The sequence below is a fragment of the Xanthomonas translucens pv. cerealis genome (assembly GCF_006838285.1).
Taxonomy (GTDB): Bacteria; Pseudomonadota; Gammaproteobacteria; order Xanthomonadales; family Xanthomonadaceae; genus Xanthomonas_A; species Xanthomonas_A cerealis.
Genome location: NZ_CP038228.1, coordinates 912,055 through 1,025,452, shown reverse-complemented (window position 1 = coordinate 1,025,452; position 113,398 = coordinate 912,055). Strand labels below are relative to the sequence as shown.

Sequence of the window (113,398 nt, the reverse complement as noted above, 5' to 3'; positions counted from 1 at the left end):
AGGCGCAGCCGGGGCAGTCGAAGCCGTCGGGCTGGTTGGCGTGCAACAGGGTCTTGGCCCCCTGCACCGCCACGTCCTGCTGCAGCAGGTGGGTGGCGACGGCGCGCAACGCGCCCCAGCCGCCGGCCGGCTGCGTATAGGGTTGGATGGTTTTCTTGCTCATGCGGGCTCTCCGGCGTGTTCGGCCTGGTGCAGGCGCTGCGGATGGCTATAGACGACGTAATCGTGGTCGCGGGCGAACCCGATCAGGGTCAGGCCGGCGCTGTCGGCCAGCGCGACCGCCAGCGCGGTGGGTGCGGAAATGGCCGCCAGCAGCGGGATGCCGGCCTGCGCGGCCTTCATCGCCATCTCGTAGCTGGCGCGGCTGGTGACCACGGCGAAGCCGCTGGCCGGATCCGTGCCGGCGCTGGCCAGCGCGCCGATCAGCTTGTCCAGCGCGTTGTGCCGGCCGACGTCCTCGCGCGCCAGCTGCACGCCGCCGTCGGCGTCGGCCCATCCCGCGGCGTGGGTGGCGCCGGTGATCGCGTTGAGCGGTTGCTGCTGGCGCAGCTCGCGCAATGCCCGCGCCAGCGCCGCCGGCGCGATGGCCACGCCGGCCGGCAGCGGCCGCGGCGCGCGCAGCACCGCCTCGATCGATTCGCTGCCGCATACCCCGCAGCCGCTGCGGCCCTGCAGGTTGCGGCGCCGCGCCTGCAGGGCCGCGGCATGTGCGGGCGGAATCTGCAGTTGCAGCGACACCCCTTCCAGGAAGGTATCCACGCTGACGATCTGCAACTGCGCCGGCTCCTCGACAATGCCTTCGGTGAGCGAAAAACCCAACGCGAAGTCGTGCAGGTCTTCCGGGGTCGCCATCATCACCACGAACGGCGCGCCGTTGTAGGCGAACGCCACCGGCACCTCCGACGCCACCAGATCCTGGGTGAGCGCGGTGCGCCCGTCGCGATGGCGGTGCACGCCGCGCGCGACGGCGCCGGGCCGGGAAGACGCACACGAGTCCATGGTGGCTTGCCTCCGCGAATCAGTGGAACAGCACGAACGCCTTCTGCAAGGTCACCCAGATGCCCCACAGCATCGGCACCGCGACCGCCAGCCAGGCCAGCGCCACCAGCAGCAGGTTGCCGCCATGGCCGACCTGCGCCAGCTGCGCCGCATCCAGCGCCACGCCGCCGTTGCTGCCGACCTTTTCGTGCGCCAGCTGCTTCTCCGCGGCCAGCTCCTGCGCGGTCATGAAGTGCCTGGCTGCCACCGGCCGCACCAGCAGGTTGCAGATCAGCCCCAGCACCAGCATCCCGGCCAGGATGTACATGGTGGTGTTGTACACCTGTGACGGCGGCGCGCCCAGGCCCAGCTGGTATTCGCGCATATAGCCCACCACCACCGGGCCGAGGACGCCAGCGGTGGCCCAGGCGGTCAGCAGGCGGCCATGGATCGCGCCGACCATCTGCGTGCCGAACAGGTCGGCCAGATAGGCCGGGATGGTGGCGAAGCCGCCGCCGTACATCGACACGATCACGCAGAAGATGCCGACGAACAGCGCGCTGCCGCCGACCTTGCCGGCCCACGGCGCGGCCGCGTACAGGGCGATGCCCAGCACGAAGAACACGCTGTAGGTGTTCTTGCGGCCGAGCTTGTCGGACGTGCTGGCCCAGAAGAAACGCCCGCCGATGTTGAACAGGCTGAGCAGGCCGGTGAAGCCGGCGGCAATGGCGGCGATGGCCGCCAACTGCGCGGTGTCCAGGCTGCCGAAGCCGGCATCCACGCCGATCAGGCGGCCGCCGAACACTTCCTGCAACATCGGTGAGGCCATGCCGATCACGCCGATGCCGGCCGACACGTTCAGGCACAGCACTCCCCACAGCAGCCAGAACTGCGGGATGCCCCAGACCTTGCTCACGTGCACGTGGTGGGCGGTGATCATCGCGTTGGCGCTGGCCGCCGGCGCGGTCCAGCCGGCCGGCGTCCAACCGCTCGGCGGCACCCGGTAGCCGAACGCGCCGGCCATCATGAACACGAAATACAGCGCGGCCATCACCAGGAAGGTTTCCATCACCCCCACCGAGGCCGGGCCGGCGAAATGGCGCATCAGCGCATCGGCCAGCGGGCTGCCGATCATCGCACCGCCGCCGAAGCCCATGATCGCCATGCCGGTGGCCATGCCGCGGCGGTCCGGGAACCACTTGATCAGGGTCGACACCGGCGAGATGTAGCCCAGCCCCAGGCCGATGCCGCCGATCACGCCCGAGCCCAGCCACAGCAGCCAGATCTGGTGCAGATGGATGCCCAGTGCCGAGATCACCAACCCGCCGCACCAGCACAGCGCCGAGACCACGCCGGCCTTGCGCGGCCCGGCGCGCTCCAGCCAGCCGCCCCACAGCGCCGCCGAGCAACCCAGCAGCACGAAGAACAGCGTGTACATCCATTGCAGTTCGCTGATTTTCCAGTCGCAGCTGGCCGACACGATGCGCGCGAAGAACCCCATGTCGGCCGGACACGCCACCGCCTCGGTGATGCCCAGCGCCCTGGACAGCGGCAGCCAGAACACGCTGAAGCCGTATGCCATGCCGATGCACAGATGGATCGCCAGCGCCGCCGGCGGCACCAGCCAGCGATTGAAGCCCGGCCCGGCGACGATACGTTCCTTCGACAACACGCCGGCCTGGGCCATGTGCGCGGCAATCGCCGCGCCGTTCGAGTTGCTCATTGGGTTCCCCTCGCAGTGCATCGGCTTTTATGTGATGAAGCGCATATTGCAGGCACCACAGCGCGTGGCGAGCGTAGTACGAAAGCACGATGGCGCCGAGCGTCGGATGGTCTAATAATCGACCGTAGAAAGCTTATTGCGAGCCGCAACCTGCGTATACAAGGTGACGATCCAGGCGCAGTGGGAACTGCGCACCGAGGATGGACAGCGCCTGCCGCCGCGGCTGGCGGAACTGCTGCTGGCGATCCGCGACACCGGCTCGATGGCCGCGGCCTGCCCTCAGACCGGGCTGTCCTACCGCTATGCATGAGGCACGCTGCGCGAGGCCCGGCGCCTGTTGGGACAGCCGCTGCTGCGCGCCGACGTGCGCTTCATCCATCGCCAGCTCCGCTCGGGCACGCGCCTGTTGCTGGAATGCCTGGTGGCGCAGCAGAGCCTGCCGCTGCGTGGCCTGCATGGCACCGACATGGAGGAACTGACCCACGCCGCGGTCGCCGCCTACGTCGCCAGCGGTCTGGCCGATGCCGGCTTCGGCCTGGAACCGCCGGCGCTGCGCTATGGCATGGCGTTCATCCCGATCGTCAGCGAGCGCTATTTCCTGCTGTGCCGTCGCGCGGCGCTGGACAGCGGCCGCCTGCCCCCCCCCCCCCCGATCGTGGATTCGCTGCGCAGCGATAGCTTCCAGCACGAACTCGGCCTGCTGCCCGGCTATGACACGCACGACTGCGAGGGGGTGCAGGCGCTGGCGCAGGCGTGTGCCGGGTTGGCGTGAGGCGTGAGGCGTGAGGCGGGATTGGGGATTGGGGATTCGGAATCGGGCGCCGAGGCGCTTGCGCTATGACGCTTCCGTACTGCGCCTGGGAGGGACTTCAGTCCCGACGCTGTTACCGGCTACGCCTGTTCGGAACCAGGACGCTCTGGCAAATTCGCAAGGAGGAAGGCAACGCACACCGGCACGCCAACAGCGCAATTGCGCCATTTGCGAGCAGGGTCGGTTAGGCTTTGCGCCCTTGCGCATCCGAAACGTTCCCATGCCAATGCCCATGTCGCTTCGCGTCGCCGCCGCCGGCTTCCTGTTGCTCGCCACGCATGGCGCACGCGCCGCCGACCTGCCCGCCGACGTGCTGCGCCAGCTGCCGGCCGGCTACCTGCCGCTGCAACAGCTGCGCACCGATCTCGACGGAGACGGCCGCGCCGACTACCTGGTGGCGCTGCAGCAACGCGGCGAAGCCCAGCGCGAACCGGCGCCGGCACGGCCGCTGCTGATCTTCGTGCAGCAGGCCGACGGCCACTACCGGCTGGCCGCGCGCAACGACCACGTGGTGCTCAAGCGCGACGACGGCGGCCAGTGCGATCCGTTCACCGACAGCGACGATCCGTTCGCGGCCAAGGGCCGCTATTTCACCGTGCAGAACGGCGTTTCCTGCGGCCAGCACTGGACCTACTTCATCACCTTCCGCTACGACCCCGAGCGCAAGACCTGGCTGTTCCACAAGCGCATCCGCCAGAGCTGGCAGCTGAACTCGGATCCGGCGCCGGGCGCCGATGCGTTGAAGAAGACCGCAGACAAGGTGGATGCCGCCGACCCCAAGCATCCGCTCCCCTTTGCCGAGTACGCGCCGGACTGAGTCCGCGCGCAACCGGCGCGCACGCCCTGCAACTGAGCCGGACGTAGCGAAGGCGTCGGCTGCAACCGGCAGCGTGCCAGATCGAGGTGCTCGCTTGCGGCCGCCGTCCGGGGTCTTTCGCCCCGCCCGGCGGCGGCTTGCCGCGTCCGAATCCGGCCAGCGCGGCGCCGCAACGGCGGGCACGCTATGCGCTCGATCTTCTCTTGGAGCGCACATGTCCAGCTTCGTCTGCATCGGCCTGCCCGCCGCGCCGTTCGCACCGCTGTTCGCACTCGACGATACACAGTTGCATGCGCACGGCGCGCGCCGCGTCCGCGCCGACCAGACACCGGGCTTCCCGTGCCGGATCAGCCTGGAAGACGCGCAACCCGGCGAGGAACTGTTGCTGCTGCACTACCTGCACCAGCCGGCCGACACGCCATACCGCGCCGCCGGGCCGATCTACGTGCGCCGCCACGTGCAGACTGCGACAGTGGCACCGGGCCACGTGCCCGACGCGATCCGCAGGCGCTTGATCTCGCTGCGCGGCTACGCTGCCGACGACATGCTGCTTGCCGCCGACGTGCATCCCGGCGAAACGGTCGCGGCGGCGATCGCGCAGGCCTTCGCCGATCCGCGCGTGCGCTACCTGCATCTGCACAATGCGCGCCAGGGGTGTTTCGCCTGCCGGGTGGAGCGGATCTGAGCTGGGGATCGGGAATGTTGTTCGCCGTCAAAGTGCTGTCAAGCGATTTGCGGAAAAAATCGCCATGCCGAAAGAGCAGCAGCAATTTGGACTTCCGGCGCAACCGCCTTCCTGCAGGAGGGGCTTCAGCCCCGACGCATTACCGGTAAGGCGTCGGGGCTGAAGCCCCTCCCACAAAAAAGCGCAGGTGCGGCGCATTTGCGAATTCCCGCTTTTCCGCAGCCGAATGGCTGGTCATCCCGAATCTCCAATCCCGGCTCAGACCGCCAAATTGATCCAGGTCGCCTTCATCTCGGTGTACTTGTCGAAGGCATGTAACGATTTGTCGCGGCCGTTGCCCGATTGCTTGTAGCCGCCGAACGGCGCGGTCATGTCGCCGCCGTCCCAGTAGTTCACCCACACGCTGCCGGCGCGCAGCTTGCGCGCCACGCGGTGTGCGCGGCCGATGTCGCGGGTCCACACGCCCGCGGCCAGGCCGTACTCGCTGTCGTTGGCCATGCGCAGCGCGTGCGCCTCGTCGTCGAAGGCAATCACCGACAGCACCGGGCCGAAGATCTCCTCGCGGGCGATGGTGTGTTCGTGGCCGACCTCGTCGAAGATGGTCGGCTCCACGTAGCAGCCGCCGGCGACCACTTCCACGCGCTTGCCGCCGAGCAGCACCCGCGCGCCTTCCTCGTTGCCGCGTGCGATGTAATCGAGCACGCGGTGGGTCTGCGCCTCATCCACCAGCGCGCCCATCGCCGCATCGTCGTCGAACGGATGCCGCGGCTGCATGGTGCGCCCGGCGGCGACCACGCGGGCCACGAACTCGTCCTTGATCGAGCGCTCCACCAGCAATCGCGAGGCCGCGGTGCAGACCTCGCCCTGGTTGTAGAAGATCGCGCCGGCAGCGGCCTGCGCCGCCTGCTCCAGGTCCGGCGCATCGGCGAACACCAGGTTCGGGCTCTTGCCGCCGCATTCCATGTAGGCGCGTTTCATGTTCGACAGCCCGGCGCATTGCAGCAGGCGCTTGCCGACCGCGGTGGACCCGGTGAACACCAGCCCGTCTACATCCATGTGCAGCGCCAGCGGCTCGCCAGCGCTCCTGCCGAAGCCCGGCACCACGTTGAACACGCCGTCGGGGATGCCGGCTTCGGCCACCAGTTCGGCCAGGCGCAGCACGCTCAGCGGCGATTTCTCCGAGGGCTTGAGCACCACCGAATTACCCGCCGCCAGCGCCGGGGCGATCTTCCACGCGGCCATCAGCAGCGGAAAATTCCACGGCACGATCGCGCCGACCACGCCCAGCGGTTCGCGGGTAATCAGGCCCAGTTCGTCCTGCCCGGTCGGCGCCACCTCGCCGTATAGCTTGTCCAGCGCCTCGCCGGTCCAGGCCAGGCAGCGCACCGTGGCCGCCACGTCCACGCTGCGCGCGTCGCGCACCGGCTTGCCCATGTCCAGCGATTCCAGCAGCGCCAGCTCGTCGGCGTGCTGTTCGACCAGCTGTGCCAGTTTGATGAGGGTCTTTTTGCGCTGCGCCGGCCTGGCCTGCGACCAGTGCCCGGCATCGAAGCTGCGCCGCGCCGCGGCGACCGCGCGGGCGATGTCCTCGGCCTCGCCCGCGGCGACCTGGCCGAGTACGCGGCCGTCGATCGGGCTGATGCAATCGAAGGTCTTGCCGCTGGCCGCGTCGACGTAGCGGCCGTCGATGAAGGCCTGGGTGCGCAAGTGCAGCGCGGCGGCCATCGCCTGCCATGCGTCGCGGGTGCGTGGTGCGTTCATCGGAAGCTCCGGGTCGGGAGGAAGGAACGGATCTGCGCGGCGTGCGGTCGCGGCAAGGCGGGAGCGCGCGCCGCGGCGCAGGCTGCGCTCAGAACGTGGCCGGAGTGTTGGCGCTGACGATCACTACCGTCTCGCTGCCGACGTTGCGGAACCGGTGCGGCACCCGGCTCTCGAAATAGTACCCCTCGCCGGCACGCAGCACCCGCACCTGCGCGCCAACGGTGATCTCCACCTCGCCGGCCACCACCACCCCGCCTTCCTCGCCCTCGTGCACCAGCATCGCGCTGCCGGTGTCGCTGCCCGGGGGCATCACTTCGCGCAGGATGCACATCTGCCGCTGCGGGCGATGTTGCCCGACCAGGTAGTAGTAGATGCCGTCGCTCCCCACGTCAGGCAGTTCCTCGGCGGCATAGAACGGCGCATCGGCCGGCCCGAGCTGCAGGTCCTGGGTGAAGAAATCGGCCAGCGAGATCGGGATGCCGTCCAGCACCTTCTTCAGCGAACTCACCGACGGGCTGACCTTGTTCTGCTCGATCAGCGAGATGGTGCTGTTGGTCACGCCCACCCGCTTGGCCAGCTCGCGCTGGCTCAGCCGGTGGGCGGTACGAACCCGGTGCAGGCGGGCGCCGATATCCATCGCGTGATGAGGACAGCCTTGAAGATGTTGCCGGATACTTTACACAGCCGGTCCGCGCGGTCAATTTGCCGGGCGCCGTGTGCCAGGGTCGGCGGCGCCGCCTGGACCGGTGCGCGGCGGCGCCATTTCCGCCTGATCGCGCATCGCAACGCCGACGGCGCGGCCACCCGGACGCGCCAGCGGCGCAACGCGGGCGTTGCCCCCGCCACCGCAGGCCCGGTTGGTGTAAAGTTTTTTCAACACCCCTTTCGCGTGGAGCCTGTGATGCGCCCCGAGCCGCCCTCCTCTTCCCAGGCGCTGGCCGATCACTATGCGGCCCACGCCACGCAGGCGCCCGAGAACATGGACGCGTTCTGGATGCCGTTCACCGCCAACCGCCAGTTCAAGGCACGGCCGCGGCTGCTGGCCTCGGCCGAGGGCATGTACTACCGCAGCGTGGACGGGCGCCGGATCCTCGACGGCACCGCCGGGTTGTGGTGCTGCAATGCCGGACACGCGCGGCCGCGCATCGTCGAGGCGGTGTCCCGGCAGATCGCTACGCTGGATTTCGCACCGAGCTTCCAGATGGGTTCGCCGCTGCCGTTCGTGCTCGCCGAACGCCTGGTCGAACTCGCCCCGCCGGGCCTGGACCACGTGTTCTATACCAACTCCGGCTCCGAATCGGTGGACACCGCGATGAAGATCGCGCTGGCTTACCACCGCGCGCGCGGCGAGGGCCAGCGCACCCGCTTCCTCGGCCGCGAGAAGGGCTATCACGGGGTCGGCTTCGGCGGCATCTCGGTCGGCGGGCTGCCCAACAACCGCAAGTGGTTCGGCCCGCTGCTGCCCGGTGTGGACCATCTGCGGCATACCCTGGACATCGAGCGCAACGCGTTCTCGCAGGGACTGCCCGAGCATGGTGTGGAGCTGGCCGAAGATCTGGAGCGGCTGGTCACGCTGCACGACGCCTCCACCATCGCCGCGGTGATCATCGAACCGATCTCCGGCTCGGCCGGGGTGGTGCTGCCGCCGCATGGCTATCTGCAGCGCATCCGCCAGCTATGCGACAAGCACGGCATCGTGCTGATCTTCGACGAGGTGATCACCGGCTTCGGCCGCGTCGGCAAGGCCTTCGCCGCGCAGCGCTTCGGCGTCACCCCGGACCTGATGACGACCGCCAAGGGGCTGACCAACGGCTGCGTGCCGATGGGCGCGGTGTTCGTCTCGCGCGCCATCCACGATGCCTTCGCGCACGGCCCGGCCGGCGCCATCGACCTGTTCCACGGCTATACCTATTCCGGCCACCCGCTGGCCTGCGCCGCGGCGCTGGCGACGCTGGACACCTATGCCGAAGAACAGCTGTTCGAACAGGCCATCGCGCTGGGCGAGGACTGGCAGCAGGCGATCCACGCGCTGAAGGACTTGCCGCACGTAATCGATATCCGCAACTTCGGCCTGATCGGCGCGATCGAACTGGCGCCGCGGCACGGCGCGCCCGGCGCGCGCGCCTACGAGATCTTCGAGCGCTGCTTCCACGAGGCGGACCTGCTGATCCGCGTCACCGGCGACACCATCGCGCTGTCGCCGCCGCTGATCGTGGAGCGCGAGCACATCGAGCGCATCTTCTCGGTGCTCGCCGACATGATCAGCACCACACCCTGATCCCCGCCCCCCACCTCAACCCGCTCCGCGCTCCCCACGCGCGCCGCATGCCTGGAGAACCGCTCATGCTGGTCGGCGTCCCGAAAGAGATCAAGAACCACGAATACCGGATCGGGCTGACCCCGGCCGGGGTCCGCGAACTGGTGCTGCACGGCCACCAGGTGCTGGTGCAGCGCGACGGCGGCCAGGCCATCGGCCTGACCGACGCCGACTACGAACGCGCCGGCGCGCGCCTGGCCGACGACGCGGCCAGCGTGTTCGCGCAGGCCGAGATGATCGTCAAGGTCAAGGAACCGCAGCCGGACGAATGCGCACTGTTACGCCCGGGGCAACTGCTGTTCACCTACCTGCACCTGGCGCCGGACCCGACGCAGGCCAACGCACTGCTGCATTCCGGCTGCACCGCGATCGCCTACGAGACCGTCACCGACGGCCATGGCGGGCTGCCGCTGCTGGCACCGATGAGCGAGGTGGCCGGGCGCATGGCGATCCAGGCCGGCGCGCATGCGCTGGAAAAGGCGCAGGGCGGCTGCGGTGTGCTGCTCGGCGGCGTGCCCGGGGTCAAGCCGGCCGAAGTGCTGGTGATCGGCGGCGGCGTGGTCGGCATCAACGCCGCGCGCATGGCGATGGGCCTGCACGCGCGGGTGACGGTGCTGGACCGTTCGCTGGAACGGCTCAAGTACCTGGACGAACTGTACGGCCATCAGCTGACCACGCTGTATTCCACCCGCGATGCGATCGAGCGCTGCCTGCCGCACACCGACCTGGTGATCGGCGCGGTACTGATCCCCGGCGCCGCCGCGCCCAAGCTGGTGTCGCGCGCGCAGTTGGCGCTGCTGCGGCCGGGCTCGGTGCTGGTGGACGTGGCGATCGACCAGGGCGGCTGCTTCGAGACCAGCCGCGCCACCACCCACCAGCAGCCGACCTACGAAGTGGACGGCATCGTCCACTACTGCGTGGCCAACATGCCCGGCGGCGTGGCGCGCACCTCCACCTTCGCCCTGACCAACGCCACCTTGCCGTTCGTGCTGCAGCTGGCCGAGCACGGCCTGCAGGCGCTGCGCGACGACCAGAACCTGCGCAACGGCCTCAACGTGCACGCCGGCAAGCTCACCCACCGCGCAGTGGCGCAGGCGCTGGGCGCGGAGTTCGTGCGGCCGCTGGACGCACTGGGCTGAGCGTTTCCTTCCAGGAGCACCGACTATGACCGAATCCCTGTCTCACTGCATCGGCGGCCGCCGCGTCGATTTCCGCAGCAGCGACTACGCCGAAGTGTTCGACCCGGCCAGCGGCGCGGTGGCGCGGCGCGTGCCGCTGGGCGATGCGCATGCGGTCGAGATGGCGGTGGCCGCCGCGGCGCAGGTGTTCCCGGCCTGGGCGGCGACCCCGCCGCTGCAGCGCGCGCGGGTGCTGTTCCGCTTCCGCGAGCTGCTCGAACGGCATGCCGATACCCTGGCCCGCTGCATCAGCGCCGAGCACGGCAAGGTGGTGTCCGATGCCCGCGGCGAGGTCACCCGTGGCCTGGAGGTGGTGGAGTTCGCCTGCGGCATCCCGCACCTGCTCAAGGGCGAGCATTCGGTCGATGTCGGCCGCGGCGTGGACGCCTGGAGCGAGTACGCGCCGCTGGGCGTGGTCGCCGGCGTCACGCCGTTCAACTTCCCGGCGATGGTGCCGTTGTGGATGCTGCCGGTGGCGCTGGCCTGCGGCAACAGCTTCGTGCTCAAACCCTCCGAGCACGCTCCGTCGGCCTCGCTGCTGCTGGCCGACTGGCTGCACGAGGCCGGCCTGCCGGACGGCGTATTCAACGTCGTGCACGGTGCCAAGCCGGCGGTGGACGCGCTGCTGGCGCACCCGCAGGTGCAGGCGCTGAGTTTCGTCGGCTCCACGCCGGTCGCCGCCGAGCTGTATGCGCGCGGCGGTGCGCTGGGCAAACGCGTGCAGGCGCTGGGCGGGGCCAAGAACCACCTGGTGGTGCTGCCCGACGCCGACCTGGACGACGTCGTGTCCGCCCTGCTCGGCGCCGGCTACGGCTCGGCCGGCGAACGCTGCATGGCGATCTCGGTGGCGGTGTGCGTGGGCGATGCGCTGGCCGATGCGCTGGTCGCCAAACTGGCCCCGCGCGTTGCCGCGCTGACCCTCGGCGCCGGCGCCGACGAGCCGGACATGGGCCCACTGATCAGCGCCGCGCACCGCGCGCGCGTGCGCGGCTACATCGACAGCGGCGTGGCCGACGGCGCCACGCTGGTGGTGGATGGCCGCGCCGCGCAGCCGGCGGCGCAGGCGGGTGGCTTCTTCCTCGGCGGCAGCCTGTTCGACCACGTCCGCGCCGACATGCGCATCTACCGTGAGGAAATCTTCGGCCCGGTGCTGTGCGTGCTGCGCGTGGCCGACGCCGAAGCCGCGCTGCAGCTGATCGACGCGCACGACTACGGCAACGGCGCGGCGGTGTTCACCCGCGACGGCGGCGCCGCGCGCGCCTTCGCCCGGCGCGTGCAGGCCGGCATGGTCGGGATCAACGTGCCGATCCCGGTGCCGATGGCGTTCCACAGCTTCGGCGGCTGGAAGCGCTCGCTGTTCGGCCCGCTGCACGTGCACGGCCCCGACGGCGTACGCTTCTACACCCGGCTCAAGACCGTCACCGCGCGCTGGCCGGCGGCGGCGCGCGATGCCGAGTTCGCGATGCCTACGATGCGCTGAGCCGCGCAGCGCCGCAATGCAGCACGGGCGCGCGCCGCGGCGGTGTAGCCTTGCGCGCCCCCGACCCGACCGCCGCAACCACAGGAGTCGCTCCATGATCAAGGTCAGCGTGATGTACCCGTATACGCCCGGCGCCCGTTTCGACCACGCCTACTACCGCGACACGCACATGCCGCTGCTGCAGGCGCGCATGGGCGCGGCCTGCAAGCGTTACACCGTGGACAAGGGCCTGTCTGGCGGCGCCCCCGGCAGCGACCCGACCTATGTCGGCATGTGCCACATCTTCAGCGACTCGGTGGAAGCGTTCCAGGCCGGCTTCGGCCCGCACGCTGCAGAAATCCTCGGCGACATCAAGAATTACACCGACCTGACCCCAGTGATGCAGATCAGCGAGGTGGTGGTCGGCTGAGGCGCTGTTCGGGACCGGGGACCAGGGACCGGGGACCCGGAAAAGCGTCGGTACGCTTGCTGGCGGGACTCGGAACAGCAAACCACGCCAGGGCCATCGTCCGCGTGGAACGCGCTTTCCCTCGTCCCTCGTCCCTCGTCCCTGGTCCCTGGTCCCGTCCCCCAAGCCCACCCTCTACAATGCCGCCCCCGCCGCAACGCAACGCCCTGCCCCCGATGAACATCGTCGTCAAAGAAGACCTCAAGGCCTACATCGATCCGCTCACCGCCGACGAGTACGCGGCGCTGGAGCGCAGCCTGCTCGCCGAAGGCTGCCGCGATGCGTTGGTGCTGTGGGGCGAGATCCTGGTCGACGGGCACAACCGCTACGGCATCTGCCAGAAACACGGACTGCCGTTCCAGACCGTGCAGAACACCCGCTTCCAGTCGCTGCAGGACGTGCACCTGTGGATGATCGACCAGCACCTGGGCCGGCGCAGCGTGTCCGATTTCCAGCGCGGCGTGCTGGCGCTGCGCAAGCGCGAGATTCTGGCCGAGCGCGGCAGCCGTGCCGCCGCGCCGCCCGCGCAATCCGCCGACGGCGCCGATGCCGCAGCAACCGATGCGCATGACGATGCAGCGCCCTGGGCCGATGCGTCGGCCGGCGCAGACGGCGCGAGCGTCCAGGCGATGCCGGCGCCGCTGAGCCGTGCCGACCTGGCGCGCGCCGCGCGGCTCAGCAACAGCCAGGTGCTGCAGATCGAGAAGATCCAGAAGCAGGCCACCGCCGAAGTGGTGGAAGCGGTGAAGTCCGGTGCGATCTCGATCAACGCCGCCGCCGCAGTGGCCAGCCTGCCCGAGGACGAGCAGCGCGCCGCGGCCATCGCCGGCAAGGACGAACTCAAGCAGGCGGCCAAGCGCGCCCGCGCGTCCAGGCGCAAGCCGCGCGAAATCCCGCCCCCCGGACCGAAGGGCGATGCCGATGCAGCGCAAGGCGGCAACGAACTGGCCGCACTGCGCCAGCGCGTGGCCGAGCTCGACGCCGAGAATCGGACGCTGCGCGAGGAAGTGGCGGCATTGCGCGCGCAGTTGCAGGAGTGATCCGGCATCGGCCCGCCACGCATCGGTCCGATGCGCAGCACATGCAGCAGGGACTTCCATCTCCCGGTTTTTGCAGCAACGCCGCGTCGGGACTGAAGTCCCTCCCACAGGGACGCCGCCCGCGTTCCACTGAGACGCCACGCACATCGATGACAACACAAGCCATCGTTCGCAGGCACTTGCCACGCGACACGCGCCCAGCCCTGCCCACACAATGAAATCCACCTAACCCGGCGCTGCGTACACTGGATGGCATGAGCGTTTCTTCCCCATCGATGCCGCCCGATCCGCGCCGTGCGCAGCTACGGCGCATGAAGCTGCTGGCGGCGCTGTTGCTGCTGGCGATGCTGGCCGGCTTCCTGCTCAGCCACGTCATGGGCATGCATGGCGCCTGGGCCTGGATCGGCGCGTTCTGCGAGGCGGCCACGGTCGGCGCGCTGGCCGACTGGTTCGCGGTGGTGGCGCTGTTCCGCCATCCGCTGGGGCTGCCGATCCCGCACACCGCGATCATCCCGCACGGCAAGGCGCGCATCGCCGACAGCCTGGCGCTGTTCGTGCGCGACCATTTCCTGGAACCGACGGCGCTGCTGGCCAAGCTCAGCGCGTTCGATCCGGCCAAGCGGCTGGGCCAGTGGCTGGCCGAACCGGCACAGGCCGGCAAGCTGGCCGAGCTGGCCCGCGGCTGGGCGCTGCAGGCACTGGACCTGCTCGACGAGGCCGCGGTGCGGCGCCGCATCCACGGCTTCGTGGTGGCGCGCCTGCACGAATGGAACGCGGCCGCGACCGCCGGCGAGATCCTCGACCTGCTCACCGCCGATGGCCGCCACCAGGCCCTGCTCGACGAAGCGCTGACCCGGCTCGGCCGGCATCTGGACGATGCGACGGTGAAGCAGCGCGTGTCGGCGATGATCGTCAAGTACGCGCGCCGCGAATGGCCCAAGCTGGTCGGCACGGTAGAATGGGTCAAGCCGGTGGAAGGCATCGCCGACACCCTGGCCGAACGTCTGGCGCATGCGCTGCTGGACGAACTGCAGGACGTGCTGTCGCAGCCGCAGCACCCGCTGCGCCAGGACTACGAGCGCTGGCTCGGCGGCTACGTGCAGCGCCTGCGCAACGACCCGGCCACCGCCGACAAGCTGCAGGCGATGAAGCAGCGGCTGATCGAGCATCCCGGCGTGCAGGACTACGTGCAAGGCCTGTGGGAGCAGATCCACGCCAGCCTGCGCGAGGACCTGTCGCGCAGCGATGGTGTACTGGTGCAGCATCTGCAACGCTCGCTGGGCGCGCTCGGGGAGTCCCTGTCCCAGGACCGGGCCTTGCGCGACGCGCTCAACCAGCACCTGCTCGGCGGCGCGGAGAAGCTGACCCAGCGTCTGCGCAGCGGCGTCACCGAGCACATCGCGCAGACCGTGAAAGGCTGGGACGAACGTCACCTTGTGGAGCAGCTGGAGCTGAGCGTCGGCCGCGACCTGCAGTACATCCGTTTCAACGGCACCCTGGTCGGCGGCCTGATCGGAGTGGCGCTGCACGCAGCCGTCACGCTGATTCCATGAATGGTTTTAGATGAGCATCCCTGCTGTGCGTCGCTAGTGCTGGCAAGGCAGCGATGATCGCGCTAGCGTGAGTCGCAAGGCGCCTGCAGGGCTGCCGCTTTCATCGTCAATGCCATCCCGTACAGACCGATGGGACGCCGATGCCTGCGCATCGCCAGCGTTCGCAAAAGGAAAGGGTTCATGCCGAAGAACCACTGGACACTCGCTGCCGGCCCTGCGCGCTTGGCGCTGGGCGCCGCCCTGGCGATGCTGCTGCTCGGGTTGCTGGCAGCGGCGCTGCTCGCACGCAGCCTGCACGAGCGTAATCGCCAGCAGGCCCGCGACCGCTTCCAGCAACTGACCACCCACGTCACCGGCGAGTTGCAGCAACGCCTCAACGTCTACGAACACGGCTTGCGCGGCGCGCGCGGCGCCGTCATCGCCGCTGGCGGCGACCACATCAGCCGGGAACGCTTCGAGCGCTACAGCAACTCGCGCGAATACCAGCGCGAATTTCCCGGGGTGCGCGGCTTCGGCTATATCCGCCGGGTGACCCAGGCCGACGAAGCCGCTTTCCTGCAGCACGCGCGCAGCGACGGCGCGCCGTCGCTGCAGATCCAGCAGTTTGCGCCGCACGAAGGCGAACGCTTCGTGATCCTGTATATCCAGCCGCTGCGGCTCAACAATCCTGCGCAAGGCTTCGACATCGCCTCCGAGCCCGCGCGACGCGCGGCGGCACTCGCCGCGGCACGCTCGGGTCAGCCGACCATTACCGCGCCGATCCGCCTGGTACAGCGTCCCGGGGTCGGCAACAGTGGCTTCCTGTTGCTGCTGCCGGTCTACCGCGAAGGCCTGCCGCTGCGGACCCCGGAGCAGCGCTGGCAGGCCACCACCGGCTGGGCCTATGCGCCGTTGAACATCGACGAGGTGCTGGCGGTCTCGCCCAACCACGCCCACGAATTGCAACTGACCCTGGCCGACAGCGAGAACGGCACCCAGCCGTTCTATCGCGGCGGCGGCGCCGACGCGCAGGCGCCGGCAGCGCAGTTGCACGCAGAACGCAGCCTGCCGGTCTACGGCCGCCGCTGGCTGCTCAGCGCGCAGGCGACGCCGAGCTTCGTGCGCTCGCTCAACCAGACCTCGCCGCTGCTGGCCGGCGGCCTGGCCGGGGGCATTTCGGCGCTGCTCGCCGCGCTGCTGTACCTGTACCTGACCGGCCGCCACCGTCGCGACCTGATCCTGCGCGAGCAGAGCCAGCTGGCCGCGCTGGTCGGCAGTTCCAGCGAGGCGATCGTCGCCGAAGATGTGCATGGCCGCATTACCCACTGGAATCCGGCCGCCGAACGCATCTTCGGTTACGCCGCTGCGCAGGCCATCGGCCAGCCTCTGCAGGCGCTGCTCGGCGCGCAGGTGCGCGACGCCAGCGGCAACGGCACACAGCTGCGCAAGCTGCGGCATCGCGACGGCCATATGCTCAGCGTGCTGGCCAGCGCCTCGCCGATCGTGGACAACGACGGCGACATCGTCGGCCAGTCGCACCTGCTGCACGACGTGTCCGAGCGGGTACGTGCCGAGGCGCGGGTACTGGAACTCAACGCGACGCTGGAACAGCAGGTGGCGCAGCGCACCAGCGAACTGGTCACCTATTCGGCGCTGCAGCGCGCGATCCTGGCCAACGCCGGCTACGCGATCGTGGCCACCGATCCGGACGGCACCATCACCCTGTTCAACCCTGCCGCTGAAACCATGCTCGGCTATCCCGCGCACGAGATGATCGGGCGCAAGGCCACCGGCCTGTTCCTGGATCCGGAGCAGCTGGCCAGCCGCGCCGAACGCATGGCCGCGCAATCGGGCATGGCGGTGGCGCCGGCATTCGAATCGGTGGCCGCGCTGTCCACGCTGGGGCGCAGCGACACCCGCGAATGGACCTACGTCAGCAAGGACGGCCGTCCGTTCCCGGTGCTGCTGACGCTGAGCACGCTGCGCGACGAAAACGACCAGGTGATCGGCTATCTCGGCATCGCCGTCGATCTGACCGAGCAGAAGCGCCGCGAGCGCGAATTGCGCCTGGCGATCGACGCGGCGGAGACCGCCAACCAGTCCAAGAGCGATTTCCTGGCCAACATGAGCCACGAGATCCGCACGCCGATGAACGCGATCCTGGGCATGCTGTACCTGCTGCAGCACAGCGAGCTGCCGCAGGCGGCCAAGGACATGATCCAGAAGAGCGACGCCTCGGCACGCACGCTGCTGGAGATCATCAACGACATCCTCGACTTCTCCAAGATCGAATCCGGGCGCATCGACCTGGAATCGGAACCGTTCGACCTGAACCAGCTGCTGGAGAACATCGCCGCGCTGATGACCTCGGCGATCAGCGCCAAGCCGGTGGAGATGATCGTCGAACCGCTGCCGGCCGGCTGCCGCTGGCTGCGCGGCGATGCGCTGCGCCTGAACCAGGTGCTGATCAACCTGGTCGGCAACGCCATCAAGTTCACCGAACAGGGCGAAGTGGCGTTGTCGGTGCGCAGCTTCCCCAGCGGCGAAGCGGGCAAGATCAAGCTGTTCTTCTCGGTGCGCGACACCGGCATCGGCATCGCCCGCGACAAGCAGAGCCTGATCTTCTCGCCGTTCCTGCAGGCCGACACCTCCACCAGCCGCCGCTACGGCGGCAGCGGCCTGGGCCTGACCATCAGCCGGCGCCTGGTGGAACTGATGGGCGGCCAGCTGGAAGTGCAGAGCACGCCAGGCCGAGGCAGCGATTTCTATTTCGCGATCAGCTTCCCGGTGCTGCCGGCGCCGGCCGCCGAGGCGGAGCATCCGGAGGCGCGGCGGGTGCTGATCGCCGACGACCACGACCTGGTACGCAGCAACCTGAGCAGCATCGCCAGCGGCTTCGGCTGGCAGGTGGAAGCGGTGGCCAACGGCACCGACGCGATCGCCGCGGCTGGCACGGAACGCGAGGGCTTCGACGTGATCCTGCTCGACTGGCGCATGCCCGACCTGGACGGGCTGCGCGTGGCGCAGCGCATCCGCGCGCAATCGGCGGCGGACCGGCAGCCGATCATCGTCATGGTCACCGCCTACGAGCGCCGCCTGCTGGAAGAGCAGCACCACGCGCCCAGCGACGTGGACGCGGTGATGACCAAGCCGGTCACCGCCTCGGCGCTGTACCGCACCATCGCCACCCTGCTGGCACTGCGCCGCGGCGACGGCCCTGCGCCCTTGCTCAGCGGCGACGGCACCCCACGCCTGGCCGGCGCGCGGCTGCTGGTGGTGGACGACAGCGAGATCAATTGCGAGGTCGCGCAGCGCATCCTCGAAGGCGAAGGCGCGCTGGTGGAACTGGCCCACGACGGCGAGCAGGCGCTGCAACGGCTGCGGCGCGATCCCAGCCGCTTCCAGCTGGTGCTGATGGACGTGCAGATGCCGACCCTGGACGGCTACGAGGCCACCCGCCTGCTGCGCGAAGACACCCGCCTGGCCGGCCTGCCGGTGATCGCACTGACAGCCGGCGCCTACCGCCAGCAACAGGAGCTGGCACTGGCCAGCGGCATGAACGGCTTCATCGCCAAACCGTTCCAGGTCGAGCAACTGATCGCGATCATCCGCCAGTTCCTGCCGCTGCGGCTACCGCCGGCGTTGGAGCCGCTGCCGGCCGCCACGGCCGAGGTCTGGCCCAATCCGGATCCGCACCTGCTCGACGCCGTGCAGGCGCAGCGCCTGTGGAGCGAACGTGCGCCTTACCAGCGCTACCTGCTGAAATTGCTGCAGGACACCCCGGATCCGGCGGCGACGCTGCAGGCGTTGCTGGATCCGCAGGCGCCGGCGGCGGCGATCTCCTACGTGCACAAGCTGCGCGGCTCGGCCGGCTCGCTGGCGCTGCCGGCGCTGGTCGCAGCCAGCGCCGCGCTGGAGGAACGGCTCCACGACGCACCGGCACAGGCCGACGCCGCGATCGCCGCGTTGGACACGGCAATGCAGGCGACGGCCGCGGCGATCCAGCGCTTCGTGGCCGCGGCCGAGGCGGCGCAGGCCCTGCGGGACGCGCCCCTTGCCGGCGACGGCGCCGCCTCCGCGAAGCCGCTGCAGCAGCAGTTGCAGCACCTGCTGCAGGCCCTGGACAGCGACGACCCGGACCGCGTCGAGCGCGTACTGCACGGCCTAACGCCAGCGCTGCCGGTGGCGATGGCCACCGAGCTGACGCAGTTGGTCGAGAGTTTTTCCTTCCGCGAGGCCGAGGCGAAAGTCAGTCGCTGGCAGGCCGATGCAAGTCAATAGCATTCGCAGCGCCGGTCCAATCCAGCTGACGTTGGGTGCACACGACAAGGAACGACGATGGTCCAGTCCCCCATCCTGTGCGTAGACGAAGAAGCCAGCAACCTGGCGCTGATCCGCCAGATCCTGCCCGAGAACTACACGCTGGCCTTCGCCAAGAACGGCGCCGAGGCGCTACACGCGGTGGTCAAGCATCGCCCGGCGCTGATCCTGCTCGACGTCGACCTGCCCGACCTGGACGGCTACACCATCGCCCGCAGCCTGAAAAAAGAAACGCGCACCGCGGCGATCCCGATCATCTTCGTCACCGGCAAGGACGACGACTGGAGCGAACGCGGGCCGCGCGGCGACGTACCGCAGCGCGCCAGCACGGATGAAGCGGCGCGACTGAGCGAGGGCTGAGCCTCACGCCCGCTGTCCGCACCACTGAGTGAAGTGGTGAATTTTCCGGGCTAGCATGCAGTCGGGACTGAAGTCCCTCCCACAAGCGGCCTCGCAGCTCCGCGGCGCCGGTGGGGTCCTTGTGGGAGCGGCTTCGGTGCGACGAGCGCAGCGGCCGGCCTTTCGGCTTCGGACGTTATCGCGACTGAAGCCGCTCTACAACCGCAACCTGAAAGACGAAAACGCTCTGGCGACCCACCCTCAGCGCCGCTGCAACCGCCAGGCGCGATGGATGCGCGGATTGCGCTCGAAATCCGCGGCGATGGTCTGCGCGGTGATCTCCTCGCACAGCGCGAATTCGGCCAGCGCGTCCGCGTCCAGCTTGAAGCGGCGGAAGTTGTTGGAAAAGTACAGCACGCCCTCCGGCATCAGCCGCGCCACCGCCGCGCGCAGCAGCCGCACGTGCTCGCGCTGCAGATCGAAATCCTCGGCGCGCGCGGAGTTGGAGAAGGTCGGCGGGTCGCAGAAGATCACGTCGTAGCGGTTCTTCTCCGCTTCCAACCAGGTCAACACGTCGGCCTGCACCAGCCGGTGCTGGGCGCCACCCTTGCCGTTGAAGCCCAGATTGTCGGCGCACCACTGCAGGTAGGTGCCGGACAGGTCCACGCTGGTGGTGGAATCGGCGCCGGCCACCGCCGCCTGCACGCTGGCCACGCCGGTGTAGCAGAACAGGTTGAGGAAGCGCTTGCCGCGCGCCTGCTGCGCCATCGCCCCACGCAGCGGGCGGTGATCCAGGAACAGGCCGGTATCCAGATAATCGAACAGGTTCACCCGCAACAATGCGTCGTGTTCGCGCACCACCAGGAACTCGCCGCGCTGCTCGAAACGACCGTACTTGCTGCCGCCCTTGCCGCGCTCGCGCGACTTCAGCGCCACCCGCTCGGCCGGCACCTCGAATACCTCGCGCGCGGCGGCCAGCAGCTCGTTACGGCGGCGGCGCACGTCGGCGTCGGGGATTTCTTCGGGTGCGGCGTATTCCTGCACGTGCAGGTAGGTGCGCGCCTGGCCGCCGTCTTCCTGGTACACGTCGATCGCCGCCGCGTACTCGGGCAGGTCGGCGTCGTAGGCGCGGAAGCAGCTGACCCGTTCGCGCGCGCGCCAGCTCTTGAACTTGCGCAGATTCTTGCGCAGCCGGTTGGCGACCATCTGTGCGCCGTCGCTGAGCGCGCGCGGCGCCTCGGCCGGCGCGCGCGGCGCCACCGCGATCGGGTCGCAGACGATCAACGGGCATTCCAGCGCGCCATTGAACATCTGGTATTTCTTGGCCGCGCGCAGGCCGCTGGCATAGGCCAAGTCGGCATTGCCGCACAGCAGGCTGGCGCGCCACTGCGGCACCGCGCGCTTGAGCGCCTCGCCCAGGCGCCGGTACAGCGCGGTGTCGGCGGCCAGGCGTTCGTCGTAGGGCGGATTGCACACCACCGTGCCCAGCGCCTGCGCCGGCGTGCGCAGGTCGGCGACATCGCGCACCTCGAACACGATCGCCGCGGCGACCCCGGCCGCCTGCGCGTTCTCGCGCGCGGCGCGGATCGCATGCGGATCGATGTCGCTGCCGTGGATCACCGGCTGCAGTGCGGCGCGGCCGGCCGCTTCGCGCTGCCGTGCCTCGGCCAGCAGGATGCGCCAGGCCTCCTGGTCGAAGCCCAGCCAGCGGCTCGGTGCGGCACTGAATTCCAACGGGCCGGCGTCGCCACGGCGCGCGGCGGCGAGATCGCCGCGCAGCAGGCCAGGGGCGACGTCGGCGGCCATCAGCGCGCCTTCGATCAGCAGCGTGCCGCTGCCGCACATCGGATCCAGCAGACCGCCGCCCTGCGCATACAGCTGCGGCCATTGCCCGCGCAACAGTACCGCCGCGGCCAGGTTCTCCTTCAGCGGCGCGGCGTTCTGCACCTGGCGCCAGCCGCGCCGGTGCAGCGAGCCGCCGCCCAGGTCCACCGACAGCGTGGCGCGGCCCTTGCGCAGCGACAGGTTCAGGCGCAGATCCGGATCCTCCACGTCCACCGACGGCCGCTCCAGGCCTTCGCCGCGCAGCGTATCCACCACCGCGTCCTTGACCCGCTGCGCGGCGTAGCGCGCATGCGTGATCGCGGTACCGGACACGTGCGCGTCCACCGCCAGGGTGTGCTGCGAGGTCAGGTGCGCGCGCCACGGCAATGCCGCCACGCCGGCATACAGCGCGGTCTCGTCGGGGCAATCGAACTCATCCAGCGGCCACAGCACGCGGCTGGCCAGGCGCGACCACAGCACCGCACGCTGCGCATCGCGCAGTTCACCCTCGCTATTGACCCCGGACACGGTAGCGGTGGCTTTGGCAACGCCGAGCGCGAGCAACTCGTCGACGAGCAGGTATTCCAGGCCCTTGGCGCAGGAGACGAAGAATTTCACGGGAATGCGGACCACACGAAGAAGGAGGGATGCGCGGGCGGGCGCCAGGCCCGCCCCGCGCGTATCGCGGCAGCGCGGCCCACGGCGGGCGGGCGGCGGCAACGGACGGGAAGACGCGAATGGTCGGCCATCGCGCCCGCCATTACCAGCCCGGGGCGCGGTCCACGCGCGGCGCGCGCTCACCACGGCGCCAGCCGCCAGCGCTCGGGGTCGGCCTGCAAGCGCGTGTCCAGGCGCAGGCTGTCGAGGAAGGCGGCATCGTGCGAGATCACCAGCAGCGCGCCCGGATACTGCAGCAGCCGTGCTGCAGCGCGGCGCGCGTTCAGGTCGCGGCGGCAGCGCTCAGCCGCCGGCCAGGAACGCGTCGTGGTACTCGGCCTCGGCCACCGGCGGCAGCCGGTCGCCGAAACCGATCGCCTGGAAGTACCCGGCCGGCACGCCGGGCAGCACCAGTCCCGGTTCCGGTGCGAAGCCGAAGCGCGCATAGAACGCCGGCTCGCCGAGCACCACGCAACCGGCCGCGCCCAGCGCCTGCAACTGCGCCAGGGCCTCGCGCACCAGCCGTGTGCCCAGTCCCTGGCGCTGGTGGCCCGGCCCCACCGACAGCGGCCCCAGCGCGTACCAGCCGCGGCTGCCGTCGGACAGTTGCAGCGGCGACACCGCCACATGGCCGACGATGTAGCCGTCGTGCTCGAGCACCAGCGACAGGGTCAGCGCGCCGTCCGCGCGCAGCCGTTCGATGATCTGCTGCTCGTCGTGGCGGCTATGCGCGACGCGGAAGAACGCGACCATGGTCAGCGCCTCGATCGCGGCGTGGTCGGCTTGGGTTTCGGCGCGGATGTTCAGTTCCATCGGGGGCTCCGGTTGATGCAGCGGCCTGCTGCGCAGGGCGCGCCGCTCACAGCGTTTCCAACAGTTCGGCGAACGCGCGCGCCGACGCTTCGACGTGGCCGCCAAGCCGGTGCATGTCGTCGACCAGCAGCAGCCGCGCCGCGCGCGCCTGCGCCCAGGCGATCACCTCGGCGGCGGGAATCAGTTCGTCGTGCCAGGCGTGCACGATGGAGATCGGCACCGGCGCCGCGTCCAGCGCCGGCATCCAGCCCATCTTCGTCGGCGGCACCATCAGGAACAGGCCGCGCACCGGCACGTGTAGCGACACCTGAGCGGCGATGTACGCGCCCAGGCTGGACCCGGCCAGCACCACCGGTCCGCGCTGCGCGGCGGCCTGCGCCAACCCCAGCAGGCGCTGCAGCCGTGCCGGCACGTCGCCGAGCTGGCTAACCTCGCGGCGCGCGTCCAAATCGGTGAAATCCGGACGCTCGTGGCTCCAGCCCAGGCGCTGCGCGACCTCGGCCAGCGCCGTGACCTTGATCGCGTCCGGACCGCTCTCGAACCCGTGCGCGAGGACGCAGTGGCCGCGGCTCACAGCGCCATCACCGCATCGCCGAGCCGCAGCGTGCCGCCGTGCACGATCCGCGCGCACAGGCCGCCATGGCCGCGCATCGCGTTGTAGCCGCCGGGACCCAGTGCGTCCTCCATGCGCGAGCACGGATCGCACGGCGCGATGCCTTCCAGCTCGACCTCACCGATGCGGAAGCGACGCCCTTTCAACGCGATCAGCGGAATGCCGGAGACGACCAGATTGCGCCGCAAGGTCGCCGGCGCCAACTGCGCATGGCCGGCCAACGCGGCGATCGCCGGCAGGTGTTCGGCCTGGATCAGGGTCAGCCCGCGCCTGCCGTTGCGGCCGGCGTAGCGATCGCCGAACAGGCCGCCATCGGCATGCGCCACCGCCTGCGCCACTTCGAGCATCGGCACGTCGCGCGCCGGGCGCAGACCTATCCAGTCCACGCGTCCGGCGCGCGGCAACGTGGCGAGCAGCGTCGCCAGCGGGCTATCGGGATTCAGAGTCATCGGCGGGATTCAGAGCGATCGGCGAATGCTAGCATCCGCGCATGCCGCAGATCCCGCCGTCGCCCATCCACGATGCTCCCCTGCCCTACGTGGAACGGCTGCAGGCGCGCTCCGTGGACGCGATCGACCTGGCCGTGATCCATTGCACCGAACTGCCCGACCTGGCCAGCGCGCGCGCCTACGGCGAACGCGTGCTGTATGCGTCCGGCACCGGCAACAGCGGCCACTTCTACATCGACCGCGACGGCAGCGTGCACCAGTACGTGCCGCTGCAGCGGGTGGCGCACCACGTACGCGGCTACAACCCGCAGTCGCTGGGCATCGAACTGGTCAACCGCGGGCGCTATCCGCATTGGCTGGATTCGCGTCACCAGGCGATGCATGAAAGCTACCCGTCTGCGCAGATCCAGGCGCTGATCGCGCTGCTGCAACAGTTGCAGGCCCAGCTGCCGCAGCTGCGCCACATCGCCGGCCACGACGCGCTGGACCGCAGCCGCGAGACCGCCAGCGACGATCCGGCGCTACAGGTGCAGCGCAAGCTCGATCCCGGCCCGCGTTTTCCGTGGCCGCAGGTGCTGGAGGCGGTGGCGCTGACGCCGTATGCGCCTTCCGAGCGCTGACACCGCTCCCTGTGGAGCAGCTTCAGCCGCGACGAGCGAAGTGGTGGATTTTTCCGACTTGGCACGCAGTCGGGACTGAAGTCCCTCCCACAAGCGGCCTCGCAACTCCACGGCGCCGGTGGAATCCTTGTGCGACTTCAGCCGCGACGAGCGCAGCGGCGGGCCTTCCGGTTTCGGACGTTATCGCGGCTGAAGTTGCTCCTACAACGACAGCAGCTGCCACGCCGCCGCACATTGCCGGCACGGCGCCGCAGGCTCAGCGTAGACCGAGATAGTTCTTCTCGCCCGCGGTCACCGCCTGCTCCAGGCGATTGCCGAACGGCGCCAGCGGGCACACCACGTGCGCAGTGAACGCGCAGGGCGGGTTCTGCGCCAGGTTGAAGTCCAGCACGATGCGCCCGCCCTGCGCCGGCTCGACGAACAGATAGCGCGCGCCGCCATAGCTCTCGCGGCCGCTGGTGCGGTCGGTGAACGGGAAGAACAGCCGCTTGCCATCGTCGCCGCGCAGTGCCTGCAGCCGGTAGCGGCGGCCGCCGAGTGTGAATTCGGCGCTGCCCGCCAGCACCAGCGGCTGCGGCGTGCCGATCGAAGTGAGCAGCACGAGCGCACGCGGCATCGGCGCCGGATGCCAGTCGGCGACCACCCGCCAACGCGGATCGATCGGAAAATAGTCGATGCCGCGGAAGCTGCTGCGCGCGGCCGCATGCGGATCGCGGAAGCGCCAACCGAACAGCTTGCCGGTGCGCACCACGTAGAACTCCTGCTCGCCCAGCGCTAGCCGCGTCTCGGCGCCGTGCGCCGCATCGGTGTCGAGGCGACCGGCACGGAACGGCTGCCCGCGCACCGTCGGCACGGCGTCCGCGGCGGCCTCGAACGCTACGCTGGCATCGGCATCGATGCGCAAGCTGCCCAGGTGCGCCGGACCGGCCGGCAGTTGCACCTCGTTGTCTGCGGCGCTGCCCACTTGGTGCACGCCGCTGCGCAGGCGGCCGGAGCCGGTATAGCTGAGCCAGCCGCCCGGTGCGCGCAGCAGCGCCACCCGCTGCGCGCGGCGCTGCTCCACCGCCATCCGGTAGTGCGCGTCGGCTTGCGAGCGCGGCGAGGCGTCGGCGCCGGCCGTGCGCGGACGTTCGCCGCAAGCGGCCAGGCTCAGCACCACCGTCAGCATCCACATTCCACGCCAGCGCATCGCCTCAGCCCCCATACTTGCCACCCGTGCCTCCTCCACACCACACTACGTCGCTGCCCCACCGGCGCGCCTGCCACAGCGGCTAGCCGCTGGCACGCGGCCTCGCCGGATCGGCGATCCAGCCGCTCCACGATCCGGCATACAGGCGCGCACCGTGCAGGCCGGCATGCTCCAGCGCCAACAGCAGATGGCAGGCGGTCACACCCGATCCGCACATCAGCACCACCTCGCGCGGATCGCGCCCGTGCAGCAACGGCTCCAGTTCGGCGCGCAATTCCTGCGGCGGGCGCAAGCGCCCATCGCGCAGGTTCTGGCCCAGCGGTCGGTTGATCGCGCCGGGCACGTGCCCGGCGATCGGATCGATCGGTTCGACTTCGCCGCGGAAGCGCTCGGCGGCGCGCGCATCCAGCAACCAGCCCGGCGCCTCGTGCAGGCGCGCGGCGATTTCCTCGGCAGCGGCGATACGGCCGGCATCGAAGCGTTGCGGGTACGGCGGCAGCGGCGACGGCGTTGCGGCGGCATCGGTTTCCGGCAGGCCGAGCCGGCGCCATTCGGCCAGGCCGCCGTCGAGCACGGCGACGCGGCGATGCCCGAGCAAGCCCAGCATCCACCATAGCCGCGCCGCGGCCATGCTACCGTCGCCGGCGTCGTAGACCACCACCTGTGTGTGCGGCGCGATGCCCCAGCGCCCCAGCGTCTGCGCGAACGCATCGGCCTCTGGCAACGGATGCCGGCCCAGGCCGCGGCGGCCGAGGTCGGACAGATCGGTATTTAAATCGGCGTACACCGCGCCGGGCAGATGCGACTGCATGTAGGCCTGGCGCGCGAGCTGCGCGGCCTGCGGATCGGCAAGCGCGGCGGCAGCGAAACGCGCATCCACGATGCGTAGCTCAGGGTGGCCGAGCGCAGCGGCCAGCGTCGGCGCATCGACCAGCCGTTGCCAGTCCGGTGACGGTTCGCTCATGCGGTTTGCTCCAGTCGTCGGCGCAGGTTGAGCAGGATCGCCGCGGTCGCGCCCCAGATTCGCTGCCCCGGCCAGCCGTATTCCAGCACCACCCGCGGCCGCCCGCGATAGTCGGTCTCGATACTGCGCAGGTTGTCCGGCGCCATCAGATAGGCGAGCGGCACTTCGAACACTTCGGCCACTTCGCCGGGATGCGGCTGCGGCACGAACGCCGGATCGAGCGCGGCCACCACCGGCATCACCCGGAAACCGCTGATGGTCACGAACGGATCGAGATAGCCCAGCGCTTCCACCTGCGTTGCGGACAACGCGATTTCTTCTTCGCTTTCGCGGATCGCCGCGGCCACCGCATCGGCGTCGTCGGCTTCGATGCGGCCGCCGGGAAAACTGACCTGGCCACCGTGGTGGCGCAGGCTGTCGGTACGGCGGGTGAGCAGCACGTGGGTGCCGTCGGCGCGCGGCGACAGCCCGACCAGCACCGCCGCCTCGGCCGGTGCGCCATCGGGCAGCAGATCGTGCAGTTCGTGATGATTCCAGCCGGGGCCGCTGGGCGGCAGCTGCAGCGGATGCAGCGCGCGCAGCAGGCGCGTGCGCTCTGCCAGGCGCTGGCCTGGCGTAGGGGACCAGCCGCGCTGCGGCAATATCTCCTGCATGTAGCGCTGGCGCTCGGCGTCGCTCATGCCGCGCCAACGCGCGATCTCGTCGCCGCTGCGCAGGCAGCCCGCGCAGTAGCCCTGCGCATCGAGGGCGCAGATGCCGATGCAGGGCGTGAGCAGTGCATGGGGGACGGGATCCATCGGATTCGACACTTGCTCAGACTAGCGCGATTCGCCGGAAACGGCACTTTCCCTACCGCAAAAAAAATTGCGCCGGCGTTGCCGCCGGCGCAATCGTGATGGACTGCGCAGCGCGCTTACTTGACGCTGATCAGCTTGATCTCGAACTGCACCGCCACGTTCGGCGGGAACGGCGTGCGCGGGTCGGCGCCATAGGCCTTGTCCGGCGGCAGGGTCACTTCCCACTTGGAACCGGCCGGCATCTGCAGCAGCGTGTCGCGCATGGCCTGCATCTCGACTTCGCTGACCTTGATCGACGGGATCTGCTGCGCCGGACGCGCCTGCGCCGGGCGCTGGCCGAACGCGTACGGACCGGCCACTTCCAGCTGCACGGTGCTGGCCTGAGTCGGCTTGGCGCCCTTGCCGGCTTCGATCACGCGGTACTGCACGCCGCTGGGCAGCGTCTGCACGCCGGCCTTGGCCTTGTTCTGCGCGATGAACTGCTCGCTCTTGGTCTTGTTCTCGGCAGCGGCCTTCTCGTAGTCGGCCTTGGCCTGCTGGGCACGGGCCTGCTCACGCTTCTGGAACGCTTCGACGGCCGGCTTCAGCTGGTCGGCGGCGACCGCCGGCTGCTTCTTGGCGTAGGCATCCTGCAAGCCCTTCACCACCGCATTGATATCGAGCTGCTCGCCGCGGCCGGACAGTTCGGCAAGGTTATTGCCGTAGTCGTAACCGAAGTAATAGCTCAGCTTGCCCTTCTCGGACGAGGTGTCCTGGGCGAACGCATTGCCGCTCAGGGCTAGGGCCGCCACGGCGACCGCAATAGAACGCAACTTCATCAAACAATTCTCCAGGGTGGTGGCACAGGGCGGCCTGTGCCGCCTGAGATGACGCGTTAGGATAGCCGCCGCAGCGCATATCCGCTACCGACGACGCAACTCTGACAAACCTGCGCCGCCGGAGTTCCCTTTATTTTTTTACATCTTTAGGAATGGCCATGTCCGGCACGCCGGTCGTCACCGCGACCCAGGATGCGATCCGCATCGTCACCGTGAACCGCGCTGACAAGCTCAACGCGTTGAATCGGCAAACATTACAGGCGCTGGACGCAGCCTTCGCCGAGGCCGACGCCGACCCCGCGATCCGCGTGGTGGTACTGACTGGCGCCGGCGAGAAGGCCTTCGTGGCCGGCGCCGACATCGCCGAAATGAACGAACTCACACCGGTTCAGGGCCGCGACTTCTCGCAGCTGGGCCAGCGTCTGATGCGCCGTATCGAGCGGCTGTCCAAGCCGGTGCTGGCGATGGTCAACGGGTTCGCGCTCGGCGGCGGGCTGGAACTGGCCATGGCCTGCCATCTGCGCATCGCCGCCGACGGCGCCCGGCTCGGCCAGCCGGAGATCACCCTCGGGCTGATCCCCGGCTTCGGCGGCACCCAGCGCCTGGTGCGCCTGGCCGGCCGCGCCGCGGCACTGGAACTATGCCTGCTCGGCACCCCGATCGATGCGGCGCGCGCGCTGCAACTGGGACTGGTCAACCGCGTGGTGCCTGCGGCCGAGCTGCGCGAGGCCACGCTGCAGCTGGCGCAGCAATTGACCGCCGCCGCGCCGCTGGCGCTGCGCGGCATCCTCGATGCGATCCAGGTGGGCGCCGAATCGGCGATCGAACAAGGACTCGAATACGAGACCGCGCAGTTCGGCCTGCTGTTCTCCAGCGAGGACATGCGCGAAGGCACGCGTGCGTTCCTGGAGCGGCGCCCGCCGCTGTTCCGCAATCGCTGAGCCGCGCACGCCGATGTCCGACCTGCCCTCCCCCGCATCGCCGCTGCAATTGCTGCGCTGGGTGCTCGACGACGATCTCGACGCGGCCATTGACGGCGGCCTGATGGCCTACGTCGGCGCCGCCGACGACGACCGGCTCGATCCGGCGCATCCGCAACTGCGCGCGCAGCTGCTGGCGGCGCAACAGCGCCTGCGCGAGGCCTGGGCTGCGCGCGAACGCTATCGCGTGCGCAGCGCACGCCTGGCACGCCGCGCCGCCGCACGCCAGGCGCGGCGCGCGCCGCCAGCGGCCGTCGCCGCCGCGGTGCCGTCGCTGCCGCCGGCCGCGGCGGCGATCCTGGCCCGGGCCAAGGCCAAGGCGGCCGCACGGGGTGCGCAATGAGCGCAGCGGTCGCCGCGCCGCGGCGCGGCCCCACCTTGCGCAAGGCCGAGATCCACGAACTGTTCTGGCGCCTGTCCGAACTCAATCCCACGCCGACCACCGAACTGGACTACAGCACGCCGTTCGAGCTGCTGATCGCGGTGATCCTGTCGGCGCAGGCCACCGATGTCGGGGTCAACAAGGCCACGCGTCGTCTTTATCCGGTGGCGAACACGCCGGCAGCGATCCTGGCGCTGGGCGAGGATGGGCTGAAGCGCTACATCTCCACCATCGGCCTGTTCAACGCCAAGGCCAAGAACGTGATCGCCACCTGCCGCATCCTGGTCGAGCAACACGCCGGCCAGGTGCCGCGCGAGCGTGCCGCGCTGGAAGCCTTGCCCGGAGTCGGCCGCAAGACCGCCAACGTGGTGCTCAACACGGCCTTTGGCGAGCCGACCATCGCCGTGGACACGCATATCTTCCGCGTCGCCAACCGCACCGGCCTGGCCCCGGGCAAGGACGTGCGCGCGGTCGAAGACGGCCTGCTCAAGCGGGTGCCGGCGCAGTTCATGCACGATGCGCACCACTGGTTGATCCTGCACGGCCGCTACGTGTGCAAGGCGCGCAAGCCGGAGTGCCCGCGCTGCGTGATCCGCGACCTGTGCCGGTTCGAGGACAAGACGCCGGAGTGAAGCTGCTCGAACGTCTCAGCCATCGGATCGTCGATCGAATGCGCTGTAGCAGCGGCGTCAGCGGCGTCAGCGGCGTCAGCGGCGACACAGCAGTGCAGAAAAAATGCGGCTTCGCTGGAATCAGGCCGCGGCTGAAGCCGCTTCTACAACGGCCCGCGTATAGCCGGATAGGTGCACTGTAGGAGCCGCTTCAGCCGCGATAACGTCCGAAGCCGGACGGCCCGCCGCTGCGCGCGTCGCGACCGAAGCCGGTGCTGCACGATTGCTGTGGATGCGCATCAGAACAACGCGGCACGCTACGCCGCGCGCCGTCCCTCCACGCGCCGGTCCAGTTCCTTCCAGTCCACCACCAGCGAGCAGCCGCGGGCGGCGGCGTTGCGGCTCCAGTCGCGCAGCAGTTCCAGGCAGGCATGGTCGACGTGGTGCAGCCGCGCCACATCCAGGTGCAGTTCGGTGTTAGGCGGCAGCCGCTCCAGGGTCCGCGCCATGGTCGGCACGCGCAGGAAGGTGGCCGAGCCCTCCAGCGACAGGCGCAGCTTGCCGGTACCCGCCGCCGCGCTGCCGGCGCCGTCCTCGTGCGCATGCACGCCGACCTTCAGCCGCGACTGCTGCAACGCCAGCCGCAGCAGCGACAACGCAAAGCCGATCAACACGCCGGTGAGCAGGTCGGTGGCGACGATGGCGAAGGTGGTCGCCAGGTAGATCGCGGCGGTGCCGCGGCCGTAAACGGCCAGGTCGCGCACTTGCCCGAGCTTGACCATCTTCAGCCCGGTATAGACCAGGATGCCGGCCAGGCACGCCACCGGGGTCATCCGCAGCAGCCACGGCAGCAGCAGCGCGAATACCAGCAACCAGCCGGCGTGCAGGATAGTGGACATGCGCGTGGCGGCACCGGCCTGCACGTTGGCCGCGCTGCGCACGATCACCCCGGTCATCGGCAACGCGCCGAGAAAACCACACAGCATGTTGCCCACGCCCTGCGCGGCCAGTTCGCGGTCGTAGTCGGTGCGCGGGCCATCGTGCATGCGGTCCAACGCGGCGGCCGACAGCAAAGTCTCGGCGCTGGCGATGAAGGCGAAGGTGAAGGCCGACAGCAGCAGCGTCACGTCGAACACACCGAGCATCTCGGCCAGGGTCGGCGTCTGGATCGCCGAGAACAGGTTGGCCGGCACGTCGATCTTGCGCACGTCCATGCCCTGCAGTTGCACCAGCGCGGTCATCGCCACCACCGCCAGCAACGCACCCGGTATGAAGCGCAGCCGCTGCGGTCGCAGCCGCTCCCAGGCCAGCATGATCGCGATGGTGCCGAGCCCGACCAGCAGCGCGGCGCGGCCCACGCCCGCATCCAGCGCGCGCCATAGCGTCGCCGGCAATGCGGCGAAGTTCCCCAGGCCCTGCGCCTTCGGTGCCGCATCCATCAGCACGTGCGCTTGCGAGGCGACGATCAGGATGCCGATGCCCGACAACATGCCGGCGACCACCGCCGGCGAGGTCATGCGGAACCACACCCCGGCCCGGCACAGCCCGGCGATCAATTGAATCGCGCCAGCCAGCAGGATCACCGGCCCCAACGCGGCCACGCCATGCTGACGGACGAGTTCGAACACCAGCACGGCCAGGCCGGCGGCCGGGCCGCTGACCTGCAGCGGCGAGCCGGCGATCATGCCGACCACCAGGCCGCCGACGATGCCGGTGATCAGGCCGGCGGCCGGCGGCATGCCCGAGGCGATAGCGATGCCCATGCACAGCGGCAGCGCGACCAGGAACACCACTACCGATGCCAGCAGATCGCGGCCGAACACGCCGTTGCGCAGATAGCCGATGAGCGCGGACGCACCGGCGCGGGAGGGTTCTGTCATGGTTCGCATGTTCGACTCCTTCAGACCGCGACGTTGCGCAGGACCGGCACCAGGCGCGGCCGCGGGGTGGCTTCGGGAGCACGCTTGCCCTCTTCCGGCAGCAGCGGCAGGAAACGCCCCTGCTCGGTGTCGAAGGCGCGGATATCGCCTTGGGCGATGTCATAGATCCAGCCATGGATCCGCAGCGCGCCGCGTGCCAGCCGCGCCGCCACCACCGGCTGGGTGCGCAGGTGGTCCAGCTGCGACACCACGTTCTCCTCGGTCAGGCAGTGCAGCGCGTCCTCGGGGTACCCGGCATGATCGTGCTGCGCGGCGACCTGGCGCGCGCTGTCGGTGTGCTTGAGCCACGCGGCCACGTTCGGCACCTCGCGCAGCGAATCGGGATTGAGCACCGCCTTCATCGCGCCGCAGTCGGTGTGGCCGCAGACCACGATGTGCTTCACCTGCAGCACCGCCACCGCGTACTCGATCGCCGCGACCACGCCGCTGACGTGCTGCGAGTACGGCGGCACCACATTGCCGATGTTGCGGTAGACGAACAGTTCGCCGGGCTGCGCGGCGAACATCAGTTCCGGCATCACCCGCGAATCGGCGCAGGTGATGAACAGCGTATGCGGGGTCTGACCGCCGGCCAGTTGCCGGAACAGGCCGCGCTGGCGCGGGTAGACCTCTTTGCGGAAGTGGCGGAAACCATCGAGAAGACTGTCCATGGGAATACCTCGGAACAAAGGAAAAAGAGAAAAGGGAAAGGCGTCGCCGCGGCGGATGCCGCAGAACGGGGGAACGGGCATGGAACGCGGCGACCGCGCCGTCGGCAGCGCGTCATCACATGGCCGCTGGGGGGGTGGACGATGCCGGAACGGTGATCGGGGTGATCGAGCTCGCCGCGGCCGTGGGCCAGGCGAGTCCGGATTCAGCGGCTCAGGCGCTGGGAGGGCGCAACCGCGGCTGCGGGTGGGTACCCGCGCCGCGCCAGGCGGCTGGTGCGGGCCAACCGGTCGTCGTCAAGCGCGCCTGCCGCCAGGGCGCCGGCAGCACGACTGCGCTGTCGTAGTCGTCGAGCGGATCGGCGATGTCGCGCGATTCGGCCTGCGCGTGCGCCGCCGGCAATTCCGGCGCTGCCATCAGGCCGCTGTCGTTCACCGCAGCCACCAGGGTTGCCGCTGCCGGGCGCAACACCGGGATCAGCGCCAGCAGCGCGATCAGCAGCAGTACGGCGAGCGTCGGCATCCGATTGCGGGCATGCGAGTTCATGGCTCCACGCTACGCACCGTTTTCGGCACCGACAAGTGGTGCAACGCACAAAAAGAACGATCGATGGTGCGATAGCGAGACGATACCCCGCTTTGTGATGGCCGTTGTTCGCGACAATCGCCATGCGCCGTTTCATCTGCGCGCCATCGAATCGCAACATGTGGCGCGTCCAATGGCGCAGACGACGCGATGGCGTGCATTGGCGTGCGCGGTCGATGTACGTCAAGTGTCACATTTACGCAATCTTTACATATTAGCCTGCGCGCATCTTCCAACCGCCCAGGCAACCCATGAAACTGTCTCGCACCCTCCTCTCGGCAGCCGTGCTCACCGCCGTGTTCGCGCCTGCCGCGCACGCAGAAATCGCCATCGACGTCATCGGCGGTTCGGAAGTCTCCTTCGAAGGCCTGGTCCAGGCCGACGGCAACTGGTACGACAACGACGTCCAGGATCTCAACGGCACCACCGGCAACAACGGCAAGAACGCCGAGTTCGGCATCCGCCGCGCCGAGCTGGTCGCCAAGGGCAAGGGGCCGGGCAACTACGAGTGGGTCCTGGGCTACGACGCCAGCGTCCTGCGCGAGTCGGCCAACAATGGCACCACCGTGCGCAGCACCGGCAAGTTCCTGGACAACAACATCAAGTACAAGTTCGGCGGCAACGCCAACAACTTCCTGCAGATCGGCCAGTACAAGCAGCCCAACAGCCTGGAAGAACTGTCCAGCACCAAGAACAACGACTTCATCTCCAAAGCCTCGGTCACCAACACCTACGCGGTGTCGCGTCGCCTCGGTGGCGCGGTCGGCTACGGCGACAATAACTGGAGCGTGGTCGGCAGCGTGTTCGGTCGCGAGCTGACCCGCAACATGGCGCACGGCAGCGGCTACGGCGCGCGCGGCACCTTCGCGCCGATCAACGCGTCGGGCAACATCCTGCACTTCGGCCTGAGCTACGTGAACTACGACACCGACGCCGACACGTTGCGCCTGCGCGCACGTCCGGACGCCGACCTGGCCTCGGTGCGTCTGGTCGACAGCGGCAACCTGACCAACAGCGACCGCATCGGCGTGATCGGCGGCGAAGCGATGTGGGTCAGCGGCCCGTTCAAGACCCAGGGCGAGTACTACAACGCCAAGGTCGAGCGCTATGGGTCCAGCGACAACTACAGCAGCGACGGCTGGTACCTGAGCGGCGTGTGGAACATCACCGGCGAGACCTGGGGCTACAAGGCCGGCGTGCCGACCACCCCGCTGCCGAACGAGCCGGCCAGCGGCATGTGGCAGCTGGGCCTGCGCTACGACAGCATCGATCTGAACGACGGCGACCTGGTCGCGCGTCCGGTCGGCGCACCACTGATCGACGGCGTACTCGGCGGCAAGATGAGCACCTGGACGGTCGGCGCCAACTGGTACTGGCGTTCCAACTTCAAGCTGGCGCTGAACTACGTGATGGTGGACAGCAGCAAGTACAGCAGCACCACCCGCGGCAACGTCAGCGACAAGCCGAACATCCTCGAAGCGCGCGCGCAGTTCTACTGGTAATCGCCGCGGCCCGATGCAATGCGCGGCGCAAGCCGTGCGCTGCAGCGGCGCCATGCTCCACCGCAGCGTCATGTTTCCGTCATGTACTAGCCCCGGCACCGTCATCGAACGGTTATGTAATGCCCGCATGCGGTGCCCCGCATCCCCCCTTCAGGAGCTTCCTCCGTGATCCTCTCGCTCAAATCCCGCGTCGCGGCTGCCGCCGTCGCCGCGTCGTTCGTGTTCGCCGCCAACGCCGCCGATGTCACCGGCGCGGGCGCCTCGTTCATCTATCCGGTCATGTCCAAGTGGTCGGCCGACTACAACACCGCCACCGGCAAGAAGGTCAACTATCAGTCGATCGGTTCCGGCGGCGGTATCGCCCAGATCAAGGCGGCCACGGTCGACTTCGGTTCGTCCGATGCGCCGCTCAAGCCGGACGAGCTGGCCGCGTCCGGCCTGGCCCAGTTCCCGTCGGTGATCGGCGGCGTGGTGCCGGTGGTCAACGTGCAAGGCATCGCCCCGGGCGCGCTGAAGCTGGACGGCAAGACCCTGGCCGACATCTTCCTGGGCAAGGTCAAGACCTGGAACGACCCGGCGATCGTCGCCCTGAACCCGGGCGCGAAGCTGCCCGACGCCAAGATCACCGTGGTGCACCGCTCCGACGGTTCGGGCACCAGCTTCAACTTCACCAACTACCTGTCCAAGGTCAACCCGGACTGGAAGAGCAAGGTCGGCGAAGGCACTGCGGTCCAGTGGCCAGTCGGCATCGGCGGCAAGGGCAACGAAGGCGTCGCCGCCTACGTCAAGCAGATCAAGGGCGGCATCGGCTACGTCGAGCTGTCGTATGCGCTGCAGAACAAGATGGCCTACACCGCGATGAAGAACGCCGCCGGCAAGTTCGTGCAGCCCAGCGACGAGAGCTTCGCCGCCGCTGCCGCCAGCGCCGACTGGGCCGACGCCAAGGACTTCTACCTGGTGATGACCAACGCCCCGGGCGAAGCTTCTTGGCCGATCACCGCGACCAACTTCATCCTGGTCCACAAACAGCCGAAGAACCAGGCCAGCGCCAAGGCCACCAAGGACTTCTTCAAGTGGGTCTACGCCAACGGCGACGCCCAGGCCAAGCAGTTGGACTACGTGCCGCTGCCGGACGCGCTGGTCAAGCAGATCGACGCTTACTGGAGTGCCAACCTGAAGTATTGATCGGCGTTCTCTCTGTCCGCCGATCGTTACCCGACGCGGCCCCCTCACGGGGGCCGCGTTTTTTATTCCTTCTCCCAGCGGGACCATGCCCCCTTTTCGGGGGAAGGTGCCCGCAGGGCGGATGAGGGTAGGCGGGAAGCGATGCCTGGTGAGGACGCGAAGCAGCCTGATACCGTAGGACATGCAGGAGCGCGAAGCGGTGCCGGATGTGGCAGACGTACAAGAGCCGCGCAGATACCCAGGACGCGAGCACCAGCGCAGCGATTCCACGCAACTGCGCGCGGCTTCGCCCTTCCCCTCACCCCCCGCCGCTCGCGCGCGGGAGAGCGGAGCGAAGCGGTTGTTTTCCTTGACCAATTTCACGCACGGGTAGCCGCGTCATGAGGCTGTAACAAAAACATCATTTCATAGCGAGCATCCGCCGGAGCTTCCGGCCCTCTTCGCTACGGAGTGACCCCATGAAACTGCAGCCGGCACGCTTTGCCGTTCTGTCCCTGGCCCTCGCCTTCGCCGTCACTGCCTGCCAGCCGGGCAATGGCGACAAGCCGCAGGGTGCCGCCGATGCGGCAGGTGGTGCGCCCGCAGCCGCTCCGGCCGATGGCGCCAAGACCGCCGCGGAGATCTCCGGCGCCGGCGCGTCCTTCATCTATCCGCTGGTGTCCAAGTGGTCGGCCGACTACCACACCGCCACCGGCAACAAGATCAACTACCAGTCGATCGGCTCCGGCGGCGGCATCGCCCAGATCAAGGCCGGCACGGTCGATTTCGGCTCCTCCGACAAGCCGCTGGACAGCACCGAGCTGGCAGCCGCCGGCCTCGGCCAGTTCCCCTCGGCGATTGGGGGGTTGTGCCGGTGGTCAACATGGACGGCATGGAAGCGGGCAAGCTGAAGCTCACCGGCGCGGTGCTGGCCGACATCTTCCTCGGCAAGGTCACCACCTGGAACGATCCGGCGATCGTCGCGCTGAACCCCGGCACCACCCTGCCCAGCACCAAGATCAACCTGGTGCACCGCTCCGACGGCTCGGGCACCAGCTTCAACTTCACCAACTACCTGTCCAAGGTCAGCCCGGAGTGGAAGAGCAAGGTCGGCGAAGGCACCTCGGTGCAGTGGCCGGGCGGCGTCGGCGGCAAGGGCAACGAAGGCGTGGCCTCGTACGTGCAGCAGATCAAGGGCTCGATCGGCTACGTCGAACTGGCCTACGCGCTGCAGAACAAGATGCCGTACGCCTCGCTGCAGAATGCGGCCGGCAACTGGGTGCAGCCCAACGCCGACAGCTTCGCCGCGGCGGCCGCGTCGGCCGACTGGGCCAACGCCAAGGACTTCAACCTGGTCATCACCAACGCCGCCGGCGCGCAGGCGTGGCCGATCACCGCCACCAACTTCATGCTGATGCACAAGCAGCCGAAGGATGCGGCGCGCAGCAAGGCGACCCTGGCGTTCTTCAAGTGGGCGTTCGAGAAGGGCCAGCCGCAGGCCAACGAACTGCACTACGTGCCGCTGCCGCCGGAATTGGTGCAGCAGATCGAGGCGTACTGGACCAAAGAGTTCAAGTAAGCGCAAGCGCGTTTCCGCCCTCGCCGGCGGAAGCAGGCGCGCGGACGCGGTACGCGCCGCGCGGGCGAATCGCGCCCGGCGCCGCTGCAGGCGGCAGCGGGCGCCAGATCGGCACCACGTATTCCGGACTTTCGGGTTCCCGCTTGCCCGGGAGCGACGCAGCCACCCACCGCGTGCGGCCACTCCCGCCGCGGCAACGACCGGACCGCGCCACCGCGCGCTCCGGCAAACACCGAGCCCATGAACGCCACTGTCATTCCCGAAGCGATATCGGCGCCCGGCGGACGCGACCTGCGCGACGCCCGTGCCGACCGTCTGTTCCGCTGGACGCTCACCGCCACCGTCGTCTTGGTTCTCATCGCCCTGGCCAGCGCGGCGCTGTCGATGCTGTGGGGCGGACGCCATGCGCTGCAGATGCAGGGCCTGAGCTTCTTCTACTCCAGCGAATGGAACCCGGTCGAGAACAAGTACGGCGCGCTGGCGCCGATCTACGGCACCCTGGTCACCGCGCTGATCGCGATGCTGATCGCGGTCCCGGTGAGCTACGGCATCGCGTTCTTCCTCACAGAAGTGTCGCCGCGCTGGCTGCGCGGCCCGATCGGCACCGCCATCGAGCTGCTGGCCGGCATCCCGTCGATCATCTACGGCATGTGGGGCCTGTTCGTGCTGGTACCGGTGATGACCGAATATGGCACCCCCTGGCTCAACGACCACCTCGGCACGCTGCCGGTGATCGGGCCGATGTTCCAGGGCCCGCCGTTGGGCATCGGCCTGCTCACCGCCGGCTTCGTGCTGGCGATCATGGTGATTCCGTTCATCTCCTCGGTGATGCGCGAAGTGTTCCTGACCGTGCCGACGCGCCTTAAGGAATCGGCCTACGCGCTGGGTTCGACCAAGTGGGAAGTGAGCTGGGACATCGTGCTGCCCTACACCCGTTCGGCGGTGATCGGCGGCATCTTCCTGGGCCTTGGCCGCGCGCTCGGCGAGACCATGGCGGTGGCGTTCGTGGTCGGAAATACGGTGCGGCTGTCACCGTCGCTGCTGGAACCGGGCACCACCATCGCCGCGCTGATCGCCAACGACTTCGGCGAGGCCACCGAAACCTATCGCTCGGCGCTGCTGCTGCTGGGCTTCGTGCTGTTCATCGTGACCTTCGTGGTGCTGGCGATCGCCCGCCTGATGCTGCAGCAGCTGTCGCGCCGGGAGGGCAACTGATGGCCGCCGACATCGCCGACCGCCTGTACAACCGCCGCCGCGTGGTCAACGTGTTCGCGCTGCTGCTGTCCTGCCTCACCGCGCTGTTCGGGCTGGCGTTCCTGGGCTGGATCCTGTGGACCCTGCTGTCCAAGGGCATCGCCGGCATCAACATCGACCTGTTCACCCGCATGACCCCGCCGCCGGGCGAAGAAGGCGGGCTGGCCAACGCATTCTTCGGCAGCGCGGTGATGTGCGGCCTGGCGCTGCTGATCGGCACCCCGCTGGGCGTGGCCGCCGGCACCTGGCTGGCCGAATACGGCAACGCGCGCAAAACCGGCCAGGTGGTGCGCTTCGTCAACGACATCCTGCTGTCGGCGCCGTCGATCGTGCTCGGCCTGTTCGTGTACACGCTGTACGTGATGCAGACCGGTGGGCGTTTCTCGGCGATGGCCGGCGCGCTGTCGCTGGCCTTCATCGTGCTGCCGGTGGTGGTGCGCACCACCGACGAAATGCTGCGCCTGGTGCCGTCGCAGATGCGCGAAGCGGCGCTGTCGCTCGGCATTCCGCAGTGGAAGGTAACGGTACAGGTGCTGTACCGCAGCGCCTCGGCCGGCATCGTCACCGGCGTGCTGCTGGCGCTGGCGCGGATCAGCGGCGAGACCGCGCCGCTGCTGTTCACCGCATTCGGCAACCAGTACTGGAACAACAACGTGATGCAGCCGATGGCGAGCGTGCCGGTAGTGATGAACTCCTTCGCCGGCAGCCCCTACCCGAGTTGGCAGCAGCTGGCCTGGTCCGGCGCGCTGGTACTCACCGTGTTCGTGCTGCTGGTCAGCCTCGGCGCGCGCGGCCTGCTGCGCCGCTACAAGACTTCCACCGATTGAGTCCCCTATGGAACCGGCCATGAACGATCAGCACAACACCGCACCGATGCACCGCATCGCCATGCCTGCCGGACACACCGCGCTGGCGCCATCGCCGGTCAAGGTGGCCGCACGCGGCCTGGACTTCTATTACGACAAGTACCACGCGCTGAAGGGCATCAACATCGAGGTGCCGGAAAAGCGCGTCACCGCGTTGATCGGCCCGTCCGGCTGCGGCAAGTCGACCCTGCTGCGCATCTTCAACCGCATCTATGCGCTGTATCCGAAGCTGGAGGCGCGCGGCGAGGTGCTGCTGGACGGTGAGAACATCCTGTCGCCGAAGTACCCGATGAACCGCCTGCGCAGCAAGGTCGGAATGGTGTTCCAGAAGCCGGTGCCGTTCCCGATGACCATCTTCGAGAACGTCGCCTACGGCATCCGCCACCACGAGAAGCTGTCCAAGGCGGACATGACCAATCGCGTCGAGCACGCGCTGCGCCAGGGCGCGCTGTGGGACGAGGTCAAGGACAAGCTCGGGCAGAGCGCGCTGGGCCTGTCCGGCGGCCAGCAGCAGCGCCTGTGCATCGCCCGCGCGGTGGCCTTGCGCCCGGACGTGCTGCTGCTCGACGAGCCGACCTCGGCGCTGGACCCGATCTCCACCAGCCGCATCGAGCAGCTGGTCGAAGAGTTGAAGACCGACTACACCATCGTTATCGTCACCCACAACATGCAGCAGGCCGCGCGCGTGTCCGACTACACCGCCTTCATGTACCTGGGCGACCTGATCGAACACGACCGCACCGAGATCATCTTCTCGCAGCCCAGCAAGCAGCAGACCGAAGACTACATCACCGGTCGCTTCGGCTGAGACGCTTCGATGCCAGTCCCGCGCCGCCAGGACGGCTGCGGCGACACTCACGAATCCATGGGACTTACGACATGAACACGCAGCCGAACGAGCACATCGTGAAGAGCTACGACGAAGAACAGCAGCGCCTTGTCGCCGAGATCGTACGCATGGGCGAGACCGCGGTGGCGCAGCTGGAAGCGGCCCTGGACGTGGTCGAGCGCCGCGACGACAACGCCGCACTGCGCATCGTCGTCAACGACGAGGCGATCGACGCGCTGGAGCATTCGATCAGCAGCGATGTGATGCGGCTGGCGCTGCGCGGACCGATGGCCCGCGACCTGCGCGAGATCCTCGCCGGCCTGCGCATCCCGGCCGACATCGAGCGCATCGGCGACTACGCCGCGAACGTGGCCAAGCGCTCGATCGCGCTGAACACTTCGCCGCCGATGCCGCAGACGCTGGGCCTGCGCCAGCTCGGCAAGCTGGCCGCGCAGCAGGTGCGCGAAGCGCTGACCGCTTACCGCAGCAACGACGCCGACGCGGCGCTGCGGGTGCGCCAGAGCGATGCACTGCTGGACGCGCAGTACACCGCGCTGTTCCGCGAACTGCTGACCTACATGATGGAAGACCCGCGCAACATCACCCCGTGCACGCACCTGCTGTTCATGGCCAAGAACCTGGAACGGATCGGCGACCACGCCACCAACATCGCCGAGAACGTGTGGTTCCTGGTACACGGCGACCAGCCGCTGCCGCCGCGCGACAAACGCGACGAGACCAGCACCACCTCCGGTATATGAGCGCCGGCTCACGCGGCATGGACACCTGATGGATGCGGTCGATCCGTGGCCACCCCCATCGACCGCGACGCACAGCTGGCCCCGCTTCGGCGGGGCCTTTTCGTAGACGACGGCGTAGCGCCGCATGCGGCCGTGTTCGCCAGCGGGTACGCTTGGCGAACACAGTCGGCGTGGCGACGCCGGCGCCCTGTTCCGCCTACCTGGAGAGTCCGCATGTCCATCCCATCGCGTTCGTCCACCGCTCTCGCCGGCGCCGTCCTGCTCGGCGGCCTGAGCCTGTCCGCCTCCGCACTGGCGATGACCGAACTGGCCCAGGGCTATGCGCTCGGCGCACAGGCCGCGGCGCCGCCGAGCGTCGACAAGGCAGCGAGCACGCTGCCGGCGCAGCCCAAGTCCAAATCAATGCCTGCCAATGCCGCAGGCGCCGGCAAGGCCACGGAGACCAGCGGCGCGGCGCATGCGCAGGACGCCGCGGCGGCCAAGCCGGACAAGTCAGCCGCCGCCGCAGCCAAGCACGACGACAAGGCGATGGCCGAAGGCAAGTGCGGCGAAGGCAAGTGCGGTGGCGGCAGCTGATGCCGCGCCGCGCGGGCAGGCCGCGGCGAGCGCCGGACTCGGCCTGCGCCGTGGCCTGCTGCCGGAGTTGCTGCAGGCAGCGCCGGCCGCGTTCGATTTCCTGGAGTGCGCGCCGGACAACTGGATCGGCGTCGGCGGCCGCCTCGGCGCGATGCTGGACACGCTGGCCGCGCGCCATCCACTGAGCTGCCATGGCCTGTCGCTGTCGCTGGGCGGCATGGCGCCGCTGGATGCGGTGCTGCTGCGGCAGACCCGGCAGTTCCTGGATCGGCACAAGGTCGCGCTGTACAGCGAACACCTCAGCTACAGCGCCGACGACGGCCAGCTCTACGAACTGCTGCCGCTGCCGTTCACCGACGAGGCGGTGCGCCACGTCGGCGCGCGCATCGCCCAGGCGCAGGACGCGCTGGGCCGGCGCATCGCGGTGGAGAACGTGTCCTACTACGCCGCACCCGGCCAGGCGCTGAGCGAAGCCGCGTTCGTCGCCGCGGTGCTGGCCGAAGCCGACTGCGACCTGCTGCTGGACGTCAACAACGTCTGCGTCAACGCCGCCAACCACGGTTACGACGCCCTCGCCTTCCTCGCCGCGATGCCGAGCGCGCGCATCGCCTCGTACCACATCGCCGGGCATCGCGACGACGCCCCCAGCGCGCTGAAGATCGACACCCATGGCGCGGCCGTGGCGGCCGAGGTGTGGGATCTGCTCGACGCCGCCTATCGCCTGCATGGCGTGCGCCCGACCCTGCTGGAGCGCGACAGCCACTTGCCGCCGCTATCCGACCTGCTGCACGAGGTCCAACGCATCCGCGAGGCGCAGGCGCGGGCCATGGCGACGCAGGCGGCACCGTTGGCGCATGGCTGAGTCGCTGCACGCGCAGCAGTTCGCGCTGGCCCTGCACCTGCGCGATCCGCAGCGGCATGCGCCGCCGGCGGACATCGAACCGCGGCGGCTGGCGGTATACCGCGCACTGTTCTTCGACAACATCGCGCACCTGCTCGCCGCGCATTTCCCGGTGCTGCGCACCACCCTCGACGCGGACGCATGGCAGGCCCTGCTGCACGCGTTCTGCGCCGAACACCGCGCCCGCACCCCCCTGTTCCCGCGCGTGGGCGGCGAGTTCGTGCGCTTCCTGCAGCAGCGCGCGGCGGATGCGCAACGGCCGTGGCTGGCGGAACTGGCGCACTACGAGACGGTCGAGCTGGAGGTGCAGATCGACGACGCGCCGCTGCCGCCGCACGACCCGCACGGCGACCTGCTCGCCGGCGTTCCGCAGCTCTCGCCCTGGCTGCGCCTGCTGCGCTATCGCTGGCCGGTGCAACGCATCGGCCCGGCCTGGCAACCGCGCGAGGCGCCGGCACAGCCGACCTGCCTGCTGGCGCGGCGCGATGCCGACGGCCAGGCGCGCTTCGCCGAACTGGCGCCGTTAGCCCATGCCGTGATCGAGCGGCTGCGCGACGGCGAGCACAGCGGGCGCGCCCTACTGCTGCGCCTGGCCGCCGAACACGGCCAGGACCCGGCTGTGCTGCTGCACGACGGCGCGGCGTTGCTTGAGCGCCTGCGCGAACAGGGCAGCGTGCTCGGCACCCGCCCGCCGGCCTGAGGCGCGTCGCGCGAGTGCCAAACCCATTGGCATTTCGGTTCGCCGCTGATGCCATGTGTGGGAGCGACTGCAGTCGCGACGGGCGTTACCGGTGATGCCTGTAGCGAGCGGCGTCGCGCGCAAACCACGGCGCCGACTGCAACTGGGCGAATGGACTGTCGCCCGGTCGATCTGCGGCAATCCGCGTTGCCGCCGTGCGGCGCCGCTGTTGCTTCGTCGATTTGCCTTCGCCGGGCTTGCGCAAGCGCCGCAGCGGCGGGCATTTAGCCGCGCTCTGCTACCCTTGGCGGATGAATGATCACGTCGATAACCCGTCCCAGCCCCTTGCGGCCACCCCGATGTCGCGGCGTTTCCGCGGCTATCTGCCGGTGGTGGTGGACGTGGAGACCGGCGGCTTCGACTGGAACCGGCATGCGCTGCTGGAGATCGCCGTGGTCCCGATCGAGATGGACGCTACCGGCCAGCTGTACCCCGGCACCACCGCCAGCGCGCATGTGGTGCCGGCGCCCGGCACCGCCATCGACCCCAAGTCGCTGGAAGTCACCGGCATCATCCTCGACCACCCGTTCCGCTTCGCCAAGCCCGAACGCGAAGCGCTGGACCACGTGTTCGCGCCGGTGCGCGCGGCGGTGAAGAAGTACGGCTGCCAGCGCGCGATCCTGGTCGGCCACAACGCCCACTTCGACCTGAACTTCCTCAACGCCACCGTGGCCCGCTGCGGCCACAAGCGCAACCCGTTCCACCCCTTCAGCGTGTTCGACACCGTGACCCTGGCCGGCATCGCCTACGGCCAGACCGTGCTGGCCCGCGCCGTGCAGGCCGCCGGTTTCGACTGGAACGCCGCCGATGCGCACAGCGCGGTCTACGACACCGAGCAGACCGCGCGCCTGTTCTGCAAGATCGCCAACGCCTGGCCGGCGCCGCAGATCGGCTGAGGGCGCCTCATGTGGCGACGGCGTAGCCATGATGCCGGCTGTTTGGGTTGGTTGCTCCGGAAATTAGAGCGAAGCAGAACGCATGCCCCTCAGCCCATGCGCTGGCGCACCGCCTCGAACAGGGTCACGCCGGTGGCCACCGACACGTTGAGGCTCTCGATGTCGCCCGGCATCGGGATCTTGACCAGGCCGTCGCAATGCTCGCGGGTGAGCCGACGTAGGCCGTCGGATTCGCCGCCCAGCACCAACGCCACGTTGCCGCGCAGGTCCTGCGCATACAGGGAGGTCTCGGCTTCGCCGACCAGGCCGTAGATCCACACGCCCTGCTTCTGCAGGTCGCGCAGGCAGCGCGCCAGGTTGGTCACCGCCACGATCGGGATACGGTCGGCGGCGCCGGCCGAGGTCTTGCGCACGGTGGCGTTGACCGGCGCCGACTTGTCCTTGGGGATCACCACCGCAGTGGCGCCAGCCGCCGCGGCACTGCGCAGGCAGGCGCCGAGGTTATGCGGATCCTGCACGCCGTCGAGCACCAGCAGCAGCGCGCGACCTTCGGCGGCGGCGACCAGGCCTTCTAGTTCGTTCTCGCCCCAGGTGCGCGCCGCCGCGTAGCGCGCAGCCACGCCCTGGTGGCGCACCGAGCCGCCGACGCCGTCCAGCGCCTGGGTATTGACCCGCCGCACCTCGATGCCTTTGCGCCGCGCGTTCTCCTCGATCTCCACCAGCCGCGGGTTCTTGCTGCCCGCCTCGATCAGCACTTCGCGCACGTTGTCGGCATCGTTCTCGATCGACGAGGCCACGGCGTTGACGCCGACGATCCACTGGTTCTGCTTGCTCATGAGGCGGGGGCTGCGAGATAAGGAAAGCGGGAATGGTAGGCGTTGCCAGCGCTCGCGTCACATCGCCGGCGCAACAGGACCGGCTCAGGCCGGCCAGCGCTCGGTATCGTGGTCCGGATGCTGGCGCGAGACCAGTTGCGCCAGGAACGGCGCCGCGTCCAGATCGGCCTCGGTGCGGATCGCCGGTAACCGGTGCAGGCCGTCCACGAACGGCAGCCTGGCTTCCAGCCCGTACTGGATCCGCGGCGGCAGCGCCGCCGGGTCGTCGAACGCCCCGGCGGCCACAGCGACGCCGTCCGGCGCCTCGTAGGTCAGCGGCGTGCCGCAGTCGGCGCAGAAGCCGCGCCGCACCAGATTGGATGATTGGAAATACTTCAGCGCCCCGCGCGTCCACAGCAGTTGCGCACCGCGCGTGGACACCAGCGGCGCGTAATAGGCGCCGAACGCCTTCTGGCACATCCGGCAATGGCAGATCGAGGCGTCGTCGAGCCGCCCGCGCACGCGGAAACGCACCGCGCCGCACTGGCAACCGCCGCTGTGGTGGTCATGCTCCATGTCGGCTCTCCGCTGCGAACCGCAGTGCGCGGGCCGCGCCCCGTGCGCTGCGCGCAGGGTGCGAACGATCGCGGCGGCCCCCAGGCGGCCCGCCGCGACGCCGCACCGTCAGTACTTCTTTTTCTTGCGCTTGGCCGGCTGCTGCCCACGTTCCGGCGGCGGCGGCATATCGGTCATCGGCTCGCCTTCCACCACCAGGCGGAAGTCGATCTTGCGCTCTTCCATGCTGGCCTTGAGCACCAGGATGCGGACCCGGTCGCCGAGCCGGAACTGCATGCCGCGGCGCTCGCCGGACAGGGTCTTACGCACCGCGTCGAACTGGTAATAGTCCTGCGGCAGCTGGGTCACGTGGATCAGGCCATTGACCTTGGACTGGTCCAGCTCTACGAACAGGCCGAAGCTGGTGACACCGCTGACCACGCCGTCGAACTGGCCGCCGACATGCTTTTCCATCCACGCCGCGCGGTAGCGCTCGTCGACCTCGCGCTCGGCCTCGTCGGCACGGCGTTCGCGCTCGGAGCATTGCAGCGCCAGCGCCGCCATCTCGCGCGGCGAATACAGGTACTTGTCCGGCGCGCCGCGGGTCAGCGCGTACTTGATCGCGCGGTGCACCAGCAGGTCAGGATAGCGGCGGATCGGCGAGGTGAAGTGCGCGTACGCCTCCAGCGCCAGGCCGAAGTGGCCGGCGTTGTCCGGCGAATACACCGCCATGCTCTGGCTGCGCAGCAGCACCGACTCCAGCAACGCCGCGTCCGGGCGCTCGCGCACCTTCTTCAGCAGCTTGGTGTAGTCGCCCGGCACCACCTTGCTCCACGGCGGCAGGCTCAACTTGAATTCCTTCAGGAACTCCAGCAGGTCGGCGTACTTGGACTCCGGCGGCCGCTCGTGCACGCGGTACGGCGCCGGAATGCGCGCCTCCAGCAGGTGGCGCGCCGCGGCCACGTTGGCGGCGATCATGCATTCCTCGATCAGCTTGTGCGCGTCGTTGCGCACCAGCATGCCGGCCTGGGTCACCTCGCCGGTGTTGTCGAGCACGAAACGCACTTCCGAGGTCTCGAACTCGATCGCGCCGCGGCGCGAGCGCGTCTTGGCCAGCACCTGGAACAGCTGGTACAGGCGCTCGATCTGCGGCAGCACCGCGGCCACCTCCTTGCGCACCTGCTCGTCCTTCTCGCCCACCGCCTGCCACACCTGGTCGTAGGTGAGCCGCGCGTGCGAATTCATCACCGCCTCGTAGAAGCGCGCGCCGGCCACCTCGCCCTGGCGATCGATCTGCATGTCGCAGACGAAGCACATGCGGTCGACCTTGGGATTGAGCGAGCAGATGCCGTTGGACAGCGTCTCCGGCAGCATCGGCACCACGAAGCCGGGGAAGTACACCGAGGTCGCGCGGCGGATCGCTTCCACGTCCAGCGGCGTGCCCGGGCGCACGTAATGCGAAACGTCGGCGATAGCGACCACCAGGCGGAAGCCGTCCGCGTTCGGTTCGCAGAACACCGCGTCGTCGAAGTCCTTGGCGTCGGCGCCGTCGATGGTCACCAGCGGCGTCTGCCGCAGGTCCACGCGCCCCTTGATCGCCGCCGGCTCCACCGTCAGCGGCACCGCCGCGGCTTCGTCGAGCACCGCCTGCGGGAATTCGTAGGGCAGCTCGCGGCCATGGATCGCGGTTTCCACCACCAGCGACGGGGTCAGCTTGTCGCCGAGCACCGCGATGATCTTGCCGATCGGCGGGCGCCGTCCGTCCGGGGTGGAGGTCAGTTCGCACACCACCAGCTGGCCGTCGCGCGCCTCGCCAATCGCATCGGTCGGGATCTGGATGTTGCGCTGGATGCGCTTGTCGTCCGGCACCACATAGGCGATGCCGCCCTCCATGCTGAAGCGGCCGATCAGCCGGCTCAGGCCGCGCTCGAGCACGCGCGCGATGCTGCCTTCGCGGCGGCCGCGGCGGTCGATGCCGGTAACGTTGGCCAGCGCGCGGTCGCCATGCAACACCTTGCGCATTTCGTAGGGCGGCAGGAACAGGTCGTCACCGCCCTCGTCCGGACGCAGGAAGCCGAAGCCGTCGGGATTGGCGATCACCACGCCGGGGATCAGGTTGGTCTGCTGCACCGGCGCGTAGCCGCCGCGGCGGTTCTGCACCAGCTGCGCCTCGCGCAGCATCGCACCCAGGCGCTTGCTCAACGCCTCCATGCGCGAAGGTTCGGTCAGGCCGAGTTGCCCGGCCAGCTCTTCCAGCGTCTGCGGGCCGTCGCAGCGGTCCAGCAACTGCAGGATCGCCTCGCGGCTGGCGATCGGCTCGGCATAGCGCTCGGCCTCGCGGGCGGCGAACGGGTCGGCCACCGCAGCAGCCGGCTTCTTGCGCGAGGACGCTGCGGCCACCGGCTCGGGCGCAGGCAGCGGCTGCAACGGCGGCTTGGGGCTGCGCCGCAGGAAACTGGGGAGGCTGGGCATCCACGACGGCATCTTGGATTTCTTCGGCGGAGGCGGAGCCACCGGGGCGTCGGCCTTGCTGGCGGGCATGTCGTGGGATGCGGATTTGCCGGGCTTGCCGGACTTGGTTTTTCGATTGGTCATCCGCCCATGGTACTCGCTGGGCCGTCAACACAGGCAACCTGGCGAGCGCAAGGTGCGGCGGGCGGTTCCCAGAAACGACGAGGCCCGCGTCAGCGGGCCGGTCGTTGCGGGAGTTCAGCGCTCCCGCGTCTTGCATATGGTGCCCAGAAGAGGACTCGAACCTCCACGAAGTTGCCCCCGCTAGCACCTGAAGCTAGTGCGTCTACCAATTCCGCCATCTGGGCGCTGAAGGCCGCGAATTCTGCGGGTAGCGCGCGCCCTTGTCAATGCCTCCAGACAACGCGGCGTCCGGCGGCGCACGCGCCGCCCGGCAAAGCGCGCATTCCGCGGCGCGCAGATCGCTGGCACGCCAGCCAAGGCGACGCGCCTGCTGCTGCATGGCTCGGCCACGGCGCAACCTGCAACGCATCGCGATGCCGGATCGCGAGTTGACACCCCTGGCGGATCGATCTGCGCAGGCGCTGCAGATTCGACAAAAAACCGCATCTTTTATGTGAATCCGGACACGACGCGCAAACTACACCAGAGCGAGCGGAACTGATTCGAACAAATGCTGTGACGCAGCCTGGAAAACGCGATTTTGTCGGTTGACCGCGCAACGCAAAGGACTAGCGTGCGTGCGGCGAACCGCCCCTCTTTCTCCCACGCTCCGGAGCTCCGCATGAAGTCCCTGCCCCTGTCGCTGCTCGCCGCCTCGCTGCTCGCCGCCACGCCGCTCGCCTTCGCCCATCCTGCCGGCGCCGCCACGCCACTGGATTCGCTCGCCGAGATCGAACGCGCGCTGGACAGCGGCGCCTCGGTCGCGGTCGCGATCGACCTGAGCCAGTGCACGCCCACTACCGGCGGCGCCACGCCGACCCAGACCCGCGGCGGCCTGCGCATCGGTGCCTACCGGGTGATTGCCGACGGCACCCTGTCCTTCGCCGACGAGCACCTCACCGTGGGCCGCGACGGCAAGCCGATCCAGCAGTTCCTGCGCTACCAGGTGCACCCGGACAGCAGCGTCGACTTCAGCATGGCCGTGTTCGCCCTGCCCGGCTACCAGCAGAACGGCACCACGCTCGGCTACCGCTGCGCGATCAACCAGGGCCTGCACTTTACCGCCAGCTGATGCGCCGGCGGGCGGTGCCTGCGCTGTAGCCACGACGCACGCGCCGCCGAAGCGCGCATGCAACACGCCGCTTGACAGCGGCACGCGCAACCGACAGAATTCTCGGACTGTATCGCCCAGGTGGCGGAATTGGTAGACGCACTAGCTTCAGGTGCTAGCGGGGGCAACTTCGTGGAGGTTCGAGTCCTCTCCTGGGCACCAGATACAGCAAGCAGAAAAAAACCCGCTTCGGCGGGATTTTTTTTGCCTGGCGTTTTTGCGGGAAAGAAATCGATGCCGATGTTGTGCAGGCAATGCCTGCCACGCAACCCGCCGCAATCCTCGCTGGTTCGCCCCCTCGACAACACTCGCCGCAACCGGCAGACCAACGCTGCCTGGGCGCCGGGAACAGCCGCCCCAGCCGCACAAAAGCACGCTTGACAGCATCTTGCGGCGCCAGCAGAATTTCGCGCCTGCATTGCCCAGGTGGCGGAATTGGTAGACGCACTAGTTTCAGGTACTAGCGGGTAAAACCGTGGAGGTTCGAGTCCTCTCCTGGGCACCACACACATCCGCCGCTAAGAACTTCCCGCGCAAGCCTGTAGCGCCACTAGCAAACCCGCGAAAGCGGATTTTTCGTTTTCGGCGGCAGCCTATGTCTGAAGGACGTGCGCATCGATCGCGTTACCGCAGGGAGCCGTGCTGCAGCTTCGCCGCAAGCGCTGCGCGCGGCCATGTGGCGAAAATCACTGCGCTGCAGCCGTGCCGCAGAAGGACCGCATAGCGCATGCCCTCGTACGCGCTTCCCGCGTTCGCTCACCTAGCGATCCGGCGGCCGGAACGCGCCGATGTCCACGCGCACGCCGTCCACCCACACCGCCACCATGTACGCCCGATAGCCCGGATTGTGGCGCTCGGCGGCGCGCGCGGCCAGATACGCATTGGCGGCGTGGACCAGCACGTACAGCGTCGGCTCCAGCTGCGCCACGCGCCTGAGTTTCACTTCGTAGGTGGCCATGCCCCACCCTGTGCTGCAGCCGTGCAGCGATCGCCAGCCACCGCTGCGGCCGCCAGGCGCAATGGCGCTGCGCTGCACTGCGCCGTCGCGGCGACGGCGATGAAAACTGGGCCAAACACCATGCACTCCTCGGTCGTCCTTGTCCGGCGTGCGTGTCCTCACGTGTCGACGTGGCCCGCACCGCCAAAGTATCGAATCTCAGAACACCTAGAGTCAAGCATTACTGTACGACAAGGTTACGGATGCTCCATATCTTGGTAGGCCCTGTATCTGCAAGGCCCATCGCGATGAAAAGCTTCGGCGACCGATTGCGCGAGGCCAGGAAAGCCGCCGGGCTCACCCAGGAACAATTGGGTTTCGCGCTGGGCGTGACCAAGTCGTCGGTATCGGCATGGGAGAACGATCGCGAAACCCCCAGCTTCCGCCTGCTGCCCAACCTGCGCGGCACGCTCAAGCGCTCGCTGGACGAGCTGATCTGCGGCCAGGGCAGCGCACGCCTGCAGGACATGCCGGCCGATTACGCACTGCAGGCGCACGACACCCACGAACAGGCGCTGCTGACCCGTTACCGCAACCTGCCGGCGCGACGCCGCGAAGCGGTGCTGGAACTGCTCAAGCCGGACAAGGGCTGAGCGCGCTGCCGCCCCCTCTCCCCTATAGGAGCAGCTTCAGCCGCGACCTTGCGTTACCGGCGAGATCCTGTCGCGGCTGAAGCCACTCCTACAGGGCCAGCTTGGCCAGGCCGGTTTCAACCGCCAACGCCGATCTCGCGCAGCGCGTCGCCCCAGATCCGGTAGCCGTCCTCGCTGGGATGGGTACTGTCGGGCATCAGCGCCTGCGGCAGGCCGCCGTCGGGCTGCAGGAAGCGCGCGCCGATGTCCAGCCAGCGCACCGCAGGATCGTGGCCGAAGCGCGCGGCCAGCAGGCGGTTGGTCTGCACGATCGGCGCGCGCAGCGGCGCGTCGGCGGCAGCTTCCTGCGGCGTGCTGGCGCGGGCGTGCTCGGTGCCGCTGAGATTGTTGGTGCCGATATTGATCACCACCCAGCGCGGCGCCAATCCATCCACTTCGCCCTGGCGCAGCCGCCACAGCACGTTCTGGGTGCGGTCCCAGCCGAACCCCAGGTTCAGCACCTTGCGCGCGCCGAAGGGACGCTGCCAGGCCTGCGCGCCGCCGATCCGGGTGGCCTGCGGCGGCCCGCCCCAGAAGTGGGTGATCAAATCGCCGAGCATCACCACCTCCGGCTGCACGCGCCGCGTCCAGCGCCGCGTGGTGGCGCGCGTACCAGTCGTAGGAATCCTGCTCCAGCCACGGCACCGGAATCAGCGCGGGATTGACTGCGGTCATCGCCGCCAGCGGTACCCGCGGCGGCTCGCCGAGCAGGCGCGCCAGGGTCGGCTCGATCGCCTCGGCCATGCGCCGCTGGCCGCGCGTGTCCGGATGCAGGGCGTTGCCGGGGGAGGCAGCCGCGGGTCGTAGAACAGGCTCTGGTCGAGCGCGCCGTCCTTGCGGAAGACCGCGCCGATGTCGAGGTAGGCGACACGCGGATTGTCGCCGTAGCGCACCGCCAGCGCGTGATTGACCTCGGCGTCGCGCGCGTTCTTCTGCGCCGAGCCTGCGCCGAGCCTGCGCTGGGCAGCAGCCCGAGCAGCAGGATGCGCGTGGTCGGCAGGCGTTGTTCCAGGGTCGCCACCACCGCGTCGATGCCGAGCACGGTGTCGGCGGCGCTGTGCTGCTCGTACCCGGTGTTGTTGCTGCCGAACAGCAGCACCGCCACCTTGGGCTGCAGGCCGTCCACCTCACCGCGCTGCAGGCGCCAGAGCACATGCTCGGTGGCATCGCCGCTGAACCCCAGGTTGAGCGCGCCGCGGCTGCCGTAGAAGGTCTGCCAGGTCGGCTGGAAATCCTGGTCCGGCGCGTTCGCCTTGTCGTAGTTGTGGGTGATCGAGTCGCCGATCAGCAGCAGCGGCGTGTCCGCATGCGCGCGCGCCTGCGCCAGCACCTGCTGGTGGCGCTGCGCCCACCAAGCTTCGTGCAGGCGATCGGTTGGGGTGGTCGCGGCCACGCCCGCGTCGGCCTGCGCCGCAGCGCTGGCGAGGGCGCCCAGGCACAGCAGCAGCAGCGCCGCAAGCGGCCAGGCGCGTGCAGCAGCGCGGCGCGGCCGCGAGCGGTCCGAGCGAGCGCACAAGGCACGCAGAAGACGCTACATGTCCGAACCTGCCAATGGCTGCGAGGAAGCCGCATTCTGGTCCGCCGCGCGCTGCGGCGGCAAGCGTGGCGCACAAACGAAACCCCGCATCAGGCGGGGTTTCATCGTTGCCGGCGGCCCGGACTCAGTGCCCGGCGGCGGCAGCCGCGCCGCCGCCGCCCGCGAACGGCGGCTTGGCCAGCCACAGGAAGAAGATGATCGCCAGGAAGGTCCAGCCCAGCAGGTAGAAGATGTCGTTGAAGCCCATCTGCGAGGCCTGGTGGTTGATGGTGTTGTTGAGGAAGGCCGCTCCGGTCTGCAGGTCGCCCCGCCCCATCGCCTGCACCTGCTCCTGCATGCCCGGCGTATAGGCCGAGATATGCTCGGTGAGGTGCGCGTGGTGCAGCTGCGTGCGCTTGACCCACAGGTAGGTGGTCAGCGAGGCGGCGAAGCTGCCGCCCAGCGTGCGCAGGAACGTGGCCAGGCCGGAACCGGCCGCGATCTCGCGCCCGTCCAGGTCCGACAGCAGGATCTGCAGCACCGGCATGAAGAACAGCGCCACGCCCACGCCCATCAGCAACTGCACCCCGGCCACGTGGGCGAAATCGACCCGCAGGCTGAAGTCCGAGCGCATGAAGCTGGTCACCGCCATGAAGATGAAGGCGATGCTGGCGAGCATGCGCAGGTCGAAGCGCGAGGCGTACTTGCCGACGAACGGGGTCATCAGCACCGGCAGGATGCCGATCGGCGCGGTGGCCAGGCCGGCCCAGATCGCGGTATAGCCCATGTCGCGCTGCAGCCACTGCGGGATCAGCAGCGACACGCTGAAGAACGCGGCGTAAGCCACGATCAGCGCCAGCGTGCCGGCGCGGAAGTTGCGGTGGCGGAACAGGCGCAGGTTGACGATCGGATCCTTTTCGGTCAGTTCCCAGATCAGGAACACCGCCAGCGCTACCGCCGAGATCGCGGCCAGCACCACGATCTTGTTCGAACTGAACCAGTCCTCGTCGTTGCCCAGGTCAAGCACCAGCTGCAGGCAGCCGACGCCGATGATCAGGGTGATCAGGCCGACGTAGTCCATGCGCGGGCGCTCGGTCGGTTCCGGACGCTCGCGCAGCTGCGAGCCGACCACGATCGCGGCGATGATGCCCAGCGGCACATTGATCAGGAAGATCCATTCCCAGCTGTAGTTGTCGGTGATCCAGCCGCCCAGGATCGGGCCGGCGATCGGCGCGACCACGGTGATCATCGCCAGCAGCGCCAGGGCCTGGCCGCGTTTCTCGCGCGGGTAGATCGACACCAGCAGGCTCTGCGTGATCGGGTACATCGGCCCGCACACGAAGCCCTGGACCGCGCGCGATACCACCAGCATGCCCATGCTCTGCGCCAGGCCGCACAACAGCGAGGCGATGGTGAACGCCAGCGTGGCCCACACGAACAGCTTGGTCTCGCCGAAGCGACGGCTCAGGAAGCCGGTCAGCGGCAGCGCGATCGCGTTGCTGACCGCGAACGAGGTGATGACCCAGGTCGCCTGCTGCGAACTGGCGCCGAGGTTGCCGGCGATGGTCGGCAGCGAGACGTTGGCGATGGTGGTGTCGAGCACCTGCATGAACGAGGCCATCGCCAGGCCCACCGTGCACAACGCCACGCTGGGCGGGCGGAACGCGGCGGCCGGTGCGCCTGGAAGGCCGGGCGCGGCAGGAGTGGCAGCTTGGTTGGACATGGCCGGACTCAGTTCGCCTTGGCGGCGTCGGGCAGGTTGGCGTGGATGATCTGCGCGATGGTCGCGTCGGCCTGGCCCAGCTGCTGCGCATAGACGTCGGTGTCCAGCAGCGTGCCGGTGGCGAACTTGCTCGGCAGTACGCCGCCGCCCTGCTGGTGCAGGTTCACGTCCACCTTCATCGACAGACCGATGCGCAGCGGATTCTGCGCCAGTTGCTCGGCATCGATGGCGATGCGTACCGGCACGCGCTGCACGATCTTGATCCAGTTGCCGCTGGCGTTCTGCGCCGGCAGCAGCGAGAACGCGCTGCCGGTGCCCAGGCCCAGACTCTGCACCGTGCCTCGGTAGCGCACCGCACCGCCGTACAGGTCCGACTGCAGTTCTACCGGCTGGCCCAGGCGCATGTGCTTGAGCTGGGTTTCCTTGAAGTTGGCTTCCACCCACACCTGCTCCAGCGGCACCACCGCCATCAGCGCGGTGCCGGGCTGCACGCGCTGCCCGACCTGCACCGAACGTCGCGCGACGTAGCCGGAGACCGGCGCGACGATCGCGCTGCGGGCGTTGTTGAGGAACGCCTGACGCACCTGCGCGGCAGCGGCCTGCACGTCGGGCTGGCTGGCCACGCCGTTGTCGTCGATCAGCGCGCGGTTGCGCTCCACCGTCTCGCGCGAACCGCTGACCGCGGCCTCGGCGGCGGCCAGCTGGTCGCGCGCATGCGCCAGTTCCTCGCTGGAAATCGCCCCGGTGGCGACCAGGCTGCTGCGCCGGGCGACGTCGGCACGGGCGCGCTGCAGGGTCACCTGCTGCGCCGACAGTTCGGCCTGCGCGCCTTCGACGCTGCGGAACAGGCCGCGCACCTGGCGCACGGTGCGCGCCAGATTGGCCTCGGCCTGCTGCAGCGCGACCTGGGTGTCGGCCGGGTCGAGCTTGATCAGCAACTGGCCGCGCTCCACGCGCATGCCGTCGTCGGCGCCGATGCTGACCACGGTGCCGGCCACCATCGGCGTGATCTGCACCAGGTTGCCCTGCACGTAGGCGTCGTCGGTGTCTTCGTGCCAGCGGCCGGAGACGAAGTACCAGATCGCCAGCGCGATCAGCACCAGCACCACCAGCACGGCCAGGCCGCGCAACAGCTGGCCGCGCCGGCTGGGGGAATCGGGAGTCGTTGTCTGGTTCATTGCAGCGGTCTCAGGAATGCGTGGAAGCGGAAGAGGTCGACGGCGCGTCGGCGGCGGGAGTGGCTTCGTAGCCGCCGCCCAGCGCCTGGTTCAGGCGCACCGAGACCAGGATCTGGTTGGACTGCAGCGAGGCCAGGCGCTGCTGCGCCTCGAGCAACTGTTGCTGCACGCTCAACACGTCCAGGTAGTTGCCGATACCGGCGCGGTAGCGCTGCTGCGCCAGGTCGAAGGCGGCCTGCGCGGTGCTGACCGCCTGTGCCTGCTGCTGCGCCTGCTGCGCCAGCGAACGCGCCGCGCTGACCTGGTCGGCGACCTCGCGCAGCGCCGCCACCAGCGCCTGGTTGTAGCTGGCCACCGCGAGATCGTAGTGCGCGTCGCGCTCGGCCAGCTGGCTGCGCAGGCGTCCGCTGTCGAACAACGGCAGGCTCACGCTCGGCGCGAACACGCCGAGCAAGGCATCGCCCTTGAACAGGTCGGCGGCATTGGCCGCGGCCACGCCGCCCAGCGCGAGCAGGTTGATGCTCGGATAGAACTGCGCCTTGTCCGCGCCGATACGTTGCGAGGCGGCCTCGACCCGCCAGCGCGCGGCGACCACGTCGGGGCGGCGCCCGAGCAGGTCGCTGGGCAGCACCGACGGCAGTTGCACCACGCCGGGATCCAGCCGCCGCGGCCGCTCGATCTGCAGGCCGCGATCCGGGCCGCGGCCCAGCAAGGCCGCCAACGCGGTCCGCGCCGCGTCGATCTGCTGCTGCGCGGCCTGTTGCTGCTGGCGTGCCGCCGGTACTCGCGCTTCGGCCTGGCGCAGTTGCAGGTTGCTGTCGATGCCGGCGTCGCGGCGCTGCCGCACCAGCTTCAGGCTGTTGTCCGAGCGCGCCAGTTCTTCGCCAGCCAGGTCGTACAGGCGCCAGGCGTAGCCGAGCTGCATGTAGGCGCGAGCCACACCGGCCGACAGATCCAGGCGCGCTGCCTGGGCATCGACCTGCGCCGCATGCGCCTGGTCCACCGCCGCTTCCCAGGCAGCGCGCTTGCCGCCCCACAGGTCGAAGCCGTAGCTGAAATCCATCACCGCCTGCTCGGCATGGATGTACTTGCCGCCGATCTCGTCGCCGGCCAGCCCCTTGGGCAACTGCAGGCCCGTATAGCCGGCCGACAGCGACAGCTTGGCGCCGCGGTCGGCATTGGCCGCACCGGCCTGGGCCTGGGCCAGGCGCAGCCGCGCGTCGGCCGCGTCCAGGTTCGGCGTGCCCTGCAGCGCCTCGGCGATCAGCGCGTCGAGCTGCGGGTCGCCCAGCGCCTTCCACCAGTCCTGCTGCGGCCAGGCAGCCGGCGCCAGCTGGCCGGCGGCCAGGGTCTTGCCGGCCTGCAGTTGCCGGTCGGCGTCGAGCCGGCGGCCCTGCGGTTCCAGGCCACGGCTGCTGGCGCAGGCGGCCAGCGCCAGGGTGAGGGCCGCGGCCGCGAACGGGCGCAGGCGATGGGACGAAGCGGAGAGGTTCATAAGCGGAGTCATGGCGAATTGAGGGAGTCGCGGACGCGCGTCAACAAGGACGTGAGGTGGTCGCGCTCGTCGGCGGAGAGATCGCGCAAGGCGCTGGAGATGGCGTCGTCGCCGCGTTGCTTGAGTTGCTTCCACAGCGCGCGGCCCTCGTCGGTCAACACGATCTGCAGCGCGCGGCGGTCCTGCGCATGCGCTTCACGGCGCACCCAGCCCAGGTCCTGGAGCTTGTCCAGCAGGCGGGTAACCGCGCTGGGGTTCTGGTCGATGGCCTGGGCCAACTCGTTGGCGGTGCATGGCGACATGTATGCCAGCGCCTTCATGCCGATGTAGTGGCTGAAGCCCAGGCCGAGCTCGAGTTCGGCCATGGAATCGTCCAGGCGGCGCATCAGCCCGTCTCGGACCTGCCGCAGCAGCAGGCCGAACGACGGCGGACCGGGATGGGAGGGAGCGCAGTTCATGGACGTCAATTATTTTCATTTGGAAATATATGTCAAGAAAATATCGCAAAAATAAGTAAATGCTGTGTTGCAGCCGTGCAACGCTGGCGTGCAGCCACGTTCCCTGAACGCGGACCAACAGCGGAGATCTGCGCGATGCTGCTGAACGCACTGCGCCAGGCGCCGCTCGAGCGCCGATCCACAGCGAGCGCCTGCCGCGGATCACCGCGCAATTGCTAGCCCCCACCTTTGCCGATGGCCGCTTCCCGGCGCAGTGGGCACAGTGGGCGGAGCTGTCGCCGCGCAGCTTGAGCCGGCATTTGCGCGAGCAGACCGGGCTCAGCTTCGCCAGCGGGCGGCATTACGCGCGGCTTGGCATCGCCGGCCGCATCCGGATAATCGACCGGCTGACCTGCGGCGTCCGCCGCCGCGTTCCCCTACAGGTATTCCCCGCGCATGACCGATCTCGCCCGCCCCGCCTTCCATGGTTTTGAACAGCTGCCGCTGCGCGAATACGCCGAACGCGCCTACCTCGACTACTCCATGTACGTGGTGCTGGACCGCGCCCTGCCGTTCCTCGGCGACGGCCTGAAACCGGTACAGCGGCGCATCATCTACGCGATGAGCGAGCTGGGCCTGAATGCCGGGGCCAAGCCGAAGAAGTCCGCGCGCACCGTCGGCGACGTGATCGGCAAGTACCACCCGCATGGCGACAGCGCCTGCTACGAGGCGCTGGTGCTGATGGCGCAGCCGTTCTCCTACCGCTACCCGCTGATCGAGGGCCAGGGCAACTTCGGCTCCACCGACGACCCGAAGTCGTTCGCGGCGATGCGCTACACCGAATCCAAGCTGACCCCGATCGCCGAAGTGCTGCTCGGCGAGCTCGGCCAGGGCACGGTGGACTGGTCGCCGAACTTCGACGGCACCATGGACGAGCCGACCTGGATGCCTGCGCGGCTGCCGCACCTGCTGCTCAACGGCACCACCGGCATCGCCGTGGGCATGGCCACCGACGTGCCGCCGCACAACCTCAACGAGATCGTCAGCGCGCTGATCCGCCTGCTCGACGATCCCAACGCCAGCGTCGCCGACCTGTGCGAACACGTGCGCGGCCCGGATTACCCGACCACCGCCGAGATCATCACCCCCGCCGCCGACCTGCGCGCGATCTACGAGACCGGCCACGGCAGCGTGCGTGCGCGCGCCACGTTCCAGAAGGAACACGCCAACATCGTGATCACCGCGCTGCCCTACCAGGTGTCGCCGTCGAAGGTGATCGAGCAGATCGCGCAGCAGATGCGCGCCAAGAAGCTGCCGTGGCTGGAAGACATCCGCGACGAGTCCGACCACGCCAATCCGGTGCGGGTGGTGCTGGTGCCGCGCTCCAACCGGGTCGACGCCGAGCAACTGATGGGCCACCTGTTCGTGACCACCGACCTGGAGCGCAGCTACCGGGTCAACCTCAACGTGATCGGCCTGGATGGCCGCCCGCAGGTCAAGAACCTCAAGACCCTGCTGGAGGAATGGCTGCGCTTCCGCAGCGACACCGTGGTGCGCCGGCTCAACCATCGCCTGGAGAAGGTCGAGCGCCGCCTGCACCTGTTGGAAGGCCTGCTGGTCGCATTCCTCAACCTGGACGAAGTGATCCGCATCATCCGCAGCGAGGACGAGCCCAAGCCGGCGCTGATCGCACGCTTCGCGCTCAGCGAGGACCAGGCCGACTACATCCTGGAAACCCGCCTGCGCCAGCTGGCGCGACTGGAGGAGATGAAGATCCGCGGCGAGCAGGACGCGCTGGCCAAGGAGCGCGAACAGCTGCTGGCGGTGCTGGCCAGCAAGACCAGGCTGAAGAAGATGATCAAGGACGAGCTGGTCGCCGACGCAAAGAAATTCGGCGACGCGCGGCGCTCGCCGCTGGTACAGCGCGGCGCGGCGCAGGCGATCGACGAGACCGAGCTGGTGCCGAGCGAGCCGATGACCATCGTGATGTCGGAAAAAGGCTGGATCCGCGCGGCCAAGGGCCACGACGTGGACCCGGCCGGCCTGTCCTACCGCGACGGCGACAGCCTATTGGCCGCGGTGCGCGGGCGCAGCACGCAGCAGGTTGCGTTCCTGGATTCGGAAGGCCGCGCCTACTCCACGCTGGCGCATTCGCTGCCCTCGGCGCGCGGCAACGGCGAGCCGCTGACCGGGCGTTTCTCTCCCGCGTCCGGCGCCTCGTTCCAGGCCATGGCCAGCGGCGAGAACGACAGCCGGCTGGTGCTGGCGTCCTCGCACGGCTACGGCTTCGTCACCCGTTTCGAGAACCTGACCAGCCGCAACAAGGCCGGCAAGGCGATGCTCAACCTGACCCCGAACGCCAAGGTGCTGCCGCCGGCCTCGGTGAGCAACGCCGGCACCGACCGCATCGTCGCGGTGACCAGCGCCGGCCATCTGCTGGCGTTCCCGATCGCCGACCTGCCCGAGTTGGACAAGGGCAAGGGCAACAAGATCATCGACATCCCCAAGGCCAAGCTCGGCACCGAGCGGGTGGTGGCGATCGCCGCGGTCGCGGCGGGCAACACGCTGCTGGTGAAAAGCGGGCAGCGCACCATGTCGCTGTCGTTCAAGGACCTGGACGCCTACCTCGGCGTGCGCGCCAGCCGCGGCGGACTACTGCCGCGCGGGTGGCAGAAGGTGGATGATCTGGCGGTGGAGTGAGGAGAAGCCGGGACCAGGGACCCGGCAAAGCACTGATCGGCCATGCGTGGCGGATTCTCTGCATGAGCAAACTTCGCGCTGCTCAAACGCCTTGCTCTTCCGGGTCCCTGGTCCCCGTTGGCGTTACACCCCACTCCCACCGATCTTCGAAGTCTGATACAGCGCCATGCCCAGGCGCTTGATCAGGCCCAGCTGCTGCTCCAGCCACCAGGCGTGGTCTTCTTCGGTGTCCTGCAGCTGCTTGAGCAGGATGTCGCGGCTTACGTAGTCGCCGTGCTGCTCGCACAGTTTCATGCCGGCGGCCAGGTTCGCGCGCACTTCGTATTCGACCTTCAGGTCTTTTTCCAGCATCTCTTCGACCGTGCGCCCGGGTTCGAACGCATGCGGGCGCATGTCCGGGTCGCCTTCCAGGAACAGGATGCGCCGCAGCAGCGCGTCGGCGTGCTCGGTCTCTTCTTCCATCTCGTGGTTGATACGCGTGTACAGCGCCTGCAGGCCCTGATCCTCATAGCGCCGCGAGTGGATGAAATACTGGTCGCGTGCGGCGAGTTCGCCGCGCAGCAACTCGATCAGGCATTGCACAACTTCAGGATGTCCCTTCATGGGGCAGGCTCCGTGTCAGCTAAGGCCGCCATAGTGCCCGAGCCGCGCGGCCCGCGTTCCAATCGGAATCATTAGCATCCCGATTCCATCGGCGCAGCGGCGCGGGCGAAGCTGACCACGCCCCAACCCCACGCGAGCGCAAGCCGGATGTACGCAAGAACGACACGCAGTCGCATCTAGAATCGAGGATTGGCCGGCGGAGATGCTTGTATGCAGAGCAAGTGGAAACGAAGGATGCTGTGGCTGGCGGCGCTGGCGATCGGCCTGGCGCTGGCGATGTGGCTGCTGCTGCGCGGCAGTCTGGCCACGCTCGACGGCAAGGCCGATCTGGACGGGCTGGCGGCGCCGGTGCAGATCCAGCGCGACGCGCTGGGCACGGTCACCATCGACGCCGGCAACGAGGCCGATGCGATGCGCGCGCTCGGCTACGTGCATGCGCAGGAACGCTACTTCCAGATGGACCTGATGCGCCGCGCCGCGGCAGGCGAACTGTCGGAGCTGGTCGGCAAGGCCACGCTCGGGGTGGACAAGCAGCGGCGCATGCACCGCCTGCGCGCGCGCGCCGCCGCACAGTTGGCCAGCTTCGGCGGCAGCCATGCCGCGGCGCTGCAGGCCTACAGCGCCGGCGTCAACAACGGCCTGCACGCGCTGCGGGTGCGGCCGTGGCCCTACCTGCTGCTGGTCAAGGCGCCGCGCGACTGGCAAGCGGTGGACTCGGTGCTGGCCGGCGACGCGATGTATTTCGACCTGCAAGGCCGCCAGCTCGACCGCGAACTGTCGCTGTACCGCCTGCAACAGCACCTGCCGGCGCCGCTGTTCGCACTGCTGCGCCACGACGGCAGCAGTTGGGACGCGGCGCTGGACGCCGCGGCGCGCGGCGACGCCACGCTGCCCGACGCCAGCCAGGTCAATCTGCGCACGCTGCCCGATGCCCCGCGCGACGCCAGCACCGCGGACCACGTCGCAGCCGGCAGCAACAACTGGGCCATCGCTGGCAGCCGCAGTGCCGACGGCCGCGCCATCGTCGCCAACGACATGCATCTGCAGCTGGGCGCGCCCAGCCTGTGGTTCCGGGTGCGGCTGCGCTACGCCGACGCGCAGGCGCCCGGCGGCCGCGTGGACATCACCGGTTTTTCCTTGCCTGGCCTGCCGGCGGTGATCGTCGGCAGCAACGGCCACGTCGCCTGGGGCTTCACCAACAGCTACGCCGACACCAGCGACTGGTACCGCTTGACGCCGTGCGCGGCCACGCCGCAGCCCGGCTGCACCGCGGTCGTCCACCACCGCGAGCGGATCAAGGTGGCTGGCGGCCTGGATGTCGCGCTGGACGTGGAAGACACCGCGTACGGCCCGATCCTGCAACACGAGCCGGACGGCAGCGCACTGGCGCAACGCTGGGTGGCGCAGTTGCCCGGCGCGCTGAACCTGGGCCTGGCCGACCTGGCACGTGCCGATTCCCTCGCCAGCGCCTTCGCCAGCGCGCAGCGCATCGCCACGCCGGCGCAGAACATGCTGCTGGCCGACAGCGCCGGACATATCGGCTGGCGCGTGCTCGGCGCGCTGCCGCTGCGCGGACCCAACTGCGCCAGCGACGCATTGGTCCTCGACGTCAGCGCGGCGGTGCCGCCAGCGCAGCGCTGCGCGCCGTGGCCGGTCTCCAGCGCGCATTCGCCGCAACGCATCGATCCGGCCGATGGGCAACTGTGGAGCGCCAATGCGCGGATGGTCGGCGGCGAGGAGCTGGCACTGCTCGGCGACGGCGGCTACGCGCTGGGCGCGCGCGCGCAACAGATCCGCGACGACCTGCACCTGCATCCGCAACTGGACGAACGCCAGTTGCTGGCGATCCAGCTCGACGACCGCGCGGTACTGCTGCAACGCTGGTGGACGTTGCTGCAGCAACGCGACGCCGGCGCCGCCACGCCGGCGTTGCACGCGCTGGCGCAGGCCAGCAAGCACTGGGAAGGCCGCGCCAGTACCGATTCGGCGAGTTACCGGCTGGTACGCGCCTGGCGCCTGGCGCTGCTGAGCCGGATCCGCGACGGCCTGATCGCGCCGGCCCGCGCCGCGCTCGGAACCGATTACGCCATGCCGCCGTTGCCGCAGCTGGAAGCGGTGGCCTGGCCGATGCTGCAACAGCAGCCGCCGCATCTGCTGCCGCGCCGCTACGCCAGCTGGCAGGCCTTGCTGGAAGACGCCGCCACCGAAGTGCGCGACCAACCCGGCCAGGACGCGCCGTTGCCGCAGCGCCATTGGGGCGAGCAGAACATCGCCGCGGTCTGCCATCCGCTGGCGCGCTCGCTGCCGGGAGTGCTGCGGCGCTGGTTGTGCATGCCGACCGAGGCCTTGCCCGGCGACAACGACATGCCGCGGGTGCAGCGTCCGGACTTCGGCGCCTCCGAGCGCATGGTGGTCGCGCCCGGCCACGAGGCCGACGGCATCGCGCACATGCCCGGCGGCCAGAGCGAGCATCCGCTGTCGCCGTTCTGGGGGGCCGGCCACGACGACTGGGTGCAAGGCCGCGCCTCGCCGTTCCTGCCCGGCCCGGCCCGCTACACGCTCAGCTTACGGCCACCTGCGCGATAATCGGCGATTGCCGCGCCACCCGCACACGGCAACTGCACGCCATGTCGCCAGCTGCGCGGCGCCTGCGGCCGATCGCCGCGCCTGTCTCTCCCCCAAGCGGAGCCTGTCCCCCAATGAATTCCCGTCCCCTGCTCGCCCTGTTGTTGCCGCTCGCCACCTGTCTGACCAGCGGCTGCGCCACGGCCGCCGCACCCGCCGCCACCGACTGCAGCGTGCGCGCCGAACCAGGCGACGACCTGCAAGCCGCGGTCGATCGCGTGCCCAACGACGGCAAGCCGGCCACGGTGTGCCTGACCGCCGGCGATTTCCACGTGACCAAGCTGCTGTCGCTGCAGCGCGACGGCCTGCGCCTGCGCGGCCAGGGCGACGCCACCGTGCTGCGCATGCAGGACGGCGTGCAGCAGCCGGTCATCGTGGTCGGCGACTACCAGAACGAGCGCCCGCAGCGGCCGATCCGCGATGTCGTGGTCGAGCAGTTGCAGATCGTCGGCGGCGGTGCCGACAAGGAATTCATGCCCGAGCGCCCGTATCTGAGCAACAGCCTGGTGGTGGTGCGCGCCGGCCAGAACATCCGCCTGTCCAGGCTGCGCGTGAGCAAGTGCCGCAGCGCCTGCCTGCTCAGCGAATACGACAGCCGCGACCTGCTGATCGAGCGCAACGACGTCTCCGGCGCGACCTGGGATGGGGTGTCGTTCAACCGCACGTCCAAGGTCAAGCTGATCGACAACTACATCCACGACAACGTCGCCGCCGGCATCACCACCGAGCACCTGGAAGACAGCGAGATCCGCAACAACCGACTGGAGCGCAACGGCAGCCAGGGCGTGTACCTGGCCGATGCGCGGCGCAACCTGTTCGTCGGCAACCAATTCACCGGCAACAAGGGCTCCGGCATCTACCTGGCCTGCTCAATCCGCCAGCGTACCCCGGAGATCCTGTGCTGGGACAACAGCATGAGCCAGGACAACACCTTCGAGAACAACACCTTCCAGGGCAACCCCTACACCTACACGATCGGCGTGGACCGCGCCGCCAACTGCAGCGGTCCGGACTTCCGCCAGAACCTGTGGCACAAGAACAACCAGGCCGACGCCTCCGGCGTGGACATCCAGCCGGACCATTACGGGCGCTGCATGCGTTTCGAATAGGTGACGGGACGCGGGACCGGGGACCGGAAGAACGGAAGCCGGTAGAGCTTCAGATCGCGTTATCGGGCATTTCCGGGTCCCCGGTCCCTGGTCCCGATCCCACCGGCCATTGCCGGCGGGACGCGCCGGCTCACGAAGCCAAGGCTTGCTCGTGCACCCCGGCCACCGCACGCCCCGACGGGTCGGCGGCGTTGGCGAAGCTCGCATCCCAGGCGATCGCCGCCGGCGAGGAGCAGGCGATCGATTTGCCGCCGGGGACGGTTTCGGCCGCGGCCGGCGTGGGAAACGCACGCTCGAACAGCGTGCGGTAGTAATAGGCTTCCTTGGTCAGCGGCGGGTTGACCGGGAAACGCTTGTCGGCCGCGGCCAATTCGCGGTCGCTGACCTGCGTCTCGGCATGCGCCTTCAACCCATCGATCCAGCCGTAGCCGACGCCGTCGCTGAATTGCTCCTTCTGCCGCCACAAAATCGAATCGGGCAGATAGCCTTCGAACGCCTCGCGCAGCACGCCTTTTTCCATGCGGATCGCGCCACTGCTGGTCTTGTCGATCATCTTGTACTGCGCGTCCATGCGCATCGCCACGTCCAGGAACTCCACGTCCAGGAACGGCACCCGCGGCTCCACGCCCCAGGCCATCATCGACTTGTTGGCGCGCAGGCAATCGTAGTTGTACAGCGCGTCGAGCTTGCGGATCAGTTCCTCGTGGAATTCGCGCGCGTTCGGCGCCTTGTGAAAATACAGATAGCCGCCGAAGATCTCGTCGCTGCCCTCGCCGGACAGCACCATCTTCACCCCCATCGCCTTGATCCGCCGCGCCAGCAGGAACATCGGCGTGGAGGCGCGGATGGTGGTGACGTCGTAGGTCTCGATGTGCCGAATCACGTCCGGCAACGCGTCCAGGCCTTCCTCGAAGGTGTATTCGAAGCCGTGGTGCACGGTGCCCAGCGACTGCGCGGCGATCGCCGCAGCGGCCAGGTCGGGCGAGCCCTTCAGGCCGATCGCGAACGAATGCAGGCGCGGCCACCAGGCCTCGGCCTCGTCGTTGTCCTCGATGCGCTTGCGCGCGAAACGCGCCGCCACCGCCGCCACCAGCGACGAATCCAGGCCGCCGGACAGCAGCACGCCGTACGGCACGTCGGTCATCAGCTGGCGGTGCACGGCGCGCTCGAACGCCTCGCGCAGCTCTTGCTTGCTCACCTGCACGCCCTGCACCGCGGCGTAGTCGCGCCACGGTTTGCGGTAGTACTGCTGCAGTTCGCCGCTGGCGCTGTCGTAGTAATGGCCCGGCGGGAACTGGGCGACGTCGGCACAGCTGTCGACCAGCGACTTCATCTCCGAGGCCACGCGCAGCCGGCCGTGCGTGTCGTGGCCCCAGTATAGCGGGCACACGCCCATCGGGTCGCGCGCGATCAGCACGCGCCCGGCGGCCTTGTCCCACAGGGCGAAGGCGAAGATGCCGTTGAGCCGGTCGAGCAGCGCGGCCGGCGTCTGCTCGCGGTACAGCGCATTGATCACCTCGCAATCCGAGCCGGTCTGGAACGTATACGGCTGGGTCAGCTGCGTCTTCAGTTCGCGGTGGTTGTAGATCTCGCCGTTGACCGCCAGCGCCAGTTGCCCGTCTTCGGACAGCAACGGCTGCGAGCCGCCGGCCGGATCGACGATGGCCAGACGCTCATGCACCAGGATCGCGCCGTCGTCGACATACACGCCGCTCCAGTCCGGACCGCGATGGCGCTGCCGCTGCGAGCAGTCCAGCGCCTGCCTGCGCAGCGCCTGCAGGTCGTCGCCGGGTTGCAGGCCGAAGATGCCGAAGATCGAACACATGGAAAAGCTCCTGGATGGTGTGTGGGGGTAGCAGGTCGTTGCGGCGATGGTCTGCAGCGGTTGCCGGCCGGCACCGCGCTGCGGCGAAAGATTTCACGCATAAAAAAACCCGCATCGGCCGATGCGGGTTTTCTGGAGACTGGCGTGGTGTTTCGGTAGCGCCTAGTCGCAGACCCGCATCGGCCGCGCACGATTATTCGCCAGCGCATTATTGCGGCCGTTGGCGATGATCGGGCTGGGGGCTGAGATTGAGATCATGCGGCGAACGTAACCCGGCCGGCGCAATGGCGCAACTGTTTCAAGGGCAACGATGAACGCCCGCCCGGCTGCACAGCGGCGACCGAGGCAGGAGCAGCGCCGACGCGCGGTGCATGCCGTAGCCAATGCAGCGAGCGCATGGGGTTCGCAGCAACTGGCGGCACTGCGCTTGCTAGACTCGCGCACGCCGTTTTGCGGCAACCGGCAAGGCGCGTTCGCAACGTCGCGCCTGCTTGCCCTATCACGCCGTGGCCAAGGACCGTCGCGTTCCATGCCCCGGCCGCAACTCCAGAGTAGTCAATAGATGAAAACATGTCTGATCTGGGCAGCGGCGCTGCTGCTGCCCACCACGGCGGCGGCACGCAGCATCGTGTTGACCGACACGCAAGCCAACCAGGCGCAAGGCGACTGGCGCATCGACAGCCAGGCGCTGGGAATCCATGAGCACAACTTCAGCATCGAACAGAGCGTGCTGCACGGCGGCCGTCAGGAAGGCAGCAAGATCATCACCATCCGCAGCGAGGACGGCCTGGTCATCGTGCTGAGCCCGACCCGCGGCATGGGCCTGCTGCACGTCACCGGCAAGGGCGTACGCCTGGGCTGGGACTCCCCGGTGGACGAGGTGGTCAATCCGAATAGCATCACCCTGGAAAGCCGCAACGGCCTCGGCTGGCTGGAAGGCTTCAACGAGATGCTGGTGCGTTGCGGCTATGAATGGACCGGCCATCCGGTCACCGCGCAAGGCATGCTGTATACCCTGCATGGCCGCGCCGGCAATACGCCCGCCTCCAAGGTGATCGTGGACATCGACGAGCACGCGCCGTATGCGATCAGCGTGCGCGGGCTGCTCAAGGAGCGCAGCTTCAAGAAGTCGCAACTCGAAACCTGGACCGAATTGCGCTACGTCCCGGGCAGCAATGCGTTCACCATCCACGACGTGCTGAGCAACGCCGGCGACTATGCCCAGGACTACCAGATCATCTACCACAGCAACTTCGGGCGGCCGATTCTCGAACAAGGCGCACGCCTGCTGGCGCCGGCGCGGGAGGTGTCCCCGTTCAACGACTATGCCAAGGCCGGCCTGGACGCATGGCAACGCTACCAGGGGCCGACCCGCGGCTTCGACGAGCAGGTGTTCAACATCGCCCCCTATGCGGACAGCGCCGGCAAGACCTTGGCCGCCTTGGTCAATCGTGCCGGCGACAAGGGCGTGTCCATCGCCTTCGACACCCAGCAGTTGCCGGTGCTGACCTTGTGGAAAAACACCGATACCGAAAAAAAGGGATACGTCACCGGAATCGAACCTGGCACCAGCTATGCGTACCCGGTGACGGTCGAACGCGCGCAGGGCCGGGTGAAGCAGTTGCAGCCAGGACAGCATGCAGACTTTGAACTGACCTATACCCTGCTCGCCGATCGGGCGCAGGTGCGCGATGCGGAGCAGCGCGTAACGGCGATCCAGGGCGGCCGTGCGACCACCTTGACGCCGACGCCGATGGCCAAGGAATAGGCGCGGCCAAACGCAGGCGGGCGGCGCGGCCGCCCCAAGGGTTCACTGCAACAGCCGCTCCAGCAATGCCAGATACAACCCTGGCAGCGCCTCCAGGTCGGCGACGCGCACGTGCTCGTCCACCTGGTGGATGCTGGCGTTGACCGGACCGACCTCGATGCACTGCGCGCCGAGCGGCGCGATGAAGCGCGCGTCGGAGGTGCCGCCGCCGGTGCTCTCTTCCGGCGCCGCGCCGGCGAAGTCCCCCAGCACCGCGCGCGCGACGCTGCGCAGGCGCCCTTCCGGGGTGTAGAACGGCTCGCCGCTGCGGTGCCAGCGCAGCGTGTAGTCCAGGCCGTGGCGGTCGAGCAGCGCGGCGATCTCCGCTTCCAGCCGCGGCGCGTCCCAGTGCGGGTTGTAACGCAGGTTGAAGGCCACCTGCAGCTCGCCGGGAATCACATTGTTGGCGCCGGTGCCGGCGTGCAGGTTGGAGATCTGCAGGCTGGTCGGCGGGAAACTCTCGTAACCGTCGTCCCAATGCCGCGCGACCAGCTCCGCCAGGGCCGGTGCGGCCAGGTGGATCGGGTTGCGCGCCTTGTGCGGATACGCCACGTGGCCCTGCACGCCCTGCACCGCGAGCGTGGCCGACAGGCTGCCGCGGCGGCCGACCCGCAGCAGGTCGCCGAGCCGTTCGGTGGAGGACGGTTCGCCGGTGATGCACCAGTCGATGCGTTCGCCGCGCGCGCGGAAGCTCTCGGCGACCTTGCGCACGCCGTCCAGCGCGTCGCCTTCCTCGTCGGAGGTCAGCAGCAGCGCCAGCGTGCCGGGATGGTCCGGATGCGCGGCGGCGAACTGTTCGGCGGCGACCACGAACGCGGCCACCCCGCTCTTCATGTCGGCGGCGCCGCGGCCGTACAGCATGCCGTCGCGGATCTGCGGCACGAACGGATCGCTGGCCCAGGCCTCGCGCGGCCCAGGCGGTACCACGTCGGTATGGCCGAGCAGCGCCAGCACCGGCGCGCCTCTGCCATGCGTGGCCCACAGGTTGTCGACGTCGCCGAAGCGCAGCCGTTCGATGGCGAAACCGGCACGCGCCAGCCGCTGCGCGATCAGCGCCTGGCAGCCGGCGTCGTCGGGCGTCACCGACGGGCGGGCGATCAGTTCACAGGTGAGGTCAACAACGTCGGACATGGTGGGGAATCACGGTAGGGGCGGCTGCAGCCGCGACAGGAACGGAGGGGGCCAGGCATGCCGGCAACGGCGCTTGATCCGGGTTTCGATGAACTCCCGGGCGATACGGTCGCGACTGAAGCCGCTCGTGCCGGGAGCGAACAGCGGCGCCACCGGCTCAGCCCACGCCGAAGCGCTGCTTGAAGCCGTTGTCCGAGAAACCCTGGCTGAGCTGGCCGTCGTCGGTCATGAGCACCGGCCGCCGGATCAGTTGCGGGTATTCGCGCAGCAACAGTTTCCATTCGGCCTCGGAGCCGGGCGTCTTCTTGTTGTCGGGCAACTGCCGCCAGGTGGTCGAGGACTTGTTGACCAGCGTATCGAAACCGCCGGCCTTGCCGGCCCATTCGACCAGGGTCTCCGGGCTCGGCTTGTGTTCGCGGTAATCGACGAACGCATAGGCCACGCCGAAGCGGTCCAGCCACTTCGTCGCCTTCTTGCAGGTATCGCAGTTCTTCAATCCGTACAGCGTGGTCATCGGAATGTCCCATCAAGCGAATAAAGCCCCTCTCCCGTTGGGAGAGGGGTTGGGTGAGGGTACCGGCGAAGCATCGCTGCGGTGAACGCAGGTCGCACACCGACTTGCGCCACACATCGCGTCGCTACGCACGTACCCTCATCCGGCGCTGCGCGCCACCTTCCCCCGAAAAGGGGGCCATGGTCCCGGTGGGACAAGGAAATGCGTCAATCGGCCAGGCCACGCAGCAGGTCGTTGACGCTGGTCTTGCTGCGGGTCTTGGCATCGACCTGCTTGACGATCACCGCGCAGTACAGCGAATGCGAGCCGTCCTTGGACGGCAGCTGCCCGGACACCACCACGCTGTACGGCGGCACGTAGCCGTAGGAAATCTCGCCGGTGGCGCGGTTGTAGATGCGCGTGCTCTGGCCGATGAACACGCCCATGCCGATCACGCTGTGGTGGCCGACCACCACGCCTTCCACCACTTCCGAACGCGCGCCGACGAAGCAGTGGTCCTCGATGATGGTCGGGCCGGCCTGCAACGGCTCGAGCACGCCGCCGATGCCGGCGCCGCCGGACAGGTGGCAGTGCTTGCCGATCTGCGCGCACGAACCGACCGTGGCCCAGGTATCGACCATGCTGCCCTCGCCCACATGCGCGCCGATGTTGGTGAAACTCGGCATCAGCACCACGTCCTTGCCGAAGTAGCTGCCGCGCCGCGCGATCGCACCCGGCACCACGCGCACGCCGGCCTTGCGGAAGTCGGCCTCGTGGTAGCCGGCGAAGCGCGATTCGACCTTGTCCCAGAACGGCGCCGGCTGCGCCTCGACCACCGCCATTTCGTTGACCCGGAAGTACAGCAGCACCGCCTTCTTCAGCCATTCGTTGACCTTCCAGCCGCCATGCCCGTCGGGCTCGGCGACGCGGAACTCGCCCGCTTCCAGGCCGTCGATAACGCGCTTGACCACCGGCCGGGTCGAGCCTTCGATCTCGTCCAGGGTCAGCGCGGCGCGGCGCTCGAAGGCGCTGTCGATGGTGAACTTCAGTTCGTCGGTACTGGGGACGGCGGCGGGCTTGGCGCGCACGGTCATGGCCGGCGATTTCGGCGCGGCGCTGGGCTTGGACGCCGCGGCGGCGGCCGCCTTCTTGGCTGCGACCTTCTTGGCTGCGACCTTCTTCGCGGCGGTCTTGGCAGCAGGCTTCTTGGCGGCGGCAGGCTTCTTGGTGGCCATCAGCGGGATTCTCCAGGCGGGGTATCGGGATCCAGACAGGCCTGCAGTGCGGCGTGCAGCGCCTGGCGGGAGGAATCGGGCAACGGCAGATTGTGCTCGTCGGTGATCTGGAACACGTCCTCGGCGCGTTCGCCGAAGGTGGCGATGCGCGCATCGTGCACGCGCAGCTGCTGGCGGCGCAGTACCTGCGCCACGTTCGACAGCAGCCCCGGCCGGTCCGGCGCGACCAGGCTCAGGCGGGTGCGGCGGCCGTCCACGCTCTCGCGGAATTCGATGCGCGGGGCGAAGCGGAAATGGCGCAGCTGGCGCGGCACCACGCGCCGCGCCGGGCGCAGCCGGGTTAGGTCGCCGGACAGCGCCTCGCGCAATGCCGCCTCCAGCTGCGCGGTGTCGCCGCTGGCGAAGGCGTCGGCCGGCATCACCTCGAAGGTATCGAAGATCGCCTCGTGCGGGGCGTCGAGCACGCGCGCGCGGTGGATGCCGTAGCCGCGCCGGTCCAGGGTCATCACGATCGCGGCGAACAGGCCGTCGCGGTCGGGCGAGTAGACGAATACTTCCAACGCGTCGTCGTCGGGGGTCACCGGGCGCACCTTGACCAGGGTGCCGCCCAGCTCCACTTCCATCAGCGAACCCGCCTGCCAGGCGAGCTGTTCTGGTCGGAAGCGCAGGAAGCTCTCGTCCGGCATGCCGGCGAACTGGCGGTCGATGACCGCATCGTCGTGGCCCTGGATGTGCATCAGCGCGCGCGTGGCCTCGCGCGCCTCCTGCACCCGCTCGGCGACCGGCCGCGGATGCTCCAGGCCGTCGCGCAGCGCGCGCCGCGCGGCGAAGTACAGGTCGGCCAGCAACCGGTCCTTCCACGCGTTCCACAGCTTGGGGCTGGTACCGGCGATGTCGGCGCAGGTCAACAGGTACAGATAGTCCAGGCGCTCGCGGTCGCCGACCAGGGTGGCGAAGCGGTGGATCACGTCGGCATCGGAGATGTCCTGCTTCTGCGCGGTCACCGACATGCGCAGGTGCTGCTCGACCAGCCACACCACCAGGTCGGTATCGGCCGCGCTGAGGCCGTGGCCGGCGCAGAACGCGCGCGCATCCACCGCGCCGAGTTCGGAATGGTCGCCGCCGCGGCCCTTGGCGATGTCGTGGAACAGCCCGGCCAGCAGCAGCAACTCCGGCTTGCGCAGCCGCGGCCACACCTCGTGCGCGATCGAGAAACGATCGTCGGCGCGGGCGCTGGCGAACACCGCGATGTTCTTCAGCACCATCAGCGTGTGCTGGTCCACGGTGTACACATGGAACAGGTCGAACTGCATGCGCCCGGACACCTGCGCGAACGCCGGGATCCACTGACCCAGCACGCCCAGCCGCGCCATCCGGGTCAGCGTTTGCACCGCGCGCGGGCCGCGCAACAGGGCCAGGAAGCGCTCGCGCGCCAGCGCGCCGGCGCCGTCGTAGGCGGGCAGTTGCGGCAGCGCCTCGGCCAGCGCGCGCGCGGTCAGCGAATGCAGCCCGCGGACCTCGCCATGCGCGGCCCATGTCGCGAACAGCGCGAACACCTGCACCGGATCGGCCTGCGGCCAGGCTTCGGCATCGGCGGCCAGGTAGCCGCGGCGCAGCGAGAAGCCGGTGCCCAGCGGCTGCGGCTGCGCCTCGCCGTCGAACTGCTCCTCGAAGCGCTGCAGCAGGCGGTCGCTGAGCCGGCGCACGATCGCAGCGCTGCGGTAGAAGCGCTGCATCATCTTCTCCACGCCCAGGCTCTCGGCGTTGTCGGAGAAGCCCAGCCGCTGCGCCAGAGTCTTCTGGTAGTCGAAGCGCAGGCGCTCCTCCGGGCGATTGGCGACCAGGTGCAGCCCGTAGCGCAAGCGCGCCAGCTCGCGGCGCTCGCGGCGCAGCGCCGCGGCCTCGTCGCTGCCGACATGGCCGAGCCCGACCAGCGGCTCCAGGTCGCGCACGCCGAACGCGCGCAGGGCCATCCAGCCCAGCGTGTGCAGGTCGCGCAGGCCACCCGGCCCGTCCTTGATGTCCGGCTCCAGGTTGTCGGCGGTGTCGCCGAAACGCTGGTGGCGGGCCTGCAGTTCCTCGCGCTTGGACAGGAAGAATGCGCGCGGCGGCCACACCTGCTGCGGCGCGATCGCCGCGGCCAGCGCCGCCTTGGCGGCGGCGTCGGCAAACAGCGGGCGTGCCTCGATCAAGGCGGTCAGCACGGTCTGGTCGGCGCAGGCGGTGGTGCACTGCGCGGCCGAGCGCACCGCGTGGCTGACCGGCACGCCGGCATGCCAGAGCAGCGCGAACAGCCGCGCCAGCGCCTGTTCGTGCGCGCGTTGGCGCTCGGATTCGCCGAGCACCAGCAGGTCGATGTCCGAGCGCGGGAACAGCTCGCCGCGGCCATAGCCGCCGACCGCGTACAGCGCCAGCCCGGCATCGCGCGGCAGGCAGCGGTTCCAGGCATGCTTGATCAGTTGGTCCAGCGCGCGCGCGCGCAGCGCCAGCAAGCGGTCGATGTCGTCGCCCTGGTCGAAGCGCTTGCACAGCCGCGCGTCGGCCTGGGCCAGCAAGTGCCGCGCCGCGGCGGCCCACTCGGCATCGTCGGCGGCCGCGTCGGGCATGCCCGCATCGCTACCGGCCGGCAGCAGGCTCACGGCTCGCCGAGGCCGCCGGGCGACAGGGTCAGCACTTCCACGCCGTCCTCGGTGACCGCGATCATGTGCTCCCACTGTGCCGACAGCTTGCGGTCTTTGGTCACCACGGTCCAGCCGTCCGGCAGCACGCGGGTATAGCGCGAGCCTTCGTTGATCATCGGCTCGATGGTGAAGGTCATGCCCGGCTTCAGCAGCAGGCCTTCGCCGGGCCGGCCGTAGTGCAGCACCTGCGGCTCGTCGTGGTAGACCTTGCCGATGCCGTGGCCGCAGTACTCGCGCACCACGCTGAAACGCTCGCCTTCGGCGTACTGCTGAATCGCGTGGCCGACGTCGCCGAGCGTGGCGCCCGGCCGCACCGCGCGGATGCCGCGCCACATCGCCTCGTAGGTCGCCTCGACCAGCCGCCGCGCCATCACCGACGGCGTGCCGACGTAGTACATGCGGCTGGTGTCGCCGTGCCAGCCGTCCTTGATCACGGTGACGTCGATGTTGACGATGTCGCCATCCTTCAGGACCTTGCTGTCGCTGGGGATGCCGTGGCAGATCACGTTGTTCACCGAGCTGCAGACCGTCTTCGGGTAGCCGCGGTAGCCGACGTTGGCCGGCACCGCCTGCTGCACGTTGACGATGTGGTCGTGGCAGATGCGGTCCAGCTCGGCGGTGGTCGCGCCGGGCTTCACATGCGGCCCGACGATGTCGAGCACCTCGGCGGCCAGGCGGCCGGCGATGCGCATCTTCTCGATGTCCTGCGGAGTTTTCAGATTGACGGTCATGCCCGCCATTATCGCTCATTCGCGGCCTTCCTGAACGCGCCGCTTCGCACTGACGGTTTTTCGGCGCCGGGCCGGGATTCCGCCGCCTTCACAAATGACAACCGGGATAAGCGCTGAACCCATCACTTTCGAAATTTAGATGCCCATCCAGAACACTGCAGATTGGCCCGCACTTTGCATTGGGTTCGGCACCGACGGACTCCGTCATTCCGAAGAGCCTCACCCCATGCAAACTCTCCACAGTGCACTCGCCATCGCCGTGTTGCTGGCCGCCGGAACCGGCGTGGCATCCGCCCAGACCGACTCGCGCACCTTCAACGTCAAGATCGTGATCACCAGCGTCTGCGACATCCAGACCGCACCGACCGACGTCGATTTCGGCAGCGTCAACTCAACCCAGACTTCGATCAACAGCACCGGCACCTTGAACGTGCGCTGCACCTCGGGCACGCCGTACAACATCGCGCTCAACGCCGGCAGCGGCTCCGGCGCGACGGTGACCGCGCGCACCATGGGCAGCGCCGATGCGGGCAACACCGCGCGCGTGCCGTACGCCCTGTACCGCAACTCGGCGCGCACCCAGAACTGGGGCTCGACCATCGGCAGCGACACCCAGGCCGGCACAGGCAATGGTGCGGTACAACCCCTGGTCGTCTACGGCCAGGTCGCCAGCACCAATTATCCTGCCGGTTCCTATAGCGACGTCGTCACCGCCACTGTCACCTGGTAACCGGAGCGTTCCATGTCCCCGCGACCCTACTTCGCGCTGCGTTCGCCGATCGCCCTGGCCCTGTGGCTGGCGGCGATGCTGGCGGCGCAGGCCGCCAGTCTGCAGGTCGCGCCGACCTCCGTGCAGCTGACCGCGGAGGAGTCGGCGCAAGGCCTGTGGCTGAGCAACAGCGGCGACAAGCCGCTGCAGGCGCAGGTACGCGTGTTCCGCTGGCGTCAGCAGGACGGCGAGGACCGGCTCGACCCCAGCGACCGGATCGCGATCAGCCCGCCGATGCTGGAACTGGCGCCGCACTCGCGGCAACTGGTGCGCATCATCCGCCTGGACGCTGCGCCCAGGAGCACCGAGGACACCTATCGGGTGCTGGTCGACGAACTGCCGTCGCCCGACGCCACGGCCAGCGCATCCGGCCTGCAGTTCGTGCTGCGCTACTCGGTGCCGATCTTCGTCAAGCCGGCGGCCGCCGCCACGCCTGCGCTGCAGGCGCGGCTGATACGCGACGCCAGCGCGCCGGCCCTGGAAATCGTCAACAACGGCAGCGAACACGCGCAACTGGTGGACCTGCATTTCGTCGCCAGCGACGGCACCCGTGCCGCGATTGCCGACGGCCTGGCCGGCTACGTGCTACCCGGCCAACACAAGCGCTGGCCGCTCCCGCTTGCGCTCGCGCGTGCCGAAGGCACGTTCAAGGCAACGATCAACGGTGAACCCATTGCTCAATCGCTTGCGCTGGAAGCAAAGGCTCCTTGAGCTGCTGCTGGCGCTGTGGGCGAGCGCCGCACAACTTGCCGCCGCCCAGCCAAGCGGCCCACCGGTGGAACAGGAAACGCTGTACTTGGAAGTCACCCTCAACGAGACCCGCAAGCCAGGACTGTTCCGCTTCCAGCGCGACGGCGAACGCATGCAGGCCGATGCCGCCACGCTGCGCCAGATCGGCCTGCGCATCGATGCCGATGCCAACCCCAAGATCGCGCTGGAGAGCCTGGACGGGGTGCGCTACCGCTACGACGCCGGCCTGCAGCAGTTGGCGATCGATGCGCCGGTGGCGCTACTCGACGTGCCGCTGACCCGGATCGACGCGCAGGACGGCGGCCCGGCGCTGCCGGCGACCAGTTCGCCCGGCGCGTTGCTGGACTACGACCTGTACGCCAGCCGCCAGGGCAGCGCCAGCAATCTCACCGCGAGCGGCGAACTGCGCGCCTTCGGCCTGGGCGACGGCGTGCTCGGCCGCGGCATGTTCCGCCAATCCTTCGTCGGCCGCCTGTACCGCGAGCCGCAGCGCGACTGGCGCAGCCAGGCGATCCGCCTGGACACGCAGTGGTGGTGGTCGCTGCCCGAGAGCATGACCAGCGTAGTGGTCGGCGACACGCTGAGCAGCAGCACCAGCTGGAGCCGCACACTGCGTCTGGGCGGGATACGCGTGGGCCGCGATTTCGGCCTGCAGCCGTACCGCGTGACCACCCCGCTGCCGGAATTCCTCGGTGAAGTAACCGTGCCCTCAAGCGTGGACCTGTACGTCAACGGCATCCGCCAGTACGGCTCGGAGCTGCCGGCCGGGCCGTTCCAGCTGTCCGCCGCGCCCGGCGTGGACGGCGCCGGCAACGCGCAATTGGTCATCACCGACGCCTATGGCCGCAGCCGTTCGGTCGAATTTCCGTTCTACGCCACCCAGGACCTGCTGGCCGACGGCCTGGACGACTGGTCGCTGGCGCTGGGCCGGGTCCGCGAGGGCTACGGCAGCGAGGCCTTCGACTATGCCGGCGACACCGTCGCCAGCGCCAGCTGGCGCCGCGGCATCAGCGCCCGCTTCACCGCCGAGGCGCACGCCGAGGCCGGCGCCGGGGTGCGCAACGCCGGTGCCGGCGGCATCTGGCTGCTGCCGCGGGCCGGCGTGGTCGGCGCCTCGCTGGCGCACAGCCAGGGCGATGGCCGCAGCGGCCACCAGTACGCGCTCAGCTACCGCTGGAACAACGGCCGCTTCAACGTCTCCATGGACACCCAGCGCGCGCAGCCCGGCTATCGCGACGTGGCCTCGCAGTACGGCGCGCCGCCGCCGCGGATCAGCGAACGCGCGCTGGCCGGGGTCAGCTGGGAGCAGATCGGCAACGTGGCGCTGAGCTATGTGCGCCTGGCCTACCCGGACAGCGGCGACCTGCGCTACGCCAGCCTGTTCTGGACCCGGGCGCTGCCGTGGCAGTCCTCGCTCAATCTCAGCGTCAACCAGAATCTGGACCAGGCCAGCGACCGCAGCATGTACCTGGGCTGGTCGATCTCGCTCAGCGGCGCGCGCCAGGCGAGCATCGCCCTGCAGCGGGTCGGCGACCGTCTCAGCACCGCCGCCGACCTCAGCCGTTCGGCCGCCGCCGACGGCGGCAGCGGCTGGCGGCTGCAGGCGCGCAGCGGCGAGGACAGCGCCGGCGGCCTGGCCGAGGCCACCTGGCGCGGCGAGAACGCGCGCTATGCCGCCGGCCTGGCCAGCTACGGCGGCCAGACCTACGGCTATGCCGAGGCCTCCGGCGGCGTGGCCCGGATCGGCGGCGGCTGGTTCCCCGGCCGCGATCTCGACCAGGCCTTCGCCCTGGTCTCCACCGGCGGCGTCGCCGGCGTGCCGGTGCTGCTGGAAAACCGCCCGATCGGCGTCACCGACGCGCGCGGCTTCCTGATGGTCACCCCGCTGATGGGCTGGCAGCACAACCAGGTGTCGATCGATCCGATGCAGTTGCCGCCGCAGATGCGCCCGGAGCGCATCGACCAGATCGTGGTGCCGCGCGACCGCAGCGGCGTGGTGGTGGACTTCCCAATCCGCACCAGCAACGGCGTGCTGGTGCAGTTGCACGATGCGCAGGATCAGCCGCTGCCGGTCGGCAGCCGGGTACGAGGTCCCGGGATCGACGCGGTGGTCGGCTACGACGGCGAGGCCTACCTGGAAGGCCTGAAGACCGGCCGCAACGACCTGCAGGTGGAGATGACCGCAGGCCGGTGCCAGATGCGCATCGAGTACACACCGCAGCAGCGCCCGGCCCGCCTGGGACCGCTGCGCTGCAACGCGGAGCTGGCGCCATGAGCCGCGCCGCATGGGGCTGCGCCGCCCTGCTGGCGCTGCTGGCGCCGCTGCGCGCCAGCGCCGCCACCACCTGCACGGCGGCGACCACCGCGCTGGACTTCGGCACCCTCTCCACCAGCGCCGCCACCGACAGCAACGCGCAGATCACAGTCACCTGCCAGACCGGCGCGCTCAGCATCCTGGGCACGATCTACGTGCGCATGTGCCTGAACATCGGCGAGGGCGCGCAGGGCGGCGGCCTGGGCATCGCGCCGCGGCGCATGCTCAACCCGCTCAACGACAGCCTCGGCTTCCAGATGTACCGCGACAGCGCGCGCAGCCTGATCTGGGGCAGCGCGCTGAACGCCTCCACCCCGCTGCAGGTGGACCTGACCTATTCGTCGCTGCTGACTGGCGGCAGCGGCAGCGCCACCTACACCATTTATGGGCGCGTCCCGCTGCAGAGCGGCATCGCCACCGGGCTGTACCAGAACAACTTCAGCGGGGCATTCACCAACCTGCAGTACCGCTACTCCGAACCGCTGATCGGCACCCCACCGAGCATGCCCGCCTCCTGCACCACCGGCGGCACCGGCGGCGCCACCGCGGCGCAGTTCCCGTTCGTGAGTTCGGTCACCGCGGCGCCGGTCTGCACCATCGCCAGCATCGCCGACCTGGACTTCGGCAGCCAGTCCGGCCTTGTCGATACCGCGCTGAACTACACCACCGCGCTGAGCATGGACTGCCGCCGGCGCACCGCCTGGCAGGTCGGCCTGGACAACGGGCAGAACGCCAGCGGCAACATCCGGCGCATGCGCAACGCCGCCGGCCAGTACCTGACCTACGAGCTGTACCGCGACGCGGCACGCAGCCAACGGTGGGGCAGCACCCTGAACAGCGACACCCAGACTGGCACCGGCACCGGCAATACGCAGTCGCTGACCCTGTACGGCCGAGTGCCGGCCGGGCAGACCCCGCCCCCGGGCAGCTACAGCGACGTGGTCAAGGTGACGGTTACCTACTGAGGGCTAAACGCGGACGCGGACGCGGTAAAGTTGCCTCGCCGGACGCCGTTATCTGTCGCGTCCTCCTTGGAATGCCACCATGACCGCCAGGCCGTTCATGCAATCGCTGCTGCTCGCCAGTTTTTGTGCCGTCTGCGCGAGCGCGGCGGCGCAGATTCCCGGTGCGAACGAAAACACGGCGTTCCGGGTCGGCATCCGCCTGCTGGGTAGCTGCGAGATCGACACCGCCGGACGCAGCCAGCCAGGCGCGGCCGCCGCGCAGGTGGCCTGCAGCCGTCCGCTGCCCTACCAGGTCAGCATCGACGGCGCCGCCTCGCCCAACGCCGGTGCGCTGGCGCTGAGCCTGAGCTTGGCCAGTGGAGTGCAGCGCCAGGATGCGCGCTACGCCACGGTCGCGTTCTAAGTGGGCGGCCGCCATCGCGGACGCATCGCCGGCCTGTTGCTGGCGCTGTTGCCGAGCCTGGCCGCGGCCGCTGGCGTGCGCATCAGCCCGACCATCGTGCAGATGCCGCCCGGCGCGCAGACAGCCGAGATCTGGCTGAACAATACCCAGGACCGGCCCTGGCAGGCGCAGGCGCAGCTCTATCGCTGGCACCAGGCCGAAGGCATGGAGCAGTTGCAGCCGACCGACGAGGTCCAGGTCAGCCCGCGCCTGATCGACATCCCTGCGCAGGGGCGGCAACTGCTGCGGGTGGTGCGCATCGGTCCAGCCGCGACCGACAGCGAGCTCGCCTACCGCCTGGTGCTGGAAGAACGCCCGGCCCCGGACAACAGCCCTGCCGACCCGCGCCTGCTGCTGCGTTACTCCACGCCCGTGTTCCTGGTGCCGCCCGGTGCCGCGCCGGCCGCCGCGCTGAGCGTCAGCCTGGTCGCGGGTGCCTACGGCCATGAGTTGCAGGTGCGCAACCGCGGCAAGGCGCACGCGCGACTGATCGATCTGAGCTTCATCAGCGCCGACGGCCGCCAGCTGACTCTGTTCAGCAATCTGGCCGGCTATGTGTTGGCCGGGGAACAGAAGCGCTGGCAGCTCCCGGCCGAGGTCGGGGCCGCGCGCGGCGGCCATTTCGCCGCCCGCCTCGACAACCAGGCCGAGCTGCAGCCATTGCAGGCCGAATGACCCGGCCTGCCCGCATTTGCGCCGAAGGCCGCGGCTCGTTATAGTTCTGCGGCTGCGTTGCGCCCTCCGGGCCAGCACACCGTCCACGCCGGACGCACCGGCGAATCCACACCTGCTGCCATCGCCCGTGCCGGGGTGCTCCGCGAGGAGTTCGGTCACGTAAGGCTGCAGGGAGGCCCAACCCCGGAATCGTCGTGCACGCCTCGTAAGGGCCTGCATGTCCATGCGCGGACTCCACTTACACCGCCCGCGCATGGCCGGTTCCCCAACAGGAGTCACTAGCAATGCCCCAAGTCACCATGCGTCAGATGCTGGAAGCCGGCGTCCACTTCGGCCACCAGTGCCGTTACTGGCACCCCAAGATGGCCCAGTACATTTTCGGCGCGCGCGGCAAGATCCACATCATCAACCTCGAGAAGACGGTTCCGCTGTTCAACGACGCGATGAACTTCATCTCCAGCGTCGCGCAAAAGCGCGGCACCATCCTGTTCCTGGGCACCAAGCGCAGCGCCCGCGACTCGGTCAAGGAAGAAGCCGAACGTTGCGGCCAGCCGTTCATGACCCAGCGCTGGCTGGGCGGTACGCTGACCAACTTCCGCACCGTCAAGCAATCGGTAGCGCGCCTGAAGGAACTGGAAGCGGCCGAAACCGACGGCACCTTCGACAAGCTGGTCAAGCACGAAGTCCTGGCCCTGCGCCGCGAGCGCGAAAAGCTGCTGGCCTCGCTGGGCGGCATCAAGGAAATGAACCGCCTGCCCGACGCGCTGTTCGTCATCGACATCGGCCATGAAGACATCGCCATCAAGGAAGCCAAAAAGCTCGGCATCCCGGTGGTCGCGGTGGTCGACACCAACTACAACCCGGAACTTGTGGACTACGCCATCCCGGGCAACGACGACGCCATCCGTGCCGTGCAGCTGTATGCGCGCGCCGCCGCCGACGCCGTGCTGGAAGGCAAGGCCGCCGCGCCGAACGCCGCCAGCGTACGTGAGGAAGAGTTCAGCGAAGCCGGCGACGACAAGGGCCGCGGCCCGCGCAAGAACGGCAAGAAGGCCGAAGAAGCCGCTCCCGCCGCCGAGTAACCGGCGCGCCATGCGATTGCGCGAGCATGCGCAGTCGCCACCCGGCGCGCGCTGCGCGCCCGGGTCCGCGGGCGCCGCAAGCGCCCGTTTCCCAGAATACCGGCCGGCCGCAAGCTGGCCCTTTCCCACCTTTTGTGAGGTCACCCCGTGGAAATCACTGCTTCCCTGGTCAAGGAACTGCGCGAGCGCACCGGCGCCGGCATGATGGAATGCAAGAAAGCGCTCACCGAGAACGCCGGCCATATCGACAACGCCGCCGAGTGGCTGCGCAAGTCGGGCCTGGCCAAGGCCGACAAGAAAGCCGACCGCGTCGCCGCCGAAGGCCGCATCGCGATGGCCCAGGACGGCGGCAAGGCCGTGCTGGTCGAGATCAACTCGGAAACCGATTTCGTCGCCAAGGACAACAACTTCCTGGCCTTCACCGAAGCCGTGGCCCAGGCCGCACTCAGCGCCGGCGCCGCCGACGCCGAGGCGCTGAAAAGCGCCAAGCTGCCCGCCGGCGAGACCGTCGAGGAAGCCCGCGCCGCGGTCATCGCCAAGGTCGGCGAGAACGTGCAGGTGCGCCGTCTGGTGCGCATCGACAGCGCCAACAACGTCGCCGCCTACGTGCACGGCGGCCGCATCGGCGTGCTGGTCGAGGTCAAGGGCGGCGACATCGAGCTGGCCCGCGGCATCGCCATGCACATCGCGGCGATGAACCCGCCGCACGTGAAGGCCACCGATGTCCCGGCCGAGTTCGTCGCCAAGGAAAAGGAGATCGAGCTGGCCAAGATGTCGGAAAAGGACAAGGCCAAGCCGGCCGACATCCTGGAGAAGATCATCAGCGGCAAGATCGCCAAGATCGTCAACGAAGTTACCCTGTACGGCCAGCCCTACGTGCTCAACACCGACCAGAGCGTGGAGCAGGCGGTCAAGGCCGCCGGCGCCGACGTGATCGGTTTCCAGCGCCTGGCGGTGGGCGAAGGCATCGAGAAGGTGGTGGAAGACTACGCCGCCGAAGTGATGAAGCAGGCCGGCCTGGCCTGAGTCCGGCCCGCCCGGGAAAAAGCCGCGCCTGGCCGCGGCTTTTTTTTTGCCGGTGATACGCTGCACGCGTTGAGACGCAGTGTTGCCGTCCTCATCACATCCCACGCGGAACCGCATGCGCCCTGAACTCGAAGCCATCCTGGCTCACTCCCGCAACCTGCCCTCGCCGCCCGGGATCGCACTGCGCATCATCGACTTGGCCCAGGATCCGGACGTCGATCTGGCCACCACTGCCGATACCATCGCGATGGACATGGCGCTGAGCGCGCGCATGCTGCGCATCGCCAATTCGCCGCTGTACGCCAGCCGGCGCCGCATCGACAACCTCGGCCAGGCGCTGACCATGCTCGGGCTCAACGCCGCGCTGAGCCTAGCGCTGGGCTTTTCGATGGTGCAGAGCCTGGGCAGCGACACCGTCTCCAGCGACCTGCAGGAACGCATCTGGCGGCGCAGCGTGCTGTCGGCACTGGCCAGCCGCCTGCTCGGCCAGGCCATGGGCATGCGCAAGCACGAGGAACTGATGCTGGCCGGACTGCTGCAGGACATGGGCGCGCTGGCCCTGCTGCACGTCTGCCACGACGATTACGCGCCGCTGCTGCGCGAGGCCGGCGCCAGCGACGGCGAGACCGTGCTGGCGCTGGAGCGCGAGCGGCTGGGCTGCGACCACGCCGAGGTCGGCGCCTGGCTGGCGCAGAAGTGGAAGCTGCCCGGCTACCTGCAACGCAGCATCGGCCGCGGTGCCGGCACGGATCCGGCGCAAGACACGTTCGGCAGGTGCGTGCTGTTGTCCGGCAGCGTCGCCGACATCTGGCTGAGCGCCGACACCGATGCCGCGCGCTGCCAGGCGATGGAGCGCGCGTATCGCGAACTGCAACTGGACAGCCGCCGCTTCGACGAGGTGATCGCCGGCATGGCTGAAGCCCTGCCGGTGATCGCGCCGATCTTCGACGTGCGCATCGCGCAGCCGGAGCGGGTCGACGCGATCATCAGCCATGCCCGCGAGCTGATGGTGCTGCGCAACCTGCGCCAGATCCAGGAAGCCACCCACGCCCGCCAGCAGGCCGACGAATCGGAGCACCGCGCGCGCCGCCTGGCCGAGCAGGCCAGCCGCGACGCGCTGACCGGCGTGTACAACCGGCACCAGCTGGACATCCTGCTTAGCCAGCAGTTCGACCTGACCAGCCGCCACGACTGGCCGCTGTCGATCGCCTTCATCGACCTGGACGACTTCAAGAAGATCAACGACGCCCACGGCCACCTGATCGGCGACCAGGTGCTGCGCGCGTTCGCGCAGGCGTTGCAGCCGCTGTTGCGCAGCAGCGACACCATGGCGCGCTTCGGCGGCGATGAGTTCCTGGTGCTGCTGCCCAACACCAGCGAGGAGGCCGCGCTGAGCGTGATCCAGCGCATCCTGCTCGACATCGTGCAGCGGCCGATGGTCGAACTGAAGAGCGGGCCGCTGCACATCAGCTTCTCCGCCGGCGTCGCCACCCAGGGCGGGCGCGAGCGCTTCGGCACCGCGCAGGAGCTGCTGCAGGCCGCCGACGACATGCTCTACAGCTCCAAACACAGCGGCCGCAACCGGGTCACCGCGCGCTCGTTCGGCGACACCCTGGCCTGAACCGGGACATTGCACGCACGCATGCGCGCGGCAGATTCCGCGCCGCGCTTCGGCTAGAATCGCGTGGTTTGCCCGTCCCCCCAAGAGGTCACCATGTCCCAGCTCGCCTATCGCCGTATCCTGTTGAAACTTTCCGGCGAAGCGCTGATGGGGGATGGGGATTACGGCATCGACCCCAAGGTCATCAACCGCCTCGCGCATGAAGTGATCGAAGCGCAGCACGCCGGCGCGCAGGTGGCACTGGTGATCGGCGGCGGCAACATCTTCCGCGGCGCCGGCCTGGCCGCCGGCGGCATGGACCGGGTCACCGGCGACCACATGGGCATGCTGGCCACGGTCATCAACGCACTGGCGATGCAGGACGCGCTGGAGAAGCTCGGCGCCAAGGTGCGGGTGATGAGCGCGATCAAGATCAACGACGTGTGCGAGGACTTCATCCGCCGCCGCGCGATCCGCCACCTGGAAAAGGGCCGCATCGCGATCTTCGCCGCCGGCACCGGCAATCCGTTCTTCACCACCGACTCCGGCGCGGCGCTGCGCGCGATCGAGATCGGCGCCGACCTGTTGCTGAAGGCAACCAAGGTCGATGGCGTATACGACAAGGACCCGAAGAAGCACGCCGACGCGGTGCGCTTCGACAGCCTGACCTACGACGAAGTGATCGCGCGCAACCTGGAAGTGATGGACACCGCCGCCTTCGCCCTGGCCCGCGACAGCGACTTGCCGCTGCGTATCTTCAACATGGGCCAGCCCGGTGAACTGCTGAGGATCCTGCATGGCGCGGAGATCGGGACGCTGGTGAAGGGGCGCAGCTGAAGAGCCGGGACCGGGGACCGGGGACCGGGAACCAGGGACCCGGAAAAGCGCATTACTTAGGTCGGAAGGTTGCGTTGAGTTGTACGAAGAGCCGTGTAAAGGACCAGGCAAGAGCAAAAGCAAAAGCGCCTGACCGCCGCCTGCCAGCGCAGCTTCCGATTCCGTGGACGTGCCTTTCCGGGTCCCCGGTCCCTGGTCCCCGGTCCCGCCCCACCGTTCCCGGCTATAATCGCCCGATTCAGATTCAGCACGGACACCGGCGATGCTCAACGAAATCAAACAAGACGCACAGACCCGCATGGCCAAGAGCATCGATGCGCTGCGCCATACGCTCATCAAAGTGCGTACCGGCCGCGCTTCGACTGCCCTGGTCGAACACCTGAAGGTCAATTACTACGGCTCGGAAATGCCGCTGAGCCAGGTCGCCAGCGTCGCTGTGGCCGATGCCCGCTCGTTGACCATCAGCCCGTGGGAAAAGCAGATGGTCAGCGCGGTGGAGAAGGCGATCCTGGCCTCGGACCTGGGCCTGACCCCGAACACCTCCGGCACCACCATCCGCCTCAACCTGCCGGCGCTGACCGAAGAGCGCCGCCGCGAGCTATCCAAGGTCGTGCATGGCGAAGGCGAGGACAGCAAGGTCGCGATCCGCAACATCCGCCGCGACGCCAACCAGCAGATCAAGGATCTGCTGAAAGACAAGAATGTCACCGAGGACGAGGCCCGCGCCGCCGAGGACGACATCCAGAAGCTGACCGACAAGGCGATCAAGGACGTCGACGACGTGGTCAAGGGCAAGGAACAGGAACTGATGGCGGTCTGAGCCTGCGCCTCGCGGCCATGCCTTCGGACCCCTCTTCCATGTCCCTGCCCCACCACATCGCCATCATCATGGATGGCAACGGCCGCTGGGCGCAGCGGCGCCGGCGGCCGCGCGTGATCGGCCACCGCGCCGGCGCGCGCGCGGTCAACCGCACCATCGACTTCTGCCTGGAGCGCGGCATCCCCGCGCTAACCCTGTTCGCCTTCTCCAGCGAGAACTGGGGCCGGCCGCAGGAAGAAGTGGACGCGCTGATGAAGCTGTTCCTGCACGCGCTGGACCGCGAGGTCGAGGAACTGCAGCGGCGCGGCGTGCGCGTGCGCTTCATCGGCGACCGCTCGCGCTTCGCGCCGTCGCTGCGCCAGCGCATGGCCCAGGCCGAAGCCGGCACCCAGCACAACCACGCCCTGCACCTGTCGATCGCGGCCAGCTACGGCGGCCGCCAGGACATCGCCCAGGCCGCACGGGCGTTGGCCGAAGACGTGGCGGCTGGGCGCCTGCGCCCCGAGCAGATCGACGAGGAGCTGCTGTCGGCGCGCATGGCGCTGTCCGACCTGCCTCCGCCGGACCTGTTCATCCGCACCGGCGGCGACGTGCGCATCAGCAATTTCCTGCTCTGGCAGCTGGCCTACACCGAACTGTGGTTCACCGAGACCCTGTGGCCCGAGTTCGGCGCCGAGGTGCTGCAACAAGCCCTGGACGACTACGCCAGCCGCGAGCGGCGTTTCGGCCTGACCAGCGCGCAAGTCGCCCCGGCGACGGAGAACACATCCGCATGACCCGTACCCGCGTCATCGCCGCGCTGATCATGGCCCCGCTGGCCATTTGCGCCATCTTGCTGCTGCCGACGCAATGGTTGGCGGCGCTGGCCGCGCTGATCTTCCTGGTCGGCCTGTGGGAATGGCTGAAGCTGGCCGAGGTCGACGACACCTTGCCGCGCACCATCCTGCTGGTGCTGAACCTGCTGCTGATGGTGCTGCTGGTGTGGGCCTCGGCCGGTTCGCTGGTGCTGTTCCAGCTGACCACCCTGGCCGGCGTCGGCTGGTGGTGCGTGGCGCTGCTGTGGCTGCGCTTCTTCCAGTTCGGCTCCGATCACGCCACCTATGCGCGGGTGTTCAAGCTGGCTGCCGCCACCCTGGCGATCGTCCCGGCCTGGGCCGCGCTGGGCCTGATCCATGCCAGCGAACCGAACGGACACCGCTGGCTGCTGACCGCGCTGGTCACGGTGTGGGCCGCCGATTCCGGCGCCTATTTCGCCGGGCGCCAGTTCGGCAAGCACAAGCTGGCGCCGCGGATCAGTCCCAACAAGACCGTGGAAGGCCTGCTCGGCGGGCTGCTGGCCGGCCTGGTCTGCGCCGCCGGCTTCGGCTGGCTGGCCGGGGTCACCCTGCCGCAGCTGCCCGGCCTGTTGATCGTGGCCGCGGTCAGCGTGTTGGCCTCGGTGGTCGGCGACCTGTTCGAGAGCCTGCTCAAGCGCCACGTCGGGGCCAAGGACTCGGGCCACGTGATCCCCGGCCACGGCGGCGTGCTGGACCGCATCGACGGCGTGCTGGCGGCGCTGCCGATCTTCGCGCTGGGCAAGGACATCTTCGGTTTCTGAATATGGCCGATGCCGTCCGCCACATCGCCGTGCTCGGCGCCACTGGCTCAATCGGCGCTTCGGCGCTTGACGTGATTGCGCGCCATCCGCAGCGGTTGCGCGCTAGCGTGCTGGCCGCCGGCGGCAACGTCGCCGCGCTGCTGGCGCTGTGCGCCACGCACCGGCCGGCGCACGCAGTGATCGCCGACCCGGGCCTGTACCCGGCGCTGCGCGACGGCCTGCGTGCCGCCGGGCTGCGCACCGAAGCGCATGCCGGCGCCGCCGCACTGGACCAGCTGGTGGCCAGCGACGCCTGCGACAGCGTGGTCGCCGCCATCGTCGGCGCCGCCGGTCTGGCCTCAACCCTGGCCGCGGCCCGCGCTGGCAAGCGCCTGCTGCTTGCCAACAAGGAATCGCTGGTGCTGGCCGGCGAGCTGGTCACCGCCGCCGCCGCCGCCGCCGGGGCCGAGATCATCCCGATCGACAGCGAACACAACGCGATCTTCCAGTGCCTGCGCTCGCGCCAGGCCGGCGCCGAGGTGCGGCGGGTGCTGCTGACCGCCTCCGGCGGCCCGTTCCGCGGCTGGGACCGCAACCGGCTGCAGGGCGTGACCCCGGCGCAGGCGGTGGCGCACCCGAAGTGGTCGATGGGGCCGAAGATTTCGGTCGATTCGGCGACCTTGATGAACAAGGGCCTGGAAGTGATCGAGGCGCATCACCTGTTCGCGCTGCCGCCGGCGCGCATCGAGGTGCTGGTGCACCCACAGAGCCTGGTCCACTCGCTGGTCGAGTTCATCGACGGTTCCACCTTGGCGCAGATGGGGTTGCCGGACATGCGCACCACCCTGGCGGTGGGCCTGGGCTGGCCGCAGCGGATCGAATCCGGGGTCGCCGGGCTGGACCTGCTGGCGCATGGCCGCCTGGAATTCGAGCCGGCGGACCTTGATGCCTTCCCCTGCCTGGGCCTGGCCTGGCGCGCGATGCAGGCCGGCGGCAGCGCCCCGGCGATCCTGAATGCGGCCAACGAAGTCGCTGTTTCAGCCTTTCTTCAGGGCCGTATCGGTTTCCTATCGATTCCTGCGCTGGTCGAGAACGCCCTGACCGTGCTGCCTGCAGGCGCGGCCGACTGCCTGGACGCGCTGCTGGCGGCGGATGCGCAATCGCGCAAGATCACCGAACTCGCCATTGCCCGCCAGCCTGCCCATGTCTGACACGCACACCCCTATGAGCCACGCGCATGGGTGATTTCATCGGGTCCGTCTGGTGGATGATCGTCAGCCTGGGCGTGCTGGTGACCTTCCATGAGTACGGCCATTTCTGGGTCGCGCGCCGCTGCGGGGTCAAGGTACTGCGCTTCTCGGTGGGCTTCGGCAAGCCGCTGTGGTCGTACTACGACCGCCATGGCACCGAGTTCGCGATCGCCGCGATTCCGCTGGGTGGCTACGTGAAGATGCTCGACGAGCGCGAGGGCGAGGTGGCCCCGGCCGAGCGCGACCAAGCCTTCAACAACAAGCACGTGTGGCAGCGCATCGCCATCGTCGCCGCCGGCCCGGTCGCCAACCTGTTGCTGTGCGTGGCGCTGCTGTGGGCGATGTTCGTGATCGGCAAGCAGGATTACGCCGCGGTCGTCGGCCGGGCCGACGGCCTGGCGCTGCAGGCCGGGCTGCAGCCGGGCGAGCGCATCGTGCGCATCGGCACGCGCGAAGTGTCCAGCTGGAGCGATGCCAGCATGCAGCTGACCGTGGCGGCGATGGACCGCGCCGATGTGCGCATCCAGACCGAGGACAGCCGCGACGGCGCCATCCGCGTGCACACGCTGCGCCTGTCGCAGCTGCCTGCCGACTTCGACGAGCAGCAGGTACCGCGCCTGGCCGGCCTCACCTGGCGCTTCGCCCTGCAACCGGCGATCGTGGCCAAGGTGAGCCCGGGCTCGGCTGCCGACGGCGTGCTGCGCCCCGACGACCGCATCCTGGCGGTGGATGGCGCCGCGGTGGTCAGCGCCGACCAGGTCGCCCCGCAGGTGCGGGCCTTGGCCAGGAACGGCGGCAGCGGCCTGATCGAGGTCGAGCGCAATGGCGAGCGGCTGGCGCTGGACGTGCGCCTTACCCCGAGCAAGGATCCGCGGCTGAAGGGCCTGTCGCTGGGCGTGGACCTCGGCCAACAGGACCGCCCACCGCCGGCGTTCGACGCCAGGCTGCAATACGGCCCGCTGGCGGCGATCCCGGTCGCGTTCCGCGAGACCGGCAAGCTGGCCGGGGATACGCTGGGGCTGATCCGGCGCATGCTGACCGGCCATGCCTCGATGAAGAACGTGTCCGGGCCGATCAGCATCGCCAAGGTGGCCAACGGCTCGGCCAAGCAGGGGCCGGACGTATTCCTGTATTTCCTGGCGCTGCTGTCGCTGAGCCTGGCGATCATGAACCTGCTGCCGATTCCAATCTTGGACGGCGGGCACTTGCTGTATTACCTTATTGAGTTGGTCAAGGGTAGCCCGCTGAGCGAGCGAGCCATGGCCACGGGGCAGGTCGTCGGCCTGACGATGCTGGCTGGGCTGATGGGGTTGGCGTTCTACAACGACATCTTCGGCCAGGTCTTGCGATGAACCCGATGCTGATCCACTCGCCCCCGCTGTCGTCGTCTTACGCCGGCGCCCATGCAACAACGATATCGACCTCTACCGGACGTGACATGACGCGATTTCCCACTCGCCGCCTGCTAGCCCTCGCCCTCGCCGCCAGCTTCAGCTTGCCGGTCCTGGCCCAGGCGACGGAGCCCTTCACCGCCAGCGACATCCGCGTCGACGGGCTGCAACGCATCTCCTCCGGCACCGTGTTCACCTATCTGCCGGTGGAACGCGGCGACACGGTGGACGAGGCCAAGGTCGGCGAGGCGATCCGCGCGCTGTACCGCACCGGCTTCTTCGAGGACGTGCAGGTCGATCGCCAGGGCAACATCCTGGTGGTCACGGTCAAGGAACGCCCGGCGATCAACAAGCTGACCGTCACCGGCAACAAGGACATCAAGAGCGAAGAACTGCTCAAGGGCCTGTCCGACATCGGCCTGAGCGAGGGCGGCACCTTCGACCGGCTGAGCCTGGACCGGGTGACCCAGGAACTGACCCGCCAGTACAACAACCGCGGCAAGTACAACGTCGAGATCACCCCGACGGTGAGCCCGCTGGACCGCAACCGGGTCGATGTGGCGATCGCGATCAAGGAAGGCAAGGCCGCCAAGATCCAGCACGTCAACCTGATCGGCACCGAGAAGTTCGCCACCAAGGACATTCTCGACAGCTGGGAATCGCGCGAGCACAACTGGCTATCGTGGTACCGCCGCGACGACCAGTACTCCAAGGAAAAACTGTCCGGCGACCTGGAAAAGCTCAACTCCTGGTACCTGGACCGCGGCTATGTCGATTTCAGCGTCGATTCCACCCAGGTGGCGATCAGCCCCGACAAGCGCGACATGTACCTGACCGCCGGCATCACCGAAGGCGAGCAGTACAAAATCTCCGACATCAAGGTCACCGGCGATACCGTGCTGCCGCAGGAAGAGGTCGAGAAGCTGGTGATTCCGAAGCCGGGCGACACCTTCTCGCGCGCGCTGCTGGAGCTCAGCTCCGACGCGATCACCAACACCCTCAGCAACATCGGCTACGCCTTCGCCAAGGTCAACCCGATCCCCACCACCGACCGCGAGAAGCGCACCGTCGCGATCAACCTGCAGGTGGTGCCGGGCCCGCGCGTGTCGGTGCGACGCATCGTGTTCAAGGGCAATACCCGCACCTCCGACGAAGTGTTGCGCCGCGAGATGCGCCAGTTCGAGAACAGCTGGTATTCGCAGGCCGCGATCGACCGTTCCAAGGTCCGCCTGCAGCGCCTGGGCTATTTCGAATCGGTGAACGTGGAAACGCCGCCGGTGCCGGGCAGCAACGACAAGGTCGACGTGGTCTACAGCGTCAAGGAAACCACCTCGGGCAGCTTCACCTTCGGCCTGGGCTATTCGCAGACCTACGGCGTGACCACCTCGGTGCAGCTGTCGCAGAACAACTTCCTGGGCGGCGGCAACCGCGTCTCGGTGGACGCCTCGCGCAGCAGCTACCAGGAGCGCTACGCGTTCTCCTACACCAATCCGTTCTTCACCGACGACGGCGTGTCGCTGGGCTACAACGTGTCCTGGCGCAAGCTCGACTACTCCGACTTCGGCACCGCCCAGTACAACAGCAAGAACGGCGCGGCGCAGGTGATCTTCGGCGTGCCGATCACCGAGAACGACACCGTCTCGCTGATGTTCGGCATCGACAGCAACCAGATCACCACCTACCCCAACTACACCCCGCGGGCGATCATCGACTACATCGATGCGATCGGCCAGCGCACCTTCCACGCCTGGCGCAGCGAGCTGGGCTGGGCGCGCGATACCCGCAACGACTACTTCATGCCGACCCGCGGCATGTACCAGCGCGTCGGCCTGGAAGCCACCCTGCCCGGCTCCACCGTCGAATACTGGAAGCTGAACTACCAGATCTCCAAGTACTGGACGCTGATTCCGTCGCTGGTGCTCAATACCCGCGCCGAATTCGGCTACGGCGACAGCTACGGCAGCGACGTCAGCCGCACCATCACCAACCCCGACGGCACCACCCGCACGCTCACCGCCGCGGGCCTGCCGTTCTACGAGAACTTCTACGCCGGCGGCACCAACTCGGTGCGCGGTTTCGAGGACAACACCCTCGGCCCGCGTTCGGAGGCCACGCAGTCCTACAGACGAGGACAGCCGCTGGGCGGCTCGTTCAAGACCGTGGGTTCGGCGGAAATGTACTTCCCGAAGCTGTTCGACAGCCCCTCGGCACGCATCTCCGCGTTCGTCGACGTCGGCAACGTGTTCAACGGCGTGGACAACTACAAGACCAACGAACTGCGCGCTTCCACTGGCGTGGCGCTGCTGTGGCGCGCACCGGTCGGCCCGATCTCGATCAGCTACGCGATCCCGTTGAAGAAGGAAGACAACGACGAGATCGAGCGCCTGCAGTTCACGTTTGGTGGGCAGTTCTGAGGAACTGCCCACCCGCCGCCAGGGCGTTGCCCTGGCGGCCCCAGGCTGCCGCGTAGCGGGAACCTGGGCCCCGGGCTTAGCTCGCCAAATCCCCGCGCCTGTCGGCGCGCCCCCTTTACAAAAGGGGGCTTTGCTCCAGCCGGTTGACTGCGATCTGATCCGGGATCTTGTCCAGATGAGTAATCGCGTTGTGGGCCAGTCAGGGGCTTTTCTCCAGTTGATTGATCGCAGCCTGGCTGGTGGGTAGGTGGGGCCTGCGCTGCCTGCCGCACAGGCGCAGCATGACCGTGCCGGTGGCACACGGTAGAATCCGCGAGTGAATACTCCTTCCCATACCGCACACGAGATCGCCGAGCGCTTCGGCTTGCAGCTGCATGGCGACGGTGGCGTTGCCGTGCATGGCGTTGCCACGCTGGCGCATGCCGGTCCCGGCCAGCTCAGTTTCCTGGCCAATCCGCGCTACCGTGCGCAGCTGGCCGACAGCGCCGCGGCGGTGGTGGTGCTGCGCTCAGACGATGCCGAAGCGGCGCCCGGCACTGCGCTGATCGCGCGCGATCCTTACGTCGCCTTCGCCAAGATCGCCGCGCTGTTCGACGTGGCGCCAGCGCGGCCGCCCGGCATCCATCCCAGCGCCAGCATCGACTCTAGCGCGCAGATCGCCGCCGGCGCGCATATCGGGGCCTTCGTCAGCATCGGCGCGCGCAGCGTGATCGGCGACGGCTGCGTGATCGGTCCGGGCTGCGTGATCGGCGACGATTGCCAGGTCGGCGACGGCTGCGAACTGATCGCCCGGGTCACCCTGGTCACCCGCGTGCGCCTGGGCAAGCGCGTGCGCATCCATCCCGGCGCGGTGCTCGGCGCCGACGGCTTCGGCCTGGCGATGGACGCCGGCCACTGGATCAAGGTGCCGCAGCTCGGCGGCGTGACGATCGGCGACGATTGCGAGATCGGCGCCAACGCCTGCGTCGATCGCGGCGCGCTGGAAGACACCACGCTCGAAGAGGACGTGCGCCTGGACAATCTGGTGCAGGTCGCGCACAACGTGCACATCGGCGCACACAGCGCGATCGCCGGCTGCACCGGCATCGCCGGCAGCGCCAGGATCGGCCGCTACTGCATGCTGGGCGGCGCGGTCGGCGTGGTCGGCCACCTGGAAATCTGCGACAAGGTGGTGATCACCGGCAAGTCGGTGGTCCGCAATTCCATTCATGCGCCGGGCGAATACTCGTCCGGCACCCCGTTGACCGACAACCGCACGTGGCGCAAAAACGCCGCGCGCTTCAAGCAGCTCGATGCCCTGGCCCGTCGCATCCTGTCTGTCCGCAAGGAGACGCAATGAGCCACGACCAGACCCTGCCGGACATCCAGCAGATCCAGAAGTTGATCCCGCACCGCTATCCGTTCCTGCTGGTGGACAAGGTGGTGTCGCTCGACTTCGAAAACCGCAAGATCGTGGCGCACAAGAACGTCAGCGTGAACGAGCCGTTCTTCCTGGGCCATTTCCCCGGCAAGCCGATCATGCCAGGCGTGCTGATCATCGAGGCGCTGGCGCAGGCCGGCGGCGTGCTGACCCAGCTCGCGATGGGCCGCGATGCGCAGTCCAAGCTGTTCTACATGGTCAAGGTCGACAAGGCCCGCTTCAGCAGCCAGGTCGTGCCCGGCGATGTGCTGGAGCTGCACGTGGAAATCAAGCGGGTGATCCGCAACATGGCCGTGTACTACGGCGAAGCCAAGGTCGACGGCAAGGTCGTCGCCTGCGCCGAGGTACTGTGCGCCGGCACCAACGAATGAGCCACGCAGGAGAGCTGCAATGAGCGACAACGCTCCTCTCATCCATCCCACCGCGGTGATCGACCCGTCGGCGACGCTGGCGGCGGGTGTGCGCGTCGGCGCCTTCAGCCTGATCGGCGCCGAAGTCGACATCGGCGCAGGCAGCGTGATCGGTTCGCATTGCAGCATCATCGGCCCAACCCGGATCGGCTGCGGCAACCACCTGGTCGGCCACGTCGCGCTCGGCGGCGATCCGCAGGACAAGAAATTCGCCGGCGAGCGCACCGAACTGGTGATGGGCGACCGCAACGTGATCCGCGAGTTCGTCACCGTCAGCCGCGGCACCGGCAATGGCGGCGGCATCACCCGCATCGGCAGCGACAACTGGTTCCTGGCCTACACCCACGTCGCCCACGATTGCGTGGTCGGCGACCATTGCGTGTTCTCCAACAATACCACCCTGGCTGGGCATGTCGAAGTCGGCGACCACGTGATCATCAGCGGCTTCGCCGGCGCGCACCAGTTCTGCCGCATCGGCGATCACGCCTTCCTCGGCATGGGCGCGCTGATCAATGGCGACGTGCCGCCGTTCACCATGGTCGGCGGCAACTCGCTGGGGCGCCCGCGCGGCATCAACAGCGAAGGCCTCAAGCGCCGCGGGTTCGACACCGAGCGCCTGGCCGCGATCAAGCGCGCCTACCGCGCGCTGTACGTGGCCGGCCTGCCGCTGGCCGAGGCCAAGCAGCAACTGGCGGTGCTGGCCGAAAGCAGCGAGGACGTGCGCGCGATGCTGGAATTCATCGAAGCCAGCGAGCGGCCGTTGTTGCGATGAGTGCCGGGACCGGGGACCGGGGACCAGGGACCAGGGAAAAGCGAGGAACCGATGTACTGGGCGTTGCCGGTCCCCGGTCCCCGGTCTGTGGTCCCCGCTCCATCCGCATCGCCCTGATCGCCGGCGAAGCCTCCGGCGACCAGCTTGGCGCCGGGCTGATCGAGGCGTTGCGCGCGCGCTACCCGGATGCAGAATTCGCCGGCATCGGCGGCGACGCGATGCGCAACGCCGGCTGCCAGACCTGGTTCGATGCCAGCGAACTGGCGGTGATGGGCCTGATGGAGGTGCTGCGGCATCTGCCGCGGCTGCTGCAACTGCGGCGCGCGCTGTGCCAGCGCCTGCTGGACTGGCGCCCGGACGTGTTCGTCGGCATCGACGCGCCCGACTTCAACCTCGGCGTGGAGCGCTGGCTCAAGCAGCGCGGCATCCGCACCGTGCATTACGTGAGCCCGTCGGTATGGGCCTGGCGCGAGCGGCGCGCGGCCAAGATCGGCGCCAGCGCCGACTTGGTGCTGTGCCTGTTCCCGATGGAGCCGCCGATCTACGCCAGGCACGGCGTGGACGCGCGCTTCGTCGGCCACCCGATGGCCGACGCGATCGCCCTGCATGGCGACCGCGATGCGGCGCGCGCCGATCTCGGCCTGCCGGCCGGCGCGACCGTGCTGGCGGTGCTGCCGGGCAGCCGCCTGGGCGAGATCGGCCGGCTCGGCGACACCTTCTTCGCCGCCGCCTGGGAGGTATTGCAACAGCTGCCGGGCGCGCACGTGGTGGTGCCGGCGGCCAACCCCGCGTGCAAGGCATTGCTGGCCGAGCAGCTGTCGCGCTCTGCGTTGCCGGTGGTGTATTCGCATCTGCTCGACGGCCAGGCCCGCACCGCCCTGCTCGCCGCCGACGTGGTGCTGCTGGCCTCGGGCACCGCCACGCTGGAAGCGATGCTGGTGAAGCGGCCGATGGTGGTCGGCTACAAGGTCGCGCCGCTGACCTACCGCATCGTCAAGACGCTGGGCCTGCTCAAGGTCGACCGCTACGCGCTGCCCAACATTCTCGCCGGCCGCGACCTGGCGCCGGAACTGATGCAGGACGCCTGCACCCCCGACGCGCTCGCCGCCGCGCTGCTGCACTGGCTGCGCGAACCGCAGGCAGTAGCCGCGCTGCAGCCCGAATACGCGCGCCTGCACCAGTTGCTGCGCCAGGATGCGTCGGCGCGGGCGGCCGATGCGGTACTGGAGTTGGTTGGAGTGCGGCGGGACCAGGGACCGGGGACCGGGGACCGGGAACAGCGGATTCCATGAAAACCACAGATCTCGCACTGACGCTCTTTCCCGGGTCCCCGGTCCCCGGTCCCCGGTCCCGGCTCTACGCCGGCGTCGACGAAGCCGGCCGTGGCCCGCTGGCCGGGCCGGTGGCGGTGGCCGCGGTGGTGTTCGATCCGGCGCGCCCCCGCATCAACGGCCTGGACGATTCCAAGCAGTTGACCGCCGCGCGCCGCGAGACGCTGTACGCGCGCATCGTCGAGCGTGCGCTGGCCTGGCAGGTGGTGCTGATCGAGGCCGAGGAGATCGACCGGCTGAACATCTACCAAGCCACCATGCTGGGCATGCGCCGTGCGGTCGAGGGCGTGGCGCACGTGGCCGGGTTCGCGCGCATCGACGGCAACCGGGTGCCCAAGGGCCTGCCCTGCGCCGCCGAGGCGCTGATCGGCGGCGACGGCCTGGACCGCGCGATCATGGCCGCCTCGATCGTGGCCAAGGTCACCCGCGACCGCATCATGCAGCGCCTGCACGAACAGCATCCGCACTACGGCTTCGACCTGCACAAGGGCTACGCCACCCCGGCGCACCTGGCCGCGCTGGCCGCGCACGGCCCGTGCCCGCAGCATCGGCGCAGCTTCGCGCCGGTGCGGGCGGCGAGCCGGGACCGGGGACCAGGGACCGGGGACCCGGAACAGCAGCAGATCGCAAGATTTCCTGGCGCGATCTAAAGCGCGAAGCGTTCCGCTCTCTGCGCCCCCCACCCCTGGTCCTCGGTCCCCGGTCCCGAGCTTGTCAAGCCTTGCCCGCCCCCGCCCCCGCCGCTAACCTGCCCGGGCATCGTTCTGGTTCCGCATGTCCACTTCCCGCTTCGCTCATCTGCACGTCCACACCGAGTTCTCGCTGGCGGATTCGACCATCCGTGTGCCTGAGAAACCGGATCAGGCCGACCCCAAGAAAGCCAAGCAGGCCAACCTGCTCAGCCGCGCGGTCGAGCTGGAGTTGCCCGCGCTCGCGGTCACCGACCTGAATAACCTGTTCGCGCTGGTCAAGTTCTACAAGGCTGCCGAAGGTGTGGGCATCAAGCCGATCGCCGGCGCCGACCTGTTGATCGCCGACAGCGCCGGCGAAACGCCGTGGCGGCTGACCGTGCTGTGCCGCAACCGCGACGGCTACCTGAGCCTGTCGCGGCTGCTGACCCGCGCTTGGCTGGAAGGCCAGCGCAACGAAGGCGGCGTAGCGATCCGCCCGGAATGGTTGCAGACCGGCAGCGACAATCTGTTCGCGCTGGCCGGGCGCAACAGCCTGGCCGGACGCCTGGCCAGCGAAGGCCGCCACGACCTGGCCGAGCAGCAGCTGGCCGACTGGCAGCGCATCTTCGGCGACGGCCTGCACCTGGAACTGACCCGCACCGGCCGCGACGGCGAGGAAGCGTTCAACCAGTTCGCGCTGCATGCCGCTGGCACCCGCGGCTTGCCGGTGGTGGCCAGCAACGACGTGCGCTTCCTGTACGCCAGCGATTTCGCCGCGCACGAGGCGCGGGTGTGCATTTCCTCCGGTCGCGTGCTCGACGACCCCAAACGCCCGCGCGACTACAGCGACCAGCAATACCTGAAATCTTCGGAGGAAATGGCCGCGCTGTTCGCCGACATTCCCGACGCGATCGACAACACGCTGGCGCTGGCGCAGCGCTGCAACATCGAGATGCAGCTGGGCACCTACTTCCTGCCCGCCTATCCGGTGCCCGACAACGAGACCCTGGACAGCTGGATCCGCAGCCAGTCGCGCGATGGCCTGGCCGCACGCCTGGAGAAGCATCCGCTGGCGCCGGGCAAGACCCGCCAGGACTACGTCGAACGGCTCGAGTTCGAGCTCGACACGATCATCGAGATGGGCTTTCCCGGCTACTTCCTGATCGTGGCCGACTTCATCCAGTGGGGCAAGAACCAGGGCATCCCGATCGGCCCCGGCCGCGGCTCCGGCGCCGGCTCGCTGGTGGCCTGGGCGCTGCAGATCACCGACCTGGATCCGCTGCCGTACAACCTGCTGTTCGAGCGTTTCCTCAATCCCGAACGCGTGTCGATGCCCGACTTCGACATCGACTTCTGCATGGACCGCCGCGACGAGGTCATCGACTACGTCGCGCGCAAGTACGGGCGCGACCGGGTCAGCCAGATCATCACCTACGGCACCATGGCGGCCAAGGCGGTGGTGCGCGACTGCGGCCGCGTGCTCGGCTTCCCGTACGGCCTGGTCGACGGCGTGGCCAAGCTGATCCCCAACATCCTCGGCATCACGCTGAGGGACGCGATGGGCGAAGGCAAGGACAGCGAGATGGCCTCGCCGGAGCTGATCCAGCGCTACCAGAGCGAGGACGACGTCCGCGACCTGATGGACCTGGCGCGGCAGCTGGAAGACCTCACCCGCAATGCCGGCAAGCACGCCGGCGGCGTGGTCATCGCGCCGACGCCGCTGTCCGACTTCTGCCCGCTGTTCGCCGAACACGACGTCGACAATCTCGGCAAGAACCCGGTCACCCAGTTCGACAAGGACGACGTCGAGCAGGTCGGCCTGGTCAAGTTCGACTTCCTCGGCCTGCGCACGCTGACCATCATCGACTGGGCGGTGAAGGCGATCAACGTGCGCCATGCGCGCGCCGGTATCCCGCCGGTGGACATCACCGCGATCCCGCTCGACGACACGGCCACCTACAGGGGCATCTTCGCCTCGGGCAACACCGGCGCGGTGTTCCAGTTCGAATCCTCGGGCATGCGCCGGCTGCTCAAGGACGCCAAGCCCGATCGCTTCGAAGATCTGATCGCGCTGGTGTCGCTGTACCGCCCCGGCCCGATGGACCTGATCCCGGACTTCAACGCGCGCAAGCACGGCCAGCAGGAGATCATTTACCCCGATCCTCGCACCGAAGCGATCCTGAAGGACACCTACGGCATCATGGTGTACCAGGAGCAGGTGATGCAGATGGCGCAGATCGTCGGCGCCTACTCGCTGGGCGGCGCCGACCTGTTGCGCCGCGCGATGGGCAAAAAGGTGCCGGCGGAGATGGCCAAGCACCGCGAGATCTTCCGCGAGGGCGCGGCCAAGGGCGGCGTCGGGCAGGCCAAGGCCGACGAAATCTTCGACCTGATGGAGAAGTTCGCCGGCTACGGCTTCAACAAGTCGCACGCCGCCGCCTACGCGCTGGTCAGCTACCAGACCGCGTGGCTGAAACGGCACTACCCGGCCGAGTTCATGGCCGCGACGCTGTCCTCGGACATGGACAACACCGACAAGGTGGTCGGCTTCCTCGACGAGGTGCGCAACCTCGGCCTGACCGTGCTGCCGCCGCGGCTCAACGCCTCGGCCTACATGTTCGCCGCGGCCACCCCGGACACCATCCAGTACGGCCTGGGCGCGATCAAGGGCGTGGGCCGCGGCGCCTGCGAGGCGATCGTGGCCGAACGCGAGCGCGGTGGCGACTACGTCTCGCTGCTGGATTTCTGCACGCGCGTGGAATCGGCCAAGCTCAACAAGCGCACCCTGGAAGCGCTGATCAACGCCGGCGCGATGGACGGGCTGGGCAGCAACCGCGCCACGCTGATGCTGCAGCTGCCGGAGGTGATGAAGGCCACCGAGCAGATGGCGCGCGAGCGCGCCTCCGGGCAGAACTCGCTGTTCGGCGGCGCCGACACCAACGCCCCGGCGCTGCGCCTGGAGCTGCCGGAAAGCAAGGAATGGCCGCTGGGCCAGCTGCTGACCGGCGAGCGCGAGACGCTGGGCTTCTACCTCAGTGGCCACCCGTTCGACCCCTACCGCGAGGAAATGCGCGAGCTAATCGGCTGCGACCTGAGCGCGCTGGAAAAGATCTGCGCGCAATCCGGCGGCGGACGCGGCGGCGGCGGCGACGGCGAGAAACGCGCCTGGCGCCCGGAAACCAGCGCGATCCTCGCCGGTCAAGTGGTCGGGGTGCGGCGCAAGGGCGACAGCCAGGTGTTCGTGCAACTCGAGGACGGTCGCGGCCGGGTCGAATGCAGCGCGTTCACCGACGCCATCGCCGAGTTCGGCCACCTGCTCACCCGCGACCGCATCCTGATCGTCAAGGGCGGCGTGCGCGAGGACGAATTCAACGGCGGCTATGCGATGCGCATCCGCCAGTGCTGGGACTACGAACAGATCTGCAGCCACCACGCGCAGCGCCTGTCGCTGCGCCTGGATCTGCGCCAGCGCAGTACCTGGCCGCGCATCGACGCGCTGCTGGCGCGCCACCGCCCCGGCAAGACGCCGCTGCGCCTGGACCTGCTGCTGCAGTCCGAACAGGGCGCCGTGGCCGGCATGCTCGACCTCAACGGCAGCCACTCGGTCCGCGTGGACCCGCAGCTGCTGGACACCCTGCGCGCCGATCCGGGCGTGCGCACGGTGAAGGTGAAGTACAGCCCGCCGTGGGCATGAAGCCGGGACCGGGGACCCGGAAGAGCTAAGGGCCGTTGCCTTGGACTTTCCGGGTCCCCGCTCCTGAGTCCCGATCTTCACTACTCCCCCGTACGGGCCAACCGCATCGGTTCGGCTAAACTGCGCCCCTTACGTTCACGACGGCCTCCAATGAATCCGAACTACCTCGACTTCGAGCAACCCATCGCCGATCTGGAAGCCAAGATCCAGGAACTGCGCAATGCCAGCACCGGCCCGGCGGTCAACGTCGACACCGAGGTGCGCGCGCTGCAGGACAAGCTGCGGGTGCGCACCGCGCAGATCTTCCGTGACCTGTCGTCGTGGCAGATCTCGCAGCTGGCGCGGCATCCGCAGCGTCCGTACACGCTGGACTACATCGAGGTGTTCTGCGACGAATTTCAGGAACTGGCCGGCGATCGCGCGTTTGCCGACGACAAGGCCATCGTCGGCGGCCTGGGCCGCATCGACGGGCGCCCGGTGGTCATCATCGGCCACCAGAAGGGCCGCGACACCAAGAGCAAGGTCTCGCGCAACTTCGGCATGCCGCGCCCGGAGGGCTATCGCAAGGCGCTGCGGCTGATGAAGCTGGCCGAGCGCTTCAAGCTGCCGCTGCTGACCTTCATCGACACCCCCGGCGCCTACCCTGGCATCGGCGCCGAAGAGCGCGGCCAGAGCGAGGCGATTGCGCGCAACCTGCTGGAGATGGCCGAACTGAAGGTGCCGGTGATCTGCACCGTGATCGGCGAAGGCGGCTCCGGCGGTGCGCTGGCGATCGGCGTCGGCGACCGCACGCTGATGCTGGAATACGGCACCTATTCGGTGATCTCGCCGGAAGGCTGCGCCTCGATCCTGTGGAAGGACGCCGCCAAGGCCAAGGATGCCGCCGAGCAACTGGGCCTGACCGCCAAGCGCCTGTCCGCGCTGGGCCTGGTCGACAAGGTGGTGCGCGAGCCGATCGGCGGCGCGCACCGCAATCCCACGCAGATGGCCAGGCGCCTGAAGGCGGTGCTGCTCAACGAACTGGACGCGCTGGAACAACTGCCGGTCGAGCAGTTGCTGCAGAAGCGCTACGAGCGCCTGCGCGGCTACGGGGCGTACGAAGCGGCCTGATCGCAACAACACAAGGAAGCGTTGTCCATGAGTCCCATCGTCCTGCTGTCGCTGGCCTTGCAGCTGGCCTGCTGCGTGCACGTGGTGCGCAGCGGCCGGCCGCTGTACTGGATCTTCATCCTGCTGATCTTTTCGTATCTGGGGATCCTGATCTACGTGATCGCCGAACTGCTGCCGCAATGGCGCAACGATCCGCGCGCGCGCCGCCACCTGCGCAAGGTCGGCGCCACCCTCGACCCGAACCGCGACAAGCGCACCGCCGGCAATCGCCTGGAACTGGCCGACACCGTGGACAACCGTCGGCAACTGGCCGAGGTGCACCTGGGCAACGGCGAATACGCACAGGCCGCCGAGGTGTTCGAGAGCGGCTTGCGCGGCATCCACCGCGACGACCCGGGGCTGCTGCTGGGACTGGCCAGGGCGCAGTTCGGCCTGGAGCAGCCGGCCGCAGTGAAAGCCACGCTGGACCGGCTGATCGCCGCCAACCCGCAGTTCCGCTCGCACGACGGCCACCTGCTGTACGCGCGCGCCACCGAAGCACTGGGCCAGACCGACGCGGCGCTGGAGGAATACGCCGCGCTCGCCGACGACTACCCCGGCGAAGAAGCGCGCGTGCGCTACGCGCAACTGCTGCAGCGCGCGGGCCAATCGCAGCGCGCTGGCGACGTGTTCAAGGAAGTGCTGAAGCGCTCCAGCCTGGCCCCGCGCTACTACCAGCGCGACCAACGCCAGTGGATCGACCTGGCCCGCAGCGAACGCAAGCGACTGGACAGCACCAGCACCTAGCGCATTGCGCCCCAACGGCGGTGCAAGCGGCTTCGGCCGCATGCGCCATCAGCCGCAACGCGCATTCCCGCAAGCTCCACAGCGTCCGTCGCACAAAACGCTGCAGTTACCCAGCCACGCCATCACCGGATCAGCCAGCAGCATATTCCGAGTCCCGGGTCCCGCGCACTTAGAACGGCTTCGCCAACACCAGCCAGATCACCACAAGTAGCGCCAGCACCGGCAGTTCGTTGAACAGTCGCAGCGCGCGCGCGGACGGCAGCACGCGCGCTTGGCCCACGCCCTTGAGCCAGTGTCCGCTGAAGATGTAATAGCCAAGCATCAGCGCCACCAACCCCAGCTTGGCGTGCAGCCAGCCGCTGTGGCCGGGCGCGACCATGGTCGGGAAATCCGGCAACACCTTGTAGCCCAGCCACAGCGTCAGCCCCAGCAGCAAGGCCAGGCCGAACATCATGTGGCCGAAGCGGTACAGGCGCCGCCCCATCAGCAGCAGCCGCGCCTGCACCTCCGGTTGCCCTGCGCTCTCGGCGATGTTGACCAGGATCCGCGGCAGGTAGAACACCGCCGCCATCCATGCGACTACGAACAGCAGGTGCAGGGACTTGATCCACAGATAGAGGTGCATGCGCTGGCTCCGGGTCGCTGGCGTAGGATGTCACGCCATTTTCGCCGATTCGCATCGCGCCCGCACGGACCACGACCGCACATGGACAAACAGTACGACGCCGACTATTTCCAGCGCTGGTATCGCCGCGACGCTATCGGTGGCAACGCGCGCCTGGCGCGCAAGGTCGCGCTCGCCGTCGCCCAGGCCGAGTACTACCTGGAACGGCCGATCCGCAGCGTGCTCGACATCGGCTGCGGCGAAGGCGCCTGGCGCGCGCCGCTGCTGAAGCTGCGACCGAAGCTGCGCTACCTGGGCTTCGACAGCAGCGACTACGCGATCGCGCGCTACGGCCGCCAGCGCGACCTGCGCCCGGCGCGGTTCGGCGATTTCGCCTGGCTGCGGCCGTGCGCGCCGGTGGACCTGCTGGTGTGTGCGGACGTGCTGCACTACGTGCCCAGCCGCGAATTGCGCCAGGGCCTGCCGGGCCTGGCCGAACTGTGCGGCGGGGTCGCGTTCCTGGAAACCTTCGCCATGGAGGACGCCTTCGACGGCGACCATGCCGGTTTCCAGCCGCGTCAGGCGCGCTGGTACCGGCGCCACTTTGGTGCACTCGGGCTACGCCCGGTCGGCAGTCATTGCTGGCTATCGCCAGCGCTGGCGGGGGATGCAGCGGCGCTGGAAACGATTGGTCTGGTGCCCCATTAAGGTGCAACCAGCCCGGATAGGATATGCTGCACGGCAGCATACGCTCAGGATGGAAACACCGGCATGCTCTACCAGTGGCACGAACTGACCCGCAACCTGCTCGCCCCCTGGGTCCACCAGGCCGCGGCCAACGCCAAGATCTTCTCCGACGCCAATAGCCTGTGGGCCACGCTCCCGGGCGCCGAGCGCCTGGCCGCCAGCAACGAACTGCTGCACCGGCTCGGCAAGGACTACGAGAAGCCGGCCTGGGCGCTGGACCACGTCGAGGTCGACGGCCACCCGCTGCCGATCGTCGAGCAGGAAGTGCTGCGCAAGCCGTTCTGCCGCCTGCTGCGCTTCAAGCGTTTCAGCGACGACGCCAAGGTCGTGGCCGGACTCAAGCAGCAGCCCGCCGTGCTGGTGGTGGCGCCGCTGTCCGGGCACCACGCCACGCTGCTGCGCGATACCGTGCGCACCCTGCTGCGCGACCACAAGGTCTACGTCACCGACTGGATCGACGCGCGCATGGTGCCGCAGCGCGACGGCGATTTCGGCCTGGACGACTACGTCAACTACGTGCAGGACTTCATCCGCCACATCGGCGCCGACACGCTGCACGTGATCAGCGTGTGCCAGCCGACCGTGCCGGTGCTGGCAGCGGTGTCGCTGATGGCCGGGCGCGGCGAAGCCACGCCGCGCTCGCTGGTGATGATGGGCGGGCCGATCGATGCGCGCCGCAGTCCCACCCAGGTCAACAACCTGGCCACGCGCAATCCGCTGTCGTGGTTCGAGCACAACCTCATCCACGCCGTGCCGCAGGCGTATCCGGGGCATGGCCGCGCGGTGTATCCGGGCTTCCTGCAGCACACCGGGTTCCTGGCGATGAACCCCAGCCGGCACTTCATGTCGCACTGGGATTTCTACGCCGACCTGGTCAAGGGCGACCTGCAGGATGCCGCGGCGCACCGCCGCTTCTACGACGAATACAACGCGGTGCTGGATATGCCGGCGACCTACTACCTGGACACGATCCGGGTGGTGTTTCAGGAGTTCCTGCTGCCGCGCGGGGAATGGGTGATCGGCGGCGAACGCGTGGATCCGGCGGCGATCCGCGACACCGCGCTGCTCAGCATCGAAGGCGAACTGGACGACATCTCCGGCCTGGGCCAGACCGCTGCCGTGCAGGACCTGTGCACCGGCATCGCCGCGCACCGCCGCCAGCATCTGGAAGTGGAAGGCGCCGGCCATTACGGCATCTTCAGCGGCCGCCGCTGGCGCGACATCGTCTATCCGCAGGTGCGCGCGTTCATCGCCGCCAACGCATTCGCCACCGCGCAGGCGCCGAGTGGCAACGTCACCCCGCTCAAGCGCCGCGGCAGCCGCAAAGCCGGCTGAGCGCACTGCGCCTGCGGCCGCCGGCCGCGGGCGTCACAGTCATTGCGCCGCACTGTGCACCAACAGGTGCTTGGCCAGCATGTCGTGCAGCTTGCCGACCGCACACGCCAGGTGCAGCGGGGCGAACAGCAGCAGATATCCCCAGCGCACTCCACAGCAGCAGAAGTGGAAGATGCCGGTGACCAGCGACAGCGGCATGTGTTGCGTTGGGTATAGCGAATGTGCAGGCAGTCATAGTGGGCATAACGAACGCCTGACGCATCGGCAACATCGGCCTGGCTATCCTCCACGCCGCTCGCGCCGGCAGGCGCCATCCAGGAGGAATGCATGAGTTCGACGACGCCCGCCGCCAAGGCCACCGACCCCATCTTCGCCAGCGCTGCCGGCAGCGGCAGCGCCGGTGCGTTGAAATGGAATCCGGCAGATGGCAGCGTCAGCGTGGAGCACACGCAGTCCCAGCCGCTGGGACGCAACGGGCCGCTCGCGCACCAGCTCGTCTCCACCCAGAGCGTGGGCGCCAGCCGGCGCAGCGCCGACGACAAAACCGAGTTCGGCCTGGAGATGGAATTCCGCCAGGGCCAGCAGCTCGACGCCGCCAGCATCGGCCGCAACGACGCCAGCCTCAGCAGCACCAGCCAGCTCGGCGAGCGCGCGCGCTACAACGTCACCCTGCCCGGCGACGCCAGCGCCGAGGCCGCGCGTGCAGTCAATCCGTTCGATCCGCTCACCATCCCGGTCGACGGCAGCGTCAGGCTCGACGGCCAGGCCTTCGTTCGGACCTCGCTGGAGACCGCGTTCCGCAGCTTCGCCAGCATCAGCGAACACACCGATGCGGCAGGCGTGAGCTACACCGCGCAGCGTCTGGACCCGTACCGCGTGCGGGTGGCGACAGGACCGACCGCGGCGATCGAACGCATCGACATGCTCGGGCTGAAGACCCCGGTCGCGCAGGCCATGCTCGGCCGCCAGGACGCGTTGGGCCAGGCCAGCATGCACACCGCGACCTTCGACCTGCGCGACCGGCAGGCGCAGGCCGCCTACCGCGATTTTCTCGGCAGCGGCCAGTTGCCCGCGCAGGCGCCCGGGGTCAGCGACGTGCAGCGGATCGACACCCTGCGCATCAGTTCGCAGACCCGCGCCAAACTCGGCCTGGGGCCGCTGAGCCTGGACCTGGCTGGGCAGCGCAATAGCGGGGAGAACGTGCGTGCCACCCGAGCCGATGGCAGCAGCACCGTCACCAGCAAGCTGCAGTACGCCGACAATGTGCCGCTTACCCTGACCCGCCAGTTCGATGCCGCCGGCAGCGAATACGTCGCCGCGCGCCGCTACCAGCTCGGCTTCGGCAAGGTCGACGCCAATCAGGCGCAACTGCTCAATACCGCGCTGGCCAGGAAGGACGCCGCGGACGACGCCATCGCCGCCGGCCAGGACCTGACCCTGAATTTCTCAGAGGCGCAGATGGGTGCGCTGCGCCAGCAGTACGCGCAGGCCGCGCAGGCGCGCCCGTTCGATCGCGAGCAGGCCGGCGCCTACGCCCGCATGAGCAACGAGGCGTTCGCGCTCGATCTGGCGCGCACGCTCGGCAATTCCCCGCATGGCCTGAGCGAACGCCTGTTCCATGTCGCCGCCGATGCCGACGGCGCGCTCAGCGCTGCGCTGACCCGGATCGACGCCGGCATCGACAGCACCGCGGCGAAGGCCGCGGCCGCAAAGCGGACAACGCCGGCGAGCGTGCCGTCCGATCCGCGCGACCCCGCGCATCCGGACCATGCGATGCAGCGCATGATCGACGCCCGCTTGACGCCGGCCGATCCGCAACTGGCCACGCACCTGCTGTTGGCGGCCAGGCGCGAAGGCCTGACCCGGGTCGATCATGTGCTGCGCAACGACGCCGGGCGCGTGTTCGCGGTACAGGGCGACCCGATGTCGGCGGACAAACGCACCGCCTACGTGGACGCGCAGGTCGCCACGGCCACGCCGCTGCAGGACAGCGTGCGCCAGCTCAATGCCCTGAATGCGACGGCACACCAGTCCGCGGTGGCCGCCGCGCAGGAGACGCCGGACGCCGCGCAACGCGCACCGGCGCGCTGAGACCGACGGCACGCAGCACGCAGACAACGCAACGGCGGCATTGGCGCAACGGCGGTGGCTGGGTAAGAATCCGCTACCGTCCTCCAGGCTGCCGCCATGCCCTTGCGCCCCACCCTGCTCGCCCTCGCGTTGCTGTCGTCCGCCGCCTGCGCAGTGGCGGCCGCGCCGGCAGCGCCGTACCGCAGTCCGCAGCAGATCCTGGACGCGTCCAAGCCCGGCGACTGGCGCACGCTGGATCCGGCCAACACCCTGTATCTGGACCTGGACGCCGGCCGCGTCGTCATCGAACTGGCGCCGGCGTTCGCGCCACAGCATGTCGGCAATATCCGCACCCTGGCCCACGAGCACTTCTGGGACGGCCTGAGCATCTACCGTTCGCAGGACAATTTCGTGGTGCAGTTCGGCGATCCCGACGGCGAGGAGGCGGACAAGGCCAAGCCGCTGGGTTCGGCCAAGCGCCACCTGCCCGCCGAGTTCCAGCGCGACGCCAAGGGCCTGGCGTTCCAGGCGCAGCCGGACCGCGACGGCTGGGCGCCGCAGGTGGGCTTCGTCGACGGCTTTCCGGCGGCGCGCGATCCCAAGGACGGCACCGCGTGGCTGGCGCACTGCTACGGCACCCTCGGCGCCGGCCGCAACAACGACGAGGACAGCAGCATCGGCGCCGAACTGTACGTGGTCACCGGGCAATCGCCGCGGCAGCTGGACCGCAACATCACCGTGGTCGGCCGTGTGGTCAAGGGAATGGAACTGCTCAGCGTGATCCCGCGCGGACCGGACCCGATGGGCTTCTACGCCAAGCCCGAACAGCGCACGCCGATCCGCGCGATCAAGCTCGCCAGCGACCTGCCCGAGGCCGAGCGCACTCCGCTGCAGCTGCTGCGCACCGACACCCAGACCTTCCGCGACGTGGCCGAAGCCAGGCGCAACCGCAGGGACGATTTCTACAAGCGCCCGGCCGGACACATCGACCTGTGCAACGTGCCGCTGCCGGTACGCACGCCGCCGCAGTAATGCGCCAGCACGCGCGCCAGCCGGCGGCGCACTGCTGCACCGCCGGCGCTTAGCCCGGCGCCGCGCCGCTCGGGGTCACGCGCGTGCAGGAAGCGGGTGAACAACTCGCGCGGCGGCTCCACCCCGCACTCGCTGAGCAGCATGGCGATGTTGCCGCGGTGATAGGCGCCATGCGCCAGTACGTGGAACCGCATTTCCTCGCGGATCATGAGCCGGAATCGTCATCGGTGAAGCGGAATGCGAGCGACTGCTGCAATGCGCTCGCGTCGAGCGGGGCGACGTAGCCGGCTACCACCGGTCGGATTCGGCGACGGCCGCGTGCAATGCACCAAGCGGCGGCGGCGTGTTGCTGTCCGTGAACGCATGCGTGCCGCCGTTCAGATGCGCGGCGAAGATCCGGTCCACCACGTAGGTGTGGTTCAACAGCCGGATCGCGCGCTGCCGTTGCGCAGGATAGGCGTCCACATCGATCTGCGCCAACGCCTGCAGCAGCTCGGCGTTGGCCCTGGCCTTGTAGGCGAATTGCGATACGGGTAGGGAAGCAGTCATCGGTCGGTCCTTCAACCCGCGCGCTGGCTGAAGGCGACGCTGCCCAGGATCAGCACGCCGGCCAGCAGCATGCTCCAGGTCAACGGCTCGCCGAGGATCGACCAGGACAGCAGCGCGCCGAACACCGGCACCAGATAGGTCACCGTGGACACGCGCGCCGTGCCGATGCGCTGGATCAGCCGGTAGTACATCAGGAAGGCCAGGCCGGCGCAGGCGCAGGCCCACGCCCACGCCAGCGCCGGCACCGGTGCGGCCGGCCAATGCGTCCACGCCAGCGGCGCCAGCAGCAATGCGCTGCAGCCCAGGGTGGAAGCGGCCGACGCGGCCGGCGGCAGGTCGCTCATATAGCGCTTCACCAGGCTGTAACCGATCCCGTACAGCAGCGAGGCGGCGGCGCCGGCGAACGCCGCCGGCGCCACGCTCAGCCCGGCCGTCAGCCAGTTCATCCACTGGCTCAAGCGCGAAGCGCTGGACGAACGCACGCCGATGTCGGCGCTGCCGGCGGAGCTGCTCGGATTGCCGCCGAGGGCGAGCCAGCTCGCCTGGTCGCGTGCTTTTGTAGGAGCTTCAGCCGCGACAGTCTCCGCGCGGAGGTGCGCGAGCGGGCCATCGCCGACATCGCCATGCTGTCCGATACGGGTGCCGGACGCAGTGACCGCACCGCAGTGGGCAGCGCGGCGCCGTGCGCGCTGAGCCGTCATCACTTCACTTCGCCTTAGCCGGCGTCTGCCTAGCCTTGCCTTTCATTCCCCATAGGAAGGCCCATGCCCCTGCTCCGTATCCGCATCACCGGCAGCGAAGACGACGCACGCGCCATCATCAACCTGCTCGGCAGCCTGGAAGGCATCGAGCATGTCGAGGAAATCGACGATCTGATGAACCAGATGGACGACGACGATTCCAGCTCCGCCGGACTGCCCGACGACCAGGGTCCGGGCACCCATGAAGTGGAGATCGAAGCAGGCAACGCCGCCACCGCGCTGAAGGTGCGCGAAGCGGTGGAAGCGCTGGCCTTCGACCTGGAAGTGATCGTGGAGTTCGAGCAGGACGAAGGCTAGGGCCTTCTCTTTCTCGGCTACCGAAGCACTGAAGGAGCGGCTTCATCCGCGACCGGCGCTACTGATTAGAGTCTTTCGCGGCTGAAGCTCCTACAAGTGACACCCTGGAGAGCGCCAGCTTGCTGAACGCGCCTGCGCCGTCGACGCAGCCACGCGACTAGCCACCAGAACACCATCCCGAGCCCACGAACCGCGCCAGCGCATGGATCGCCCAGGCGGTGGCGGCGGCGAAGATCGACCCGGTCTCGGCGAACCGCAGGGTCAGGCGCTGTGTCTCGATGCGCCGACGCTGCTGCGCCGCGTCCTGGCCGGCGGCCAGCAATTGCGTGTCGAGTTCGGCCAGCTGCGCCGACAGGCGGATGAAGCACCCGGGTAATCCAACGGCAGGTGCGCGCGCCACGGCGGCCGCCTATGCTTGGGAATCGACCGCCACAGGAAACCCAATGCGCAAGCACCTGCTCGCAGCTGCCCTGCTCGCCGCCCTCGCCGGCTGCAAGAAGCCCGCCGACGCGCCGGGCGTGGCGCCCGCCGCCACGCCCGGCGCGACAGCCGATGCTGCCGACCCGGCCGCCGACGCCGCCTTCGCCGCGTTGTCAAAGCGTGCCGTTGACACCTGGATGCAGCTGTCCCCGGTCGGCGCCACCCAGACCGGCGATCACCGCTACGACAGCGAGCTGGACGACCTCAGCGCCACCGGCCGGCACAAGAGCCTGGACGCAAGCAAGCAGGTGTTGGCCGACCTGGACAAGCTCCAGGTGACCAAACTCTCGCGCGAGAACCAGGTGGATGCGGCGATCCTGCGCAACCAGCTGCAATCGGACATCTGGAACAGCGAGGTATCGCAGAGCTGGGCCTGGGATCCGCAGGTCTACAACGGCCTGGCCGGCGGCGCGATCTACGGACTGATGGCGCGCGAATTCGCGCCGCTGCCGGAGCGGCTGAAATCCGCCACCGCGCGCATGGAGAAGATCCCGGCGCTGTTCGCGCAGGCGCGCGCGAACCTGGACCCGGCGCGGGTCCCGCAGATCAACGCGCAGACCGTGGCCAAGCAGAACCAGGGCATCCTCAGCATCGTCGATACCTTCATCGCGCCGCACGCCAAGGAACTGCCGGATGCCGACGCGCAGCGCCTGCAGGCGGCGATCGACGGGCTGAAGAAGGCGGTGGCCGAACAGCAGACCTGGCTGGACAAGACCCTGGTGCCCAACGCCAAGGGCGATTTCCGCATCGGCGCGGAGAAATACGATCAGAAGCTGAAATTCGCGCTCAATTCCTCGCTGTCGCGCGCCGAGATCAAGCAGCGCGCCGAGGCCGAACTCAAGCGCGTGCGCGAGGAGATGTACGGCATCGCCCGCACCGTGCTGAAGGACCGCCCGAACGCGCCGGCGCTGGTCGATGCGCCGAGCGACGCGCAGCAGCAGGCCGCGATCGAGGCGGCGCTGGAACTGGCGTATGCGCAGCATCCGGCGCGCGACAAGGTGGTCGAGGACGCCAAGGCGTCGCTGGCGGCCTCCACCGAATTCGTCCGCGCCAAGGACCTGCTGACCCTGCCCGACGCATCGGTGGACATCATCCTGATGCCTGAGTTCCAGCGCGGCGTGGCGGTGGCGTACTGCGACTCGCCCGGCCCGCTGGACAAGAACCTGAAGACCTTCTACGCGGTGTCGCCGATTCCCGACGACTGGAGCGCGCAGCAGGCCGAGTCGTTCCTGCGCGAATACAACGGCCGCATGATCCACCTGCTGAGCATCCACGAAGGCGTGCCCGGCCACTACGTGGAAGGCTGGCACTCGGCCAAGTTTCCCTCGACCCTGCGCGGCGTGCTGCGTTCGGGCACGTTCGCCGAAGGCTGGGCGGTGTACACCGAGCGGATGATGCAGGAGCAGGGCTACCTGGACAACGATCCGCTGTTCCATCTGATGCAACTGAAGTTCTACCTGCGCACCCTGGCCAACGCGCTGCTGGACCAGGGCGTGCACGTGGACCACTGGAGCAAGGAACAGGCCATGCGGCTGATGGTGCACGACACCTTCCAGCAGCAGAGCGAAGCGGAGGGCAAGTGGGTGCGCGCGCAGCTGAGCTCGGCGCAGCTGCCGACCTACTTCGTCGGCGTGCAGGAACACCTGGACCTGCGCAAGGCGATGCAGGCCAAGCTCGGCGACAGCTTCGACCTGAAGGCCTACCACGACCAGGTGCTGTCCTACGGCGCGCCGCCGGTGCGCTTCGTGCGTGAGCTGATGCTGGACGAGCCGATCCAGTGAGAGGCCGGGATTGGGGATTCGGGATTGGGGATTCGTAAAAGCGCTATCTCGCACCTGATTCGTTCACGTGATCCAACTGGAGAAAAGCCCCCCTTGCGTCAAGGGGCGCGCGCCGATAGGCGCGGGGGATCTGGAAGGTGATGAGCCGGGGCCCGCGGTTTGCGTAGCGAACCGTGGGGCGACAGCGCGAATGCGCTGACGCCGCTCGCTAGCGCGCTCCGACGAATCCGCCGGTCTGCCGCGCCCACAGCCGTGCGTATAGGCCGCCGTGCGCGACCAGTTCGGCGTGGGTGCCGGTTTCGACGATCGCGCCCTGGTCCATGACCACCAGCCGGTCCATGCGTGCGATGGTCGAGAGCCGGTGCGCGATCGCGATCACCGTCTTGCCCGCCATCAGTTCGTCCAGGCCGTCCTGGATCGCCGCCTCCACTTCCGAATCCAGCGCCGAGGTGGCCTCGTCCAGCACCAGGATCGGCGCGTCTTTCAGCAGTACCCGGGCGATGGCGATGCGCTGGCGCTGGCCGCCGGACAGCTTGACCCCGCGTTCGCCGACATGCGCGTCGTAGCCGCTGCGGCCTTCGCCGTCGCGCAACGCGTCGATGAAGCCGTCGGCGCGCGCCTTGCGCACCGCTTCCTGCAGCTGCGCCTCGCTGGCGTCGGGACGGCCGTACAGCAGGTTGTCGCGGATCGAGCGATGCAGCAGCGAGGTGTCCTGGGTGACCAGGCCGATCTGCCCGCGCAGGCTTGCCTGGGTCACCGTGGCGATGTCCTGGCCGTCGATCAGGATGCGCCCGCGCTCCAGGTCGTACAGCCGCAGCAACACGTTGACCAGGGTCGATTTGCCGGCGCCGGACGGCCCGACCAGGCCGATCTTCTCGCCCGCGCGCACCTGCAGGTCGAGCCCGGCGATCACCCCGCCGCGCTTGCCGTAGTGGAAATGGATGTGCTCGAAACGCACCTCGCCGCGGCTGACCTGCAGCGCCTGCGCATCGGTGCAGTCCTGCACCTGGATCGGCTGGGCCACGCTCTCCATGCCATCCTGCACCGCACCGATGTCTTCGAAGATGCCGTTGACCACCCACATGATCCAGCCGGACATGTTGTGGATGCGGATCACCAGCCCGGTGGCCAGGGTGATCGCGCCGACGCTGATCCGGCCCTGGCTCCACAGCCACAGCGCCAACGCGCAGGTGCCGACGATCAGCAAGCCGTTCAACA

Annotated in this window: 99 protein-coding genes, 3 tRNA genes and 5 pseudogenes (2 of these 107 running past the window's edge); 67 read left to right on the top strand and 40 right to left on the bottom strand. The window is 68.8% G+C overall.

Annotation, left to right across the window (positions count from 1 at the left end):
* The 3 genes in view from E4A48_RS04535 to E4A48_RS04525 are tightly spaced (at most 19 nt apart) and all read right to left on the bottom strand, a layout consistent with a single transcriptional unit that may run on beyond the window.
* Window positions 1-163, bottom strand: the start of a protein-coding gene (locus E4A48_RS04535) for an FdhF/YdeP family oxidoreductase (RefSeq protein WP_058196496.1). It extends 2,186 nt beyond the left edge of the window; the window shows 163 of its 2,349 coding nt (coding positions 1-163); the start codon lies at window positions 161-163; the stop codon falls past the left edge of the window.
* Complete coding sequence (gene fdhD / locus E4A48_RS04530) at window positions 160-999, bottom strand: formate dehydrogenase accessory sulfurtransferase FdhD (RefSeq protein WP_039005261.1); 840 nt, start codon at window positions 997-999, stop codon at window positions 160-162. Before fdhD ends, E4A48_RS04535 begins: the two co-directional genes overlap by 4 nt.
* 19 nt (window positions 1,000-1,018) lie before the next feature.
* Window positions 1,019-2,701, bottom strand: a complete 1,683-nt coding sequence (locus E4A48_RS04525; protein WP_142741949.1) for an OFA family MFS transporter — start codon at window positions 2,699-2,701, stop codon at window positions 1,019-1,021.
* Between the two features lie 136 nt (window positions 2,702-2,837).
* On the opposite strand from E4A48_RS04525, the gene E4A48_RS20915 reads away from it, so the two are divergent.
* The 4 genes from E4A48_RS20915 (at window position 2,838) to E4A48_RS04510 (ending at window position 5,014) form a co-directional block, all read left to right on the top strand.
* Window positions 2,838-3,011 carry a hypothetical protein gene (locus tag E4A48_RS20915; protein ID WP_230812829.1) on the top strand — a complete coding sequence of 58 codons (174 nt, stop codon included), beginning with the start codon at window positions 2,838-2,840 and terminating at the stop codon, window positions 3,009-3,011.
* Window positions 3,012-3,038: 27 nt separating this feature from the next.
* The gene (locus E4A48_RS20910; protein WP_260608062.1) at window positions 3,039-3,473 is read left to right on the top strand and encodes a substrate-binding domain-containing protein; all 435 of its coding nucleotides are present in this window, start codon (window positions 3,039-3,041) and stop codon (window positions 3,471-3,473) included.
* A gap of 271 nt (window positions 3,474-3,744) precedes the next feature.
* Entirely contained in the window at window positions 3,745-4,329 is a 585-nt protein-coding gene (locus tag E4A48_RS04515; RefSeq protein ID WP_142741948.1) for a hypothetical protein, read from the top strand.
* Between the two features lie 214 nt (window positions 4,330-4,543).
* Complete coding sequence (locus tag E4A48_RS04510) at window positions 4,544-5,014, top strand: DUF1203 domain-containing protein (protein ID WP_039005265.1); 471 nt, start codon at window positions 4,544-4,546, stop codon at window positions 5,012-5,014.
* A gap of 258 nt (window positions 5,015-5,272) precedes the next feature.
* Here E4A48_RS04510 and E4A48_RS04505 read toward each other — a convergent pair whose 3' ends face one another.
* Together E4A48_RS04505 and E4A48_RS04500 are read right to left on the bottom strand one after the other, a co-directional pair.
* On the bottom strand, window positions 5,273-6,775 hold the full coding sequence (locus tag E4A48_RS04505) for an aldehyde dehydrogenase (protein WP_039005266.1): 1,503 nt from the start codon (window positions 6,773-6,775) through the stop codon (window positions 5,273-5,275).
* Between the two features lie 88 nt (window positions 6,776-6,863).
* Complete coding sequence (locus tag E4A48_RS04500) at window positions 6,864-7,412, bottom strand: cupin domain-containing protein (protein WP_039005267.1); 549 nt, start codon at window positions 7,410-7,412, stop codon at window positions 6,864-6,866.
* A 264-nt stretch (window positions 7,413-7,676) separates the two neighbouring features.
* Between E4A48_RS04500 and E4A48_RS04495 the strand changes: the two genes are divergently transcribed.
* From E4A48_RS04495 to E4A48_RS04460, 8 genes are all read left to right on the top strand, one after another.
* On the top strand, window positions 7,677-9,053 hold the full coding sequence (locus E4A48_RS04495; protein WP_039005268.1) for an omega-aminotransferase AptA: 1,377 nt from the start codon (window positions 7,677-7,679) through the stop codon (window positions 9,051-9,053).
* Window positions 9,054-9,118: 65 nt separating this feature from the next.
* Window positions 9,119-10,231: an alanine dehydrogenase gene (ald, locus tag E4A48_RS04490; protein ID WP_039005270.1), complete on the top strand. Its 1,113-nt coding sequence runs from the start codon at window positions 9,119-9,121 to the stop codon at window positions 10,229-10,231.
* 25 nt (window positions 10,232-10,256) lie between these two features.
* Window positions 10,257-11,750 carry a CoA-acylating methylmalonate-semialdehyde dehydrogenase gene (locus E4A48_RS04485; RefSeq protein WP_039005271.1) on the top strand — a complete coding sequence of 498 codons (1,494 nt, stop codon included), beginning with the start codon at window positions 10,257-10,259 and terminating at the stop codon, window positions 11,748-11,750.
* Window positions 11,751-11,844: 94 nt separating this feature from the next.
* Window positions 11,845-12,159, top strand: a complete 315-nt coding sequence (locus E4A48_RS04480) for an EthD family reductase (protein ID WP_039005273.1) — start codon at window positions 11,845-11,847, stop codon at window positions 12,157-12,159.
* Between the two features lie 215 nt (window positions 12,160-12,374).
* On the top strand, window positions 12,375-13,238 hold the full coding sequence (locus tag E4A48_RS04475) for a ParB N-terminal domain-containing protein (RefSeq protein WP_039005274.1): 864 nt from the start codon (window positions 12,375-12,377) through the stop codon (window positions 13,236-13,238).
* A 311-nt stretch (window positions 13,239-13,549) separates the two neighbouring features.
* Window positions 13,550-14,791: a DUF445 domain-containing protein gene (locus E4A48_RS04470; protein WP_142743095.1), complete on the top strand. Its 1,242-nt coding sequence runs from the start codon at window positions 13,550-13,552 to the stop codon at window positions 14,789-14,791.
* 180 nt (window positions 14,792-14,971) lie between these two features.
* A complete protein-coding gene (locus E4A48_RS04465; RefSeq protein WP_142741947.1) occupies window positions 14,972-19,051 on the top strand; it encodes a CHASE domain-containing hybrid sensor histidine kinase/response regulator in 4,080 nt (1,359 codons plus the stop codon).
* A gap of 57 nt (window positions 19,052-19,108) precedes the next feature.
* Window positions 19,109-19,450, top strand: a complete 342-nt coding sequence (locus E4A48_RS04460; RefSeq protein ID WP_237655879.1) for a response regulator — start codon at window positions 19,109-19,111, stop codon at window positions 19,448-19,450.
* A 240-nt stretch (window positions 19,451-19,690) separates the two neighbouring features.
* Here the strand turns inward: E4A48_RS04460 and rlmKL are convergent, their stop codons facing one another.
* From rlmKL to E4A48_RS04440, 4 genes are all read right to left on the bottom strand, one after another.
* Window positions 19,691-21,871 carry a bifunctional 23S rRNA (guanine(2069)-N(7))-methyltransferase RlmK/23S rRNA (guanine(2445)-N(2))-methyltransferase RlmL gene (rlmKL, locus tag E4A48_RS04455; protein ID WP_142741946.1) on the bottom strand — a complete coding sequence of 727 codons (2,181 nt, stop codon included), beginning with the start codon at window positions 21,869-21,871 and terminating at the stop codon, window positions 19,691-19,693.
* 342 nt (window positions 21,872-22,213) lie between these two features.
* Entirely contained in the window at window positions 22,214-22,723 is a 510-nt protein-coding gene (locus E4A48_RS04450) for a GNAT family N-acetyltransferase (protein ID WP_058196989.1), read from the bottom strand.
* A 46-nt stretch (window positions 22,724-22,769) separates the two neighbouring features.
* Window positions 22,770-23,297: an alpha/beta fold hydrolase gene (locus E4A48_RS04445; protein ID WP_039005279.1), complete on the bottom strand. Its 528-nt coding sequence runs from the start codon at window positions 23,295-23,297 to the stop codon at window positions 22,770-22,772.
* Window positions 23,294-23,785 (bottom strand): MOSC domain-containing protein, encoded by a 492-nt coding sequence (locus E4A48_RS04440; protein WP_039005280.1) that lies wholly within the window; start codon window positions 23,783-23,785, stop codon window positions 23,294-23,296. Before E4A48_RS04440 ends, E4A48_RS04445 begins: the two co-directional genes overlap by 4 nt.
* 41 nt (window positions 23,786-23,826) lie before the next feature.
* Between E4A48_RS04440 and E4A48_RS04435 the strand changes: the two genes are divergently transcribed.
* Window positions 23,827-24,405 carry an N-acetylmuramoyl-L-alanine amidase gene (locus E4A48_RS04435; RefSeq protein ID WP_039005281.1) on the top strand — a complete coding sequence of 193 codons (579 nt, stop codon included), beginning with the start codon at window positions 23,827-23,829 and terminating at the stop codon, window positions 24,403-24,405.
* 256 nt (window positions 24,406-24,661) lie between these two features.
* Here E4A48_RS04435 and E4A48_RS04430 read toward each other — a convergent pair whose 3' ends face one another.
* The 4 genes from E4A48_RS04430 to E4A48_RS04415 form a co-directional block, all read right to left on the bottom strand.
* Window positions 24,662-25,594: a DUF1684 domain-containing protein gene (locus tag E4A48_RS04430; protein ID WP_142741945.1), complete on the bottom strand. Its 933-nt coding sequence runs from the start codon at window positions 25,592-25,594 to the stop codon at window positions 24,662-24,664.
* An 82-nt stretch (window positions 25,595-25,676) separates the two neighbouring features.
* On the bottom strand, window positions 25,677-26,558 hold the full coding sequence (locus E4A48_RS04425; protein ID WP_058196987.1) for a sulfurtransferase: 882 nt from the start codon (window positions 26,556-26,558) through the stop codon (window positions 25,677-25,679).
* Window positions 26,555-27,355 carry an NUDIX hydrolase gene (locus E4A48_RS04420; RefSeq protein WP_039005285.1) on the bottom strand — a complete coding sequence of 267 codons (801 nt, stop codon included), beginning with the start codon at window positions 27,353-27,355 and terminating at the stop codon, window positions 26,555-26,557. Before E4A48_RS04420 ends, E4A48_RS04425 begins: the two co-directional genes overlap by 4 nt.
* 116 nt (window positions 27,356-27,471) lie before the next feature.
* Window positions 27,472-28,173, bottom strand: a complete 702-nt coding sequence (locus E4A48_RS04415) for an FKBP-type peptidyl-prolyl cis-trans isomerase N-terminal domain-containing protein (protein WP_058196986.1) — start codon at window positions 28,171-28,173, stop codon at window positions 27,472-27,474.
* Between the two features lie 158 nt (window positions 28,174-28,331).
* Between E4A48_RS04415 and E4A48_RS04410 the strand changes: the two genes are divergently transcribed.
* The 3 genes from E4A48_RS04410 to nth are packed head-to-tail and all read left to right on the top strand — an operon-like array spanning window position 28,332 to window position 30,167.
* Window positions 28,332-29,114: an enoyl-CoA hydratase-related protein gene (locus E4A48_RS04410; protein WP_058196990.1), complete on the top strand. Its 783-nt coding sequence runs from the start codon at window positions 28,332-28,334 to the stop codon at window positions 29,112-29,114.
* Window positions 29,115-29,127: 13 nt separating this feature from the next.
* A complete protein-coding gene (locus E4A48_RS04405) occupies window positions 29,128-29,496 on the top strand; it encodes a hypothetical protein (protein WP_142741944.1) in 369 nt (122 codons plus the stop codon).
* A complete protein-coding gene (gene nth / locus E4A48_RS04400; protein WP_142741943.1) occupies window positions 29,493-30,167 on the top strand; it encodes an endonuclease III in 675 nt (224 codons plus the stop codon). Before E4A48_RS04405 ends, nth begins: the two co-directional genes overlap by 4 nt.
* Before the next feature lie 296 nt (window positions 30,168-30,463).
* Here the strand turns inward: nth and E4A48_RS04395 are convergent, their stop codons facing one another.
* From E4A48_RS04395 to E4A48_RS04385, 3 genes are all read right to left on the bottom strand, one after another.
* Window positions 30,464-32,035: a SulP family inorganic anion transporter gene (locus tag E4A48_RS04395; RefSeq protein WP_052234965.1), complete on the bottom strand. Its 1,572-nt coding sequence runs from the start codon at window positions 32,033-32,035 to the stop codon at window positions 30,464-30,466.
* A gap of 11 nt (window positions 32,036-32,046) precedes the next feature.
* Window positions 32,047-32,736: a carbonic anhydrase gene (locus tag E4A48_RS04390; RefSeq protein ID WP_039005289.1), complete on the bottom strand. Its 690-nt coding sequence runs from the start codon at window positions 32,734-32,736 to the stop codon at window positions 32,047-32,049.
* Between the two features lie 211 nt (window positions 32,737-32,947).
* Complete coding sequence (locus E4A48_RS04385; protein ID WP_039005290.1) at window positions 32,948-33,280, bottom strand: hypothetical protein; 333 nt, start codon at window positions 33,278-33,280, stop codon at window positions 32,948-32,950.
* A 290-nt stretch (window positions 33,281-33,570) separates the two neighbouring features.
* On the opposite strand from E4A48_RS04385, the gene E4A48_RS04380 reads away from it, so the two are divergent.
* The 11 genes and pseudogenes from E4A48_RS04380 (at window position 33,571) to rnt (ending at window position 44,386) form a co-directional block, all read left to right on the top strand.
* Entirely contained in the window at window positions 33,571-34,821 is a 1,251-nt protein-coding gene (locus E4A48_RS04380; RefSeq protein WP_039005292.1) for an OprO/OprP family phosphate-selective porin, read from the top strand.
* A gap of 165 nt (window positions 34,822-34,986) precedes the next feature.
* A complete protein-coding gene (gene pstS, locus E4A48_RS04375) occupies window positions 34,987-36,006 on the top strand; it encodes a phosphate ABC transporter substrate-binding protein PstS (protein ID WP_058196673.1) in 1,020 nt (339 codons plus the stop codon).
* A gap of 458 nt (window positions 36,007-36,464) precedes the next feature.
* Window positions 36,465-37,564, top strand: a pseudogene (gene pstS / locus E4A48_RS04370) (phosphate ABC transporter substrate-binding protein PstS).
* Between the two features lie 240 nt (window positions 37,565-37,804).
* Entirely contained in the window at window positions 37,805-38,779 is a 975-nt protein-coding gene (pstC, locus tag E4A48_RS04365) for a phosphate ABC transporter permease subunit PstC (RefSeq protein ID WP_039005295.1), read from the top strand.
* The gene (gene pstA / locus E4A48_RS04360; RefSeq protein ID WP_039005296.1) at window positions 38,779-39,645 is read left to right on the top strand and encodes a phosphate ABC transporter permease PstA; all 867 of its coding nucleotides are present in this window, start codon (window positions 38,779-38,781) and stop codon (window positions 39,643-39,645) included. Before pstC ends, pstA begins: the two co-directional genes overlap by 1 nt.
* A 19-nt stretch (window positions 39,646-39,664) precedes the next feature.
* Window positions 39,665-40,492 carry a phosphate ABC transporter ATP-binding protein PstB gene (gene pstB / locus E4A48_RS04355; protein WP_039008787.1) on the top strand — a complete coding sequence of 276 codons (828 nt, stop codon included), beginning with the start codon at window positions 39,665-39,667 and terminating at the stop codon, window positions 40,490-40,492.
* Between the two features lie 71 nt (window positions 40,493-40,563).
* Entirely contained in the window at window positions 40,564-41,274 is a 711-nt protein-coding gene (gene phoU / locus E4A48_RS04350; RefSeq protein ID WP_039005298.1) for a phosphate signaling complex protein PhoU, read from the top strand.
* A gap of 213 nt (window positions 41,275-41,487) precedes the next feature.
* On the top strand, window positions 41,488-41,850 hold the full coding sequence (locus tag E4A48_RS04345; RefSeq protein WP_039005299.1) for an HvfA family oxazolone/thioamide-modified RiPP metallophore: 363 nt from the start codon (window positions 41,488-41,490) through the stop codon (window positions 41,848-41,850).
* Entirely contained in the window at window positions 41,837-42,712 is an 876-nt protein-coding gene (locus E4A48_RS04340; protein ID WP_058196674.1) for an HvfB family MNIO-type RiPP peptide maturase, read from the top strand. Before E4A48_RS04345 ends, E4A48_RS04340 begins: the two co-directional genes overlap by 14 nt.
* Window positions 42,705-43,451: an HvfC family RiPP maturation protein gene (locus E4A48_RS04335; RefSeq protein WP_039005301.1), complete on the top strand. Its 747-nt coding sequence runs from the start codon at window positions 42,705-42,707 to the stop codon at window positions 43,449-43,451. The genes E4A48_RS04340 and E4A48_RS04335 overlap by 8 nt, the downstream gene beginning before the upstream one ends.
* A gap of 290 nt (window positions 43,452-43,741) precedes the next feature.
* Window positions 43,742-44,386, top strand: a complete 645-nt coding sequence (gene rnt / locus E4A48_RS04330; protein WP_039005302.1) for a ribonuclease T — start codon at window positions 43,742-43,744, stop codon at window positions 44,384-44,386.
* A gap of 89 nt (window positions 44,387-44,475) precedes the next feature.
* On the opposite strand, the gene rlmB is transcribed toward rnt, so the two are convergent.
* From rlmB to E4A48_RS04310, 4 genes are all read right to left on the bottom strand, one after another.
* Window positions 44,476-45,222, bottom strand: coding sequence for a 23S rRNA (guanosine(2251)-2'-O)-methyltransferase RlmB (gene rlmB, locus E4A48_RS04325; protein WP_003467227.1), 747 nt, complete (start codon window positions 45,220-45,222; stop codon window positions 44,476-44,478).
* A gap of 84 nt (window positions 45,223-45,306) precedes the next feature.
* Complete coding sequence (locus E4A48_RS04320; protein WP_039005304.1) at window positions 45,307-45,777, bottom strand: GFA family protein; 471 nt, start codon at window positions 45,775-45,777, stop codon at window positions 45,307-45,309.
* A gap of 108 nt (window positions 45,778-45,885) precedes the next feature.
* Window positions 45,886-48,351: a ribonuclease R gene (gene rnr, locus E4A48_RS04315; RefSeq protein ID WP_260608061.1), complete on the bottom strand. Its 2,466-nt coding sequence runs from the start codon at window positions 48,349-48,351 to the stop codon at window positions 45,886-45,888.
* Between the two features lie 137 nt (window positions 48,352-48,488).
* Window positions 48,489-48,575, bottom strand: a tRNA-Leu gene (locus tag E4A48_RS04310).
* Between the two features lie 437 nt (window positions 48,576-49,012).
* Between E4A48_RS04310 and E4A48_RS04305 the strand changes: the two genes are divergently transcribed.
* The 3 genes from E4A48_RS04305 (at window position 49,013) to E4A48_RS04295 (ending at window position 50,006) form a co-directional block, all read left to right on the top strand.
* On the top strand, window positions 49,013-49,462 hold the full coding sequence (locus tag E4A48_RS04305) for a VirK family protein (protein WP_142741941.1): 450 nt from the start codon (window positions 49,013-49,015) through the stop codon (window positions 49,460-49,462).
* Window positions 49,463-49,576: 114 nt separating this feature from the next.
* Window positions 49,577-49,663 (top strand) — tRNA-Leu (locus E4A48_RS04300).
* Window positions 49,664-49,921: 258 nt separating this feature from the next.
* A tRNA-Leu gene (locus E4A48_RS04295) sits at window positions 49,922-50,006 on the top strand.
* A 255-nt stretch (window positions 50,007-50,261) separates the two neighbouring features.
* Here E4A48_RS04295 and E4A48_RS04290 read toward each other — a convergent pair.
* Window positions 50,262-50,459 (bottom strand): hypothetical protein, encoded by a 198-nt coding sequence (locus E4A48_RS04290; RefSeq protein WP_039008789.1) that lies wholly within the window; start codon window positions 50,457-50,459, stop codon window positions 50,262-50,264.
* Window positions 50,460-50,746: 287 nt separating this feature from the next.
* Between E4A48_RS04290 and E4A48_RS04285 the strand changes: the two genes are divergently transcribed.
* Window positions 50,747-51,091: a helix-turn-helix domain-containing protein gene (locus tag E4A48_RS04285; RefSeq protein WP_039005308.1), complete on the top strand. Its 345-nt coding sequence runs from the start codon at window positions 50,747-50,749 to the stop codon at window positions 51,089-51,091.
* Window positions 51,092-51,207: 116 nt separating this feature from the next.
* Here the strand turns inward: E4A48_RS04285 and E4A48_RS04280 are convergent.
* The 5 genes and pseudogenes from E4A48_RS04280 to E4A48_RS04260 form a co-directional block, all read right to left on the bottom strand.
* Window positions 51,208-52,577, bottom strand: a pseudogene (locus tag E4A48_RS04280) (GDSL-type esterase/lipase family protein).
* 214 nt (window positions 52,578-52,791) lie between these two features.
* Window positions 52,792-54,369 (bottom strand): DHA2 family efflux MFS transporter permease subunit, encoded by a 1,578-nt coding sequence (locus tag E4A48_RS04275; protein WP_039005310.1) that lies wholly within the window; start codon window positions 54,367-54,369, stop codon window positions 52,792-52,794.
* Window positions 54,370-54,377: 8 nt separating this feature from the next.
* The gene (locus E4A48_RS04270) at window positions 54,378-55,547 is read right to left on the bottom strand and encodes an efflux RND transporter periplasmic adaptor subunit (protein WP_058196214.1); all 1,170 of its coding nucleotides are present in this window, start codon (window positions 55,545-55,547) and stop codon (window positions 54,378-54,380) included.
* Window positions 55,548-55,557: 10 nt separating this feature from the next.
* Complete coding sequence (locus tag E4A48_RS04265) at window positions 55,558-57,042, bottom strand: efflux transporter outer membrane subunit (RefSeq protein ID WP_142741940.1); 1,485 nt, start codon at window positions 57,040-57,042, stop codon at window positions 55,558-55,560.
* An 8-nt stretch (window positions 57,043-57,050) separates the two neighbouring features.
* On the bottom strand, window positions 57,051-57,500 hold the full coding sequence (locus tag E4A48_RS04260; protein ID WP_039005316.1) for a MarR family winged helix-turn-helix transcriptional regulator: 450 nt from the start codon (window positions 57,498-57,500) through the stop codon (window positions 57,051-57,053).
* A gap of 188 nt (window positions 57,501-57,688) precedes the next feature.
* Here E4A48_RS04260 and E4A48_RS21550 point away from each other — a divergent pair.
* Together E4A48_RS21550 and parC are read left to right on the top strand one after the other, a co-directional pair.
* A pseudogene (locus E4A48_RS21550) lies at window positions 57,689-57,853 on the top strand (AraC family transcriptional regulator); the annotation flags it as partial.
* Between the two features lie 82 nt (window positions 57,854-57,935).
* Window positions 57,936-60,179, top strand: a complete 2,244-nt coding sequence (gene parC / locus E4A48_RS04255) for a DNA topoisomerase IV subunit A (protein ID WP_142741939.1) — start codon at window positions 57,936-57,938, stop codon at window positions 60,177-60,179.
* A gap of 123 nt (window positions 60,180-60,302) precedes the next feature.
* Here parC and bfr read toward each other — a convergent pair whose 3' ends face one another.
* Window positions 60,303-60,782 carry a bacterioferritin gene (bfr, locus tag E4A48_RS04250; RefSeq protein WP_039005319.1) on the bottom strand — a complete coding sequence of 160 codons (480 nt, stop codon included), beginning with the start codon at window positions 60,780-60,782 and terminating at the stop codon, window positions 60,303-60,305.
* A 210-nt stretch (window positions 60,783-60,992) separates the two neighbouring features.
* Between bfr and E4A48_RS04245 the strand changes: the two genes are divergently transcribed.
* Complete coding sequence (locus tag E4A48_RS04245) at window positions 60,993-63,368, top strand: penicillin acylase family protein (protein WP_142741938.1); 2,376 nt, start codon at window positions 60,993-60,995, stop codon at window positions 63,366-63,368.
* Window positions 63,369-63,481: 113 nt separating this feature from the next.
* Complete coding sequence (locus tag E4A48_RS04240; RefSeq protein ID WP_039005321.1) at window positions 63,482-64,516, top strand: right-handed parallel beta-helix repeat-containing protein; 1,035 nt, start codon at window positions 63,482-63,484, stop codon at window positions 64,514-64,516.
* Window positions 64,517-64,646: 130 nt separating this feature from the next.
* Here E4A48_RS04240 and asnB read toward each other — a convergent pair whose 3' ends face one another.
* Window positions 64,647-66,341 carry an asparagine synthase B gene (gene asnB / locus E4A48_RS04235; RefSeq protein WP_039005322.1) on the bottom strand — a complete coding sequence of 565 codons (1,695 nt, stop codon included), beginning with the start codon at window positions 66,339-66,341 and terminating at the stop codon, window positions 64,647-64,649.
* A gap of 562 nt (window positions 66,342-66,903) precedes the next feature.
* On the opposite strand from asnB, the gene E4A48_RS04230 reads away from it, so the two are divergent.
* Entirely contained in the window at window positions 66,904-68,109 is a 1,206-nt protein-coding gene (locus E4A48_RS04230) for an aldose 1-epimerase family protein (RefSeq protein ID WP_039005324.1), read from the top strand.
* 42 nt (window positions 68,110-68,151) lie between these two features.
* Here the strand turns inward: E4A48_RS04230 and dapE are convergent, their stop codons facing one another.
* The 5 genes from dapE to map all read right to left on the bottom strand — a co-directional run bounded on the left by dapE (window position 68,152) and on the right by map (window position 74,419).
* Complete coding sequence (dapE, locus tag E4A48_RS04225) at window positions 68,152-69,279, bottom strand: succinyl-diaminopimelate desuccinylase (RefSeq protein WP_039005326.1); 1,128 nt, start codon at window positions 69,277-69,279, stop codon at window positions 68,152-68,154.
* 157 nt (window positions 69,280-69,436) lie between these two features.
* Complete coding sequence (locus E4A48_RS04220; protein WP_039005328.1) at window positions 69,437-69,793, bottom strand: arsenate reductase; 357 nt, start codon at window positions 69,791-69,793, stop codon at window positions 69,437-69,439.
* A 206-nt stretch (window positions 69,794-69,999) separates the two neighbouring features.
* Window positions 70,000-71,007, bottom strand: coding sequence for a 2,3,4,5-tetrahydropyridine-2,6-dicarboxylate N-succinyltransferase (gene dapD / locus E4A48_RS04215; protein WP_058196218.1), 1,008 nt, complete (start codon window positions 71,005-71,007; stop codon window positions 70,000-70,002).
* Window positions 71,007-73,613, bottom strand: a complete 2,607-nt coding sequence (locus E4A48_RS04210; protein WP_039008790.1) for a [protein-PII] uridylyltransferase — start codon at window positions 73,611-73,613, stop codon at window positions 71,007-71,009. The genes dapD and E4A48_RS04210 overlap by 1 nt, the downstream gene beginning before the upstream one ends.
* 29 nt (window positions 73,614-73,642) lie before the next feature.
* Window positions 73,643-74,419, bottom strand: coding sequence for a type I methionyl aminopeptidase (gene map / locus E4A48_RS04205; protein ID WP_039005331.1), 777 nt, complete (start codon window positions 74,417-74,419; stop codon window positions 73,643-73,645).
* Between the two features lie 226 nt (window positions 74,420-74,645).
* Between map and E4A48_RS04200 the strand changes: the two genes are divergently transcribed.
* The 24 genes from E4A48_RS04200 to E4A48_RS04085 all read left to right on the top strand — a co-directional run bounded on the left by E4A48_RS04200 (window position 74,646) and on the right by E4A48_RS04085 (window position 102,524).
* The gene (locus E4A48_RS04200) at window positions 74,646-75,149 is read left to right on the top strand and encodes a Csu type fimbrial protein (RefSeq protein ID WP_003467162.1); all 504 of its coding nucleotides are present in this window, start codon (window positions 74,646-74,648) and stop codon (window positions 75,147-75,149) included.
* Between the two features lie 12 nt (window positions 75,150-75,161).
* Window positions 75,162-75,899, top strand: coding sequence for a fimbrial biogenesis chaperone (locus E4A48_RS04195; protein WP_142741937.1), 738 nt, complete (start codon window positions 75,162-75,164; stop codon window positions 75,897-75,899).
* The gene (locus E4A48_RS04190; RefSeq protein WP_235426682.1) at window positions 75,853-78,213 is read left to right on the top strand and encodes a fimbria/pilus outer membrane usher protein; all 2,361 of its coding nucleotides are present in this window, start codon (window positions 75,853-75,855) and stop codon (window positions 78,211-78,213) included. The genes E4A48_RS04195 and E4A48_RS04190 overlap by 47 nt, the downstream gene beginning before the upstream one ends.
* Window positions 78,210-79,217, top strand: a complete 1,008-nt coding sequence (locus E4A48_RS04185; protein WP_142741936.1) for a Csu type fimbrial protein — start codon at window positions 78,210-78,212, stop codon at window positions 79,215-79,217. Before E4A48_RS04190 ends, E4A48_RS04185 begins: the two co-directional genes overlap by 4 nt.
* A 79-nt stretch (window positions 79,218-79,296) precedes the next feature.
* Window positions 79,297-79,620, top strand: coding sequence for a Csu type fimbrial protein (locus E4A48_RS04180; RefSeq protein ID WP_039005334.1), 324 nt, complete (start codon window positions 79,297-79,299; stop codon window positions 79,618-79,620).
* Window positions 79,621-80,334, top strand: coding sequence for a fimbrial biogenesis chaperone (locus tag E4A48_RS04175; protein ID WP_058361325.1), 714 nt, complete (start codon window positions 79,621-79,623; stop codon window positions 80,332-80,334).
* Window positions 80,335-80,618: 284 nt separating this feature from the next.
* Window positions 80,619-81,416 (top strand): 30S ribosomal protein S2, encoded by a 798-nt coding sequence (rpsB, locus tag E4A48_RS04170; RefSeq protein ID WP_039005336.1) that lies wholly within the window; start codon window positions 80,619-80,621, stop codon window positions 81,414-81,416.
* A 147-nt stretch (window positions 81,417-81,563) separates the two neighbouring features.
* Window positions 81,564-82,442 carry a translation elongation factor Ts gene (gene tsf / locus E4A48_RS04165; protein ID WP_039005337.1) on the top strand — a complete coding sequence of 293 codons (879 nt, stop codon included), beginning with the start codon at window positions 81,564-81,566 and terminating at the stop codon, window positions 82,440-82,442.
* 115 nt (window positions 82,443-82,557) lie between these two features.
* Window positions 82,558-84,063: a sensor domain-containing diguanylate cyclase gene (locus tag E4A48_RS04160; protein WP_142741935.1), complete on the top strand. Its 1,506-nt coding sequence runs from the start codon at window positions 82,558-82,560 to the stop codon at window positions 84,061-84,063.
* A gap of 93 nt (window positions 84,064-84,156) precedes the next feature.
* Entirely contained in the window at window positions 84,157-84,879 is a 723-nt protein-coding gene (gene pyrH, locus E4A48_RS04155; protein WP_009598628.1) for a UMP kinase, read from the top strand.
* A gap of 262 nt (window positions 84,880-85,141) precedes the next feature.
* Complete coding sequence (frr, locus tag E4A48_RS04150) at window positions 85,142-85,699, top strand: ribosome recycling factor (RefSeq protein ID WP_039005338.1); 558 nt, start codon at window positions 85,142-85,144, stop codon at window positions 85,697-85,699.
* A gap of 38 nt (window positions 85,700-85,737) precedes the next feature.
* Entirely contained in the window at window positions 85,738-86,475 is a 738-nt protein-coding gene (gene uppS, locus E4A48_RS04145; RefSeq protein WP_142741934.1) for a polyprenyl diphosphate synthase, read from the top strand.
* Window positions 86,472-87,296: a phosphatidate cytidylyltransferase gene (locus E4A48_RS04140; protein WP_039005340.1), complete on the top strand. Its 825-nt coding sequence runs from the start codon at window positions 86,472-86,474 to the stop codon at window positions 87,294-87,296. The genes uppS and E4A48_RS04140 overlap by 4 nt, the downstream gene beginning before the upstream one ends.
* A gap of 2 nt (window positions 87,297-87,298) precedes the next feature.
* Window positions 87,299-88,486: a 1-deoxy-D-xylulose-5-phosphate reductoisomerase gene (gene dxr, locus E4A48_RS04135; RefSeq protein WP_142741933.1), complete on the top strand. Its 1,188-nt coding sequence runs from the start codon at window positions 87,299-87,301 to the stop codon at window positions 88,484-88,486.
* Window positions 88,487-88,512: 26 nt separating this feature from the next.
* Window positions 88,513-89,877, top strand: coding sequence for an RIP metalloprotease RseP (rseP, locus tag E4A48_RS04130; RefSeq protein ID WP_142741932.1), 1,365 nt, complete (start codon window positions 88,513-88,515; stop codon window positions 89,875-89,877).
* Window positions 89,878-89,963: 86 nt separating this feature from the next.
* Window positions 89,964-92,330: an outer membrane protein assembly factor BamA gene (gene bamA / locus E4A48_RS04125; RefSeq protein ID WP_039005344.1), complete on the top strand. Its 2,367-nt coding sequence runs from the start codon at window positions 89,964-89,966 to the stop codon at window positions 92,328-92,330.
* A 316-nt stretch (window positions 92,331-92,646) separates the two neighbouring features.
* Window positions 92,647-93,669, top strand: a complete 1,023-nt coding sequence (lpxD, locus tag E4A48_RS04120) for a UDP-3-O-(3-hydroxymyristoyl)glucosamine N-acyltransferase (RefSeq protein ID WP_039005345.1) — start codon at window positions 92,647-92,649, stop codon at window positions 93,667-93,669.
* Window positions 93,666-94,121 (top strand): 3-hydroxyacyl-ACP dehydratase FabZ, encoded by a 456-nt coding sequence (fabZ, locus tag E4A48_RS04115; RefSeq protein WP_039005347.1) that lies wholly within the window; start codon window positions 93,666-93,668, stop codon window positions 94,119-94,121. Before lpxD ends, fabZ begins: the two co-directional genes overlap by 4 nt.
* Before the next feature lie 19 nt (window positions 94,122-94,140).
* The gene (gene lpxA / locus E4A48_RS04110; RefSeq protein WP_142741931.1) at window positions 94,141-94,932 is read left to right on the top strand and encodes an acyl-ACP--UDP-N-acetylglucosamine O-acyltransferase; all 792 of its coding nucleotides are present in this window, start codon (window positions 94,141-94,143) and stop codon (window positions 94,930-94,932) included.
* Window positions 94,929-96,224 (top strand): lipid-A-disaccharide synthase, encoded by a 1,296-nt coding sequence (lpxB, locus tag E4A48_RS04105; RefSeq protein ID WP_230812568.1) that lies wholly within the window; start codon window positions 94,929-94,931, stop codon window positions 96,222-96,224. The genes lpxA and lpxB overlap by 4 nt, the downstream gene beginning before the upstream one ends.
* Window positions 96,221-96,913, top strand: coding sequence for a ribonuclease HII (locus E4A48_RS04100; RefSeq protein ID WP_142741930.1), 693 nt, complete (start codon window positions 96,221-96,223; stop codon window positions 96,911-96,913). The genes lpxB and E4A48_RS04100 overlap by 4 nt, the downstream gene beginning before the upstream one ends.
* Before the next feature lie 124 nt (window positions 96,914-97,037).
* The gene (gene dnaE / locus E4A48_RS04095; protein ID WP_058196251.1) at window positions 97,038-100,628 is read left to right on the top strand and encodes a DNA polymerase III subunit alpha; all 3,591 of its coding nucleotides are present in this window, start codon (window positions 97,038-97,040) and stop codon (window positions 100,626-100,628) included.
* A 150-nt stretch (window positions 100,629-100,778) separates the two neighbouring features.
* Window positions 100,779-101,738 (top strand): acetyl-CoA carboxylase carboxyltransferase subunit alpha, encoded by a 960-nt coding sequence (locus tag E4A48_RS04090; RefSeq protein WP_039005353.1) that lies wholly within the window; start codon window positions 100,779-100,781, stop codon window positions 101,736-101,738.
* A gap of 27 nt (window positions 101,739-101,765) precedes the next feature.
* Entirely contained in the window at window positions 101,766-102,524 is a 759-nt protein-coding gene (locus tag E4A48_RS04085; protein WP_142741929.1) for a tetratricopeptide repeat protein, read from the top strand.
* Window positions 102,525-102,693: 169 nt separating this feature from the next.
* On the opposite strand, the gene E4A48_RS04080 is transcribed toward E4A48_RS04085, so the two are convergent.
* The gene (locus E4A48_RS04080) at window positions 102,694-103,149 is read right to left on the bottom strand and encodes a CopD family protein (RefSeq protein ID WP_039005357.1); all 456 of its coding nucleotides are present in this window, start codon (window positions 103,147-103,149) and stop codon (window positions 102,694-102,696) included.
* An 81-nt stretch (window positions 103,150-103,230) separates the two neighbouring features.
* Here E4A48_RS04080 and E4A48_RS04075 point away from each other — a divergent pair, with 81 nt between their 5' ends.
* Window positions 103,231-103,836 carry a methyltransferase gene (locus tag E4A48_RS04075; protein WP_039005358.1) on the top strand — a complete coding sequence of 202 codons (606 nt, stop codon included), beginning with the start codon at window positions 103,231-103,233 and terminating at the stop codon, window positions 103,834-103,836.
* Between the two features lie 63 nt (window positions 103,837-103,899).
* Window positions 103,900-105,210 (top strand): polyhydroxyalkanoate depolymerase, encoded by a 1,311-nt coding sequence (locus E4A48_RS04070; RefSeq protein ID WP_039005359.1) that lies wholly within the window; start codon window positions 103,900-103,902, stop codon window positions 105,208-105,210.
* A 39-nt stretch (window positions 105,211-105,249) separates the two neighbouring features.
* Here E4A48_RS04070 and E4A48_RS20415 read toward each other — a convergent pair whose 3' ends face one another.
* A complete protein-coding gene (locus tag E4A48_RS20415) occupies window positions 105,250-105,408 on the bottom strand; it encodes a hypothetical protein (RefSeq protein WP_155521911.1) in 159 nt (52 codons plus the stop codon).
* A 129-nt stretch (window positions 105,409-105,537) separates the two neighbouring features.
* Between E4A48_RS20415 and E4A48_RS04065 the strand changes: the two genes are divergently transcribed.
* Window positions 105,538-107,301 carry an XVIPCD domain-containing protein gene (locus tag E4A48_RS04065; RefSeq protein ID WP_142741928.1) on the top strand — a complete coding sequence of 588 codons (1,764 nt, stop codon included), beginning with the start codon at window positions 105,538-105,540 and terminating at the stop codon, window positions 107,299-107,301.
* A 96-nt stretch (window positions 107,302-107,397) separates the two neighbouring features.
* Complete coding sequence (locus E4A48_RS04060; protein WP_039005362.1) at window positions 107,398-108,312, top strand: peptidylprolyl isomerase; 915 nt, start codon at window positions 107,398-107,400, stop codon at window positions 108,310-108,312.
* On the opposite strand, the gene E4A48_RS20905 is transcribed toward E4A48_RS04060, so the two are convergent.
* From E4A48_RS20905 to E4A48_RS04050, 3 genes and pseudogenes are all read right to left on the bottom strand, one after another.
* A complete protein-coding gene (locus tag E4A48_RS20905) occupies window positions 108,243-108,521 on the bottom strand; it encodes a DinB family protein (RefSeq protein WP_230812566.1) in 279 nt (92 codons plus the stop codon). The two genes, E4A48_RS04060 and E4A48_RS20905, sit on opposite strands and share 70 nt — an antisense overlap.
* A gap of 79 nt (window positions 108,522-108,600) precedes the next feature.
* A complete protein-coding gene (locus tag E4A48_RS20900; RefSeq protein ID WP_230812564.1) occupies window positions 108,601-108,861 on the bottom strand; it encodes a DinB family protein in 261 nt (86 codons plus the stop codon).
* An 11-nt stretch (window positions 108,862-108,872) separates the two neighbouring features.
* A pseudogene (locus E4A48_RS04050) lies at window positions 108,873-109,295 on the bottom strand (DMT family transporter); the annotation flags it as partial.
* On the opposite strand from E4A48_RS04050, the pseudogene E4A48_RS04045 reads away from it, so the two are divergent.
* Window positions 109,282-109,437: pseudogene (locus tag E4A48_RS04045) on the top strand (LysR substrate-binding domain-containing protein); the annotation flags it as partial. The pseudogenes E4A48_RS04050 and E4A48_RS04045 sit on opposite strands and share 14 nt — an antisense overlap.
* 188 nt (window positions 109,438-109,625) lie before the next feature.
* Entirely contained in the window at window positions 109,626-109,919 is a 294-nt protein-coding gene (locus tag E4A48_RS04040) for a hypothetical protein (protein WP_003478425.1), read from the top strand.
* Between the two features lie 157 nt (window positions 109,920-110,076).
* On the opposite strand, the gene E4A48_RS20895 is transcribed toward E4A48_RS04040, so the two are convergent.
* The gene (locus tag E4A48_RS20895) at window positions 110,077-110,319 is read right to left on the bottom strand and encodes a hypothetical protein (RefSeq protein ID WP_260608060.1); all 243 of its coding nucleotides are present in this window, start codon (window positions 110,317-110,319) and stop codon (window positions 110,077-110,079) included.
* A gap of 43 nt (window positions 110,320-110,362) precedes the next feature.
* Between E4A48_RS20895 and E4A48_RS04030 the strand changes: the two genes are divergently transcribed.
* Window positions 110,363-112,180, top strand: a complete 1,818-nt coding sequence (locus E4A48_RS04030) for a DUF885 domain-containing protein (protein ID WP_142741927.1) — start codon at window positions 110,363-110,365, stop codon at window positions 112,178-112,180.
* A 208-nt stretch (window positions 112,181-112,388) separates the two neighbouring features.
* Here E4A48_RS04030 and E4A48_RS04025 read toward each other — a convergent pair whose 3' ends face one another.
* Window positions 112,389-113,398, bottom strand: partial view of an ABC transporter ATP-binding protein gene (locus tag E4A48_RS04025; RefSeq protein WP_142741926.1) — the 3' portion only. Its footprint extends 820 nt past the window's final position; only the last 1,010 of its 1,830 coding nucleotides appear in the window; the start codon falls outside the window, past its right edge; it ends in the stop codon at window positions 112,389-112,391.

Excerpts from the sequence above, each read along its gene's own strand:
- lpxA (WP_142741931.1), top strand. The coding sequence starts at position 94,141 with ATGAGCGACAACGCTCCTCTCATCCATCCCACCGCGGTGATCGACCCG.
- E4A48_RS04140 (WP_039005340.1), top strand. The coding sequence starts at position 86,472 with ATGACCCGTACCCGCGTCATCGCCGCGCTGATCATGGCCCCGCTGGCC.
- pyrH (WP_009598628.1), top strand. The coding sequence starts at position 84,157 with ATGTCCCAGCTCGCCTATCGCCGTATCCTGTTGAAACTTTCCGGCGAA.
- E4A48_RS04480 (WP_039005273.1), top strand. The coding sequence starts at position 11,845 with ATGATCAAGGTCAGCGTGATGTACCCGTATACGCCCGGCGCCCGTTTC.
- pstA (WP_039005296.1), top strand. The coding sequence starts at position 38,779 with ATGGCCGCCGACATCGCCGACCGCCTGTACAACCGCCGCCGCGTGGTC.
- map (WP_039005331.1), bottom strand. The coding sequence starts at position 74,419 with ATGACCGTCAATCTGAAAACTCCGCAGGACATCGAGAAGATGCGCATC.
- E4A48_RS04450 (WP_058196989.1), bottom strand. The coding sequence starts at position 22,723 with ATGGAACTGAACATCCGCGCCGAAACCCAAGCCGACCACGCCGCGATC.
- E4A48_RS04495 (WP_039005268.1), top strand. The coding sequence starts at position 7,677 with ATGCGCCCCGAGCCGCCCTCCTCTTCCCAGGCGCTGGCCGATCACTAT.
- E4A48_RS04380 (WP_039005292.1), top strand. The coding sequence starts at position 33,571 with ATGAAACTGTCTCGCACCCTCCTCTCGGCAGCCGTGCTCACCGCCGTG.
- asnB (WP_039005322.1), bottom strand. The coding sequence starts at position 66,341 with ATGTGTTCGATCTTCGGCATCTTCGGCCTGCAACCCGGCGACGACCTG.
- E4A48_RS04240 (WP_039005321.1), top strand. The coding sequence starts at position 63,482 with ATGAATTCCCGTCCCCTGCTCGCCCTGTTGTTGCCGCTCGCCACCTGT.
- E4A48_RS04180 (WP_039005334.1), top strand. The coding sequence starts at position 79,297 with ATGACCGCCAGGCCGTTCATGCAATCGCTGCTGCTCGCCAGTTTTTGT.
- rnt (WP_039005302.1), top strand. The coding sequence starts at position 43,742 with ATGAATGATCACGTCGATAACCCGTCCCAGCCCCTTGCGGCCACCCCG.
- E4A48_RS04500 (WP_039005267.1), bottom strand. The coding sequence starts at position 7,412 with ATGGATATCGGCGCCCGCCTGCACCGGGTTCGTACCGCCCACCGGCTG.
- E4A48_RS04410 (WP_058196990.1), top strand. The coding sequence starts at position 28,332 with ATGTCCGGCACGCCGGTCGTCACCGCGACCCAGGATGCGATCCGCATC.
- fdhD (WP_039005261.1), bottom strand. The coding sequence starts at position 999 with ATGGACTCGTGTGCGTCTTCCCGGCCCGGCGCCGTCGCGCGCGGCGTG.
- E4A48_RS04290 (WP_039008789.1), bottom strand. The coding sequence starts at position 50,459 with ATGGCCACCTACGAAGTGAAACTCAGGCGCGTGGCGCAGCTGGAGCCG.
- E4A48_RS04305 (WP_142741941.1), top strand. The coding sequence starts at position 49,013 with ATGAAGTCCCTGCCCCTGTCGCTGCTCGCCGCCTCGCTGCTCGCCGCC.
- bfr (WP_039005319.1), bottom strand. The coding sequence starts at position 60,782 with ATGAAGGGACATCCTGAAGTTGTGCAATGCCTGATCGAGTTGCTGCGC.
- E4A48_RS04345 (WP_039005299.1), top strand. The coding sequence starts at position 41,488 with ATGTCCATCCCATCGCGTTCGTCCACCGCTCTCGCCGGCGCCGTCCTG.
- E4A48_RS04515 (WP_142741948.1), top strand. The coding sequence starts at position 3,745 with ATGTCGCTTCGCGTCGCCGCCGCCGGCTTCCTGTTGCTCGCCACGCAT.
- E4A48_RS04405 (WP_142741944.1), top strand. The coding sequence starts at position 29,128 with ATGTCCGACCTGCCCTCCCCCGCATCGCCGCTGCAATTGCTGCGCTGG.
- E4A48_RS04470 (WP_142743095.1), top strand. The coding sequence starts at position 13,550 with ATGAAGCTGCTGGCGGCGCTGTTGCTGCTGGCGATGCTGGCCGGCTTC.
- E4A48_RS04220 (WP_039005328.1), bottom strand. The coding sequence starts at position 69,793 with ATGACCACGCTGTACGGATTGAAGAACTGCGATACCTGCAAGAAGGCG.
- uppS (WP_142741934.1), top strand. The coding sequence starts at position 85,738 with ATGTCCCTGCCCCACCACATCGCCATCATCATGGATGGCAACGGCCGC.
- E4A48_RS04425 (WP_058196987.1), bottom strand. The coding sequence starts at position 26,558 with ATGAGCGAACCGTCACCGGACTGGCAACGGCTGGTCGATGCGCCGACG.
- E4A48_RS04100 (WP_142741930.1), top strand. The coding sequence starts at position 96,221 with ATGAAAACCACAGATCTCGCACTGACGCTCTTTCCCGGGTCCCCGGTC.
- E4A48_RS20900 (WP_230812564.1), bottom strand. The coding sequence starts at position 108,861 with ATGACTGCTTCCCTACCCGTATCGCAATTCGCCTACAAGGCCAGGGCC.
- rlmB (WP_003467227.1), bottom strand. The coding sequence starts at position 45,222 with ATGAGCAAGCAGAACCAGTGGATCGTCGGCGTCAACGCCGTGGCCTCG.
- E4A48_RS04485 (WP_039005271.1), top strand. The coding sequence starts at position 10,257 with ATGACCGAATCCCTGTCTCACTGCATCGGCGGCCGCCGCGTCGATTTC.
- E4A48_RS04435 (WP_039005281.1), top strand. The coding sequence starts at position 23,827 with ATGCCGCAGATCCCGCCGTCGCCCATCCACGATGCTCCCCTGCCCTAC.
- pstC (WP_039005295.1), top strand. The coding sequence starts at position 37,805 with ATGAACGCCACTGTCATTCCCGAAGCGATATCGGCGCCCGGCGGACGC.
- nth (WP_142741943.1), top strand. The coding sequence starts at position 29,493 with ATGAGCGCAGCGGTCGCCGCGCCGCGGCGCGGCCCCACCTTGCGCAAG.
- dnaE (WP_058196251.1), top strand. The coding sequence starts at position 97,038 with ATGTCCACTTCCCGCTTCGCTCATCTGCACGTCCACACCGAGTTCTCG.
- E4A48_RS04080 (WP_039005357.1), bottom strand. The coding sequence starts at position 103,149 with ATGCACCTCTATCTGTGGATCAAGTCCCTGCACCTGCTGTTCGTAGTC.
- E4A48_RS04335 (WP_039005301.1), top strand. The coding sequence starts at position 42,705 with ATGGCTGAGTCGCTGCACGCGCAGCAGTTCGCGCTGGCCCTGCACCTG.
- E4A48_RS04525 (WP_142741949.1), bottom strand. The coding sequence starts at position 2,701 with ATGAGCAACTCGAACGGCGCGGCGATTGCCGCGCACATGGCCCAGGCC.
- E4A48_RS04075 (WP_039005358.1), top strand. The coding sequence starts at position 103,231 with ATGGACAAACAGTACGACGCCGACTATTTCCAGCGCTGGTATCGCCGC.
- frr (WP_039005338.1), top strand. The coding sequence starts at position 85,142 with ATGCTCAACGAAATCAAACAAGACGCACAGACCCGCATGGCCAAGAGC.
- E4A48_RS04475 (WP_039005274.1), top strand. The coding sequence starts at position 12,375 with ATGAACATCGTCGTCAAAGAAGACCTCAAGGCCTACATCGATCCGCTC.
- E4A48_RS04085 (WP_142741929.1), top strand. The coding sequence starts at position 101,766 with ATGAGTCCCATCGTCCTGCTGTCGCTGGCCTTGCAGCTGGCCTGCTGC.
- E4A48_RS04415 (WP_058196986.1), bottom strand. The coding sequence starts at position 28,173 with ATGAAGTTGCGTTCTATTGCGGTCGCCGTGGCGGCCCTAGCCCTGAGC.
- fabZ (WP_039005347.1), top strand. The coding sequence starts at position 93,666 with ATGAGCCACGACCAGACCCTGCCGGACATCCAGCAGATCCAGAAGTTG.
- E4A48_RS04390 (WP_039005289.1), bottom strand. The coding sequence starts at position 32,736 with ATGGACAGTCTTCTCGATGGTTTCCGCCACTTCCGCAAAGAGGTCTAC.
- E4A48_RS04440 (WP_039005280.1), bottom strand. The coding sequence starts at position 23,785 with ATGACTCTGAATCCCGATAGCCCGCTGGCGACGCTGCTCGCCACGTTG.
- dxr (WP_142741933.1), top strand. The coding sequence starts at position 87,299 with ATGGCCGATGCCGTCCGCCACATCGCCGTGCTCGGCGCCACTGGCTCA.
- E4A48_RS04245 (WP_142741938.1), top strand. The coding sequence starts at position 60,993 with ATGCAGAGCAAGTGGAAACGAAGGATGCTGTGGCTGGCGGCGCTGGCG.
- E4A48_RS20905 (WP_230812566.1), bottom strand. The coding sequence starts at position 108,521 with ATGATCCGCGAGGAAATGCGGTTCCACGTACTGGCGCATGGCGCCTAT.
- E4A48_RS04090 (WP_039005353.1), top strand. The coding sequence starts at position 100,779 with ATGAATCCGAACTACCTCGACTTCGAGCAACCCATCGCCGATCTGGAA.
- phoU (WP_039005298.1), top strand. The coding sequence starts at position 40,564 with ATGAACACGCAGCCGAACGAGCACATCGTGAAGAGCTACGACGAAGAA.
- E4A48_RS04230 (WP_039005324.1), top strand. The coding sequence starts at position 66,904 with ATGAAAACATGTCTGATCTGGGCAGCGGCGCTGCTGCTGCCCACCACG.
- E4A48_RS04275 (WP_039005310.1), bottom strand. The coding sequence starts at position 54,369 with ATGTCCAACCAAGCTGCCACTCCTGCCGCGCCCGGCCTTCCAGGCGCA.
- E4A48_RS04505 (WP_039005266.1), bottom strand. The coding sequence starts at position 6,775 with ATGAACGCACCACGCACCCGCGACGCATGGCAGGCGATGGCCGCCGCG.
- E4A48_RS20415 (WP_155521911.1), bottom strand. The coding sequence starts at position 105,408 with ATGCCGCTGTCGCTGGTCACCGGCATCTTCCACTTCTGCTGCTGTGGA.
- E4A48_RS04040 (WP_003478425.1), top strand. The coding sequence starts at position 109,626 with ATGCCCCTGCTCCGTATCCGCATCACCGGCAGCGAAGACGACGCACGC.
- dapD (WP_058196218.1), bottom strand. The coding sequence starts at position 71,007 with ATGGCCACCAAGAAGCCTGCCGCCGCCAAGAAGCCTGCTGCCAAGACC.
- E4A48_RS04385 (WP_039005290.1), bottom strand. The coding sequence starts at position 33,280 with ATGAACTCGCATGCCCGCAATCGGATGCCGACGCTCGCCGTACTGCTG.
- bamA (WP_039005344.1), top strand. The coding sequence starts at position 89,964 with ATGACGCGATTTCCCACTCGCCGCCTGCTAGCCCTCGCCCTCGCCGCC.
- E4A48_RS04510 (WP_039005265.1), top strand. The coding sequence starts at position 4,544 with ATGTCCAGCTTCGTCTGCATCGGCCTGCCCGCCGCGCCGTTCGCACCG.
- E4A48_RS04060 (WP_039005362.1), top strand. The coding sequence starts at position 107,398 with ATGCCCTTGCGCCCCACCCTGCTCGCCCTCGCGTTGCTGTCGTCCGCC.
- E4A48_RS04270 (WP_058196214.1), bottom strand. The coding sequence starts at position 55,547 with ATGAACCAGACAACGACTCCCGATTCCCCCAGCCGGCGCGGCCAGCTG.
- E4A48_RS04260 (WP_039005316.1), bottom strand. The coding sequence starts at position 57,500 with ATGAACTGCGCTCCCTCCCATCCCGGTCCGCCGTCGTTCGGCCTGCTG.
- E4A48_RS04065 (WP_142741928.1), top strand. The coding sequence starts at position 105,538 with ATGAGTTCGACGACGCCCGCCGCCAAGGCCACCGACCCCATCTTCGCC.
- E4A48_RS04395 (WP_052234965.1), bottom strand. The coding sequence starts at position 32,035 with ATGCGAACCATGACAGAACCCTCCCGCGCCGGTGCGTCCGCGCTCATC.
- rpsB (WP_039005336.1), top strand. The coding sequence starts at position 80,619 with ATGCCCCAAGTCACCATGCGTCAGATGCTGGAAGCCGGCGTCCACTTC.
- E4A48_RS04070 (WP_039005359.1), top strand. The coding sequence starts at position 103,900 with ATGCTCTACCAGTGGCACGAACTGACCCGCAACCTGCTCGCCCCCTGG.
- rseP (WP_142741932.1), top strand. The coding sequence starts at position 88,513 with ATGGGTGATTTCATCGGGTCCGTCTGGTGGATGATCGTCAGCCTGGGC.
- E4A48_RS04465 (WP_142741947.1), top strand. The coding sequence starts at position 14,972 with ATGCCGAAGAACCACTGGACACTCGCTGCCGGCCCTGCGCGCTTGGCG.
- E4A48_RS04320 (WP_039005304.1), bottom strand. The coding sequence starts at position 45,777 with ATGGAGCATGACCACCACAGCGGCGGTTGCCAGTGCGGCGCGGTGCGT.
- E4A48_RS04185 (WP_142741936.1), top strand. The coding sequence starts at position 78,210 with ATGAGCCGCGCCGCATGGGGCTGCGCCGCCCTGCTGGCGCTGCTGGCG.
- E4A48_RS04030 (WP_142741927.1), top strand. The coding sequence starts at position 110,363 with ATGCGCAAGCACCTGCTCGCAGCTGCCCTGCTCGCCGCCCTCGCCGGC.
- E4A48_RS04265 (WP_142741940.1), bottom strand. The coding sequence starts at position 57,042 with ATGAACCTCTCCGCTTCGTCCCATCGCCTGCGCCCGTTCGCGGCCGCG.
- lpxB (WP_230812568.1), top strand. The coding sequence starts at position 94,929 with ATGAGTGCCGGGACCGGGGACCGGGGACCAGGGACCAGGGAAAAGCGA.
- pstB (WP_039008787.1), top strand. The coding sequence starts at position 39,665 with ATGAACGATCAGCACAACACCGCACCGATGCACCGCATCGCCATGCCT.
- rnr (WP_260608061.1), bottom strand. The coding sequence starts at position 48,351 with ATGACCAATCGAAAAACCAAGTCCGGCAAGCCCGGCAAATCCGCATCC.
- E4A48_RS04195 (WP_142741937.1), top strand. The coding sequence starts at position 75,162 with ATGTCCCCGCGACCCTACTTCGCGCTGCGTTCGCCGATCGCCCTGGCC.
- E4A48_RS04200 (WP_003467162.1), top strand. The coding sequence starts at position 74,646 with ATGCAAACTCTCCACAGTGCACTCGCCATCGCCGTGTTGCTGGCCGCC.
- E4A48_RS04285 (WP_039005308.1), top strand. The coding sequence starts at position 50,747 with ATGAAAAGCTTCGGCGACCGATTGCGCGAGGCCAGGAAAGCCGCCGGG.
- E4A48_RS04430 (WP_142741945.1), bottom strand. The coding sequence starts at position 25,594 with ATGCGCTGGCGTGGAATGTGGATGCTGACGGTGGTGCTGAGCCTGGCC.
- ald (WP_039005270.1), top strand. The coding sequence starts at position 9,119 with ATGCTGGTCGGCGTCCCGAAAGAGATCAAGAACCACGAATACCGGATC.
- E4A48_RS04420 (WP_039005285.1), bottom strand. The coding sequence starts at position 27,355 with ATGGATCCCGTCCCCCATGCACTGCTCACGCCCTGCATCGGCATCTGC.
- E4A48_RS04210 (WP_039008790.1), bottom strand. The coding sequence starts at position 73,613 with ATGCCCGACGCGGCCGCCGACGATGCCGAGTGGGCCGCCGCGGCGCGG.
- E4A48_RS04460 (WP_237655879.1), top strand. The coding sequence starts at position 19,109 with ATGGTCCAGTCCCCCATCCTGTGCGTAGACGAAGAAGCCAGCAACCTG.
- E4A48_RS04160 (WP_142741935.1), top strand. The coding sequence starts at position 82,558 with ATGCGCCCTGAACTCGAAGCCATCCTGGCTCACTCCCGCAACCTGCCC.
- parC (WP_142741939.1), top strand. The coding sequence starts at position 57,936 with ATGACCGATCTCGCCCGCCCCGCCTTCCATGGTTTTGAACAGCTGCCG.
- dapE (WP_039005326.1), bottom strand. The coding sequence starts at position 69,279 with ATGTCCGACGTTGTTGACCTCACCTGTGAACTGATCGCCCGCCCGTCG.